The organism is Bradyrhizobium sp. SZCCHNRI2009, from assembly GCF_032485115.1.
Lineage (GTDB): Bacteria > Pseudomonadota > Alphaproteobacteria > Rhizobiales > Xanthobacteraceae > Bradyrhizobium.
Window position 1 is genome coordinate 113,089 of sequence record NZ_JAUEUH010000011.1, and the last position, 111,773, is coordinate 224,861.

107 protein-coding genes and 1 pseudogene (2 of these 108 only partly in view) are annotated in these 111,773 nt (G+C 66.5%); 72 read left to right on the plus strand and 36 right to left on the minus strand.

The window, feature by feature from the left end; all coding sequences use genetic code 11:
- The 7 genes from QX041_RS30440 to QX041_RS30470 form a co-directional block, all read right to left on the minus strand.
- Positions 1-482: the 5' portion of a DUF2478 domain-containing protein gene (locus QX041_RS30440; RefSeq protein ID WP_315750289.1), read on the minus strand. 109 nt of this gene lie to the left of the window's left edge; 482 of the gene's 591 nt are visible here — the first part of the coding sequence; it begins with the start codon at positions 480-482; its stop codon lies beyond the left edge, outside the window.
- A gap of 11 nt (positions 483-493) precedes the next feature.
- Positions 494-1,357, minus strand: a complete 864-nt coding sequence (locus QX041_RS30445; protein WP_316167622.1) for a xanthine dehydrogenase — start codon at positions 1,355-1,357, stop codon at positions 494-496.
- A 205-nt stretch (positions 1,358-1,562) separates the two neighbouring features.
- On the minus strand, positions 1,563-2,657 hold the full coding sequence (modC, locus tag QX041_RS30450) for a molybdenum ABC transporter ATP-binding protein (RefSeq protein ID WP_315827075.1): 1,095 nt from the start codon (positions 2,655-2,657) through the stop codon (positions 1,563-1,565).
- A complete protein-coding gene (gene modB, locus QX041_RS30455) occupies positions 2,654-3,343 on the minus strand; it encodes a molybdate ABC transporter permease subunit (protein ID WP_315827074.1) in 690 nt (229 codons plus the stop codon). Before modB ends, modC begins: the two co-directional genes overlap by 4 nt.
- A gap of 26 nt (positions 3,344-3,369) precedes the next feature.
- Positions 3,370-4,137, minus strand: a complete 768-nt coding sequence (gene modA, locus QX041_RS30460) for a molybdate ABC transporter substrate-binding protein (RefSeq protein ID WP_315827073.1) — start codon at positions 4,135-4,137, stop codon at positions 3,370-3,372.
- A gap of 259 nt (positions 4,138-4,396) precedes the next feature.
- Complete coding sequence (locus QX041_RS30465) at positions 4,397-5,962, minus strand: amidase family protein (RefSeq protein WP_315827072.1); 1,566 nt, start codon at positions 5,960-5,962, stop codon at positions 4,397-4,399.
- A 23-nt stretch (positions 5,963-5,985) separates the two neighbouring features.
- A complete protein-coding gene (locus QX041_RS30470) occupies positions 5,986-7,404 on the minus strand; it encodes a M20 family metallopeptidase (RefSeq protein WP_315827071.1) in 1,419 nt (472 codons plus the stop codon).
- Between the two features lie 298 nt (positions 7,405-7,702).
- Between QX041_RS30470 and QX041_RS30475 the strand changes: the two genes are divergently transcribed.
- Positions 7,703-7,948, plus strand: a complete 246-nt coding sequence (locus QX041_RS30475; protein WP_315717765.1) for a hypothetical protein — start codon at positions 7,703-7,705, stop codon at positions 7,946-7,948.
- 6 nt (positions 7,949-7,954) lie between these two features.
- Here the strand turns inward: QX041_RS30475 and QX041_RS30480 are convergent, their stop codons facing one another.
- Together QX041_RS30480 and QX041_RS30485 are read right to left on the minus strand one after the other, a co-directional pair.
- On the minus strand, positions 7,955-8,143 hold the full coding sequence (locus QX041_RS30480; RefSeq protein ID WP_172112235.1) for a hypothetical protein: 189 nt from the start codon (positions 8,141-8,143) through the stop codon (positions 7,955-7,957).
- 53 nt (positions 8,144-8,196) lie between these two features.
- Positions 8,197-8,352: a hypothetical protein gene (locus tag QX041_RS30485; RefSeq protein ID WP_315717764.1), complete on the minus strand. Its 156-nt coding sequence runs from the start codon at positions 8,350-8,352 to the stop codon at positions 8,197-8,199.
- Between the two features lie 116 nt (positions 8,353-8,468).
- Here QX041_RS30485 and QX041_RS30490 point away from each other — a divergent pair, with 116 nt between their 5' ends.
- The 6 genes from QX041_RS30490 to QX041_RS30515 all read left to right on the plus strand — a co-directional run bounded on the left by QX041_RS30490 (position 8,469) and on the right by QX041_RS30515 (position 14,037).
- Complete coding sequence (locus QX041_RS30490; RefSeq protein ID WP_315750296.1) at positions 8,469-9,047, plus strand: cytochrome c oxidase subunit 3 family protein; 579 nt, start codon at positions 8,469-8,471, stop codon at positions 9,045-9,047.
- Positions 9,048-9,050: 3 nt separating this feature from the next.
- The gene (locus QX041_RS30495) at positions 9,051-9,314 is read left to right on the plus strand and encodes a cytochrome C oxidase subunit IV family protein (protein ID WP_315717762.1); all 264 of its coding nucleotides are present in this window, start codon (positions 9,051-9,053) and stop codon (positions 9,312-9,314) included.
- A 101-nt stretch (positions 9,315-9,415) separates the two neighbouring features.
- Complete coding sequence (locus QX041_RS30500) at positions 9,416-9,868, plus strand: cytochrome c (RefSeq protein WP_315717761.1); 453 nt, start codon at positions 9,416-9,418, stop codon at positions 9,866-9,868.
- A gap of 36 nt (positions 9,869-9,904) precedes the next feature.
- Positions 9,905-11,251, plus strand: a complete 1,347-nt coding sequence (locus QX041_RS30505) for a cbb3-type cytochrome c oxidase subunit I (protein WP_316167625.1) — start codon at positions 9,905-9,907, stop codon at positions 11,249-11,251.
- A gap of 59 nt (positions 11,252-11,310) precedes the next feature.
- Positions 11,311-12,120, plus strand: coding sequence for a CbbQ/NirQ/NorQ/GpvN family protein (locus QX041_RS30510; RefSeq protein WP_316167627.1), 810 nt, complete (start codon positions 11,311-11,313; stop codon positions 12,118-12,120).
- 3 nt (positions 12,121-12,123) lie between these two features.
- Entirely contained in the window at positions 12,124-14,037 is a 1,914-nt protein-coding gene (locus QX041_RS30515) for a nitric oxide reductase activation protein NorD (RefSeq protein ID WP_316167629.1), read from the plus strand.
- A gap of 67 nt (positions 14,038-14,104) precedes the next feature.
- Here the strand turns inward: QX041_RS30515 and QX041_RS30520 are convergent, their stop codons facing one another.
- Complete coding sequence (locus tag QX041_RS30520) at positions 14,105-14,539, minus strand: DUF2267 domain-containing protein (RefSeq protein WP_315750299.1); 435 nt, start codon at positions 14,537-14,539, stop codon at positions 14,105-14,107.
- A 1,245-nt stretch (positions 14,540-15,784) separates the two neighbouring features.
- On the opposite strand from QX041_RS30520, the gene QX041_RS30525 reads away from it, so the two are divergent.
- Both QX041_RS30525 and QX041_RS30530 read left to right on the plus strand, forming a co-directional pair.
- A complete protein-coding gene (locus QX041_RS30525) occupies positions 15,785-16,027 on the plus strand; it encodes a hypothetical protein (RefSeq protein ID WP_315717756.1) in 243 nt (80 codons plus the stop codon).
- Positions 16,028-16,330: 303 nt separating this feature from the next.
- Complete coding sequence (locus QX041_RS30530; RefSeq protein WP_316167630.1) at positions 16,331-17,119, plus strand: creatininase family protein; 789 nt, start codon at positions 16,331-16,333, stop codon at positions 17,117-17,119.
- Between the two features lie 109 nt (positions 17,120-17,228).
- On the opposite strand, the gene QX041_RS30535 is transcribed toward QX041_RS30530, so the two are convergent.
- Positions 17,229-18,167 carry a LysR family transcriptional regulator gene (locus tag QX041_RS30535; protein ID WP_315717754.1) on the minus strand — a complete coding sequence of 313 codons (939 nt, stop codon included), beginning with the start codon at positions 18,165-18,167 and terminating at the stop codon, positions 17,229-17,231.
- Positions 18,168-18,346: 179 nt separating this feature from the next.
- Here QX041_RS30535 and QX041_RS30540 point away from each other — a divergent pair, with 179 nt between their 5' ends.
- From QX041_RS30540 to QX041_RS30570, 7 genes are read left to right on the plus strand one after another with little or no spacing between them, the layout of a single operon-like run.
- On the plus strand, positions 18,347-19,297 hold the full coding sequence (locus tag QX041_RS30540; RefSeq protein WP_316167632.1) for an N-carbamoyl-D-amino-acid hydrolase: 951 nt from the start codon (positions 18,347-18,349) through the stop codon (positions 19,295-19,297).
- A gap of 23 nt (positions 19,298-19,320) precedes the next feature.
- Positions 19,321-20,142: an ABC transporter substrate-binding protein gene (locus tag QX041_RS30545; RefSeq protein WP_315717752.1), complete on the plus strand. Its 822-nt coding sequence runs from the start codon at positions 19,321-19,323 to the stop codon at positions 20,140-20,142.
- On the plus strand, positions 20,139-20,993 hold the full coding sequence (locus QX041_RS30550; protein WP_315717751.1) for an amino acid ABC transporter permease: 855 nt from the start codon (positions 20,139-20,141) through the stop codon (positions 20,991-20,993). Before QX041_RS30545 ends, QX041_RS30550 begins: the two co-directional genes overlap by 4 nt.
- Positions 20,993-21,757: an amino acid ABC transporter ATP-binding protein gene (locus QX041_RS30555; protein ID WP_410051902.1), complete on the plus strand. Its 765-nt coding sequence runs from the start codon at positions 20,993-20,995 to the stop codon at positions 21,755-21,757. The genes QX041_RS30550 and QX041_RS30555 overlap by 1 nt, the downstream gene beginning before the upstream one ends.
- Positions 21,758-21,761: 4 nt before the next feature.
- The gene (locus tag QX041_RS30560) at positions 21,762-22,580 is read left to right on the plus strand and encodes an ABC transporter substrate-binding protein (RefSeq protein ID WP_315717750.1); all 819 of its coding nucleotides are present in this window, start codon (positions 21,762-21,764) and stop codon (positions 22,578-22,580) included.
- Positions 22,567-23,460: a polysaccharide deacetylase gene (locus QX041_RS30565; RefSeq protein ID WP_315750305.1), complete on the plus strand. Its 894-nt coding sequence runs from the start codon at positions 22,567-22,569 to the stop codon at positions 23,458-23,460. Before QX041_RS30560 ends, QX041_RS30565 begins: the two co-directional genes overlap by 14 nt.
- Complete coding sequence (locus tag QX041_RS30570) at positions 23,457-24,830, plus strand: amidohydrolase family protein (protein WP_316167635.1); 1,374 nt, start codon at positions 23,457-23,459, stop codon at positions 24,828-24,830. The genes QX041_RS30565 and QX041_RS30570 overlap by 4 nt, the downstream gene beginning before the upstream one ends.
- Positions 24,831-24,836: 6 nt before the next feature.
- On the opposite strand, the gene upp is transcribed toward QX041_RS30570, so the two are convergent.
- The 3 genes from upp to QX041_RS30585 form a co-directional block, all read right to left on the minus strand.
- Positions 24,837-25,466: a uracil phosphoribosyltransferase gene (gene upp, locus QX041_RS30575; RefSeq protein ID WP_231327004.1), complete on the minus strand. Its 630-nt coding sequence runs from the start codon at positions 25,464-25,466 to the stop codon at positions 24,837-24,839.
- Positions 25,467-25,737: 271 nt separating this feature from the next.
- Positions 25,738-26,961, minus strand: coding sequence for a URC4/urg3 family protein (locus QX041_RS30580; protein ID WP_316167639.1), 1,224 nt, complete (start codon positions 26,959-26,961; stop codon positions 25,738-25,740).
- A 15-nt stretch (positions 26,962-26,976) separates the two neighbouring features.
- The gene (locus QX041_RS30585; protein WP_316167641.1) at positions 26,977-28,233 is read right to left on the minus strand and encodes a GTP cyclohydrolase II; all 1,257 of its coding nucleotides are present in this window, start codon (positions 28,231-28,233) and stop codon (positions 26,977-26,979) included.
- A 256-nt stretch (positions 28,234-28,489) separates the two neighbouring features.
- On the opposite strand from QX041_RS30585, the gene QX041_RS30590 reads away from it, so the two are divergent.
- The 3 genes and pseudogenes from QX041_RS30590 (at position 28,490) to QX041_RS34440 (ending at position 30,788) form a co-directional block, all read left to right on the plus strand.
- Entirely contained in the window at positions 28,490-29,719 is a 1,230-nt protein-coding gene (locus QX041_RS30590) for an amidohydrolase family protein (protein ID WP_315827062.1), read from the plus strand.
- A gap of 173 nt (positions 29,720-29,892) precedes the next feature.
- A pseudogene (locus QX041_RS30595) lies at positions 29,893-30,632 on the plus strand (nitrilase-related carbon-nitrogen hydrolase); the annotation flags it as partial.
- Between the two features lie 6 nt (positions 30,633-30,638).
- A complete protein-coding gene (locus tag QX041_RS34440) occupies positions 30,639-30,788 on the plus strand; it encodes a hypothetical protein (RefSeq protein ID WP_410051905.1) in 150 nt (49 codons plus the stop codon).
- A gap of 256 nt (positions 30,789-31,044) precedes the next feature.
- Here the strand turns inward: QX041_RS34440 and QX041_RS30600 are convergent, their stop codons facing one another.
- On the minus strand, positions 31,045-31,704 hold the full coding sequence (locus tag QX041_RS30600; RefSeq protein WP_315718169.1) for an aspartate/glutamate racemase family protein: 660 nt from the start codon (positions 31,702-31,704) through the stop codon (positions 31,045-31,047).
- Between the two features lie 128 nt (positions 31,705-31,832).
- Between QX041_RS30600 and hydA the strand changes: the two genes are divergently transcribed.
- The 3 genes from hydA to QX041_RS30615 all read left to right on the plus strand — a co-directional run bounded on the left by hydA (position 31,833) and on the right by QX041_RS30615 (position 35,235).
- The gene (hydA, locus tag QX041_RS30605; protein ID WP_316167643.1) at positions 31,833-33,302 is read left to right on the plus strand and encodes a dihydropyrimidinase; all 1,470 of its coding nucleotides are present in this window, start codon (positions 31,833-31,835) and stop codon (positions 33,300-33,302) included.
- Positions 33,303-33,500: 198 nt separating this feature from the next.
- Complete coding sequence (locus QX041_RS30610; RefSeq protein WP_316167645.1) at positions 33,501-34,472, plus strand: NAD(P)-dependent oxidoreductase; 972 nt, start codon at positions 33,501-33,503, stop codon at positions 34,470-34,472.
- Between the two features lies 1 nt (position 34,473).
- Positions 34,474-35,235: an SDR family oxidoreductase gene (locus tag QX041_RS30615; RefSeq protein WP_316167647.1), complete on the plus strand. Its 762-nt coding sequence runs from the start codon at positions 34,474-34,476 to the stop codon at positions 35,233-35,235.
- A gap of 1 nt (position 35,236) precedes the next feature.
- Here QX041_RS30615 and QX041_RS30620 read toward each other — a convergent pair whose 3' ends face one another.
- Complete coding sequence (locus QX041_RS30620) at positions 35,237-36,133, minus strand: LysR substrate-binding domain-containing protein (RefSeq protein ID WP_316167649.1); 897 nt, start codon at positions 36,131-36,133, stop codon at positions 35,237-35,239.
- A gap of 210 nt (positions 36,134-36,343) precedes the next feature.
- Between QX041_RS30620 and QX041_RS30625 the strand changes: the two genes are divergently transcribed.
- From QX041_RS30625 to QX041_RS30650, 6 genes are all read left to right on the plus strand, one after another.
- On the plus strand, positions 36,344-37,759 hold the full coding sequence (locus QX041_RS30625; protein ID WP_316167651.1) for an NAD(P)/FAD-dependent oxidoreductase: 1,416 nt from the start codon (positions 36,344-36,346) through the stop codon (positions 37,757-37,759).
- Positions 37,760-37,902: 143 nt separating this feature from the next.
- Positions 37,903-39,522 (plus strand): ABC transporter substrate-binding protein, encoded by a 1,620-nt coding sequence (locus tag QX041_RS30630; RefSeq protein WP_316167653.1) that lies wholly within the window; start codon positions 37,903-37,905, stop codon positions 39,520-39,522.
- A 19-nt stretch (positions 39,523-39,541) separates the two neighbouring features.
- Entirely contained in the window at positions 39,542-40,573 is a 1,032-nt protein-coding gene (locus QX041_RS30635) for an ABC transporter permease (RefSeq protein WP_315718176.1), read from the plus strand.
- A 2-nt stretch (positions 40,574-40,575) separates the two neighbouring features.
- A complete protein-coding gene (locus tag QX041_RS30640; RefSeq protein WP_315750319.1) occupies positions 40,576-41,436 on the plus strand; it encodes an ABC transporter permease in 861 nt (286 codons plus the stop codon).
- A gap of 46 nt (positions 41,437-41,482) precedes the next feature.
- Positions 41,483-43,144 (plus strand): ABC transporter ATP-binding protein, encoded by a 1,662-nt coding sequence (locus QX041_RS30645; protein WP_316167655.1) that lies wholly within the window; start codon positions 41,483-41,485, stop codon positions 43,142-43,144.
- Between the two features lie 120 nt (positions 43,145-43,264).
- Positions 43,265-44,680 (plus strand): FAD-binding oxidoreductase, encoded by a 1,416-nt coding sequence (locus tag QX041_RS30650; RefSeq protein ID WP_316167657.1) that lies wholly within the window; start codon positions 43,265-43,267, stop codon positions 44,678-44,680.
- Here the strand turns inward: QX041_RS30650 and QX041_RS30655 are convergent.
- The gene (locus QX041_RS30655) at positions 44,619-46,205 is read right to left on the minus strand and encodes a mannitol dehydrogenase family protein (protein ID WP_316167659.1); all 1,587 of its coding nucleotides are present in this window, start codon (positions 46,203-46,205) and stop codon (positions 44,619-44,621) included. The two genes, QX041_RS30650 and QX041_RS30655, sit on opposite strands and share 62 nt — an antisense overlap.
- Positions 46,206-46,216: 11 nt before the next feature.
- Positions 46,217-47,227, minus strand: a complete 1,011-nt coding sequence (locus tag QX041_RS30660; RefSeq protein WP_316167661.1) for a Zn-dependent oxidoreductase — start codon at positions 47,225-47,227, stop codon at positions 46,217-46,219.
- A gap of 175 nt (positions 47,228-47,402) precedes the next feature.
- Between QX041_RS30660 and QX041_RS30665 the strand changes: the two genes are divergently transcribed.
- The 21 genes from QX041_RS30665 to mmsB all read left to right on the plus strand — a co-directional run bounded on the left by QX041_RS30665 (position 47,403) and on the right by mmsB (position 71,007).
- Positions 47,403-48,419: a TRAP transporter substrate-binding protein gene (locus tag QX041_RS30665; protein WP_316167663.1), complete on the plus strand. Its 1,017-nt coding sequence runs from the start codon at positions 47,403-47,405 to the stop codon at positions 48,417-48,419.
- Positions 48,420-48,491: 72 nt separating this feature from the next.
- Positions 48,492-50,354: a TRAP transporter large permease subunit gene (locus QX041_RS30670; RefSeq protein ID WP_316167665.1), complete on the plus strand. Its 1,863-nt coding sequence runs from the start codon at positions 48,492-48,494 to the stop codon at positions 50,352-50,354.
- Positions 50,355-50,372: 18 nt separating this feature from the next.
- Positions 50,373-51,098 carry a GntR family transcriptional regulator gene (locus tag QX041_RS30675; protein ID WP_315718189.1) on the plus strand — a complete coding sequence of 242 codons (726 nt, stop codon included), beginning with the start codon at positions 50,373-50,375 and terminating at the stop codon, positions 51,096-51,098.
- A 33-nt stretch (positions 51,099-51,131) separates the two neighbouring features.
- Positions 51,132-52,328, plus strand: a complete 1,197-nt coding sequence (uxuA, locus tag QX041_RS30680) for a mannonate dehydratase (RefSeq protein WP_315718190.1) — start codon at positions 51,132-51,134, stop codon at positions 52,326-52,328.
- 83 nt (positions 52,329-52,411) lie between these two features.
- Complete coding sequence (locus tag QX041_RS30685; protein WP_316167667.1) at positions 52,412-53,179, plus strand: SDR family oxidoreductase; 768 nt, start codon at positions 52,412-52,414, stop codon at positions 53,177-53,179.
- Between the two features lie 33 nt (positions 53,180-53,212).
- Positions 53,213-54,244, plus strand: a complete 1,032-nt coding sequence (locus tag QX041_RS30690) for an L-idonate 5-dehydrogenase (RefSeq protein WP_316167669.1) — start codon at positions 53,213-53,215, stop codon at positions 54,242-54,244.
- A 47-nt stretch (positions 54,245-54,291) separates the two neighbouring features.
- Positions 54,292-55,188 carry a sugar kinase gene (locus QX041_RS30695; RefSeq protein ID WP_409977992.1) on the plus strand — a complete coding sequence of 299 codons (897 nt, stop codon included), beginning with the start codon at positions 54,292-54,294 and terminating at the stop codon, positions 55,186-55,188.
- Positions 55,185-55,829, plus strand: a complete 645-nt coding sequence (gene eda / locus QX041_RS30700; protein ID WP_316167672.1) for a bifunctional 4-hydroxy-2-oxoglutarate aldolase/2-dehydro-3-deoxy-phosphogluconate aldolase — start codon at positions 55,185-55,187, stop codon at positions 55,827-55,829. The genes QX041_RS30695 and eda overlap by 4 nt, the downstream gene beginning before the upstream one ends.
- Before the next feature lie 240 nt (positions 55,830-56,069).
- On the plus strand, positions 56,070-57,035 hold the full coding sequence (gene ytfQ / locus QX041_RS30705) for a galactofuranose ABC transporter, galactofuranose-binding protein YtfQ (protein WP_315804466.1): 966 nt from the start codon (positions 56,070-56,072) through the stop codon (positions 57,033-57,035).
- 109 nt (positions 57,036-57,144) lie between these two features.
- On the plus strand, positions 57,145-58,695 hold the full coding sequence (locus QX041_RS30710; protein ID WP_316167674.1) for a sugar ABC transporter ATP-binding protein: 1,551 nt from the start codon (positions 57,145-57,147) through the stop codon (positions 58,693-58,695).
- Positions 58,692-59,684 carry an ABC transporter permease gene (locus QX041_RS30715; protein WP_315718199.1) on the plus strand — a complete coding sequence of 331 codons (993 nt, stop codon included), beginning with the start codon at positions 58,692-58,694 and terminating at the stop codon, positions 59,682-59,684. The genes QX041_RS30710 and QX041_RS30715 overlap by 4 nt, the downstream gene beginning before the upstream one ends.
- Positions 59,681-60,676, plus strand: coding sequence for a galactofuranose ABC transporter, permease protein YjfF (gene yjfF / locus QX041_RS30720; RefSeq protein ID WP_315718200.1), 996 nt, complete (start codon positions 59,681-59,683; stop codon positions 60,674-60,676). Before QX041_RS30715 ends, yjfF begins: the two co-directional genes overlap by 4 nt.
- Entirely contained in the window at positions 60,673-61,416 is a 744-nt protein-coding gene (locus tag QX041_RS30725; protein ID WP_315718201.1) for a FadR/GntR family transcriptional regulator, read from the plus strand. Before yjfF ends, QX041_RS30725 begins: the two co-directional genes overlap by 4 nt.
- On the plus strand, positions 61,413-63,149 hold the full coding sequence (locus QX041_RS30730; protein ID WP_316167676.1) for an IlvD/Edd family dehydratase: 1,737 nt from the start codon (positions 61,413-61,415) through the stop codon (positions 63,147-63,149). Before QX041_RS30725 ends, QX041_RS30730 begins: the two co-directional genes overlap by 4 nt.
- 9 nt (positions 63,150-63,158) lie before the next feature.
- The gene (locus QX041_RS30735) at positions 63,159-64,088 is read left to right on the plus strand and encodes a dihydrodipicolinate synthase family protein (protein ID WP_315718204.1); all 930 of its coding nucleotides are present in this window, start codon (positions 63,159-63,161) and stop codon (positions 64,086-64,088) included.
- A 2-nt stretch (positions 64,089-64,090) separates the two neighbouring features.
- Positions 64,091-65,017 carry a Gfo/Idh/MocA family oxidoreductase gene (locus QX041_RS30740; RefSeq protein WP_316167678.1) on the plus strand — a complete coding sequence of 309 codons (927 nt, stop codon included), beginning with the start codon at positions 64,091-64,093 and terminating at the stop codon, positions 65,015-65,017.
- A gap of 4 nt (positions 65,018-65,021) precedes the next feature.
- Positions 65,022-66,101: an aldose epimerase family protein gene (locus QX041_RS30745; protein ID WP_316167680.1), complete on the plus strand. Its 1,080-nt coding sequence runs from the start codon at positions 65,022-65,024 to the stop codon at positions 66,099-66,101.
- Complete coding sequence (locus tag QX041_RS30750; RefSeq protein WP_316167724.1) at positions 66,101-66,982, plus strand: SMP-30/gluconolactonase/LRE family protein; 882 nt, start codon at positions 66,101-66,103, stop codon at positions 66,980-66,982. Before QX041_RS30745 ends, QX041_RS30750 begins: the two co-directional genes overlap by 1 nt.
- 109 nt (positions 66,983-67,091) lie before the next feature.
- Positions 67,092-68,162 (plus strand): multiple monosaccharide ABC transporter substrate-binding protein, encoded by a 1,071-nt coding sequence (gene chvE, locus QX041_RS30755; RefSeq protein ID WP_315750336.1) that lies wholly within the window; start codon positions 67,092-67,094, stop codon positions 68,160-68,162.
- Between the two features lie 82 nt (positions 68,163-68,244).
- On the plus strand, positions 68,245-69,795 hold the full coding sequence (gene mmsA / locus QX041_RS30760; protein WP_316167683.1) for a multiple monosaccharide ABC transporter ATP-binding protein: 1,551 nt from the start codon (positions 68,245-68,247) through the stop codon (positions 69,793-69,795).
- 21 nt (positions 69,796-69,816) lie between these two features.
- Positions 69,817-71,007 carry a multiple monosaccharide ABC transporter permease gene (gene mmsB / locus QX041_RS30765; RefSeq protein WP_316167685.1) on the plus strand — a complete coding sequence of 397 codons (1,191 nt, stop codon included), beginning with the start codon at positions 69,817-69,819 and terminating at the stop codon, positions 71,005-71,007.
- Positions 71,008-71,192: 185 nt separating this feature from the next.
- On the opposite strand, the gene QX041_RS30770 is transcribed toward mmsB, so the two are convergent.
- From QX041_RS30770 to QX041_RS30790, 5 genes are all read right to left on the minus strand, one after another.
- A complete protein-coding gene (locus QX041_RS30770) occupies positions 71,193-72,812 on the minus strand; it encodes a rhodanese-like domain-containing protein (RefSeq protein ID WP_316167687.1) in 1,620 nt (539 codons plus the stop codon).
- Entirely contained in the window at positions 72,769-73,359 is a 591-nt protein-coding gene (locus tag QX041_RS30775; RefSeq protein ID WP_316167689.1) for a cysteine dioxygenase, read from the minus strand. Before QX041_RS30775 ends, QX041_RS30770 begins: the two co-directional genes overlap by 44 nt.
- 71 nt (positions 73,360-73,430) lie before the next feature.
- Complete coding sequence (locus QX041_RS30780; protein ID WP_316167691.1) at positions 73,431-73,595, minus strand: hypothetical protein; 165 nt, start codon at positions 73,593-73,595, stop codon at positions 73,431-73,433.
- Positions 73,596-73,687: 92 nt separating this feature from the next.
- Positions 73,688-74,206: a hypothetical protein gene (locus tag QX041_RS30785; RefSeq protein ID WP_316167726.1), complete on the minus strand. Its 519-nt coding sequence runs from the start codon at positions 74,204-74,206 to the stop codon at positions 73,688-73,690.
- Positions 74,207-74,482: 276 nt separating this feature from the next.
- Entirely contained in the window at positions 74,483-74,887 is a 405-nt protein-coding gene (locus tag QX041_RS30790) for a nuclear transport factor 2 family protein (protein ID WP_316167693.1), read from the minus strand.
- A 136-nt stretch (positions 74,888-75,023) separates the two neighbouring features.
- Here QX041_RS30790 and QX041_RS30795 point away from each other — a divergent pair, with 136 nt between their 5' ends.
- A complete protein-coding gene (locus tag QX041_RS30795) occupies positions 75,024-76,637 on the plus strand; it encodes a flavin monoamine oxidase family protein (protein ID WP_316167695.1) in 1,614 nt (537 codons plus the stop codon).
- Positions 76,638-76,860: 223 nt separating this feature from the next.
- On the opposite strand, the gene QX041_RS30800 is transcribed toward QX041_RS30795, so the two are convergent.
- Positions 76,861-78,603, minus strand: a complete 1,743-nt coding sequence (locus QX041_RS30800) for a hypothetical protein (protein ID WP_316167696.1) — start codon at positions 78,601-78,603, stop codon at positions 76,861-76,863.
- Between the two features lie 582 nt (positions 78,604-79,185).
- On the opposite strand from QX041_RS30800, the gene QX041_RS30805 reads away from it, so the two are divergent.
- Entirely contained in the window at positions 79,186-80,343 is a 1,158-nt protein-coding gene (locus QX041_RS30805) for a PcfJ domain-containing protein (protein WP_316167697.1), read from the plus strand.
- A 42-nt stretch (positions 80,344-80,385) separates the two neighbouring features.
- Here the strand turns inward: QX041_RS30805 and QX041_RS30810 are convergent, their stop codons facing one another.
- The gene (locus QX041_RS30810; protein ID WP_315827033.1) at positions 80,386-81,666 is read right to left on the minus strand and encodes a gallate dioxygenase; all 1,281 of its coding nucleotides are present in this window, start codon (positions 81,664-81,666) and stop codon (positions 80,386-80,388) included.
- Positions 81,667-81,800: 134 nt separating this feature from the next.
- On the opposite strand from QX041_RS30810, the gene QX041_RS30815 reads away from it, so the two are divergent.
- Positions 81,801-82,721 (plus strand): LysR family transcriptional regulator, encoded by a 921-nt coding sequence (locus QX041_RS30815; protein WP_315750345.1) that lies wholly within the window; start codon positions 81,801-81,803, stop codon positions 82,719-82,721.
- Positions 82,722-82,740: 19 nt separating this feature from the next.
- On the opposite strand, the gene QX041_RS30820 is transcribed toward QX041_RS30815, so the two are convergent.
- The 4 genes from QX041_RS30820 to QX041_RS30835 form a co-directional block, all read right to left on the minus strand.
- Positions 82,741-83,112 carry a signal transduction histidine kinase gene (locus tag QX041_RS30820; protein ID WP_315750346.1) on the minus strand — a complete coding sequence of 124 codons (372 nt, stop codon included), beginning with the start codon at positions 83,110-83,112 and terminating at the stop codon, positions 82,741-82,743.
- Positions 83,103-83,909 carry a sensor histidine kinase gene (locus QX041_RS30825; protein WP_315718223.1) on the minus strand — a complete coding sequence of 269 codons (807 nt, stop codon included), beginning with the start codon at positions 83,907-83,909 and terminating at the stop codon, positions 83,103-83,105. Before QX041_RS30825 ends, QX041_RS30820 begins: the two co-directional genes overlap by 10 nt.
- Positions 83,910-83,982: 73 nt before the next feature.
- A complete protein-coding gene (locus QX041_RS30830) occupies positions 83,983-84,381 on the minus strand; it encodes a hypothetical protein (protein ID WP_315750347.1) in 399 nt (132 codons plus the stop codon).
- A gap of 269 nt (positions 84,382-84,650) precedes the next feature.
- The gene (locus QX041_RS30835; protein ID WP_315718257.1) at positions 84,651-84,959 is read right to left on the minus strand and encodes a hypothetical protein; all 309 of its coding nucleotides are present in this window, start codon (positions 84,957-84,959) and stop codon (positions 84,651-84,653) included.
- Positions 84,960-85,226: 267 nt separating this feature from the next.
- Between QX041_RS30835 and QX041_RS30840 the strand changes: the two genes are divergently transcribed.
- Positions 85,227-85,946, plus strand: a complete 720-nt coding sequence (locus tag QX041_RS30840) for a class I SAM-dependent methyltransferase (protein WP_315718225.1) — start codon at positions 85,227-85,229, stop codon at positions 85,944-85,946.
- Positions 85,947-85,985: 39 nt separating this feature from the next.
- Here the strand turns inward: QX041_RS30840 and QX041_RS30845 are convergent, their stop codons facing one another.
- The 4 genes from QX041_RS30845 to QX041_RS30860 form a co-directional block, all read right to left on the minus strand.
- Positions 85,986-86,465 carry a VOC family protein gene (locus tag QX041_RS30845; protein WP_315827031.1) on the minus strand — a complete coding sequence of 160 codons (480 nt, stop codon included), beginning with the start codon at positions 86,463-86,465 and terminating at the stop codon, positions 85,986-85,988.
- A 308-nt stretch (positions 86,466-86,773) separates the two neighbouring features.
- On the minus strand, positions 86,774-87,928 hold the full coding sequence (locus QX041_RS30850) for a DUF4340 domain-containing protein (RefSeq protein WP_316167699.1): 1,155 nt from the start codon (positions 87,926-87,928) through the stop codon (positions 86,774-86,776).
- A complete protein-coding gene (locus QX041_RS30855; RefSeq protein ID WP_316167700.1) occupies positions 87,925-90,849 on the minus strand; it encodes a Gldg family protein in 2,925 nt (974 codons plus the stop codon). The genes QX041_RS30850 and QX041_RS30855 overlap by 4 nt, the downstream gene beginning before the upstream one ends.
- Positions 90,842-91,795 (minus strand): ABC transporter ATP-binding protein, encoded by a 954-nt coding sequence (locus QX041_RS30860; protein ID WP_315718229.1) that lies wholly within the window; start codon positions 91,793-91,795, stop codon positions 90,842-90,844. The genes QX041_RS30855 and QX041_RS30860 overlap by 8 nt, the downstream gene beginning before the upstream one ends.
- Positions 91,796-92,322: 527 nt before the next feature.
- Between QX041_RS30860 and QX041_RS30865 the strand changes: the two genes are divergently transcribed.
- The 14 genes from QX041_RS30865 (at position 92,323) to QX041_RS30930 (ending at position 102,601) form a co-directional block, all read left to right on the plus strand.
- Positions 92,323-92,661: a hypothetical protein gene (locus QX041_RS30865; RefSeq protein WP_315769939.1), complete on the plus strand. Its 339-nt coding sequence runs from the start codon at positions 92,323-92,325 to the stop codon at positions 92,659-92,661.
- Positions 92,658-93,254, plus strand: coding sequence for a TlpA disulfide reductase family protein (locus tag QX041_RS30870; protein WP_316167702.1), 597 nt, complete (start codon positions 92,658-92,660; stop codon positions 93,252-93,254). Before QX041_RS30865 ends, QX041_RS30870 begins: the two co-directional genes overlap by 4 nt.
- A gap of 127 nt (positions 93,255-93,381) precedes the next feature.
- Positions 93,382-93,729, plus strand: a complete 348-nt coding sequence (locus QX041_RS30875) for a DUF2282 domain-containing protein (protein WP_316167703.1) — start codon at positions 93,382-93,384, stop codon at positions 93,727-93,729.
- 55 nt (positions 93,730-93,784) lie between these two features.
- Positions 93,785-94,672: a DUF692 domain-containing protein gene (locus tag QX041_RS30880; protein ID WP_316167704.1), complete on the plus strand. Its 888-nt coding sequence runs from the start codon at positions 93,785-93,787 to the stop codon at positions 94,670-94,672.
- The gene (locus QX041_RS30885; RefSeq protein WP_316167706.1) at positions 94,653-95,444 is read left to right on the plus strand and encodes a DNA-binding domain-containing protein; all 792 of its coding nucleotides are present in this window, start codon (positions 94,653-94,655) and stop codon (positions 95,442-95,444) included. Before QX041_RS30880 ends, QX041_RS30885 begins: the two co-directional genes overlap by 20 nt.
- Positions 95,441-95,947, plus strand: a complete 507-nt coding sequence (locus tag QX041_RS30890; protein WP_410051903.1) for a DoxX family protein — start codon at positions 95,441-95,443, stop codon at positions 95,945-95,947. The genes QX041_RS30885 and QX041_RS30890 overlap by 4 nt, the downstream gene beginning before the upstream one ends.
- Positions 95,937-96,569, plus strand: a complete 633-nt coding sequence (locus QX041_RS30895; RefSeq protein ID WP_316167707.1) for a sigma-70 family RNA polymerase sigma factor — start codon at positions 95,937-95,939, stop codon at positions 96,567-96,569. The genes QX041_RS30890 and QX041_RS30895 overlap by 11 nt, the downstream gene beginning before the upstream one ends.
- Positions 96,566-97,234, plus strand: a complete 669-nt coding sequence (locus tag QX041_RS30900) for a DUF1109 domain-containing protein (protein ID WP_315718237.1) — start codon at positions 96,566-96,568, stop codon at positions 97,232-97,234. Before QX041_RS30895 ends, QX041_RS30900 begins: the two co-directional genes overlap by 4 nt.
- 182 nt (positions 97,235-97,416) lie before the next feature.
- A complete protein-coding gene (locus QX041_RS30905) occupies positions 97,417-97,719 on the plus strand; it encodes a hypothetical protein (protein WP_316167709.1) in 303 nt (100 codons plus the stop codon).
- Positions 97,720-97,809: 90 nt separating this feature from the next.
- Positions 97,810-98,223, plus strand: a complete 414-nt coding sequence (locus tag QX041_RS30910) for a hypothetical protein (RefSeq protein ID WP_316167711.1) — start codon at positions 97,810-97,812, stop codon at positions 98,221-98,223.
- Between the two features lie 666 nt (positions 98,224-98,889).
- Positions 98,890-99,498 (plus strand): nuclear transport factor 2 family protein, encoded by a 609-nt coding sequence (locus QX041_RS30915; protein WP_315750349.1) that lies wholly within the window; start codon positions 98,890-98,892, stop codon positions 99,496-99,498.
- A 306-nt stretch (positions 99,499-99,804) separates the two neighbouring features.
- Complete coding sequence (locus tag QX041_RS30920; protein ID WP_315718240.1) at positions 99,805-100,848, plus strand: aromatic ring-hydroxylating dioxygenase subunit alpha; 1,044 nt, start codon at positions 99,805-99,807, stop codon at positions 100,846-100,848.
- 6 nt (positions 100,849-100,854) lie between these two features.
- A complete protein-coding gene (locus tag QX041_RS30925) occupies positions 100,855-101,610 on the plus strand; it encodes a GntR family transcriptional regulator (protein WP_315718241.1) in 756 nt (251 codons plus the stop codon).
- A 10-nt stretch (positions 101,611-101,620) separates the two neighbouring features.
- Entirely contained in the window at positions 101,621-102,601 is a 981-nt protein-coding gene (locus QX041_RS30930; RefSeq protein WP_316167712.1) for a PDR/VanB family oxidoreductase, read from the plus strand.
- Positions 102,602-102,613: 12 nt separating this feature from the next.
- Here QX041_RS30930 and QX041_RS30935 read toward each other — a convergent pair whose 3' ends face one another.
- Positions 102,614-103,264 (minus strand): hypothetical protein, encoded by a 651-nt coding sequence (locus tag QX041_RS30935; RefSeq protein WP_315718244.1) that lies wholly within the window; start codon positions 103,262-103,264, stop codon positions 102,614-102,616.
- A gap of 139 nt (positions 103,265-103,403) precedes the next feature.
- A complete protein-coding gene (locus tag QX041_RS30940) occupies positions 103,404-104,438 on the minus strand; it encodes a cobalamin-independent methionine synthase II family protein (RefSeq protein WP_316167729.1) in 1,035 nt (344 codons plus the stop codon).
- 172 nt (positions 104,439-104,610) lie between these two features.
- Between QX041_RS30940 and QX041_RS30945 the strand changes: the two genes are divergently transcribed.
- The 3 genes from QX041_RS30945 (at position 104,611) to hemC (ending at position 108,505) form a co-directional block, all read left to right on the plus strand.
- Entirely contained in the window at positions 104,611-105,789 is a 1,179-nt protein-coding gene (locus QX041_RS30945) for an acetate/propionate family kinase (protein WP_316167714.1), read from the plus strand.
- Between the two features lie 97 nt (positions 105,790-105,886).
- Positions 105,887-107,512 (plus strand): choline dehydrogenase, encoded by a 1,626-nt coding sequence (locus tag QX041_RS30950; RefSeq protein ID WP_316167715.1) that lies wholly within the window; start codon positions 105,887-105,889, stop codon positions 107,510-107,512.
- Positions 107,513-107,527: 15 nt separating this feature from the next.
- The gene (gene hemC / locus QX041_RS30955) at positions 107,528-108,505 is read left to right on the plus strand and encodes a hydroxymethylbilane synthase (RefSeq protein WP_315718248.1); all 978 of its coding nucleotides are present in this window, start codon (positions 107,528-107,530) and stop codon (positions 108,503-108,505) included.
- 4 nt (positions 108,506-108,509) lie between these two features.
- On the opposite strand, the gene hemE is transcribed toward hemC, so the two are convergent.
- Positions 108,510-109,541, minus strand: a complete 1,032-nt coding sequence (gene hemE, locus QX041_RS30960) for a uroporphyrinogen decarboxylase (protein WP_410051904.1) — start codon at positions 109,539-109,541, stop codon at positions 108,510-108,512.
- A gap of 197 nt (positions 109,542-109,738) precedes the next feature.
- Between hemE and QX041_RS30965 the strand changes: the two genes are divergently transcribed.
- Together QX041_RS30965 and QX041_RS30970 are read left to right on the plus strand one after the other, a co-directional pair.
- A complete protein-coding gene (locus tag QX041_RS30965; RefSeq protein ID WP_316167719.1) occupies positions 109,739-109,975 on the plus strand; it encodes a hypothetical protein in 237 nt (78 codons plus the stop codon).
- A gap of 170 nt (positions 109,976-110,145) precedes the next feature.
- Positions 110,146-111,773, plus strand: the 5' portion of a protein-coding gene (locus QX041_RS30970) for a diguanylate cyclase (protein ID WP_315750357.1). It continues 283 nt past the right edge of the window; 1,628 of the gene's 1,911 nt are visible here — the first part of the coding sequence; its start codon is at positions 110,146-110,148; its stop codon lies beyond the right edge, outside the window.

Consider the following 111,773-nt stretch of genomic DNA (forward strand, 5'->3'; position numbering starts at 1 on the left):
TCGACCGGGACGCATTCGGCGAACACGCCGGCGAAGCGCGTCCACGCCTCCATCATCGCGGGCGATACCGCCGTGATGATCGGAAGCCCGGCTGACATCGCCGAGCCGAAGGCGTCGGCGAGGCCTCCTCCCGCCGCCTCCTGCTTGCCGAACTTGCTGAGGATCACGACATCCGTGCCGCGCGCGATCGACTGCTGCACGGCGGCGCAGGCCAGCACCAATCCTTCGGGATCGAGATTGCAGGCCTGCGATCCCGGGCCGAGATCCTGCGAGATCGAGAACACGCGGTCGTCGTCGAGGCTGCGCAGCATCATGGCCTTGCACGGCCTGGTCTTGTCGGCGCTGCTCTCGATCACGCCGGAGACGCGCAGCCCGATGCCTGCGAGCCGTGTGGCGAGCTCATCGAGCAGCTCCTGGATGACGGTGGACGCAGCGCCCTGCAGCGCCACGATCTGACACGTCCCGACCTCAGCGACACCCATGGCAGTCCTCCTCACACGTTGGCGGAGACGCGGCCCGCCTTCCGACCGGTTTGCATGATCGCGTGGACCGCCGAGACGACGCTCGCGGCGATCGATCGCCCGCGGTCGTCCATGCCGGTCCATGCGGCGTGGCGGCCGCGCGGATCGATCTCCAGCAGCTTGACGTTGGCCGGCACGCGCAAACCGTCGCGCGCGATGCCGCGCAGTGCGCCATCGAGCGGCGCCAGCACCGGCGTGCCGCCGAGCGAGCCGAGCTGCAGTCCCTTGTAGACGCGGGTGCCGATGTCGAGCGGCGTATGCCAGACGGCGTCCTGATTGGAATAGACGAAGCGCTCGCGGCCGGCGCCGCCGAGCGCGCGCGCCTTGCTGTCCGCGTCGCGCGTGGTGCCGTGCGCCACGATCGCGCCGGTCTCGCAAGGATGCGTCTCGATCGCGATGTCGCAATTGTGCCCGACCGCAAAGCGCGGTCCGATGCCGACGGCGATGCCGGCAACGCCGCGCAGATCCGGCGTGGCCAGATGCTTCTGCATCCGTGCGTCGACGATGACCGCGGGATAGCGGAACGCGATGATGTCGGTGAGATGCATCCCGGTGACGGCGACCTGGCTGGGCTCGCGATGAATGCGCACGACGTCCGCGATGCCCTCGGCCCGGCAGCCGACCACGCCGTCGATGTCGCAGGCCTCGCCATACAGGACGTCGTGGAAGGCCATGCCGCGTCGGATCACCGGCGGAAAGGCGTCGTGACAGAGGACGAGCGCGAAGCGCTCATGGTTGAGCTTGGCCGCGATCGCGGAGGCGATCTCGTTGGTGCCCAGCACCAGCGCGAGCGGCTTGGGCGCGTTCGGATGCCAAGTGACGGCGGCGGCTTTCATGCTGATGACCTCGTGTTGCGAGATCGAATGAGCAAGCCGCGGGCCAGATCGTTGCGCGCCGATCAACTTGTTCATTGTATTGAGGAAAAGCAGGCATGCCTCGGTTTGTCTGATCCAGAGCTGTATTGTCTAGGATATAACAGCGGATGCTATATTGTCGCTTATACAACATGTCGTGATGGTGGGGCAGGTCGGCGCGTGCCGATCAGGCGATGGGCTCTTCGCGGCGCACCAGCGCGACGCCCTTGACCTGGGCGTAGACGGCAAGCCCTGCCTGCAGGCCGAGCTCGTTCCACGAGCGTTGGGTGACCCGCGACAGCAATCGTGCACCCTGGCCGTCCTCGCCGAGGCCGAGCAGGGCGGTGACGCGGTGGTCCGATTGGCTGCGGATTTCCAGGATCTTCGCGCGTAGCACGTTGACGATGGTGCTGCGGCTCGGCGTTTCCAAGGCGAGGCTGACATCATCGGCCAGCACGCGCAGGCGGCGGCGTGTTCCCGGCGCAAGCGGCTCGGCCGGCAGCACGAAATGCCCGCCCGGCACCGCAAGCGTCACCATGCCGTCGATGGCGTCGTGCTTCAGAACGGTGGCGTCGAGACTGACCGCTGCATCGCGGGAGAGCGCGAGCGGCAGTGTCAGGTCGGCTTGGAGCACGGACAGCGGACCTGAAGCCAGGACGCTGCCATTGCGCATCAGCACCAGCTGATCGGCGAGCCGCTCGACCTCCGCGATATCGTGGCTGATGTAGAGGATCGGCAGGTCGAGCGCGGCATGCAGCCGCTCCAGATAGGGCAGGATCTCGTCCTTGGTGATCTGGTCGAGCGCCGACAGCGGCTCGTCCATCAGCAGCAGCTTCGGCTGGCTGAGCAGCGCGCGGCCGATCGCCACGCGCTGCCGCTCGCCGCCGGACAGATGGCGCGGCGAGCGCTCCAGCAGCTTGGCAATGCCGAGCAGCGACACGACCTCATCGAAGCCGATGGCGGTGGGGCCGGACGGGCCGGGATGCCCGTACATCAGGTTGCGGCGGACGGAGAGGTGCGGGAACAGATTGGCTTCCTGAAAGACGTAGCCGATCGGGCGCCGGTGCACCGGGCGGAAGGTCTTCTCGTCCTGCCAGACGTCGCCGGCGACGGAGCATCGTCCGTCCAGGCGGTTGAGGCCGGCGATGCTGCGCATGACGGCGGTCTTGCCGCAGCCGGACGGGCCGAAGATCGCGGTGACGCCGCGCGCCGGCACCTCGAACCGCGCGTTCAGCTCGAAGCGCCCGAGCGTACCGCGGAAATCGACCTTGACGGTGCTCATGACGCGCGTCGCGTCATCTTCTTCTCGATCAGCATCATCGTCAGAATGACGCCGAACGAGAACACGACCATGCCGAGCGCCAGCACCGAGGCTTCGGTCCATTGCGAGGTCTCGACGTAGTCGTAGATCGCGATCGACAGCACCTTTGTCCTGCCGGGAATGTTGCCGCCGATCATCAGCACGACGCCGAACTCGCCGACGGTGTGGGCAAAGCCGAGGATCGCGCCGGTGAGGAAGCCGGGGCTCGCCAGCGGCACGGCGATCGTCCAGAACGCGCGCCAGGGCGTGGCCCGCAGCGTGGCGGCTGCTTCCAGGGGCTTCTCGCCCATGGCCTCGAAGGCGTTGCGGATCGGCTGCACCACGAACGGCATCGAGAACAGCACCGAGCCGATCACGAGGCCTGGGAAAGTGAAGGCGAGGGTGCGTGCACCCCACAAGGACGCCAGCGCCCCGCCCGGACCGCTCGGGCCGAGCGCGACCAGCAGATAGAAGCCGAGCACGGTCGGCGGCAGCACGAGCGGAATCGCCACCAGGGCTGCGACCGCCTCCTTCCACCACGCCTGCGACCGCGCCAGCCACCATGCGATCGGTGTTCCCACGATCATCAGAATGACGGTCGTGATCGCTGCCAATTCGAGGGTCAGACTGACCGGTTGCCAGATATCGGCCGAGACGTGCAAGTTCATCCTTGGAAGTTCATCGACGTGAGCGCTCAGCTGCCGGACTTCGGGTCCAGAGCATAGCCGAACTTCTCGATGACCGCACGGGCTTCCGGAGTCTTGAGGAAGGTCAGGAACGCGGTCGCCGCCTCGTTGCCGGCGGATGCCTTCAGCAGCACGGCATCCTGACGGATCTCGCTGTAGAGGTTCTGCGGCACCAGCCAGCGCGAGCCGCCCGCATTCGGCATCAGCTGCGACAGTGCGACGAAGCCGACCTCGGCATTGCCGGTATCGACGAACTGGAACGCCTGCGAGATCGTGTTGCCCTGCACGATCTTGGGCTTGATCGTCTCATAGAGATTGAGCGCCTTCAGCGTCTCCACTGCAGCCGCGCCATAGGGCGCGGCGGCGGGATTGGCGATCGACAGCTTGTTGAACGCGTTCGCCTTCAGCGTTTCCTCGCCTCTCACCGCGTTCGGGTCCTTGCTCCACAGAACGAGCTTGCCGATCGCGTAGGTGAAACGGCTCCCGGCGACGCCGAGGCCCTCGTCGACCAGCTTCTTCGGCCGTTCGTCGTCGGCGGAGAGCAGGATCGCGAACGGCGCGTTCTCCTTGATCTGGGTGTAGAACTGTCCGGACGCGCCGAAGCTCAGCACCAATTCGTGTCCCGTCTTGGCCTTGAACAGACCGGCGATCTCCTTGGCCGGCTCGGTGAAGTTGGCGGCCACGGCGATGTTGGCGCTCCCGGCGAACGCATTTGCGCCAGTCAGGAGAGCGGCAGCCGCGCACAGGGCAGCGGCGACGAAGCGCATCGATCTCATCACAATTGTCCTCGTTCATATCGCAGAGACGGGTTCGCTTCGGTGAATTGCAAGTCCCGTTCCGGCGCAGCGCCCGTACCGATGCCGTGCTATATTCATTCGTATACATCAAAATAGACAGGTCGGCGACGTCCCGTCAACCCGAGGGGCCCCTCGGGCAAACGCGATGGGCGTCAGTGTACGACTTTCGACAATCGAGGCTGAAGCGATGTTGGAAACATGACGGCCCGAGAGCCGGGGTTCTCGGGCCGGCGCGAGACTAAGCCATCCGCTCCCAGAGCTGCCGCACCAGCATGCCCGCACGCTTCTCGATCGCCGCGGCGGCATCGAGCGCGAGATCCTCGCGATAGCGGCCGGCGATCAGCTGCACGCCGATCGGCTGGCCATTGTGAACCGCCACCGGCACCACCGCGCCGGGCAGCCCGAGCACGTTGATGGCCGAGATGAAGCGGATCTCGTTGAAGAAGATTTCGCGCACGCGCTCCGGGCTTACCGTGTCCTCGCGCGGGCCCGGCGTCGGCTTGACCGTCGTCGGCGCCAGCACCACCGGATAATCCTCGAAGAACAGCTGCCAGGCGCGGATATGGGTGGAGCGCTGCGCCGTCGCGTTCATCCAGCCCGCGAGGTCGAGGATCTCGGCCTTGGCCCGCATCCCGCCCCACGCCTTGTGGAAGTCTTCCGAGGTGACGGCCAGCATCTTGGCCTCCTGCATCACGACCACCTCGGTGGTGATGACGTCGCACCAGGTCTGCCAGACGCCGGAGATGTCGGGGACCTCGACCTCGCTGACCCGGTAGCCGGAGCGTTCCAGATGATCGGCGGCCTGCCGCAGCGCGGCCTGCACCGAAGGATCGACGTCCATGTCATCGGGGATCTTGGCGAGCGCGACCTTGATCGGCCGCTTGGGCTTCTCGCCCTCGAGCGGGGCCGGCACCCACCAGGGATCGCGCGGATCGCGCCGGCTCATCACCTCCAGCGCCAGCCTGACGTCGGCGACGCTACGCGCCAGCGGGCCCTGCGACGACATCAGATGCGCCAGCATCGGCCGCTCGGCCGCGGCGCTTTCGTTGTAGGCCGGGATGCGCCCCTGCGTCGGCTTGATCGTGACAACGCCGTTGCAATGCGCCGGCCAGCGCAGCGAGCCGCCGATGTCGTTGCCATGCGCGATGGTGCCGATACCGGCGGCGACCGCAGCTCCAGCGCCGCCCGACGAGCCGCCGCAGGTGATCTCGGGATCCCACGGGTTCAAGGTCAGTCCGTGCAGCGGGTTGTCGGTGAAGCCGCGGAATGAGAATTCCGGCGTGTTGGTGAGGCCGAGCACGATCGCGCCCGCGTTCTTGAGGTTGCGCACGACGGGCGCGTCCGACGGCGCGATGATTCCCATCTGCGCCTGAACGCCGTTGGGGTTTGGCCGTCCCTGGTAGTCGACGTTCTCCTTGATGGTGACGGGCACGCCATGCAGCAGGCCGTCCTTGTTGCGCGCCTTGTCCGCGGCGCGCGCAGCTTTCAATGCTTCTTCGGACAGATCGACGACGACCGCATTCAGCTTCGGATTGACCTCATGCATGCGCGCGATGTGCGCCTCGGTCACCTCGACCGAGGAGACCGCGCCCGAGCGGATCGCAGCGGCGGTGTCGAGCGCCGACCACTGCCAGACCGGTCCTCTCGGCAGCCGCGGCTTCGGCGCGGCGGCCCTCGCCTGTGGTCTGGCCTGCGGCTTCGCCTTTGCGGGCTTCCTGTTGGCCGTGGCGCGCGTGGCCACGCGCTTCGGAGCCGGCTTGGCGGTCTTTGCCTCCGGCTTCTTCCTTGTCGCTGTTTTCGCCATTGTGTTTCCCCCCAGTGTATCTCTCAAACGACCGACATGGTCAGCGGCGGCTCGACCTCGGCGGGCAGCGGGCTGACATAGGGCGTGCGCAGCGTCCGCTTCTTCAGGTCGGCCTTGGCGGCTGCGATCAGCGCCGGCTCATTGAGCGCCTTGATGCCGAGACCGGCCATCGCCTTGGCGGCCTGCACCATCGCCTTGTGCGCGGCCGGCGTCTTGCCTTGCGCAACGACCTGCCAGGTGTGGAACGGCGTGCCGATCGCCACCGTCGGCGCGTGCACCTGCACCGTTGGCACCACCCAGCTGACGTCGCCGACATCGGTCGAGCCGATCTGCGGATTGCGCTTGGCGTTCAGCGGCACCAGGAAGTCGGCCAGCGGCTTGTCGGTCGGATCCATGCCGATGCTGTAGTAGACGGATTCGATGTCCTTGTCGGTCAGGGTCGCCTGGATCTGACCGGCAAAATCCTTGTCGCTCGCGTCGAAATGCGGCGGCCCCAGCTCCTCCATGATCCCGTGCAGCGCCTCTTCGAGCGGCGTGTTGGGCAGGATGTTGGAGACCGCCGAGATGATCTTCATCTCGACCTTGGTCTCGGTCATCATCGCGGCACCTTGCGCGATCTTGTGTACGCGCCCGACCAGCTCGTTCATGCCGGGCAGGTCGCGCGCGCGGATCGAGTAGCGGACGCGCGCATGCGCCTGCACGACGTTGGGCGCAATGCCGCCGGTGTCGAGCAGCGCGTAATGCACGCGGGCGTCGCTCGGCATGTGCTCGCGCATGTAGTTGACGCCGACATTCATCAGCTCCACCGCGTCGAGCGCGCTGCGGCCGAGATGCGGCGAGGCGGCCGCATGCGAGGTGCGTCCGGTGAAGATGAAGTCGGCGCGCGTGTTGGCGAGAGAGGGCGTCATCACCACTTCCCAGAAGCTCGACGGATGCCAGGTGATTGCGATGTCGGCATCCTCGAACGCGCCTGAGCGCACCATGAAGGCCTTTGCGGCGCCGCCTTCCTCGGCAGGGCAGCCGTAGTAGCGCACGCGTCCCGGAACCTTGTTGGCGGCGAGCCAGTCCTTCACGGCGGTTGCCGCGAGCAGCGCCGCCGAGCCCAGGAGATTGTGGCCGCAGCCATGGCCATGGCCGCCGGTCTCGATCGGACGATGCTCGGCGACGCCGGCCTCCTGGCTGAGGCCGGGCAGGGCGTCGTATTCGCCCATGAACGCGATGACCGGACCGCCTTCGCCCCATTCGCCCATCAGCGCGGTCGGGATGCCCGCGACCTTTTCGATGATCCGAAAACCCTGGTGCTTCAACTCGGCGAGGTGTTCGGCGGACGAGCGGGCCTCGGTGTAGCAGACCTCGGGCATGCTCCACACCCGGTCGCTGAGCTCGATGAAACGGGTCTTGATCGCGTCGACGCCGCGCCAGATCTCGCTGCGGTTGTCCATCTCCGGTCCTTGTCCTCTGCTGCCGATAGGGGGCCGGTATGGTTATCAGCTAAGTTCCCCGACGCCTAGCGATCCGCCGCGAGAGCAGCCATGCGGCGCGCGGCAAGGCGCGGTGGAGCGCGCGTCATCCTTGAGCAGATGATGCCGCGATTGGATGCAGCGCGATGCTTTCGGCGGCGCAGCGAGAAGGATGGGGACGCCGTCCTCAAATTTCGGAACTGCCGCCGTGCGCCGTTACCGCACCCGTCCAGGAACGATCGTGGTCGCGTCCTGTTCTCGTGTCAGGAGTGCGACCGCCATGCGTGCAGGACCCATCACCATCATCGTCGCATTGCTGCTGATTCTCGCGGCCGCCGTCGTCTTCGCCTATCAGGGCATGACCTTGCCCGGCGATCCGATGCCGACCGAGGGCTGGATCGCGCTCACGCTCGGCGTGGTGTTTTCGCTCATCGTGGGGATCGGGCTGATGGTGCTGTTGTTCTACAGCAGCCGCAAGGGCTACGACGAGCCATCACAGTTCGGGGCTGATGATCATCGCGACTGAGACCGCTCAAGCCGGATGCGGCGGATGCTGTGTCCGCGGATGCCGGTCGTGAAGCAGCTTGGCGAGTTCGTGCCTCAGATCGTCGTGACCGCGCATCGCCGTCTCGAACAGCGCTTCCTGGATGTCGCGCGGCATGTCGCCCCAGACGCCGATGGCGGCGTTGCCGAGCAGCTCTGCGAACCGGTTGTCGTCCATGCGGCACCTCCGGACGATCTGACGCCCGAGGACGGCAAAGGTTCCAGGCCAGGTTATTGCGTGGTGAACAGGACAACCGCAATCGCAACGGAGAGCGCGATCGCGGACACGGTCCCCGTGGTCGACAGCACGCCCATGCGCCGCAGCGCCGCTGCAAACACGATGATGATCGGGGTAGCGGTGACGAGGCCGAGCTGCGCTTCGGTCATGGACATGCTCCTGATGTCGATCCCGTAGCGCATCCAGGCGCCGTGCTGTTTGTGCGCCGACAAAGAGCATGTCTGCCGCCCCGATTAGCTTTGCCGACATCTGATCGGAGGTGGCGGTGTCGGCACTCACATACGAACCGGAACCAACGGAGCGCTGGGGCGTGCTCGACGGGTTGCCGGGCGACCCCATGATGTGGGTCCTGATCCTCAGCGAGCTTGTCGCTTTCGGCCTGCTGCTCGGCGCCTTCGTCGTGGCGCGCGCAGTCAATCCAGTCGTGTTCGCAGCCGGGCAGGCCATGCTGGACGGACCTCTCGCCGCATTGAACACGATCGTGCTTGTGACGAGCGGGTGGGCTGCGGCGCGCGGGGCGGCGGCGGCGAGAGGCGGATCGCCGGCCACAGCACGGCGTTGGATCATGCTGGCGATCCTGCTCGGCACGGCCTTCATTGCCGTCAAGCTGACCGAGTATGGCAGGGAGATTGCCGCCGGCGCAGGCCTGGAGACGTCGCCGTTCTTCACGCTCTATTTTCTGCTCACGGGCTTCCATCTGCTTCACGTCGTACTCGGGATGGTCATCCTCGGAATCGTCGGTCGTCATGCCGCGCCCACCAGCGTCGAGACCGGGACGGCGTTCTGGCACATGGTCGATCTGGTCTGGATCGTGATGTTCCCGATCCTCTATCTGGTGGGATGAGTCATGGTCCGCGATCGCCTCACGCTCGCCTGGCTTCAATTGCTGAGCTTCGCCGTTGCCACGCTCGCGGCCTCGCTGCTGCTGCCGAATCGCTGGCTCGCCGATGCCCTCGTGCTCGCGCTCGCATTGGCAAAGGGCAGGGTGATCGTGCTGGATTTTCTCGGCCTGCGCCATGCGCCCGCGCTGTGGCGCGGCCTGCTCGCATCGTGGCTCCTAGGCCTGGTTGCGCTCGCCGGGCTGGCGGTGGCGCTCCGCGCGCTGGTCTGACGGGCCATCGCCGTGCTGCTTGCGCCGCGACAAAGAGACTCCCGGCAGTGCCGGTAGATTGCCTTCACCATCGACCTTCACCAAAACGGAAAGGACGTGTCATGGCGGAACGCCTGACCAAGTCGGCCGCACGGAACGTCTTCTACGGCGGTTCGGCCTTCTTCTTTGCGATCTTCCTCGGGCTCACAGCGCACAGCCACTACTACATGGTCACGACCTCGACCAATGCGTCGACGCTGTCCGACGGAGTCGCTCGCGGCAAGCACGTCTGGGAGAGAAACTCCTGCATCAACTGCCATACCCTGCTCGGCGAGGGCGCCTATTTCGCGCCAGAGGTCGGCAATGTCTGGGACCGCTGGGGCGGCAGGCAGGACCCGGCCGCCGCGCGCGAGATGCTGAAATCCTGGATGCAGTCGCAACCCTCCGGTGCGCCCGGCCGCAGGCAGATGCCGCAGTTCAATCTGTCCGACCAGGAGCTCAACGACCTCGCCGACTTCCTGCAATGGACCGACACGATCAAGCGCCAGGACTGGCCGCCGAACAAGGCCGGCTGAGCCGGCATCCCGTCCCCGTCATGAGAGAGATCCGCGATGAGATATGAGACCCAGAAGGTCGCGATGCTGTATTTCTACGGCGCGCTGACGCTCTTCCTCGCCCAGGTCATCTTCGGCCTGCTCGCCGGCACCATCTACGTGCTGCCGAACACGCTGTCGGTCCTGCTTCCCTTCAACATCGTCCGCATGATCCACACCAACGCGCTGATCGTGTGGTCGCTGATCGGCTTCATGGGCGCCACCTACTTCCTGCTGCCCGAGGAGACCGAGACCGAGCTCTACAGCCCGCTGCTCGCTAAGATCCAGTTCTGGATGTTCTTCGGCGCGGCCGGCACGGCCGTCGTCGGCTATCTCTTCCACTACCATGAGGGCCGTGAGTTCCTCGAGCAGCCCTTCATCATCAAGGTCGGCATCGTCGTCGTCTGCCTGATGTTCCTGTTCAACGTCACGATGACCGCCCTGAAGGGTCGCAAGACGACGGTGACCAACATCCTGCTGTTCGGTCTGTGGGGCGTCGCGATCTTCTTTTTGTTCGCCTTCTACAACCCAGCCAATCTCGCCGTCGACAAGATGTACTGGTGGTACATCGTCCATCTCTGGGTGGAGGGCGTCTGGGAGCTGATCATGGCCTCGATCCTGGCCTTCCTGATGATCAAGCTCAACGGCATCGACCGCGAGGTGGTGGAGAAGTGGCTCTACGTCATCATTGGCCTGGCGCTGTTCTCCGGCATCCTCGGCACCGGCCATCATTTCTACTGGATCGGCGCGCCCGGCTATTGGCAGTGGATCGGCTCGCTGTTCTCAACGCTCGAGGTCGCGCCGTTCTTCACCATGGTGATCTTCACGGTGCAGATGACGCTCAAGGCGGGACGCAAGCATCCGAATCGCGCCGCGCTGCTGTGGTCGGTCGGCTGCTCCGTCATGGCGTTCCTCGGCGCCGGCGTGTGGGGCTTCCTGCACACGCTGTCCAGCGTGAACTACTACACCCACGGCACCCAGGTGACCGCCGCGCACGGCCATCTCGCCTTCTTCGGCGCCTATGTGATGCTCAACCTCGCGGTCATGGCCTATGCGGTGCCGCAGCTGCGCCAGCGTGCGCCGTATAATCAGTGGCTCTCGATGGCGAGCTTCTGGATCATGTGCACGGCGATGATGACGATGACCTTTGCGCTGACCTTCGCCGGCATCATCCAGGTGCATCTGCAGCGCGTGCTCGGCCAGAGCTACATGGACGTGCAGGACCAGCTCGCGATGTTCTACTGGGTTCGGCTCGGCTCCGGTGTGTTCGTGGCGATCGCGGCGCTGATGTTCGTCTGGGCCGTGCTGGTGCCCGGCCGCGCCAAGCAGGCGATCATCCCCGGCGCCCTGCAGCCGGCGGAGTAAAACCCCGCAGGCGGCGGCTCCGATGCCGCCGCCTGCATCCCCCGATTCGGAGAGTGATCATGAAGCTCGTGCTGCACGCGATCGATACCGTCCTGTCGTTCCCCTCGTACACGCCGACCGGCAATGAATGCGCGCTGTTCGAGCATGCGTTCCGACATCGCTTACCGGTGCTGCTGAAGGGGCCGACCGGCTGCGGCAAGACCCGCTTCGTCGCGCACATGGCGGCGCGACTGGGCCTGCCGCTGCACACGGTCGCCTGTCACGACGACCTCACCGCCGCCGACCTCACCGGGCGATATCTGCTCAAGGGCGGTGACACCGTGTGGACCGACGGCCCGCTGACCCGCGCGGTGCGCGAGGGCGGCATCTGCTATCTCGACGAGGTCGTCGAGGCGCGGAAGGATGTGACCGTCGTGCTGCATCCTCTCACCGACGACCGCCGCATTCTTCCGCTGGAGCGCACCGGCGAGGAGCTGCTCGCGCCCGACGGCTTCATGCTGGTGGTGTCCTACAATCCGGGTTATCAGTCGCTGCACAAGGCGCTGAAGCCATCGACACGGCAGCGCTTCATCGCCATCGAATTCGGCTTCCTGCCCGCCGAGCAGGAGATCGCGGTGGTTGCCGCCGAGAGCGGGCTGGCGCCGGAGCGCGTTCGGCCGCTGGTGGCGCTCGCGCATCGGCTGCGAGCGCTGCAAGGCCATGACTTGGAGGAGGGCGTCTCGACGCGGCTCCTGGTCTATTGCGCGACGCTCGTCGCTGCCGGAGCATCCATCGCGGACGCCGTGCTCGCCGCGATGATCGAGCCGCTCACCGACGACGCCGACGTCAAGGCCGCGTTGCGCGAGGTCGCGCATGCCGTGATCGGGTGAGCCATGCTCGACTTCCTCGAACTGGAGGAGACCGTCGGCCGCGCCTGGCATCGCCTGGTCGGCACGACGTCGAGCTATCCGGTCCATCCGGATCAGGCCGTCGCCCTGAACGAGATCAGCGGCCGCATCGCCGTGATGTTCCGCGCGCTGGGCGGCGAGAGCGGCGTGCAGGTCGCCGGAGCCAAGGCGCGCAAATCGGGCCATCGGCTCGGCTGGCGCCAGCGCATTGGCCTCGGCGACGAATGCCTCGATCAGGCCGGGCGCGATGGCGCCACCGTGTTCCTGCCGGAGACCATCGCGCTGCTGCCGGGTCGCGCGCTCAATACGCAGCTCTATCACTGGCTCGCGGCGTGGTTCGCGACCATGGCGGTCGAGCCGATCGCGGAGCGCGATCCGCTGCGGCATGATCTGCTGGCGCTGCGCCGGGCCTGTGAGACGACCTCGCTGGTGCTGGCGCGCTTCCCTGGACTGGCGCGTCCGCATGCGCAACTCGCCGAAGCGCTGGCTGTGGCGCGTCCGCGGCGGCCGCTGCCTCGGCTCGAGCAGCAGGTCGAGCACATCGTCATGGCCCTGCTCGGCGCCGGCGCGCCGCCCAAGGGCGCGCTGTGGAATGCGGTCATCGCTGGCGGCGCGTTGCCGGAGGCCGCCCCGCCCGGCTATCGGCCGATGCTGCCGTGTCCGCTGTGGGGCGATTGCTGGAGCCGCGATGCCGTTGCCGCGGCGCGCGAGGACGACGAGACGCAGACGCCCGCAGAGCAGGAGGGTGCACCCGACACCCGCAAACGCTTCGCGCGGCGCGAGCGCGACGACACGGCCAAGCGCGATCCATTCATTCTCAACCGCTTCGAGAAGATCCTGGCGATGGCGGAGATGGTCAATGTCGATCGCCCTTCCGACGATACCGACGATGACGACGCCCGCAAGGCTGCCGACGATCTCGATGAGCTCGCGATCGCCAGGCGCAAGGGGCGTCCGGCGAGCAAGCTGAAGTTCGATCTCGACCTGCCGCCCGAGGCGGTGGACACGGCCCGGCTCGACAGCGGTCGGCTGTATCCCGAGTGGAATTATCGCAGCGGCGCCTATCTGCCGGACCATTGCCGCGTCGTGACCGGCGATGCCGCCGAGGCGGGCGAGGCGTGGTCTCCGGACGATGCGATGCGCCGGCGCATCCGCAGCGTGCGGCGCAGGTTCGAGACCTTGCGGCCGCGTCATGAGGTGATGCGCGCGCAGGCCGACGGCCACGACCTCGACATCGACGCGCTGGTGCGCGCGCGCAGCGATCTCAATGCCGGCCATGGCGGACTTGATCGCGTGCATCTGGCGATGCGCCCGCTCGCGCATGATCTCGCGGTGACTCTCCTGGTCGACGTGTCCCTATCGACCGATGCGTGGATCGACGGCGTGCGCGTTCTCGACGTCGAGAAGGAGGCGCTGCTGGTGCTGGCGCATGGGCTGTCGGCCTGCGGCGACAGCCACAGCATTCTCACCTTCACCTCGCGGCGCAACTCATGGGTCCGCCTGGAGACCGTGAAGGCATTCGACGAGCCGATGAGCGGGCGGGTCGAGCGCCGCATCGGCGCGCTCAGGCCCGGCTACTATACGCGTATCGGCACGGCGGTGCGTCATGCCGCCAGCCAGCTCGCCGAGCGATCCGAGCGCAAGCGCCTGCTGCTGGTGCTGACCGACGGCAAGCCGAACGACGTCGATCACTATGAGGGGCGGTTCGCGATCGAGGACACGCGCAAGGCGGTGCAGGAAGCGCGGCGCGGCGGCGTCGCGGTGTTCGGCGTGACCATCGATGCGTCGGCGCAGTCGTATTTTCCCACCCTGTTCGGCCGCCGCGGCTACGCCATCGTCGGCAACATCAGGCGACTGCCCGCCGCGCTGCCGGCGCTGTACCGGCAGCTCGCGCATTGAAGGCGAGAGGCGCACTGCCGCCGTACCGACGACCGAAACCGGCCAGCTGATGGAAGGGGTGCGGCCCTCAGGTCGCCGGCTCGCGCAGATTGCGCAGCGGCACCGGCAGGTGGCCCATCAGTTTGTCGAACTCGCCGGGATCGAGCTTCTCCCAGAGAATTTCGAAGATGCCGCGCGCAGCCGTGAGCGGATCGACCGGGAATTGCGGCGGCAGTTGGCGGAAGATGTCATCGACGAAATATTCGAGATGGCGGTCCTTGGTCGGGGTTGCCGCGTGGTGCCAGCCCTCGTAGTAGATCCCGCGAATGAGCATCGGCAACTGGGCGCCGAAATTCACGGCGACGGCCATCGGCATACGGTCGCGCAGCACATGCAGCACGGCACGCAGTGCGTTGTAGGCCTGCTGCCGGCTCGCCAGCGCGAGGCGTTGCTCGATGGCCTTCAGCCAGATGTTGGTTTCCTGGACGGTGTGATCCAGGGCGGTCACGCCGGTCTCGCTCATGTGGTTCTCCATGAAGTGCACAGGACCGTTCGAGGGACGCCGAACGAGGTAACGGCAAGGCCTGATTCGCTTGAACGCCTTGTCAGTAGGTGGTGCGTTCGGGCCGGGCATGTTGACCTGCATCAAATCACGATGTCGTGGTTGGACCGTGAGGTAAATGGCGGGTCAACGTCCCGCGCAGTCGTTTACGATCCCTCGCTGCCGCAGCGGCACCAGCGGTCGGCAAGCCCATCCGTCATCTTACGGGGATCGTCGTGGTCCCGTGCGCGGCACGTGGTCAGCAGTTCACACTGATAAACAGCCATCGACAAACAGAACGTCTACAAATCAGCACGTCGCGATCTCGCGGCGCCTATCGCGCCCGAGTCTTGCTTGACGGAGCCCTCTTCAAGTGAGAGGGCGCAGGGAAGGCCGGGAGCTCGCCGCCCCCATGGCCCCCGTGCGGAAAGAATGCACGGGGCAGGAACCACAGGTTCGGCTGAGACATCCCGGCCTTCCCTGCGCGATAGTGTTACGGCTTATACGCATTCTCCCCGGTGAACGGGCTGTCTTGCCACCGTCACCCGCGCGAGGCTGAAACCTCGTCACGAGCTTGACGCCAGCGTCGCGGCGCCAGGACCATGCGACTTCGCCGTCCGCGCCGTGCCGTTCGTCCGCAGGCATGACACCCGCTGCGACACGTCGCGTCCATCGCATCCCGCACTCCACGTCTCGTGACGTTCGCGACACGCCCCTCTTCATGAGGCGGGATGCGCGGAAATGTCGTCCTGATTTGCCCGACGGGGCAAGCTGTTTATCTGCGGCAGACTGGCACGACGGGCAATTCGCGCATGGCGGTCATGCTGATTCGTTCGTCCGATGGCCTCGGGATTTTGCGTCTACCCGTGCTCAGTCGCAGAGCGCATCCAAGTTGGGATCGGGCTGCTGCCTTGGGGGGCGGCGCGAGGCGGGCGCTGAGAGACGCGCGACCACGGCGCTCCTTGTTCGCGGTGGCGCGCATGATGGCGAGCGACCGGAACGTTCGCGTTGCAAGTCCGGAACTTGCGCGACTCGTTCGCGCCGAACATCCCGAGATCATCGCGGGCCGGCGCTGCGCCGTCAGGTTGAACCCGTAATCGCCCTGCTTGTGAAGAACACGTCTTCGCTTGCTCGTCGCGACAGACTCACCTTACATCGGAGTCGTCCGAGGCGGAGAGATCGCGCGCTCGACACCCCTTTCAACTCACGAATCGACGTCGGCTCGCAATGCTCAAGTCTGCCCAAGAGAAGTCTGTTCACAACAAGCCTGCTCAAGACAAATCCGGCAACGACCTTCCGCTGACCGGCTATGCCGTCGTGGTCGATGGTCAGATCAAGACCGAATTCAAGACCAAGGATGGCGCACACAACGGCGCGCATGACCTCAAGCGCCGGTTTCCGATGTTGCAGATCAGGGTGTACGACGCGGAGACGAAGCAGACCCACGACATCGAACTGACGCGGGCGTGAGACCGGCCTGCCGCGCGGGCCGTGGTGCCGTGAGAACGCACGGCCGTTGCACCTCGTCGAGGCCGCAATCGCTGTCGATGTTTGAGTGCATGGAGAGCATGCTCCTGATGTAGCCGAGGGTGCGGTGCCGGTCGCCGCGTCCTCGTCCCTGTGGGAGAGGGCGCAGTATCGCGCAGTGGCGTGCGGGCTGGGGTGCACGCAGGCGACTGTCGGCCTGCGCGCCAGATACGCCGGGATGGGCTGTTGCGGTGGCTGCGTGATATGAGCCAATCTGCCTCATCTCCGACCATGCGAGCAGCCATCATGACCGAAACCGCCTGGAACAGACTTTCCGCCGCAGCGCTTCGCGCGCTCGCGGCCCGAGACGCGATCGTGCTGTTGCCGGTGGCCTCGACCGAGCAGCACGGCCCGCATCTGCCGACGGGAGTTGACGACTTCCTGTGCAGCGAGGTCTGCCGTCGCACCGCGCTGGAGCTGACTCCAGACCATCCCATCGTGGTCGCGCCGACCGTTTGGTGCGGGCTCGCCGACCATCACGTTCCGTTCGGTGGCACCTTCACCCTCAGTCTCTCCACCTACCACGCCGTGCTCAGAGACCTGTGCCGCTCGATTCTGAATGCCGGCTTCCGCCGCATCGTGATCGTCAACGGCCATGGCGGCAACATCCAGGCGCTGGCCACCCTCACCGGCGAACTGACGCGCGAGCTCAATGCGCCGATCGCGACGACGACCTATTTCATGGAAGGGCGGGAGACCATGGCCAAGGTCCTCGAGGATCAGGCGGGCGTGATGCATGCCTGCGAAGCCGAGACCTCGATGATGATGGCGGCTCATCCCGGCCTCGTCGACGCGGCGAGAATCGACGCTGCCTTTGGGCCGAGCTTCGACATCATGGGCTCGCTGGTCCCGTCGCTGAAAATGTTCAGATCGTTCGCCGACATCACCACCTCCGGCGTCGCAGGCGATGCGCGCAAGGCATCTGCTGCAAAGGGCGAGAAGCTGCTCGCCGGCTGCGCGGCGGCGCTGGCGGCGCGATTGCGGGCGGGCGAGCCATGGTCCACTGCACCAATTCCGCCGCCAGCCGCAAGATGACAGTGACGCGGAGCATCCTCCCGAGAAGCCCGTCGCAGGCGGGCGTTTCGGATGATGCGCCGCAAACGATACGTCCACGGGTTTGATGGACGCATGCCGATCGGCAAGCTCAGCCGCGCTGCGCGGAAGCGGCGAGGCTCGGAGCCCCGATCGCGTCGAGGCCGTCCGCAAGACTGCGGCTCGCGTTTCGCACCTCGCTGCGAAACGTCTTCGCCAGGTTCGACAGCGGCCGCGCCTCCGACCACAGCACATAGGCCGAGACTTTGGTGCTCGGCGTGAACGGCCGTACCACGAGATCATGCCCGCCCTGGCGCGGCGAGAATGGATCGACCACGGCGACGCCGACGCCGGTCGAAGCCAGCACGCAGGCCGTGTTGCAGTAACGCACTTCGACGGTCGGCTGGAAGTCGGCATCGGCTTGCCGGAAGCTCTCGCGCACCGCTTCGCCGAGGCGCGTGCCGCGTTCGAGGCCGATCAGCGGGAAGCCGGCGAGATCCCGCGCTGAAATCACGTCGCATTCGGCAAGCGGATGCAGGGCCGGCATCACGCACACCATCTCCCCGGTATGCACGACCTCATGGGCGATCCCGGGATGATCGGACAGTCCGAGCGCGAAGCCGAGCTCGGCGACGTTGCCGAGCACGCCCTCGATGATGCCTTCGTAGCGGCGCACGTCGAAGAACATCCGCGTCTGCGGCCGGCGCCGCAGGAAGCCTGACAAGGTCGGCGGGATGATGCTGTAGGCGAGCGGCGGCGTGGCGACGATCGACAGATGACCCGTCTTCTGCTCGCGCAGGTCACGCACGCGGTTTTCCAGCCGGGCGTGCAGGGTGAAGATCGCCTCGCTCTCCTCATAGAGCGTCATCGCCTCGGGTGTCGGGAACAGCCGGTTGTTGACGCGCTCGAACAGCGTGAAGCCGGCCTGCGCCTCCATCGCCTTGAGCGCATTGCTGATCGCAGGCTGCGACAGCGCGAGCTCCTCGGCGGCAGCGACCGTGGTGTGGTGGCGGATGACCGCCCGCAGGATCTCCAACTGGCGCAGGTTCATGGCATGGTCGCCCTATTAGCCCGGGTGATGGTCTCGGCCAAAATATCATAGACCGAGGTCGTCCCGACTGGTTGCAATTCCTGCGCCGGTTTCGCTTCATTGATGCTTCTCTTGCGCGTCGCAGAGGGCGGTGATGCCGCCTGCTGGAAAGGCATGACGCACAGATCGGAGGCAGAGTTTTGAGCCGTATCTTCCGCGCGGCCGCCGCCCAGATGGGGCCGACCCAGCGCGCCGACAGCCGCGGGCACACGCTGTCGCGCATGATCGGGCTCCTGGAACAGGCGGCCGCCCAGGGCGCCAAGCTGGTGGTGTTTCCGGAACTCGCATTCACGACCTTCTTCCCGCGTTGGATCCTCGAAGGCGATGAGCTCGACAGCTATTTCGAGCGCGCGATGCCGAACCCGTCCGTTGCCGGGCTGTTCGACCGGGCGCGGGCGCTTCGCGTCGGCTTCTATGTCGGCTATGCCGAGCTGACACCGGACGGACGCCGCTTCAACAGCTCCATCCTTGTCGATCCCGACGGCGAGATCATCAGCAAATATCGCAAGGTGCATCTGCCCGGCTCCGTCGAGCCGCGCCCGAGTGCCAAGTATCAGCAGCTGGAGAAGCGCTATTTCGGCTATGGCGATCTCGGCTTTCCGGCCGTGCGCGCCGGCCGCGAGTGGGGCGGCGCCATCATGGGCATGATGATCTGCAACGACCGGCGCTGGCCGGAATCGTGGCGGGTGCTCGGGCTGCAGGGCGTCGAGCTGGTCTGCGTCGGCTACAATTCCGCAGCCTACGATCCGAATGGCGGCAACACCGAGGATGCCTCGCTGCGTACCTTCCATTCGACCCTGGTGGCGCAGGCCAACGCCTACATGAATGCGACGTGGGCGATCGCGGTCGCAAAGGCGGGCGACGAGGACGGCAGCGGGCTGATCGGCGGCTCCTGCATCGTCGATCCCAATGGCTGCATCGTGGCGCGGGCGAAGACGCTCGCTGACGAGGTCGTCGTCGCCGACATCGACCTCGATCTGTGCCGCCAGGGCAAGGACAAGATGTTCAACTTCGCGGCGCATCGCCGGCCGGATCAGTACAGGCTCATCACCGAGCGCGCCGGCGCCGTCGAGCCGGTCGTGGTCGATTAGCCGTTCACGTGGGGAGTTGCAGGATGCGCCGTTCGTTGTTCGCAGGTTTCGTCATCCTCGCCTCGCTTGCTCCGGCGGGGGCCGCGGAGCTGCCCGCTGAGATCAAGCAGGCTGGCGTGCTCAAGCTCACGGTCAACTCGACCTACGCGCCGATGGAATATCACGACCCCGCCACCAACGAGCTGAAGGGGCTCGACATCGATCTCGCCAACGAACTGGCGAAGCGGTTCGGCGTCAAGATCGTGTGGAGCGAGACGGCGTTCGCCGAACTCATTCCCTCGCTGCAGACCCGGCGCGCCGACTTCATCATCTCGGGCATCTCCGACCGTGCCTCGCGGCGCGAGACCGCCGACTTCGTCGACTATCTCGTCACCGGCCCGCAGTTCTTCGTGCTGGCGGAGAGCGATGCCAAGGTCGCGACCGATCTGTGCGGCCGGAAGATCGGCACCACGCGCTCGACGAGCTTCCCGCAGGAGATCGAGAAATGGAGCAAGGCCAATTGCGAGGCCGCAGGCAAGCCTGCCGCGCAATATGTGCCGGGGGAGAACTCGATCGATGTCCGCAATCAGCTCAAGCAGAGCCGCATCGATGCCGCCGTGCAGGGCAGCGAGACCTTGCCCTATGCGCAGTCGCAGGAGGCCGGCAAGTATCGCATCGTCGGTGAGCCCATCGCCTTCGGCTACCAGGGCATCATGTTCCGCAAGGACGATGCAGGCTTTCGCGAGGTCGTGACCGAACAGCTCAAGTCGATGATCGCCGACGGCAGCTACAAGGACATTCTCGACAAATGGGGTCTCGGCGCCAATGCGGTGCGCGAGCCGATGCTCAACGCGGCGCCGCAATGAGCCGCGCCGACGTACTGGCCGATGGCTTTCCCGACCTGTCGGCGCACAGGATCGCGCGCAAGGCGCATTGGGGCCGCTGGCTTACGGCTGCCGTCATTGTCGTGATCCTGCTGGCGATCGGCCGCGCCTTCGCCAGAGGCCAGATCGAATGGTCTTACGTCGAACGCTTCGTGACCGCGCCGGTGATCCTGCGCGGCATCGTCAACACCATGGTCATGGCCGTCGCGGCGATGGCGCTGGGCATCGCGCTCGGCGTGGTCGTCGCGATCATGCGGCTGTCGCCCAATCCGGTGCTGCGGTCGGTCGCCGCCGGCTACACCTGGCTGTTTCGCGGTACGCCGCTGATCCTCCAGTTGTTGTTGTGGTTCAACCTCGCGCTGGTGTTTCCGACCATCGGCATCCCCGGCCTGTGGAGCGCGCGCGCCGTCGACGTGATGACGCCGTTCCTGGCCGCGCTGCTCGGGCTCGGCATCAACCAGGGCGCCTACACCTCGGAGGTGATGCGGGCAGGGCTGCTCTCGGTCGACATCGGGCAATACGAGGCGGCGCAGGCGATCGGCATGGGACGGCTGCAGGCGCTGCGCCGGATCATCCTGCCGCAGGCGATGCGCGTGGTGATCCCGCCGCTCGGCAACGAGTTCATTGGCCTGGTCAAGGCGACCTCGCTCGCCAGCGTGATCCAGTATCCGGAGGTGTTGCACTCGGCCGAGAACATCTACTACGCCAATTCGCGCGTCATCGAGCTCCTGATCGTCGCCGGCCTCTGGTATCTGCTCGTGGTCTCGGTCCTGACGCCGCTGCAGATGCTGCTCGAACACCGTTTTGCCCGTGGCATCGCGCGGGGGCGCTGATGACGCCGCTCGTCGCCATCCGTCAGGTCAGCAAGCGCTTCGGGGAATTCCAGGCGCTCAAGCAAGTCTCGCTCGATGTCTTCGAGGGCGAGGTGGTGTGCCTGATCGGGCAATCCGGCTCCGGCAAGACCACCTTGCTCCGTTGCGTCAACCAGCTGGCCACGGCGGACAGCGGCGGCATCTGGCTCGACGGCACGCTGCTCGGCTTCCACGAGACGGCCGGCCGGCTGCATCGGCTGTCGGAGCGCGAGATCGCGCGGCAACGCCTCGCCTGCGGCATGGTGTTCCAGCGCTTCAACCTGTTCCCGCACATGACGGCGCTGGAGAACGTGATCGAGGGGCCGGTGCAGGTGCAGAGGCGCAGGCTTGCCGAGGCGAAGGACGAGGCCTTGTCGCTGCTGCGCCGGGTCGGCCTTGCCGACAAGGCGCAGTCCTATCCGGCGCAACTGTCCGGCGGTCAGCAGCAGCGCGTGGCGATCGCACGCGCGCTCGCAATGAAGCCGCGGCTGGTGCTGTTCGACGAGCCGACCTCGGCGCTCGACCCGGAGCTGGTCGGCGAGGTGCTCGGTGTGATGAAGGAGCTGGCGAGGTCCGGCATGACCATGCTGGTCGTCACGCATGAGCTCGGCTTCGCGCGCGAGGTCGCCGACCGGGTCGTCTATATGGACCAGGGCGTGATCGTGGAGAGTGGTCCGGCCGGCGAGGTGCTGCGTGCGCCGCGCGAGGCGAGGACCAAGGCATTTCTGGCAGCTGAAGTGGGGTGAGGTGATGGAATTGAAGTCGATCGTGTTGGCTGGGCTCATGAGCGCGGCCGTGGCGGGCGCGGCTCTCGCCGCCGAGCTGCCGGCCGAGATCAAGCAGAACGGCCTGCGCATCGCGGTGGTGCCGAACTATCCGCCGATGGAGTTCAAGGATCCGGCCACCGCGACCCTGACCGGCTTCGACGTCGAGCTCGGCGAGGCGCTGGCCAAGAAGCTCGGCGTCAACGCGGTGTGGCAGGAGACCAGCTTCGACCAGCTGATGCCGGGCCTCGCCACGCAGCGTTTCGACATCATCCTGACCGGCATGACCGACTACAAGAGCCGGCAGGATACCGCGACCTTCATCGACTACCTGCGCAGCGGTCCGCGATTCTTCGTGCAGGCTTCGCGCGCCAGCGAGTTCAAGGAGCCGACGGCGCTGTGCGGCAAGAGGGTCGGCGCCTCCAGGCGCACGATGTTCCCGAAGGACATCGCCGCCTGGAGCGAGAAGAACTGCGGCGCGAGCGGAATCGAGTTCGTCGGCACCGAGGGCTCGGCCGACGCCCGCACGCAGCTCAAGCAGGGCCGCATCGACGCCGCCGTGCAGGGCAACGAGACCTTGCCCTACATCATGGATCTCGAGCCGAACACTTACGTGCCGGTCGGCACGCCCATCGCGTACCAATATACGGGGCTGGCGACGCCGGTGAAGGCGGACGAACTGCGCGAGGCGCTGCGCGCCGCGCTGGAGGGCCTGATTGCCGACGGCAGCTACAAGGCGCTGCTGGCGAAGTGGAAGCTGAGCGACAATGGAATCGAGAAGGTGCTGATCAATGCTGGACAGTAAGGCGCTCGCGGGAATCCCGGTCGTTCCCGCCAACACCGCGCCGCCGGCGCCGGACTATCCATGGCCTGCGCCGCACAGAGCGGCGATGTTCCTTTCGTTCGACATCGACGCCGAGAGCGCCTGGACCTCGAAGGATCCCGCGCATGCGGCGCGTCTGGTCACGATGAGCTTCGGCGGCTTCGAGGCGCGCGTCGGCACGCCGAAGCTTCTCGAGCTGCTCGCCGAGCTCGATCTCAAGGCGACGTTCTTCATCACGGGATGGGCGGTCGATGCGCATCCGGCGATGGCGGAAGCGGTGCTGAAGGCGGGCCACGAGATCGGCCATCACGGCTATCACCATCTGCTGCCGGATCCCGGCGATCCCTTCATCGTCGAGGAGATCGAGCGCGGCTTCGAGGCGATCCAGCGCCGGCTCGGAATCCGGCCGATCGGCTACCGCGCGCCGTTCGGCGAGTTCTGCGAGGAGCTGCTGACAGCGCTGGTGCGCCAGGGCATCGTCTACACCTCCTCGTTCCGCGATGACGTCAGGCCCTATCGCCATCGCTTGGCCTCCGGCTCGCCGGGCACGATCGAAATCCCGGTGACCGCGAGCTATGACGACTGGATGCACGGCCTGTCGGCGCGGTTCTCGCCGCGCTCGATCTTTCCGAAAGAGCACGTGCTGTCGATGTGGAAGGATGAGCTGGACGAAGTCCGCGATTGGGGCGCGATGGTGACGACCGTGCTGCATCCGCAGGTCTCGGGCCGGCCGATGCGCTTCCGGCTGCTGCGCGAGTTCCTGACCTACGCCAAATCGTGCCGGGACGTGTGGATCACGACCGGAGCCGAGATCGCGGCGAACTACCAGCGCCATGAGGCGGCGGAAGCGAAGGACGCATGAGTACGACGGCGATCTTCGGCAGCTACGTGCTGACGCGCAAGGACGGCGCGCAGGACGTCCTGCGCGATCACTGGGTGCTGGTCGAGGGCAGGCGCATCGCGGCCGTGACGCGCGATCGGCCGGCGGCGGACGAGGTGTTCGATCGTCCGGGCCGCTTCGTGCTGCCGGGCCTGTTGAACCTGCACAACCACATCTTCAGCGAGGCGATCGCACGCACGCTCACCGAGGACGGCAACGGCCGGCGCAACAACAAGAGCATCGTCTACACCGTGCTGCTGCCGCTGTCCAAGCGCGGGGCCGAGATCCTTTCGGTGGAGGAGCGGCTGGCGATCGGCCGCATGGGGGTGCTGCAGCTCCTGAAGGGCGGCGCCACCACGGTGATGGAGCCGTTCCGCAACACGATCCCGGAGCTGTTCGATGCGGCTCTCGAGATGGGCCTGCGCTTCTATGGCGCGCCCTATCTGTTCTCGACCGGCGATGCCAAGGCGGATGCCTCCGGCGTCGTGACTTACGCCGGCGATGACGGCGAGGCCGACATGGCGGTCTGGAATGCGCTCCATCAGCGCTGGCACGGCCAGGGCGACGGCCGCATTCGTCTTGCGATGAGCCCGCACGCGACCGATACCTGCGGACCGGATCTGTTGCGCGCGGCTGCCAGCCGGGCGCGCGAGCTCGGCGTTCCCATCACCACGCACATGGCGCAGAGCGCGGGCGAGGTCGCGACGATCGCGCAGCGCCATGGCGGCCGCACCCCGGCCGAATATCTCGACTGGCTCGGCCTGCTCGGACCCGATCTGCTGGCGGCGCATTGCCACGCGTCGACCGATGCGGACCTTGCGCTGATGGCGGCGCGTGGTGCCGGCGTGCTGAACTGCCCGCGCGTGTTCGCGCGCGCCGGAGTCACCGCCGCCTTCGGCCGCTTCGCCGCGCATGGCGTCCGCACCGCGGTCGGCACCGACGGCTACAACATGGATCTGCTCGGCGAGCTCAACGCGGCGTCGATGATCTCGAAGATCGCGCTGGGAAGCGCCGAGACGGCGAGCGCGCCGGAACTGATCGACGCCGTCACCACGACGGCCGCCGCCATGATCAAGCGCGACGATCTCGGCGTCATCGCGCCCGGCGCGACCGCCGACCTCACCGTCGTCGACATGACGCATCCACATCTTCAGCCGCTACACGACCCGCGCCGCGGCCTGATCGCGCTCGCGAACCGCGCCAACATCGACCAGGTGATGATCGACGGCCGGCTGCTGATCCACGACGGCCGCTATCTCCACGGTGACGAGGCTGCCATCACCGCCGCAGGGACTGCCGCGATCGAGAGGATCTGGGCGCTGCCGGAGGCGGAGGCCGCATTCGCCGGCTGAATGCTGCTACCGCGTGCCGTAGGCGCGGTCGCCGGCGTCGCCGAGGCCGGGGACGATGAAGGCGTCGTCGTCGAGGCCGTCGTCGATCGCGGCGGTCCACAGTGCGACATCGGGATGCAGGCCGCGGACGCGCTCGACGCCCTCGGGCGCCGCGATCATGCAGACCATGCGGATATCCTTGGCGCCGCGCTCCTTGAGCCGGTCGACCGCGGCGACTGCGCTGTTGCCGGTCGCGAGCACCGGCGTGACCACGACGGCGAGGCGCTCGTGCAGGTCGGACGGCGCCTTGAAGAAATACTCGACGGCGGTGAAGGTCTGCGGCTCGCGATACAGGCCGATATGGGCGACGCGGGCGGTCGGCACCAGATCGAGCATGCCGTCGACGAAGGTGACGCCGGCGCGCAGCACCGGCACGAACACCAGCTTCTTGCCGGCGATCTTGGCCGACTGCATTCGCGCCAGCGGCGTCTCGATCTCGACCTCCGTGAGCGGCAGGTCGCGCGTGACCTCGTAGCACAGGAGCATGCCGATCTCCTTCAAGAGCTCGCGGAACGACTTGGTCGAGATCGACTTGTCGCGGATCAAGGTCAGCTTGTGCTGCACCAGCGGATGATCGACGACCGTGACGCCTTCCATGGCTTTCATCTCCGAAGCGTAGGGTGGGCAAAGGCGCGAAGCGCCGTGCCCACCTGATACTAGCTCAGCTTGGAATGGTGGGCACGCTGCGCCTTGCCCACCCTACGCGCAACTTATGAATCGCATCATTGCGAGGAGCGAAGCGACGAAGCAATCCAGACTTTCTTCCGGGCCCTGGATTGCTTCCGCCGTCGCCCTTCGGGCTATGGCGGACAAGTCGCTTCGCTCGCAATGACGTCGGCTGTTATGAAGCAAGGCTACCAAACACCTCTTAAAACACCGTGCCGTCGCTGAGGATGGTCAGCGGCGGCGAGCCGTCGGGACGGCGTTCGAAGGCGAGCTTGCGGCCGGCGGCCCAGCTGCCGCCTTCGAGGATGCGCGCCAAGGGCAGCTGTTCCGCCGTCTGGCCGGTGCGCTGGCGGATCAGCGCGGCCAGGCGATCGAGCAGGGCGACGGTCAGCGCGCGCCATTCCACCACCAGCGGGGAATCAACGGCATGCGCCCGCGCGGCATCGGCGGGATCGCGCAGCACCAGCACGCCGCCGTCGACGAACAGGCCGCCATTGCGGTATTCGGCGAGTCCCGTAAGGCCGTCGATGTTCTCGACCACGAGGCCGGCGCGCTGCAGCGGTTCGATCAGCGAATAGCTCAGCCATTGCGACAGCTTGTGCAATGGGACGAGACCGCTGGTCGCGTCATCGGTGACCAGGGAAGCATGGTGCCAGCAGTCGCCGAGCGCGATGCCTTGCAGCGTCAGCCGCGACGGCCAGATCGGGCCGAGCTGCAGCAGCACCTGCTGCAGAATGTCGGCGGCCTGGAGGTGGCCGCCGATCGCACCGGCGGCGAGCTGATCGAACAGACCGCCGGGACGTGGGGTATCTTTCCGACCGAAGATATCCGGCTTTGCAGCCGTGACCTCGCCTAGCCGGCGCAGCAGCGCAACGCGGCCTTCGAGTCCGACCAGCGGATTGTCGGCGCTCACCTGGAAGCCGCGTTCGAGATCGGCGACGATGATGTGCTGCAGCTTCGCGGCGTCGGCCCGCAGCGGATGGCTTGCATCGGCCGAAAACGCACCGCGTGCGAACATGTCGAGGCTCGCCAGTGCCAGCCCTTCGGAGCGGCCGATGCGCGCGCCGGTCACGGCATCCTGATAGCGCCACGCCGCGCCGGCGCCGGCGTCGAGCAGCACGCTGGTGACGGCGAGATCGAACTCGGCGCGCGCCCGTGAAGCCGCATCCGGCCAATTCACATTGTCGGCGATCGCGGCCCAGCGATCGACACCGCCGACCACGAAATGCCGCCAGCGCGAGTGGAACGGCACCTCGCCATCGGGATAGGCCCTGCGGGTCACGTCGAGCACGAGGTCGGCAATCGCATCGAGCTTCGCGAGATCGATGCGGAAGTGCGGCAGCTTGTCGGCGAGACCGAGCGCAAGCAGCTGATGCGCCCGCTCGCGCACTGCGCGGGCCGAGAGGAGATAGGCGACGTCGTTCATGATCGGCTGCTGCGCTCAGTACTTCTCGAGCGGTCGGCCGACGGTGTCGCCGAGCGCCTCGGGCTTCTGCGGCTCCAGCGAGAAATAGCCGGCCGCCTTCTTGGCCGCGATCTCGACATGGGCGTCGGCGGGAATCAGCTCGTCCGGGATCGGCACGCGCTCGACGATATCGACGCCTTGGCCCACCAGCGCGTCATGCTTCATGTCGCTCATCGAGATGAAGCGGTCGATGCGTTTGATGCCGAGCCAGTGGATGACGTCGGGCATCAGCTGCTGGAAGCGCGCATCCTGCACGCCGGCGACGCATTCGGTGCGCTCGAAATAGGCCGCCGCGGCGTCGCCGTCCTCCTGGCGCTTGCGCGCATTGTAGACCAGGAACTTCGTCACCTCGCCGAGCGCGCGGCCTTCCTTGCGGTTGTAGACGATGATGCCGAGGCCGCCGTTCTGCCCGGCCGCAACGCATTCTTCGATACCGTGGATCAGATACGGGCGACAGGTGCAGATGTCGGAGCCGAACACGTCGGAGCCGTTGCACTCGTCATGCACGCGACATGTGATCTTCGTCCGGCTGTCATTGAGCTTGTCGACGTCGCCGAACAGATAGACCGTGGTGCCGCCGATCGGCGGCAGGAATACCTGCAGGTCGGGCCGGGTCACCAGCTCCGGATACATGCCGCCGGTCTGCTCGAACAGGCCGCGGCGTAGACTGGTCTCGCTGGTGCCGAAGCGCGCGGCCACGCCGGGCAGGTACCACACCGGGTCGATCGCGATCTTCACCACGGAGACGCTGCCGTTGGCATGCACGACGTCGCCGTCATGAACGAGGCGCTTGGCCGCGAGCGCCGCATGCAACTCAGGAAGCTCGATCCGCGCCTTGGTCACGGCGATCGTCGGCCGGATATCGATTCCTTCCGCGATCTCGCCGCCGAAATTCTCGGCCACCAGATGGCCCCAGGGATCGAGCGCGACGATCTTCGCCGGATCTCGCCACTGCGCGAACGGGCCGATCGTGGCGGCGGGATGGGTGTTGGTGAGATCGGGGCGGCGGATCGGATCGAGCGCACCTGATGATACCGCGAGCGCGCGGTAGACCGTGTAGGAACCACCATGGCTGCCGATCACGTTGCGGTCCTGCGGACGTGATACCGTGCCGATGATCGGGCCGCGCTCGCGTGCGCTTTCGGCGCCCCAGTGGAGCGGGAAATTATGCTTGGCGCCTGGCACCGGGTGCGAGGTCAGGCGGATGTGATCCGTACGGTTGGAGCGAGTCATCGGACAGCCACCCCCAAAACGGCAACGGCCCGCCTTGACGACGGGCCTGAGCAGAACGCGTTCACGTTTTCCATGCACCAATATAGCAGTTTTTCCCCGCCAAACAAGTGGTCCCGGGTGGCCGGTTATTTGTAAACGAATGGTTTCGGATCCCGGTCGGCGGTCCCGCGGCGTCAGGCCCTGGCATGGCGCTTGCCTTTTGCAGGCGACGCCGCCAGCTTGGCGCGCATCTGGAATTCTCGACGGCAACGGCGGCATGGACCTGATCATTCGCAATGCGGTGCTGGCGCAGCACAGTGAGCTGCGCCGGGCCGATATCGGGATTTCCGACGGCACCATCGTGGCGATCGCGCCGTCATTGCAGGCCGACGGCGAACAGCGCGATGCCGAGAACTGCCTCGTCGTGCCCGGCTTCATCGAGACGCACATCCATCTCGACAAGACCTGCATCCTCGACCGCTGCACGATCAGGGAAGGGACCGTGGCAGAGGCGGTGCGCGAGACTGCGGCCGCCAAGCGCAACTTCACGGCCGACGATGTCTATGACAGGGCGAAGCAGACCGTGGAGCGCTGCGTCAGCCACGGCACGATGCGGATGCGCACCCATGTCGAGCTCGATCCCGGCATCGGTTTCATCGGCTTCGAGGCGATCCAGCAGCTCGCGCGCGACTATGCCTGGGCGCTCGACCTCGAGATCTGCGTGTTTCCGCAGGAAGGGCTCACCAATTATCCGGGCACCGAGGAGCTCTTGATCGAGGGCCTGCGCCGCGGCGCACGCACCATCGGCGCCGCCCCGTATTTCGACACCGACCCGCCGGCCCAGATCGACCGCATCTTCGCGATCGCGCGCGAGCACGACGTCGACATCGACATGCATCTCGATCTTGCCGAGACGCTCGATCACATGCAGATCGAATATGTCTGCCGCAAGACGGAGGAATACAGCTGGGGCGGACGCGTCGCGGTCGGCCACGTCACGCAGCTGTCGCTGCTGCCGCCGGAGCGTTTCGACGCGATCGCAACGCAGCTCGCCAATGCCGGCGTCGCAGTCACCGTGCTGCCCTCGACCGACCTGCATCTGATGGGGCGCCGGCACGATCATGCGATCCCGCGCGGCGTGGTCCCGCTGGAGCCGCTGCGCGCGCAAGGGGTGACCTGCTCGCTCTCGACCAACAACGTGCTGAACCCGTTCACGCCGTATGGCGACGGCTCGCTGATCCGGATGGCGAACCTCTACGCCAACGTCTGCCACGTCTCGCGGCCGGATCATCTTGCGGGGTGTCTCGACATGGTCACGCACGACGCGGCGCGGCTGATGCGGCTCGATGACTACGGCATCGAGGTCGGCGCGCCGGCCGATCTCGTCTGCATCGATGCGGCGACGCCGACCGAGGCCGTGGCGACCCTGGCGCAGCCGCTCTGGGGCCTCAAGCGCGGCCGGCCGTCGTTCTCGCGGACGCGGCCGGTGCTGTACCGGCCGGGGTGAAACGATGAGGGGTGTTGCATGACGCTGTCGCCACATTCGTCATTGCGAGGAGCGAAGCGACGAAGCAATCCAGAGTCCTCGTGTAGCCCTGGATTGCTTCGCTTCGCTCGCAATGACGTCGGAGTCCGGATAGGAGTTCTGCAATGCGCGTGATCAACGTCGCCGCCGCCCAGATGGGACCGATTCAGCGCGCTGACAGCCACGAGGCGGTCGTCGCGCGCATGATCGCACTGATGGACGAGGCCAAGCGCAAGGACGCCGACCTGATCGTCTACCCGGAGCTGGCGCTGACCACGTTTTTTCCACGCTGGTACATGGAGGATCAGGCCGAAGTCGACAGCTGGTTCGAGCGCGAGATGCCCAATGCGGCCGTGCAGCCGCTGTTCGATCGCGCCGCGCAGCATCAGATGGCCATGTATCTCGGCTATGCCGAGCTGACACCGGACGGGCACCACTACAACACGGCAGTTCTCACCGACCGCGCCGGCAACGTCGTCGGCAAGTATCGCAAGGTGCATCTGCCCGGCCACGAGGAGTTCGAGCCGGAGCGCAGCCACCAGCATCTGGAGAAGCGCTATTTTGAGCCGGGCGATCTCGGCTTTCCCGTCTGGCGCAGTCTCGATGGCATTATCGGCATGGCGATCTGCAACGATCGCCGTTGGCCGGAGACCTATCGCGTCATGGGGCTGCAGGACGTCGAGCTGGTGCTGATCGGCTATAACACGCCGTCGGTGAACTCATTGAAATCGGCCGAGGGACTGCAGCAGCGCCTGTTCCACAACCGGCTCTCCGCGCAGGCCGGCGCCATCACAACTCGTGTTGGGTCGTCGCGGTCGCGAAGGCCGGCGTCGAGGACGGTCATCACCTGATCGGTGGCAGCCTGATCGTCAATCCCGACGGCGAGATCGTCGCCGAAGCGGTGACCGAAGGCGACGAGGTGCTCGTGGTGCCGTGCGACATGGATGCGACGCGCTTCGGCAAGCAGACGATCTTCGATTTCGCCAGGCATCGCCGCGTGGAGCATTACGGGCTGATCACCAGCCGCACCGGCGCGGTGCCGCCGGAGTGAGGCAGGAGAGAGAGTGGGCCTGACCACGCTGATCAGCAGTTGCATTGTCAGGCACGAGCGCCGCTACACAAACAGTGTCGTCCCGGCGAACGCCGGGACCCATACCGCGGAAGCTATCGAGGAACGGAGCTGACAGTTGCCTGCCTCACGTCGGCCGGCGGCTATGGGTCCCGGCTCAAGGCCGGGACGACAGCGGAGTGTGAGATGGCCGGCCGGGCAGGTCCGTGCAGGGGCAAACGACGGATGTGCGAACCACTCACCCCGCAAACGCCACCGCGCCGAGCGCCATGGTCACTGCGGCCTGGGTCGGATCGATCACCGGAATTCCCAGCGCGTCCTCCAGGTTCTTGCGATGCCGTGCCATGCCGGCGCAGCCCATGACGATGGCACCGGCGCCGTCCTCCTCCTTCAGCGCGCGGCCGACCGCAATCATCTTCGCCAAAGTGCCTTCACCTGACGCCGTCTCCGCCACGGTCATGTCCAGCGGGCGCTCCGCGGCCAACCGATCCATCAAGCCCATCTGGCGGAGATAGCGGATGTGGCGGCGGATCGAGCGCTGCGCGATGGCGAGCACGCCGAACGTATCGGCGCGGGTCAGCGCGGTGAGCACGCCGCATTCGGCGATGCCGAGCACCGGCCGTGCCGTGGCCTCGCGGCAGACATGCAGGCCAGGGTCGCTGTAGCAGGCGATCACGAACGCGCTGGATGCGTTGTCGCCCTCGACGAAACGCCGCAGCGGCAGGGTGACGCTGTCGGCATCCTTCTGGCTCTCGATGCCGTATGGACCTTCCTTCAAGGTCTCGCAGACGATCTCCGGCCCGTCGGCGAACATCAGCGGCTGCAGCGCCGCCGCCAAGCCGTCGGTGACCACCTGGTTGGAGTTCGGATTGATCACGGTGATGCGCGGGCGGGACATGGGAGCTACCTGCTTCTTCAGTGTTGACGGCGCGTGACAGGCAACCACTATGCCACGGCTGACGCAATGGGGCCGATGCGGTCACCTCGCGTCCACGGCGTTCCATCTGGCAGAACTAGGAGATCGCGATGACCGAGCCGGCCTATGACCTGATCATCCGAGGCGGGCGCGTCGCCACCACCACCGATACGTTCGAGGCCGATGTCGCCATCACAGGCGAGACCATCGCGGCGATCGGCCGCGGGCTCGGAACGGCGAAGCGCGAGATCGACGCGCGCGGCAAATATGTGCTGCCCGGCGGCGTCGACAGCCATTGCCATATCGAGCAGCTCTCGGCGGCAGGGATCGTCAATGCCGACACCTTCGAGAGCGCCACCACGTCGGCCGCCTTCGGTGGCACCACGTCCGTGATCTCCTTCGCGGCCCAGCATGTCGGCATGCAGTTGCCCCAGGTGGTCGAGGACTATCACGCGCTGGCGCGCAAGGGTGCCGTGATCGACTACGCGTTCCACATGATCGTCGCCGATCCGACCAGGGAGACGCTGGAGGGCGACCTGCCGGCGCTGATCCGTCAGGGCCACGGCTCGATCAAGATCTTCATGACCTACGACCGGCTCAAGATCGACGACGAGCCGCTGCTCGACATTCTCGTCGCCGCGCGCGAGGGCGGCGCCATGCTGTGCGCGCACGCCGAGAACCATGGCATCATCTCCTGGATGGTGAAGCGGCTGCTGTCGCGCGGCTACACCGCGCCGAAATACCACGCCATCAGCCACGCGCGCTTCTCCGAGGCCGAGGCGTTCAACCGCCTGATCGGCATGGCCGCCCTCGTCGATCAGCCGATCATGATCTTCCACGTCTCGACCGCGGAAGGCGCCAAGGTGATCCGCGATGCGCGCGGGCAGGGGCTGAAGGTGTTCGCGGAGACCTGTCCGCAATACCTGTTCATGACGGCCGAGGATCTCGACAAGCCCGGCATCGAGGGCGCGAAGTGGATGTGCAGCCCGCCGCCGCGCCGCGCGCCCGACCAGGAGGCGCTGTGGCAGGCGCTGTCGCTCGGCGATCTGCAGACGATCTCCTCCGATCACGCGCCGTATCGCTTCGACGAGACCGGCAAGCTGCGCGCCGGCCCCAACCCCAACTTCAAGCAGATCGCCAACGGCCTGCCGGGCCTGGAGCTGCGGCTGCCGCTGCTGTTCGATGCGATGGTGTCGAAGGGCCGGCTCGGCCTCAACAAGTTCGTCGAGCTCACGGCGACGGCGCCGGCCAAGATCTACAATCTGCATCCGAGGAAGGGCGCGATCGCGATCGGCGCCGATGCCGACATCGCGCTGTGGGATCCGGACAAGCACGTCACGATCAGCGATGCCGCCATGCACGACCTCGCCGGCTACACGCCGTTTGCGGGGCGCAGCGTGCAGGGCTGGCCGGTGACCGTGCTGTCGCGCGGCCGCGTCATCATTGACAACGGCAGACTGTCGGCCGCGCCCGGCTCCGGCCAGTTCCTCGCCCGCAGCGGCGGCGAGGCTGCGAAGCCGACGGGGCGCCTGGTCGCGGATATGGACCCGGAGCAGAATTTTGGGGCGAAGCTGCTCTAGACGCGAAGAGCTGTTGGAGTAGCTGATCATGTTGACGCGGTCGCTCCGCTCTCCGCCGTCATGCCCGGGCTCGAGCCGGGCATCCACGTGCTTCCCGGGATGCCGCCGGACGTGGGTGGCCGGGACGGCGCCAGGCCATGACGTGGGGCGAGAGCTGAATGCCCTTCGTCGATCGCTGTCCATGCGAGGACCTCTTTGATGCATGTCCTGATCTTCGGCGGCGCCGGCTTCGTCGGGCTCAACATTGCGCAAGGCCTGCTGGAGCGCGGCCATGCCGCGACGATCTTTGACGCAGCGGCTCTGCCGAACGCGGCGGAGCGCGCCTTTGCGCCGTATTGCGAGCGGTTGCACCTCGTGCAGGGCGACGTCACCGATGCGAGCGCTGTTGCGGCCGCGATCGCCAGCGGCTGCGATGCCGTTGTCATGGGCGCCGCGATCACCGCCGGTCCGGAGCGTGACGCATCCGACCCCGAGCGCATCCTCGCGGTCAATCTGCTGGCGCAGGTGCCGATCCTGCAGGCGGCGCGGCGCAGCGGCATCCGCCGCGTCATCAACCTGTCCTCGGCGGCGTCCTACGGCGCCAGCGGTCAGCGCTTTGCCGTGCTGGAGGAGAGCACGCCGTGCGAGCCGGTGTCGCTCTATGCGATCAGCAAGTTCGCCTCCGAGCGCGTCGCGGCGCGGCTGTCGGACCTGTGGCAAACCGACGTGATCAGCGTGCGTCTGTCGGCCGTGTTCGGCCCGTTCGAGCGCGGCGGCGGCGTGCGCGACACGCCATCGCCGCAGGCGCTGATCGCGGCCTGTTGCGCGCGCAATGCGCCGGCGCTGCTGAACGAACCGGGCGGCAAGGACTGGGTCTATGCGGTCGACGTCGCCGACGCCGTCTGCCGGTTGCTGGAAGCCGAGAGGCCGCAGCACACGCTCTACAACATCTCCAGCGCAGCCACGTTTACCGCCGAGGCCTGGGGCCGCGCCTTCGCGCAAGGCCGCCCCGGCTTCGTCTGCCGGCTCGCGGAGCAGGGCGAGACGCCCACGGTGCCGGTGTTCGCGCCGAACCGCGGCCGGCTGTCGACGACGCGACTGGCCGAGGAGTTCGGCTGGCGCGCGCGCTTCGACTGCGCGGCATCGGCCGAGCATTTCGGCCGCTGGTTCGATCAGTACGGGAGAGACTGATATGAGGCTCAACGCGAAGGTCGCGGTCATCACCGGCGGCGGCTCCGGCATCGGCCGCGCCAGCGCCGTCATGTTCGCGCGCGAGGGCGCTTATGTTGCGCTGGTCGACCGCGACGCGGCAGGCGCGGAGGAAACCCTGTTGCTCCTGGCCAAGGCCGGAGGCCAGGGCCGCGTGTATGTCGGCGATGTCGGTGATGCGGATTTTGCAAAGGCGACGGTCGAGAGCGTGGCAGCCGCGCGCGGCCGGCTGGATGTGCTGATGACCGCTGCCGGCTTCTCCTGCGGCGGCACCGTGGTCACGACCGATCCTATGGATTGGGACGCGGTGTTCCGCGCCAATGTCGGCGGCACCTGGCTGTGGGCCAAGGTCGCGGTGCCGATCATGCAGAAGCAGAAGGCCGGGTCGATCATCACCGTGGCATCGCAGCTTGCGGTCGCCGGCGGCAAAGGCAATAGCGCCTATATCGCCGCCAAGGGCGCGATCATCAGCCTGACCCGCACCATGGCGGTCGACTTCGCTACCGACGGCATCCGCGTCAATGCGCTGGCGCCGGGTGCGATCGACACGCCGCTGCTGCGCCGGAGCTTTGCGCGCCACGTCGATCCGGAGCCGGTGCGCGAGGCCTCGCGCCAGCGACACGCGATGAAGCGCTTTGGCGCGGCCGACGAGGTCGCGGCCGCCGCGCTGTTCCTGGCCAGCGACGAGGCGTCGTTCACGACCGGCATCGTGCTGCCGGTGGATGGCGGCTGGCTCGCGGCGTAGCTCAACGCCTGGCCGTGCCGGACTTCCGATCGCGCCCGCGCAAAATGTCCGCAAGCGCGGCCGCGTTGCGAGACAGCGGCTCGAAGCGAGGCGTCAGGAGATACGCGCGCATCGGAATCTTCGGTGCGAGTGGCCGTGCCGCGAGGTCGGGCCAGGCGCGGCCGCGCAGCACGAATTGGTCGACCACGGCAAGGCCCGCGCCGGCGCGGGCCATGGCGCAGGCGTCGGGCGTGTAGCGCACGATCGTGGTCGGCTCCGGGCCGCCGGCCAGGGCCGACGTGACGATGTGACCATAAGGCGTCTGCGGGCCGAAGCCGACCAGCGGATAGGGCAGCATGTCCTTCGGCCTGATGCTGCGCAGCCTCGTCAGGGCATGGTCGGCCGGCATGATCACGTGCAGCGCGCCCTCCGCGATCGTCTCGACCGCGACTGTCGGCTCGTCGACCGGCAGCACAGTGATGCCGAGATCGGCGCGGGCTGTGCCGACGCGGCTGACGATCTCCAGCAGGGTCAACGATTCGAACTCGACGCGCAGATCTGGAAAGCGGCCGCGCAGCCGCGCCAGCGCCTCCGGCACCATGCTGTGGGCCGCGCTCGGGCTCGCCACCACGCGGATGGTGCCCGTGCCGCCGGCGCGCAGCTCGTCGGCGAGGTCGTTGATGCGCGCGACGCCGCGATGGACGTGCTCGACCTCGGCGAACAACCGCTTGGCCTCCGGCGTCGGCTGCACCCGGCCGCTGATGCGCTCGAACAGCTTGAGCTTGAGGCCATCCTCGGTATAGGCCAGCAGCCGGCTGATCGCGGGCTGCGACACCGAGAGCAGCCGCGCAGCGCCGCTGATCGAGCCTGTCATCATAATCGCGCGGAACACCTCGATCTGGCGCAGATTGAGCGGCATGCGACCTCTTGTCCCGCTGTGGATGGCTGTCGACTCTAGCCGCCGCTGCCGCCCCATAACAAGCTGTTATGGGCGGCGGACAAATCGGTATGGTCGGTGCCGGACCTGCTTTGCTAAGCTTCGCGTGCCGGGTGACATGACTGATGGAGAGAGCGTGAGCGACAGCGAGCGTTTCGATCGCGATTGCGCGTGTCAATTCCGGTTCCCGGCATGAGCGATGGCCTCGCCGCGCTGACGGCCCTGGTCCGTGGCGATCTTGCCAGGATCGCCCATCCCAGCATGCCATGGCTGACGCCCGTCGTCGGTCCCGATGGCCGGCCTGCGCGCGATGTGCTGATCGTCGGCGGCGGCCAGTCGGGTCTTGCCACCGCCTTCGCGCTGCTGCGCTCGCGCGTCAGCAACATTCTCGTGCTCGACAAAGCCGAGGCAGGCCGCGAAGGACCGTGGCTCAGCTATGCGCGCATGCCGACCCTGCGCAGCCCGAAGGACTTCACCGGACCCGATCTCGACGTCCCCTGTCTGACCTATCAGGCGTGGCACGAGGCGAAGTTTGGCGGCGAGAGCTGGCGCAATCTTGACCTGATCCCGCGCGAATATTGGGCAGACTATCTCGCCTGGTATCGCGAGGTGCTCGACCTTCCAGTGCGCAACGGCTGCGAAGTCGTCGATATCGCACCGGCCGCTGACGGACTGCTGCAGGCGACAGTGCGCAGCAAGGATGGTGAGACGACGATCTATGCCCGCAAGATCGTGCTGGCGACCGGGCAGGAGGGGATGGGCGATTGGAGCATTCCGGAGCCTCTGCGCCATTTGCCCGCAACGCGCTGCGCCCATTCCGGCGCCGAGATCGATTTCGACAGCTTGCGCGGCCGCCGCGTCGCCGTGATCGGGGCCGGTGCCTCGGCGTTCGACAATGCGGCGGCTGCGCTCGAAGCCGGTGCGAACAGCGTCGATCTGGTATGCCGCCGCACGGAAATCCAACTGATCCAACCCTATCGCTGGCTGACGTTCCGTGGTTTCCTGCGGCATTTCTCCGAACTCGACGACGTCTGGCGCTGGCGTTTCATGCGCGCGGTCCTCGAGTTGCGCGAGGGCTTTCCGCAGCACACCTATGATCGCTGCGCCCGTCATGCTGCGTTCCACCTGCATGAGGGCGCGCCTGTGCTGATCGCGTGCGAAACGTCAGAGGGAGTCGTGCTGCGGACACCGCAAGGCGAAGTCACAGTCGATTTCGTGGTCAGCGCGACGGGCATCTCGATGGACTTCGCAAAGCGTCCGGAGCTGCAGCGCTTTGCCGCCAACATCGCGCGTTGGTGCGATCGCTACACGCCCGATGCCGGCGAGCGCAACGACCGGCTTGGCGCCTTTCCCTATCTCGCCGACGACTATGCGCTGTGCGAGCGTGTGGCTGGCCGGACGCCGTGGATCCGCGACGTCCATGTGTTTGCCATTGCCTCGACGATGAGCTTCGGCGCGTCGGGATCTTCCATCAATGCAATGACCACCGCGGTGCCGAAGCTCGTGCATGGGCTGACGCGCGGGCTGTTCAAGGCCGACATCGACAAGCATTGGGCCAACTTCCAGGCCTACGATGTGAAGCAGGCCGAGGTGCGCCGTGGCACGTGATTTGCTGCTGAACTCCCATCTGATGCGCTCCCATCTGATGCGCTCCCATCTGATGCGCTTCCATCTGATGTGCTTGCGTCGCCGGTGACCGCTGGCAGGGTATTTCAGTCCCGGATTTTGAGACCAATGAGGGAACAAGGGCGATGAGTTTCGAGATGTCCAAACGTTCGTTGTTCGCTGCGCCCGCCTTGCTCGCGGTGATGCTGGCTGCGCCATCGGCGCATGCGCAGAGCCGCGCCGAGACTCTGCGCTATGTCACCGGTGCCACCGTCAACACGCTCGATCCGAACATTCCGGGCTCGACGCGCGAGGCCTTCGCGCTGTCGATGTCGAGCTACGACCGGCTGGTGTCGTTCGGCCGCAAGCAGCTCAATGGTAAGTGGGTGTTCGATCTCGACACGATCACCGGCGAGCTCGCTGAATCCTATCAGGTCAGCTCTGACGGTTTGAAGATCACCTTCAAGCTGCGCCCCGACGCCAAGTTCCAGGACGGCTCGCCGGTGACGGCCGAGGACGTCAAATGGTCGCTCGACCGCTGCGTCACCGCGCCAATCCTCGGCAAGGCGCAACTGCTGACGGGCTCGCTGACGTCGGCCGATCAGTTCAAGGTCATTGATCCCCTGACGTTCGAAGTGACCTTGCCGAAGCCGGACAAGCTGGCGCTGCCGAATCTCGCGACCGTCTATCCGATCATCATCAACTCCAAGCTCGCCAAGGCGCATGCGACGGCCGAAGACCCATGGGCGCTGAACTGGACCAAGGAGAACGCGGCCGGCAGCGGCGCCTACATCGTCGAGAGCTTCAAGCCCGGCGAGCAGGTGATCGCCAAGCGCAACGAGGCCTGGAATCGCGGCACGCCGGACAAGCCGGCGGCGTTCAAGCGCCTGATCATCCAGTCGGTGCCTGAACCGGCGACGCGCGCCAACCTCGTGGAGCGCGGCGACGCCGACCTCGTCATCGACCTGCAGGCGAGCGACGTGCAGTCGCTCGAAGGCAAGGGCAAGCTGAAGGTGATCTCGACGCCGCAATACAACGCGGTGACCTTCATCTCGATGAACAACGCCATCCCGCCGTTCGACAACGTCAATGTGCGCCGCGCCATCGCTTACGCGCTGCCCTATGACGACATGTTCAAGGCGGCCTTGTTCGGCCGCGGCGCGCCGCTCTACGGCGCGACGTGGGCCGACGGCAAGCCGCCGAGCGGCGGCTATCCGATCCCGCAGCCGATCAAGCTCGATCTGGAGAAGGCGAGGGCCTATCTGAAGGACGCCGGCATGGCGGACGGCTTCTCCACCACCTTCAGCTTCAATGTCGGCCAGGCGGCGACCGCCGAGCCGATGGCCGCGCTGGTCAAGGAATCGCTCGCCAAGATCGGCATCAAGGTGGACATCCAGAAGCTGCCGGATGCGCAGATGTCGACCGCGATCAACGAGAAGAAGCTGCCGTTCTTCACCGAAGGCATCGTCGCCTGGCTGCCCTCGACCGACTATTTCTATCGCAACTTCTACACGGGTAAGCAGCGCTGGAATTATTCCTCGACTGACAATGCCGAGCTGGAGAAGATCGCGCAGGAGGCGCGCTTTGAGGCCGACAAGGCGAAATATGAGGAGCAGGGCAAGGCGCTCAACGCCATCCATTTCGACCAGATGTTCCAGATCCCGATCTGGCAGGCGGCGCAGGACGCGGTGATGCAGCCGACGGTGGATGGCTACGTCTACCAGTTCACGCGGCAGGTCGATTATCGTAACCTGAGCCGAAAGTAACGGGGGACGGCTGATAACCATGGGCACGATCGGCGCAACCTTGGCCCGGGCGGGACGACGCTTCGTCTCGTCGCTGCCGGCGCTGTTCGGGGTCCTGGTCTTCACCTTCCTGCTGATGCGCGTGCTGCCGGGGGATCCGGCCGTGTTCTTTGCCTCCGGCCCCAATGCCGGCCAGGAGGAGATCGAGGTCATCCGCCGGCAGCTCGGGCTCGACAAGCCGCTGCCGAACCAGCTCGCGATCTATCTCTACGACGTCGGCCGCGGCAATCTCGGCCGCTCGATGATGACCGGGCAGGCGGTCGCCAAGGATCTCAAGGAGCGGCTGCCGGCCTCGCTCGAATTGACCCTGACGGCGCTGCTGATCGCGCTGGTGTCGGCGGTGCCGCTCGGCGTGCTGGCTGCGCTGCGGCCGGGCTCGCTGGTCGATCACGGCGTGCGGCTGTTCTGCTCGCTCGGCGTCTGCGTTCCGACCTTCGTCTCCGGTCTGCTGCTGATCTACGTGTTCTATTATCTGCTCGGCCTGGCGCCGGACCCCACGGGCCGCATCGATATCTTCGCCACACTGCCGCCGTCGCGGACCGGCTTCCTGATCATCGACTTCCTGCTCGCCGGCGATGTCGAGGGCTGGTGGGCGGCGGCCCGGCAGCTGATGCTGCCGGCACTGACCATGGCGCTGTTCGTGATCGCGCCGCTGGCGCGCATCACCCGCGCCTCGATGCTGGTGTCGCTCGGCAGCGACTTCGTGCGCACGGCGCGCTCGGTCGGGCTGTCGTGGTGGCGCATCGTCGTGACCTATGCGCTGAGGAACGCGATCCTGCCGGTCATCACCATCGCCGGGATCGTGTTCTCGACCATGCTCGGCGCCAATGTGCTGGTGGAGAAGGTGTTCTCCTGGCCCGGCGTCGCCTCCTACGCGCTCGATGCGCTGCTGGTCTCCGACTACGCGCCGGTGCAGGGCTTCGTGCTGCTGATGGCGACGATCTTCGTGATCGTCAATCTGCTGGTCGATGTACTCTATGGCATCGCCGATCCCAGGGCGACGGTGGCGTGAGCATGAGCACGATCGAGGCCTCGTCGACCCTGCGCCACACTGCCTTCGTGCTGCGCGGCAATCCGGTCACCGCCGTCGCGGCTGGCGGTGCGCTGCTGCTGGCGCTGATCGCGATCTTTGCGCCGTGGCTCGCGCCCTATGATCCGGTCGTCTCCGACGTACCGCAGGCGCTGCAGCCGCCGAGCGCGGCGCACTGGTTCGGCACCGACCAGCTCGGTCGCGATGTGCTCAGCCGCCTGATCGTCGCGAGCCGGCTCGACCTCACGATCGCGGTGACGGCGGTTGCTGTGTCCTTCGCGCTCGGCTCGGTGATCGGTGCACTCTGCGGCTATGCCGGCGGCCGGCTCGACAAGGCGGTCGGCCGCTTCATCGACGTCCTGATGGCGTTCCCGCTGTTCGTGCTGGCGATGGCGATGGTCGCCGCGCTCGGCAACCGCGTCGAGAACATCGTGATCGCGACCGCGATCATCAATCTGCCGTTCTACATCCGCTTCGCCCGCGCCGAAGTGAACATCCGCCGCAATCTCGGCTGGGTCGAGGCCGCGCGGGCCTGCGGCGAGAGCCATGTCGCGGTCGTGCTGCGCTTCCTGTTGCCGAACGTGCTGCCGGCGATGGCGGTGCAGATGTCGCTCAATCTCGGCTGGGCGATCCTCAATGCCGCGGGCCTCTCCTTCATCGGCCTCGGCGTCAAGCCGCCGACGCCGGAATGGGGCATCATGGTCGCCGAGGGCGCCCGCTTCATCTCCACGGGGCGCTGGTGGCTGGTGGCGTTTCCCGGACTTGCGCTGATGAGCGCGGTGCTGTGCTTCAATCTGCTCGGCGACGGCCTGCGCGATATCCTCGATCCCCGGATGCGCACATGACGGGCGAATTGAAGATGATCAGCGTGGCGCATCCGAGGATGAGAACGTGAGCGCACCGCTGCTCGAGGTCGAGAACCTCAAGGTCTCCTTCTCCACCCGCCGTGGTATCGTCGAGGCCGTGCGCGGCGTGTCCCTGTCGCTCGCACCGGGTGAGATGCTTGGCCTCGTCGGCGAGAGCGGCTCCGGCAAATCGGTGACCGGCTTTGCCATCACCCATCTGCTCGACAAGGCCGGCCGCATCACCGGCGGCCGGATCCGCTTCAAGGGCCAGGACATCACCCGCGCCGGCGGCGCCGATCTGCGCAGCCTGCATGGTGCTGCGATGGCGACGATCTTCCAGAACCCGCGCGCGGCCCTCAATCCCATCCGCACCGTCGGCCAGCAGATTGCGGATGCGATCCTCGCGCATAGACGGCTGTCGCGGCAGGAGGCGCAGGCCGAGGCGCTGCAACTCTTGAAGGCCGTGCAGATCCGCGATCCCGAGCGGCGCATGAGCGCCTATCCGCACGAGCTCTCCGGCGGCATGTGCCAACGGGTGATGATCGCGATCGCGATCTCCTGCAGCCCGCAGCTGCTGATCGCGGACGAGCCGACCACCGGCCTCGACGTCACCACGCAGAAGGTGGTGATGGACCTGCTCGCTCATATCGCCGCCGACCGCGGCATGGCGACGATCCTGATCACGCATGATCTCGGGCTGGCCGCGCGCTACTGCGCGCGCGTCGTGGTGATGGAGCAGGGCAGGCTGGTCGAGGAGGCCGAGCCGCTCACGCTGTTCCATCGGCCGCAGCACCCCTACACCAAACGGCTGGTCGCGGCGTCGCCGACGGCGACCTCGCGCATTGAGGATCTGGTGCCGGACGGCGAGCGCATTCCGTTGGTCGCGGTGACGGAGCTGCCGCCTCCGCCGCACGGCACGCCGCTGCTGCTCGACGTCAGGACTGTCAGCAAGCGTTTCGACGACGGCACCGTGGGCGTCGCGGACTTCTCGATGACCATGCGCGGCGGCGAGAGCGTCGGCCTAGTCGGCGAGAGTGGTTCCGGCAAGAGCACGACGTCGCGCATGATCTGCCGGCTGATCGATGCCAGCGCCGGCGAGATCCTGTTCGACGGCCAGTCGATCGGCCGGATCCCGGCGCGCGACTTCCACCGTTCCGAGCTGCGCAAGGACATCCAGATCGTCTTCCAGGATCCGAACGACAGCCTCAATCCGCGCTACACGGCATTCGACTGCATCGCCCATCCGCTGCTGCGACTGATGAACATGCGCTCAGGCGACAGACTGCGCCGGCGGGTCGAGGAATGCGCCGAGCGTGTCGGCCTGCCGCGCGAGCTGCTGTCGCGCTTTCCGCATCAGCTCTCTGGCGGGCAGAAGGCGCGCGTCGGAATCGCCCGCGCCATCGCCTGCCGGCCGCGTCTGCTGGTGCTGGACGAGCCGACCGCGGCGCTCGACGTCTCCGTGCAGGCCGTGGTGCTGCAGCTCCTGAACCGGCTTCGGCGCGAGGACAACCTCGCATTTCTGTTCGTCAGCCACGATCTCAATGTCGTGCGCATGATGTGCGACCGCACCATCGTGCTGCGCACAGGCCTCATCATCGAGCAGGGCGAGAGCCGGGCGCTGTTCGCCAATCCGCAGACCGACTACACGCGCGAGCTGGTCGATGCCGTTCCGCATATCGACCCGCCGATGGCGCTGGCACCGGCCTGATCCTCACCCATAACAATCGATTATGGATGGCGGACAACTTGGTATTGGGGCCGCGATCGGCGGAGCTGTTAGTTTGTGCGCATCGCCATCTCAGGTCATCAAAGGGTTGGATCGCGCGTCATGACGGTGCTGATCGAAAGGCTGCAGAGCGCCGTCGGCGCAGCGCATGTTCTCGTCGCAGCCGAAGATCAGGCGCCGTATCTGCGCGACTGGCTGGGCAAGTATCGTGGCGCTGCCATCGCCGTCGTGCGTCCTGCGTCGACGGCAGAGGTCGCCGCGGTCATGGCGGCCTGCGCCGAGGCCCGCGTCGCCGTGGTGCCGCAGGGCGGCCACACGAGCCTGTCCGGCGGCGCGACACCCGATGCGAGCGGCGGAGCGATCGTGCTGTCGCTGGCGCGGATGAACCGCGTCCGCGCGCTCGATCCCATCGGCCAGACCATGGTGGTCGATGCCGGCGTCGTGCTGGCGAAGGTGCAGGAGGCCGCCGGCGCGGCCGGCCTGCTGTTTCCACTCAGCCTCGGGTCCGAGGGGAGCTGCACCGTCGGCGGCAATCTCGCGGCCAACGCCGGCGGCGTCGCCGTGTTAAGGTATGGCGTGATGCGCGAGCTGACTCTCGGGCTCGAAGTGGTGCTGCCGGATGGCCGCATCTGGGACGGGCTGCGCAGCCTTCGCAAGGACAACACCGGCTATGCGCTGCGCGATCTCTTCATCGGCTCGGAAGGCACGATCGGCATCATCACCGGCGCCGTGCTCAAGCTGTTCCCGCAGCCGACGGCGCGCGCGACTGCGTTCGTCGCAGTCCCCGATGCGGCCGCCGCGCTGAAGCTTCTACAGTTGTCGCGTGCTCATTGCGGCGATCGCCTCACTGCATTCGAATTCCTGACCTCGGCGACGCTCGACATGATCCTGTGCCAGATCCCGGATGCGCGGCTGCCGTTCACGGCGCTGCCCGACGCAGCGGTGCTGATCGAGCTCAGCGACATCAGCGACGAGCCCGCGCTGACGGCGCGTCTCGAAACCGCGCTAGCTCAGGCGATGGCGGAAGGACTTGCCTCCGACGCCGTCGTGGCCCAGGACGGCATCCAGGCCAAGGCGTTCTGGCGCGTACGCGAGAGCGTGTCCGAGGCGCTGGTGCGCGAAGGCAAGGCGCTGAAGCACGACGTCGCGGTGCCCGTGGCCGAGATCGCCGATTTCGTCGGTGTCATGGATGCGGCGGTCGGCGCTGCGCTGCCCGGCATCCGTCCCATGGTGTTCGGCCATCTCGGCGACGGCAACCTGCATTACAATCTGATGCGGCCGCTCGACATCAGCGAGGACGAGTTTGACGGGCACGGTCCGCGGATCACTCGCCTCGTCCACGACGAGATCACCCGCCGCCGCGGCTCGATCAGCGCCGAGCATGGCATCGGCCAGCTCCGCACCGCGGAGATGCCGCTGTGCAAGCCAGCGCTCGAGCTCGAGCTGATGCGTCAGCTCAAGCGCGCGCTCGATCCGCATGGTCTGATGAACCCGGGCAAGCTGCTGCCGAATGTGTAGTCGGTGCTGACGTCGCGTTCGCCCAATCAGGACCGGTGTGACGTCCGCCTGGGTTCTGCAGGGTCTGCGCGACAGTCGCACGGGTTCCGTTCAGGAAGAGGCTGTCGAGTGCTGCCTCAACGGCGCCCGTGAAGCGAGGATCGTTCGGCAGCTCGGTGCCGAACACCGATGTGACCGAGAACAATGCAGGCGCAAGCCGGCCTGCAACCGGGCCGGCGTCATCCGCCAGGGCCCGCAGTCTGGCCGCCAGCGGGTCGCGCAGCGCGATCGGCTGGCGGTGTTCGTCGGTGCCGCTGACGTAGCGCATCCACCCGGCGACGGCGAGCGCGAGGCGGGTGATCGGCTGGCCGCGGGCGAGCCGGTCGCTGATGGTGCCGAGCAGGCGCTGCGGCAGCTTCTGCGAGCCGTCCATCGCGATCTGCGCTGTCAGATGCTTCAGCGCCGGATTGCGGAAGCGTTGCAGCAGTGCGGCGCGATAGGCTGTCACGTCGAAGCCGCCGAGCGCGGGCAGAGTCGGCGTGACCTCGTCGCACATCATGTCCTCGACGAGGCCGGCGAGGTCGGGCTCGGCCATGGCCGCGGCCACCGTCTCGCAGCCCATGAGATAGCCGAGATAGGCGATCGTCGAGTGCGCGCCGTTGAGCAGCCGCAGCTTCATCAGCTCGAACGGCGCGACGTCGCGGACGAACTGCGCGCCGCTGATGTCCCACGCCGGGCGATCGCCGCCGAAATCATCCTCGATGACCCATTGGCTGAACGGCTCGGTGACGACGGGCCATGCCTCGTCGAGGCCGAGCGCGGTGCTGACATCAGCGCGGTCGGCGTCGGTGGTGGCCGGCACGATGCGATCGACCATGGTCGAGGGGAAGCGGACCTCGTCGGCGATCCAGCGGGCGAGGTCGCGGTCAACCAGCTCGGCGAAGGCGATGACGAGGCCGCGCAGGGTATGGCCATTGGCCGGAAGATTGTCGCAGGCCAGCACCGTGTAGGGCGGCAGGCCCTGCTGCCGCCGCAGCCGCAGGCCGCCGACGATGAATCCGAGCGTGCTGCGAGGATGCGTCAGGTGACCGCTGTCGTGACGGATGTCGGGATCATCGGCGCGCAGCGTGCCGGTCGCCGGATCGTGGTTGTAGCCCTTCTCAGTCACGGTGGTGGAAACGATGCGCACGGTGGGATCGGCGAGGCGTGCGAGCAGGCCGGCCGGATCCTCCGGCGCGACCGCAAGGCCGGTGAGCGCGCCGATGACGCGCCGCTGCTGGCCGGCGCCGTCGCTCGCGGTCACGCTGTAGAGCCCGCCTTGCGGCGCGAGCGCGTCGCGCGTGTCGGGCGAGCGCAGGGAGACGCCGAGGATGCCCCAGCGCGGATCGTCCTTGAGCAGCGCATCCGTGTAGACCGCCTGGTGGCCGCGATGGAAGGCGCCGAGGCCGAGATGGACGATGCCGGTCGCGACCGCCGCGCGGTCGTAATCCGGCGCGAGGACGCCGGCGGGCAGGCGGCGGAGCGTGGCGGGGCTGAGGCGGTCCATGCCGGGAGCTCTCAGAAGATCAGCTGCACTTTGCAGCATTCGGTCTGGTTGTGCTCGAACGTCTCGAATGCGGCGGCGTAGGCGTCGAGCCCGAAGCGGTGGGTGATCAGACGCTCGGGTTGCAGCGTGCCGCGCGCGAACCAGTCGACGACCTTGGCGAACTTGCCGCTGTTGAGCCTGGAAGCGTGGATCGCGAGCTCCTTGGCCGTGACCTTCTGCTGCACGATGGTCGAGGGCTCCGCCGAAAAGCCGAGCAGGCCGATGCGTGCGGCGGGCGAGGCGATCTCGATCGCTTCGGCGAGAATGGCGGGATGGCACGCGGCATCGAGGATCAGTGTTGGCCTCACGCCGGCATCCGCGAGCGCTGCGGGCAGGGCGGTGTTTGCCGTGTTGATGACGCGGTCGGCGCCGTTGCGCTGGGCGGCTTCGAGCCGCGAATCGATGCGGTCGGTGACGATCAGCTGCTTCACGCCGTAGACGTGCTTGAGCACCTGGATCACGGTCAGCCCGATCGGCCCGGCGCCATAGACCAGCGCGACGTCGGAAGCGAACACGCGCGTATGATCGGTGATGTTGGCGGCGATCGAGAACGGCTCGACCAGCGGCGCCTTGTCGTCGTCGACGCTGTCCGGCAGCAGATGCGCGTTTGCGGCCGGTACGCAGGCATATTCCGAAAAGCCGCCGTCGCGGTGGACGCCGAGCACGGCGAGTTCAGCGCAGACATTGGGGCGGCCGACCGAGCAGGGATAGCAATGGCCGCAGGCGACGACGGGGTCGACCACCGCGCGGGCGCCAAGCTTGGCGTCGACGCCGTCGCCGAGCTTGTCGATGCGGCCAAAGAATTCGTGGCCGATCACGCGCGGATAGCGCGCGAACGGGTTGCTGCCGTGCAGGATATGGATGTCGGAGCCGCAGATGCCGGCCCGCTCGACCTTGAGGCGGAGCTCGCCCGTGGCGGGCTCAGGGACAGGGCGCGTTTCGATCGACAGGCGGCCGGGCCGCTCCACCACGAGGCTCTTCACGCGTCCCTCCATCCCCTTCAGTGCTCATCTCGATCGCGAGCCGGCGTCGTATAGCAACCTCACAACTTGGATACAAGTTATCTATTGAAACCTATTTTGGTATCCCTTATAGGCTTCGGTTACAGGAATGACATACAAAAGGCCCCCACAGCGGGCCGGCAGGGGAGGTTTGCCAATGTCTTCAGCCACATCCATGTCCCGTCGAAGCTTCGTCGGCACCGCGCTCGCGGGGGCCTCAGCCCTGGCGTTTGGACCGGCCCACGCCCAATCCGCGAAGTATCGCCTGCGTTACGGCACGGCGTTTCCCGCCACCCATCCCGGCGTCGTCCGGATCATCGAGGCGTCGGAGGTCATCAAGAAGCAGACCAATGGTCTGGTCGACCTGCAGGTCTATCCGAACGGCCAGCTCGGCAGCGAGCCCGACATGTTCTCGCAGGTGCGCAGCGGCGCGCTCGACTTCATGTCGACGTCAGGTGTGAACCAGACGGTGGTGCCGATCGGCGGGATCAATGCGGTGGCGTTCGCGTTCGAGAGTTACGACCAGGTGTGGTCGGCGATGGACGGCGATCTCGGCAACCATGTGCGCGGCGAGTTCGCCAAGGTCGGCCTGCACGTGCTCCCGAAATGCCTCGACAATGGCTATCGCAACATCACCTCCGGCGCCAAGCCGATCGCCTCGCCCGACGATCTCAAGGGCTTCAAGATCCGCGTGCCCGGCAATCCGTTGTGGGTGACGCTGTTCAAGACGCTCGGCGCGGCGCCGACGCCGATCAATTTCGGCGAGCTCTATGCGGCCCTGCAGACCCGCATCGTCGACGGCCAGGAGAATCCGCTGGCGCTGATCCAGAGTGCCAAGCTCTACGAGGTGCAGAAGTACATCGCGCTATCAGGCCATATCTGGGACGGCCACTACATCTTCGCCAATGCAGCGCGCTGGAATGTCATGCCTGCCGACGTCCGCGACGCCATCACCGCGGCGCTGTCGGAGGCCGCCGTCAAGGAGCGCCAGGACATCCAGAGCTTCAACGAGAAGGCGCAGGCGGAAATGCAGGCGGCCGGCGTGACCTTCAACAAGGTCGACACCAAGCCGTTCCGCGACGCGCTGCGCACCGCCGGCTTCTACACCGAGTGGAAGACCAAGTTCGGCGCCGAGGCGTGGGGCCTGCTGGAGAAATCGGTCGGCCAGCTCTGAGCGAGCTGCCGTTGCATCCCTGATGCATGTCCGCATGCGCGGACATCAGCAGGATCTTGCGGGGAGGGTGGAATGGCCGTTGACATGACCGCGACGACCTCGGTGCCGTCGCATGGCGCCTTTGCGCGTTTCGATCATCTGCTAGGCCGCGCCGTCGAGGCGCTGGCCGCCGCGATCGTGGTCGCCGAATTGGTCCTGCTCGGTGCGGCCACGGCCGCGCGCTACGTGTTCAATGCTCCGCTGATCTGGTCCGACGAACTCGCCACCGTGCTGTTCGTGTGGCTGGCGATGCTCGGCGCCGTCGTCGCATTGCGACGCGCCGAGCACATGCGGCTCACCGCCTTCGTCCGCAATCTGTCGCCGGCGTGGCGGGCGCGCACCGACGCGCTCGGCCTGATGCTGGTCTGCACCGTGCTGGTCGCGCTGGTGATGCCGTCCTGGCACCACCTCGAAAGCCACCTGATCAGCCAGATGCCCGTGCTCGAGATCAGCGAAGGCTATCGCGAGGCCGCGATGCTGGTCGGCGTGCTGCTGATGCTGCTCACCGCGGTCGACCGGCTGATCCAGCAGGCGAGCCTCATGCAGATCGTCGGCGCTCTGGCCCTGGTGCTCGCCGGTGCGGGGGCGCTCTATGCGGCCGCACCTGTGCTGGAGGATCTCGGCAACTACAATCTGTTCATCTTCTTCTTTGTGCTCGTCGCCAGCGCCATGGTGATCGGCACGCCGATCGCCTTCACCTTCCTGCTCGCCACCGTGGCCTATCTGCATTTCAGCACGACCGTGCCGGTCCTGATCGTTCCTGGCCGGGTCAGCGAGGGCATGTCGCACATGGTGCTGCTGGCGGTGCCGATGTTCGTGCTGCTGGGTGCGCTGATCGAGATCGCCGGGCTGGCGCGGGCGATGATCCTTTTTCTCGTGTCGCTGATCGGCCACCTCCGCGGCGGCCTGCAATATGTGCTGCTCGGCGCGATGTACCTGGTCTCCGGCATCTCCGGCGCCAAGGCGGCCGACATGGCAGCGGTTGCGCCGGCGCTGTTTCCCGAGATGAAGCAGCGCGGCAGCTCGGAAGGCGACCTGGTGTCGCTACTGTCGGCCTCGGCCGTTATGTCGGAAACGATCCCGCCCTCGATCGTGCTGATCACGGTCGGATCGGTGACGGGCGTGTCGATCGCGGCGCTGTTCACCGGCGGGCTGCTGCCGGCGGTGGTCGGCCTGATCGCACTCTCCGTCGTCGTCTTCCTGCAGACGCGCAAGGAGGACATGAGCGGCGCGCAGCGTTTCGATGCCAAGACGCGGCTGCGGCTGTTTGCGATCTCTATTCCCGGTCTCGGTCTGCCGATCGTGATCCGCTCGGCTGTGGTCGAGGGCGTCGCCACCGCGACCGAGGTCGCGGCGATCGGCGTCATCTACACCGTGCTGGTCGGTATCTTCGTCTATCGCCAGTTCGACTGGAAGCGGGTGTATCCCATCCTGGTCGATACGGCCTCGCTGTCCGGCGCTATCCTGCTGGTGGTGGGGGCTGCGACCGGCATGGCCTGGGCGCTGACCCAGTCCGGCTTCTCGCAGCAGCTCGTCGACCTCATGGTGGCCGCGCCCGGCGGCCGCTGGGGCTTCCTGTTGATTTCGGCGCTCGCCTTCGTCGTGCTCGGCAGCGTGCTCGAGGGCGTGCCGGCGGTGGTGCTGTTCGGGCCGCTGCTGTTCCCGATCGCGCGCATGATGGGCGTGCACGAGGTGCACTACGCCATCATCGCGGTGTTCGCGATGGGGCTCGGCCTGTTCACGCCGCCTTTCGGCGTCGGCTTCTATCTCGCCTGCGCCATCGGCCGCGCCTCGCCGGACGAGGTCATCCGCCACGTCTGGCCGCATCTCGCCGCACTCGTCGTTGCGCTGCTCTTGATCGTGTTCCTGCCGTGGATCTCGATCGGCTTCCTGTGAATCGGGTAGACTGCCGTCATGGATGACGATCTGACACCGCTGACACGACTGGACGGCAAGGCCGGCCGGCGGCTCGCCGACCAGGTCTACGAGCGGCTGCTCGAGGACATCGTCTCCGGCGCGCTGCCGCCGGGCACGCCGATGGCCGAGCTCGATCTGTGCGAGCGGCTCGGCGTCAGCCGCACGCCGGTGCGCGAGGCGCTGATCAAGCTCGCCGATGTCGACCTCGTGCGCATCTATCCGCAAAGCGGCAGCGTGGTGGCGCCGGTGTCGCGCGAGGCGTTCGGCGAGGCGCAGTTCATCCGCGAGCATCTCGAATGCGCGCTGGTTGCCGAGGCCGTCCGCTACATCGATGCGACGGCGCTGCGCGAGCTGACCGAGCTGATCGACAAGCAGAAGGCGGCGGCGACGCCGGCGGAGTTCTACGTCCATGACGAGGCGTTCCATCAGACGATCGCCCGCACCAGCCGGCATCCCCATGTCTGGCAGGTGATCCGTCAGACCAAGATCCATTTCGACCGCGTCCGCCATCTGACCTTGATCGAGGATGCCGGCCATATTCCGCTCCTGATCGCGCAGCATCAGGAGATCCTGGACGGGCTGGCCGCCTGCAACGAGGCCCAGGCGGTCGCGGCGATGCGCCGGCATCTGCGCGAGGTGTTTCGCCGCGCTGACGGCATCTTTGCCCGGCAGGAGGAGATGTCGCAGGCCGAACCGCGCACGCGGGCACGGCGGCGGCGCTGATCGCGCGCTTGATTCATTCTGGAAGGTGACGACATGGAACAGACGTGGCGCTGGTTCGGACCCGATGATCCCATCACCTTGCCGCAGGTTCGCCAGACCGGCGCGACCGGCATCGTGACGGCGCTGCATCACATTCCCTACGGCGTGGTGTGGAGCACCGATGAGATCATCAGGCGCATCGGCTTGATCGAAGGCGATTCATCGCTGCGGCTGCGCTGGAGCGTGGTCGAGAGCCTGCCGGTCTCCGAGGCCATCAAGCTGGGCGAGGGCGATCTGACGTCCTTGTTCGACAACTACCGCCAGTCGCTGCGCAACCTCGCCGCCTGCGGCGTCACCACCGTCTGCTACAATTTCATGGCGGTGCTGGACTGGACCCGCACCGAGCTCGCCTTCCGCCTGCCGGGCGGCGCCACCGCGCTCCGCTTCGACATGGATCGCCTGGCGGCGTTCGACTGCTACATCCTGCAGCGGCCCGGCGCCGAGGCGGAATTCTCCTCCGACGTGCTCGACCGCGCCAGAGCCTGGGTGGCGCAGGCCTCCGAAGCCGACAAGGACCGGCTGCTCGCGACCATCATGGCCGGGTTGCCCGGCGCCTATGACCGCTATGACGTGCCCGGCCTGCGCCGCATGCTGGAGAAATATCGCGGCATCGGCCATGCCGAGCTGCGTGCCAACTACGCGCGCTTCCTGCGCGAGGTGGTGCCGGTGGCGGAGGAGTGCGGTGTCAGCCTGTGCGTCCATCCCGACGATCCGCCGCGCGACCTGTTCGGCCTGCCGCGCGTGGTGTCGTCAGCCGAGGATCTGCAGTTCATCGTCGATGCCGCCCCGTCGAAGGCCAATGGCATCACGTTCTGCACCGGCGCGCTCGGCGCTGGCGGCCACAACAACGTGCCGCGGCTTGCCGAGCGGTTCGCCCCGCACATCCGCTTCGTCCATCTGCGCAACGTCACCAAGATGCTCGACGGCTCGTTCATGGAGGCCGAGCATCTGCGCGGCGATGTCGACATGGTTGCGATCGTGACGACGCTGCTCAAGGAGCAGGCGCGCCGCAAGGCCGAGGGCGATCCGGACTGGCGGATCCCGTTCCGCCCCGATCACGGTCATGAGCTGGTCGACGACATCGGCCGCGGCACGCATCCCGGCTATCCGCTGGTTGGCCGGCTCAAGGGCCTCGCCGAGATCCGCGGGGTGATGACCGCCGTCGCGGCCATTAACCGTCTCCCGGTTTGATCGGCAGGGCCGGATAACGCGCTTGTCAGCGCGCTGTCCGTCAACGAGGATGCCAGCCGGAACGTCGTCCACGAGTTGAACAGATGTCGACCTCGCTCTTCGATCTCTCCGGCAAGACCGCGCTGGTGACCGGCTCCTCCCGCGGCCTCGGCCGCGCTATTGCCGAAGGCCTTGCCAAGGCCGGGGCGCGGCTCGTCATCAACGGCACCGACCCGGCGCGCACGCTGGCGGCGGCGGAAGAATTCCGCGCCGCGGGCCATCAGGCCGAGGCCTGCCCGTTCGACGTGACCGATGAGCAGGCCGTGGTCAGCGCCTTCGCGCGTTTCGATGACCAGGGGATCGCGATCGACATCCTCGTCAACAATGCCGGCATCCAGCACCGCAAGCCGCTGGTCGAGTTCACCACCGACGAGTGGCGCCGCGTCATCGAGACCAACCTCACCAGCGCGTTCGTGATCGGGCGCGAGGCCGCCAAGCGGATGATTCCGCGCAACAGCGGCAAGATCATCAACATCGGCTCGCTCGGCAGCGAGCTGGCAAGGCCGACGATCGGGCCCTACACCACGGCCAAGGGCGGCATCCGCAACCTGACCCGCGCGATGGCCGTCGAATGGGCCGCGCACGGCATCCAGGCCAATGCGATCGGTCCCGGCTACATGCTGACCGACATGAACCAGGCGCTGATGAGCAACCCCGACTTCAACAACTGGCTGATGTCGCGCGTCCCGGCGAAGCGCTGGGGTCGTCCCGACGAACTGGTCGGCACCGCGATCTTCCTGGCCTCCGACGCGTCGACCTATGTCAACGGCCAGACCATCTATGTCGATGGCGGCATGCTGGCGGCGATGTAGGATCGCGGAAGACACGAGACAGGGAGGCCGGCCATGCGTGCGGTCGTCATTCACGCGCCGAAAGATCTGCGCATCGACAGCTTTCCCGATCCGGCGCCGGGACCCGGCGAGGTCCGGGTCAAGATCGAGGCCGGCGGCATCTGCGGCTCGGATCTGCATTACTACCATCACGGCGGCTTCGGCACGGTCCGCATCAAGCAGCCGATGGCGCTGGGTCATGAGATCGCAGGCCACGTCGCCGCTGTCGGTGCCGGCGTGACCGGCCTCGCCGAGGGCACGCGCGTCGCCGTCAATCCGAGCCTGCCGTGCAGCAAATGCGCCTATTGCCGCGAGGGGCGGCACAACCAGTGCCTGGACATGCGCTTCATGGGCAGCGCGATGCGCGATCCCCACGTGCAGGGCGGCTTCCGCGAGTTCGTCACCGTGGATGCCTCGCAGGCGGTGCCGATCGCGCCGTCGTTGTCGCTGGGAGAGGCCGCGATGGCCGAGCCGCTGTCGGTCTGCCTGCATGCCGCGCACCAGGCCGGTTCGCTGCTCGGCAAGCGCGTGCTGGTGACCGGCTGCGGTCCGATCGGAGCGCTGTCGATCCTGGTCGCGCGTTACGGCGGCGCAGCCGAGATCGTGGCGACCGACGTCGCCGACGCGCCGCTTGCGATGGCGCGCACGCTCGGCGCCAGCCATGCGTTCAATGTCGGGGCGAAGCCGTCGGCGCTCGATCCGTGGCGGAGCGGGAAGGGCACGTTCGACGTGCTGTTCGAGGCCTCCGGCAACCAGGCCGCCCTGCGGGCGGCGCTCGACGTCATGAGGCCCGGCGGCGTGATCGTCCAGCTTGGGCTCGGCGGCGAGATGACCTTGCCGGTCAACACGCTGGTCACGAAGGAGCTGCAATTGCGCGGCACGTTCCGGTTCGACCGCGAATTCGAGCTGGCGCTGCGGCTGATGGGCGAGGGTCTGCTGGACGTCAAGCCGCTGATCTCGGCTGCGCTGCCATTCGAGCAGGCGGTCGCCGCCTTCGAGCTCGCCAGCGATCGAAGCCGGTCGATGAAGGTTCATTTGACGTTTTGATGGATGGATTGACGCCGATGAAAGTCGCCTGCATCGGAGAGTGCATGGTGGAGTTTGCGCAGGAGGACGGCTCGCTGTTCCGGCGCGGCTTCGGCGGCGACACGCTCAACACGGCGCTCTATCTGGCCCGGCTCGGCGTGCCCACCTCCTACGTCACGGCGCTCGGCGATGATCCCTTGAGCGCCATGATGCTGGCGGCCTGGCAGGCCGAGGGCATCGACACCTCGGAGGTGCTGCAGGTCGAGGGCCGCGTGCCCGGCCTGTACATGATCGAGCGCGATGCCCGGGGCGAGCGCAGCTTCCTCTATTGGCGCGACCGCGCGCCGGCGCGCGAGCTGTTCGATCGCGCCGACCGCGACATGCTCGACAGGCTCTCCCGCTTCGACTGGATCTATCTCTCCGGCATCAGCCTCTCGCTCTATGGCGAGACCGGCAAGGCCAAGCTGCGTGAGCTCTTGACGGTGGCGCGCAAGCGCGGCGCGCGTGTGGTCTTCGACGGCAACTACCGGCCGCGCGGCTGGGCCAGCCGCGAGGTGGCGCAGCGCGCGTTCCGCGCGATCCTGCCGCTGGTCGACGTTGCGCTGCCGACACTGGAGGATGAGCAGATGCTGTTCGGCGATGCCGACGCCTCCGTCAGCCTGCGCCGCTTCAAGGAAGCCGGGGTCGGCGAGGTCGTCGTCAAGCGCGGCGCACGCGGCTGCCTGATCCATGCCGATGGTGTGCTGGTCGACATCGCGCCGCCTGCGGTGCTCAAGCCGATCGACACCACGGCGGCCGGCGATTCCTTCAATGCGGGTTATCTCGCCGCGCGCATCAAGGGCGCGCCGCCCCGCAAGGCGGCATTGGCCGGCCACCGGCTTGCCGGCGCCGTGATCATGGCGCCGGGAGCCGTGATCCCGGCCACCGCGATGCCGCGGGACATTCTGACGATGAGCGAGGCATGATGAACAATTTGGACAAGCGCACGAAGCTCGATGCGGTGTTCGCTCTGGCGCCGGTGATTCCGGTGATCACGATCGAGGACGCCGCGCATGCCGTGCCGCTTGCGCGCGCGCTCGTTACCGGCGGTCTCCGCGTCATCGAGATCACCTTGCGGACGCAGGCGGGGCTCGATGCCGCACGCGCGATCATCGATGAGGTGCCGGACGCCGTTGTCGGCATCGGCACGGTGCTGACGCCGGCGGACTACGAGCGCGCCGCCGCGCTCGGTGCAGCCTTCGCGATCAGCCCGGGCCTGTCGATCGGCCTGCTCGATGCCGCGAATGCGGGCGAAATGCCGTTCGCGCCGGGCATTCAAACCGCCTCTGATCTCATCGCCTGCGTGACGCGCGGCTATGAGCTGGTGAAGTTCTTTCCTGCGGTGCCGGCCGGTGGGCTCGCCGCGCTGGATGCGCTGGCCGGGCCGTTCCCCAACGTACGCTTCTGCCCGACGGGCGGCATCAATGCCGGCAACGCTGCGCAATGGCTGGCGCATAAGAAGATCGTTGCGATCGGCAGCTCCTGGGTCGCCCCCGCGGCCGACATCAAGGCCGGGGCCTGGGCTGCGATCGAGCAGCGCGCCCGCGAGGCGACGAAGCTGCGCTGATCTGGCCTGTCCACAACTTAAAATTTTGTTTGTGTCCGACGTTCATCTTCGGCAGCGTAGGCCTCCGTCCGCGCTTGTCATTCTCAAAAAGTATTACAGTCAAATAATATGACTAGTCATCCCAAGTGTTCCGTGGAATAACGGACGTCACCGGCCGTCGAGGCGGGTGAATAGGTGCGTCGGCACCGCTGTTCGCGGCGGCGCATCAAAAAACAGTACCTTTTTGGGAGAGAACGTCTGATGACCCTGAAAGCCCTCTTTGCGGCCTCGGCAACGGCCGCCTTGTTGCTTGCCACGTCCGCTGGCGCCGCGGAGCTGACCGTCGGCTTCTCGCAGATCGGATCGGAGTCCGGTTGGCGCGCCGCCGAGACCTCGGTCTCGAAATCTGAAGCCACCAAGCGCAAGATCAACCTGAAGATCGCCGACGCCCAGCAGAAGCAGGAGAACCAGATCAAGGCGATCCGCTCCTTCATCGCCCAGGGCGTGGACGCGATCTTCCTCGCGCCGGTCGTGGCCTCCGGCTGGGACGCGGTGCTGAAGGAAGCCAAGGAAGCCAAGATCCCGGTCGTGCTGCTCGACCGCGACATCGATCCCTCCGGCAAGGATCTCTATCTGACCGCCGTCACCTCCGACAGCGTGCATGAGGGCGAGGTGGCAGGCGAATGGCTCGCCAAGACGGTCGGCGGCAAGGCCTGCAACGTCGTCGAGCTGCAGGGCACGGTCGGCGCCAGTGTCGCCACCAACCGCAAGAAGGGCTTTGACGCCGTCGTCGCCAAGAACGCCAACCTGAAGGTCGTTCGCAGCCAGACCGGCGACTTCACCCGTGCCAAGGGCAAGGAGGTGATGGAAAGCTTCATCAAGGCCGAGAACGGCGGCAAGTCGATCTGCGCGGTCTATGCCCACAACGACGACATGATGGTCGGCGCCATCCAGGCGATGAAGGAAGCCGGGCTCAAGCCGGGCAAGGACATCCTGACCGTCTCGATCGACGCCGTGCCGGACATCTTCAAGGCGATCGCCGCCGGCGAAGCCAACGCCACCGTCGAGCTGACGCCGAACATGGCGGGCCCGGCGTTCGACGCAATCGTGGCCTTTAAGGAGAAGGGCACCGTTCCGCCGAAGTGGATCCAGACGGAATCGAAGCTCTACACCGCGACTGACGATCCGCAGAAGGTCTACGACAGCAAGAAGGGGCTCGGCTACTGAGCCGAAGATCTCGCCGTCGTCCTGGCTGTTGCCGGGACGACGGAAATCAATCGTGGCGCCCGCATCGCGTGCGGGCGTCGACTTCCCGGTCTTGCCCAAGTAGTTCGTCATGTCTGATCCTTCAGCTCCGCCGGCGATGCGTCCGTCTCTTCTGGAGATCCGCGGCCTCACCAAGAGCTTCGGTGCGCTCAAGGCGCTGCAGGATGTCGACTTCATGCTGGGTGAGGGCGAGATCCACGCGCTGCTCGGCGAGAATGGCGCCGGCAAGTCGACCCTGATCAAGGTCGTCACCGGCGTTTTCGCGCGGGACGCCGGCAGCGTGCGGCTGGCCGATCGGGAGATCGCGCCGCGCTCGGCCAAGGACGCGGTCGATGCCGGCATCGCCACCGTCTATCAGGAAGTCAATCTGCTGCCGAACCTCTCGGTGGCGCAAAATCTGTATCTCGGCCGGCAGCCGACGCGGTTCGGCGTCGTGCGCGAGGCCGAGATGCGGCGGCGCGCGCATGCGCTGCTGCTGGATTATGGGCTGGACATCGACGTCGGCGCACCGCTTTCGAGCTACTCGGTCGCGGTCCAGCATATCACGGCGATCGCGCGCGCCGTCGATCTGTCGGCGCGCGTCCTCATTCTCGACGAGCCCACGGCGAGCCTCGACCGCCACGAGGTCGAGATCCTGTTCAAGGTGATGCGAAAGCTCGCGGCTGATGGCATTGGCATCATCTTCGTCAGCCACTTCCTCGATCAGGTCTATGAGATCTGCGACCGCGTCACGGTGCTGCGCAACGGCCGGCTGATCGGTACGCGCGAGATTGCCGATCTGCCGCGGCTCGACCTGATCCGCATGATGCTCGGGCGGGAGCTGGCCGAGACCACCCACGAACGCGCAGCGAGCCAGCCGGACAAGGCGCTCGAGGTCTGCATCAGTTTCAAGGGCTATGGCAAGCAGGGCTACCTTGCGCCGTTCGATCTCGAGCTGCGCCGCGGCGAGGTGGTCGGGCTCGCCGGCCTGCTCGGCTCCGGACGCACCGAGACGGCACGGCTCGTGTTCGGCGCCGAGCGCGCCGACAGCGGCGCGGCCACCGTCAACGGTGAGACCGTCCGGCTGAATTCGCCGCGCGATGCCGCCGGGCTCGGCTTCGGCTATTGTCCGGAGGAGCGCAAGACCGAGGGCATCGTTGCCGACCTCACCGTGCGCGAGAACATCGTGCTGGCGCTACAGGCACGGCGCGGCCTGCACCGGCCACTGTCGCGGCGCGAGCAGGACGAGATCGCGATGCGTTACATCCGCATGCTCGACATCCGGCCGCCGGATCCGGAACGTCCGATCGGGCTGCTGTCGGGCGGCAACCAGCAGAAGGCGCTGCTGGCGCGCTGGCTCGCCACGTCGCCGAAGCTCCTCGTTCTGGACGAGCCGACGCGCGGCATCGACGTCGGGGCCCATGCCGAGATCATCCGGCTGGTGCGCGAGCTATGCGAGCAGGGGCTGGCGCTGCTTGTGATCTCCTCCGAGCTCGACGAGATCGTGACCTATTCGAACCACGTCATCGTGCTGCGCGACCGCGCCCATGTCGAGGAGCTGAAGGGCGACGCCGTCGAGGTCTCCAGCATTCTAGCGGCGATCGCTGCGGATACCGAGTCCGTGCGCGAGGCCGCATCATGACGCTTCGCATTCCCCGCCGTGGCCTGGCACAAGCGCTCGCACTGATCTTGATCCTGATCATCGATCGCGCGGTGTCGCCGCAGTTCTTCAATCTCCATCTGCAGGACGGCCGGCTGTTCGGCAGCGTCATCGACGTCCTGAACCGCGGCACGCCGGTGGCGCTGCTGTCGCTGGGCATGGTGCTCGTCATCGCGACCGGAGGCATCGACCTTTCGGTCGGTGCCGTGATGGCGATCGCGGGCGCTACCGCGGCGAGCCTCGCCGATACGCATTCGCTGCCGGTGGTCATCGGCTCCGCGCTCGCTGTCGGTCTGGTGTGCGGGCTCTGGAACGGCATCCTCGTTGCCTTCTTGCGTATCCAGCCGATCGTCGCAACGCTCATCCTGATGGTCGCAGGACGCGGCATCGCGCAGCTCATCACCGAGGGGCGCATCGTCACGTTCACGTCGCCCGATCTGGTCTGGATGGGCAACGGCGCCGTGCTCGGCCTGCCGACGCCGGTCGTGATCGCGATCGGCATGCTGCTGGTGACGGGGGCGGTCGTGCGCGGCACCGCGCTCGGGCTCTTGATCGAGGCGACCGGCGGCAACGCGCGCGCCAGCGAGCTGTCGGGCGTCGGCACCCGCGCCATGATCCTGTCGGTCTATGTCTGGTGCGGACTGTGCGCCGCGCTCGCGGGCGTCATTGCGGCCGCCGACATCATGGGGGCGGATGCCAACAATGCCGGGCTGTGGCTCGAGCTCGATGCGATCCTCGCCGTCGTGATCGGCGGCACCTCGCTGTTTGGCGGCCGCTTCAGCCTGGTGCTGGCGGTGGCCGGCGCGCTGATCATCCAGGCCATGAACACCGGCATTTTGCTGTCGGGCTATCCGCCGGAGCTCAATCTGCTGGTCAAGGCCGTCGTCGTACTTGCCGTGCTGCTGGCGCAATCGCCGCGGCTCGGCGATCTCTCGCGCTTCACCGCGCGCTGGCGGAGGACCAAGCCATGAAGGCCTCGACCTCGGTTGCGATCACGGCGTTCGTGCTGGTCGCCGGCTTCGCGTTGTGCGCGCTGCAGTTCCCGAACATCGCCTCGACCCGCGTCGTCGCTAATCTGCTCACCGACAACGCCTTCCTCGGCATCGTCGCGGCCGGCATGACCTTCGTCATCATCTCCGGCGGCATCGATCTGTCGGTCGGCTCGGTGATCGGCTTCACGACGGTGTTCGTGGCTCTGGCGGTCGAGCGCTGGGGCATTCCGCCGTTTGCCGCGTTCGCAATGGTGCTCGTGCTGTGCGCGCTGTTCGGCGCCGCGATGGGGGCGGTCATTCACGTATTTGAGCTGCCGCCCTTCATCGTGACGCTCGCGGGCATGTTCCTGGCGCGCGGCGTCAGCTTCCTGCTGTCGACCGAGTCGATTCCGATCACCGCTCCGATCTACAGTGCCGTCTCCGACTTTGCGATCCGGCTGCCAGGCGGCGGACGGCTCACCGCGATCGCGATGGCGATGCTCGTGATCCTGGTGCTCTGCGCGTTGCTGCTGCATTTGACCCGGTTTGGCGCCAACGTCTACGCGCTCGGCGGCAGCCGTGTGGCGACAGCCCTGATGGGCATTCCGGTCGGGCCGATGACGATCCGCATTTATATGCTGTCGAGCGTGCTTGCGGGCCTCGCCGGCATCGTCTTCTCGTTCTACACCGCGGCCGGCTACTCGCTCTCGGCCGTTGGCGTCGAGCTCGATACAATCGCGGCCGTGGTGATCGGCGGAACCTTGTTGACGGGCGGACAAGGCTCGGTCATCGGCACCTTCCTTGGCGTCCTGATCCAGGGCATGATCCAGACCTACATCAACTTCGACGGCACGCTGTCGAGCTGGTGGACCAAGATCGCCACGGGGGTTCTGTTGTTCGTCTTCATTGCGTTGCAACAAGGTCTGATGGCGCTCGCGCGCCGCTCATCCGTCAAGCCCGCAGGGGCCAAGCCGATGGGGGCGCCGACATGACGACGTCGCACATCGTCTCGATTCCGACCCGGCGCGCGCATTCCAACCATGCCGAGGTCGCTCGCAGCATCGGCATCGACATCATCTCCGGCCGATTGGCCGAGGGGGCGCGGCTGCCGGGTGATGCCGAACTGACCGCGACCTTCGGCGTCTCACGGCCGGTGCTGCGCGAGAGCGTGAAGACCCTCGTTGCAAAAGGTCTGCTGTCGACCAAGGCCCGCGTCGGCACCGTGGTGCGCGGACGCTCAGACTGGAACATGTTCGATCCCGACGTGCTCGCCTGGCACCTCGACGCGGGCATCGACAAGCGCTTCCTCGCCGACCTCGCCGAGATCCGGTTGGCGATCGAGCCGCGCGCCGCGGCGCTCGCGGCGGAACGCCGTACGGATGACGACGTCGCGGCGATGCGCAAGGCGATGGCGCAGATGGAGCGCGAGCCATCGACATCGGTCGCTTTCGCCGAGGCTGACCTTGCGCTGCACATCGCGGTCGCCAACGCCTCGGGCAATCCCTTCATGCGCTCGATCGGCGCTGTCATCGAGGCCGCGTTGCGCGCCTCGTTCGTCCTGAGCGCCCCGATCGAGACCGCCGATCGCGACACCGTGCTGGTCTGGCACCAGCGCATCATCGACGCGATCGCGGATGGAGACGCCGACGGCGCCTCCGAAGCCATGATCGAAGTCATCTACAACGGCCGGCGGCGCCATGCGCAGTCGGCTGCACGAACGGACCGGGAATGAGCAACGACAACCAGAAGAAGACTCTGCGGAGCCAGGCGTGGTTTGGCCGCCAGGACAAGATGGGCTTCTATTATCGCTCATTCCTGAAGAACAGCGGCACGCCGCAGGATCGCTTCGAGGGCCGTCCGGTCATCGGCATCTGCAACACCTGGTCGGAGCTGACACCCTGCAACGCGCATTTCCGCGTCATCGCCGAGCATGTCCGCCAGGGCGTGCTCGATGCCGGCGGCTATCCGCTGGAGTTTCCGGTCTCCTCGCTCGGCGAGGTGACGATGCGCCCCACCGCGATGCTGTTCCGTAACCTCGCTTCGATGGATGTCGAGGAGGCGATCCGCGCCCACCCGCTCGACGGCGTCGTGCTGCTGATGGGCTGTGACAAGACCACGCCGGCGCTCTTGATGGGCGCCGCCTCGGCCAACCTGCCTGCGATCGGTGTTTCAGGCGGGCCACAACTGCGCGGCGTCTATCGTGGCCAGATCATCGGCTCCGGTACCAACATCATCTCGATGAGCGAGCAGCTGCGTGCCGGCGAGATCACGCTGAAGGAATTCCACGAGGCCGAGGCCGGCATGAACCGCTCCGCCGGGAGCTGCATGACCATGGGCACGGCCTCGACGATGGCCTCGATGGTCGAGGCGCTCGGCATCGGCTTGCCGGAAAATGCGGCGATTCCGGCTGCGGATGCGCGGCGCAACCTGCTGGCCCGCATGGCCGGACGGCGCATCGTCCAGATGGTCGGCGAGGATCTCAAGCCGTCGGATATCCTGACGCGCCAGGCGTTCGAGAACGCGATCCGCACGCTGGCCGCGATCGGCGGCTCGACCAATGCCGTCGTGCATCTGCTCGCGATCGCCGGCCGTGTCGGCGTCGAGCTGACGCTCGATGATTTCGATCGGCTCTGCCGCGACGTGCATTGCCTGGTCGACCTGATGCCGTCGGGCCGCTTCCTGATGGAGGACTTCTATTACGCCGGCGGCCTGCCGGCGGTGCTGCGTGCGCTCGGCGAGCGCGGCCTGCTGCACAAGGACGCGCGCACCGTCAACGGCAAGACGTTGTGGGACAATGTCGCCGAGGCTCCGAACTGGAACGCCGAGGTCATCACACCGTTCGAGACCCCGTTCAAGACGGAAGCCGGCATCGCCATTCTCACCGGCAATCTCGCCCCCAACGGCGCTGTCATCAAGCCGTCGGCGGCCTCGCCGGAACTGATGAACCATACGGGACGCGCGGTCGTGTTCGAGAGCGTCGAGGAGATGCATGACGCGGTCGACGACGACAATCTCGACATCGATGCGTCCTGCATCATGGTGCTGAAGAACTGCGGGCCGAAGGGCTATCCGGGCATGGCCGAGGTCGGCAACATGCCGCTGCCTGCGAAAGTGCTGCGTCAAGGCGTGCGCGACATGATCCGGATCTCCGATGCGCGCATGTCTGGCACGGCCTACGGCACGGTGGTGCTGCATGTCGCGCCGGAGGCTACCGTCGGCGGACCGCTGGCGCTGGTGAAGAACGGCGACATGATCACGCTCGACGTCGCCGCGCGCCGGCTGCATCTGCATGTCAGCGACGAGGAACTGGCCGCACGCCGCGCCGCCTGGACGCCGCCGAAGCCGCATGCGGCCCGCGGCTATCAGAAGCTCTACATCGATCACGTGCTGCAGGCCGATCGCGGCGTCGATTTCGATTTCCTCGTCGGCCGCACCGGCTCGCCCGTGCCGCGCGACAATCACTGAGAGGGGCCCATGACCGCTTCCGCCAAAAAGCTCTACAAGGGAGTCTTCCCGGTGGCGCCGACCGTGTTCGACGCCGACGGCCGTCTCGACCTCGAAGGCCAGAAGCGAGCGATCGACTTCATGATCGATGCCGGCTCGCACGGCATCTGCATCCTCGCCAATTTCTCCGAGCAGTTCGTGCTGACCGATGACGAGCGCGATCTGGTGATGACCACGGTGCTGGAGCATGTTGCCGGCCGCGTGCCGATCATCGTCACCACGACGCATTTCTCGACCTTTGTCTGCGCCGAGCGTTCGCGCCGGGCGCAGGAGAAGGGCGCTGCCATGGTCATGGTGATGCCGCCCTATCACGGCGCGACCTTCCGCGTGCCGGACACCTCGATCTATGAATTCTATCGCGGCGTCTCCGACGCGATCTCGATCCCGATCATGGTGCAGGACGCGCCGGTCGCCGGCACGCCGCTATCGGTGCCGTTCTTGGCGCGCATGGCCAAGGAGATCGAGAACCTCGCTTATTTCAAGATCGAAGTGCCGCGTGCGGCCGACAAGTTGCGCGCGCTGATCGAGGCAGGCGGCCCGGCGATCGAAGGTCCGTGGGACGGCGAGGAGGCAATCACCCTGATGGCCGATCTCGACGCGGGCGCCACCGGCGCGATGACCGGCGGCGGCTATCCCGATGGCATTCGCAAGATCATCGATCCGTATTTCGCGGGCGACCGCGAGGCCGCGGCGGCGGCCTATGAGCGCTGGCTTCCGCTGATCAACTACGAGAACCGGCAGTGCGGGCTTGCCACCTGCAAGATCCTGATGAAGGCGGGCGGCGTGATCCGCCACGACACGCTGCGCGCGCCACAGCCGCCAATTCATCCGGCGACCCAGAAGGGGCTGATCGAGATTGCGCGCCGGCTCGACCCAGTCGTGCTGCGCTGGGGACGCTAGAGATGAGTGAGCTTCGTGTCGCCATCGTCGGCTTCGGCAAGATCGCCAGGGATCAGCACGTGCCGGCGATCGCCGCCACCGAGGGCGTGACCCTGACGGCGGTGGCGAGCCGCAACGCCTCTCTACCAGGCCTGCCGCATTTCGGCACCATCGAGGAGCTGCTGCGCGACGGGCCGGAGATCGACGCCGTCTCGCTATGCACGCCGCCGCAGGTGCGCCGCGCGCAGGCGCAGGCCGCGCTCGAGGCCGGCAAGCACGTGATGCTGGAAAAGCCGCCGGGTGCGGCGGTCAGCGAGCTCGATCCACTGATCGCGCTCGCGGCTGCCAAGCAGCGCACGCTGTTCGCGACCTGGCATTCGCGCTATGCGCCGGCCGTCGAGCCGGCGCGCGCGTGGCTGTCGTCGCGTCAGATCCGCAGCGTGCGCATCGACTGGAAGGAGGACGTGCGCGTCTGGCATCCCGGACAGGCCTGGATCTGGGAGCCGGGCGGGCTCGGCGTGTTCGATCCGGGGATCAACGCGCTGTCGATCCTGACCCGCATCCTGCCCGAGCCGGTATTCCTGACCGAGGCCGAACTGTCGTTTCCGTCCAACCGCCAGGCGCCGATCGCGGCCAACCTGTCACTGTCGACAGCCAGCGACCTGCCGATCGCGGCCGAGTTCGACTTCCGCCAGACCGGGCCGCAGAGCTGGGACATCCGGATCGAGACCGACGCCGGGCAGTTGAAGCTGTCGCTCGGCGGCGCGCGGATGACCGCGGACGATCAGCCGATGGTCGACGAGAAGGAACGCGAATATCCCGGCCTCTATCGTCGCTTCGTCGAGCTGACGAAGACCGGCGCTGGTGACGTCGATCTCGCGCCGCTGCGGCTGGTGGCCGATGCGTTCCTGCTCGGCCGCCGGCAATTCGTCGAGCCGTTCGAGGACTAGAGCGATGGCAGAAGCGCGGATCACCAGGGATGTGTTTGGCAGCCTGCCGGACGGCCGCGAGGTCGAGCGCGTCACCTTGCGTGGGGCTCACGGCTTCGAGGCGCGGATCATCACCTACGGCGCGGCGCTGCAGACGCTGCTGGTGCCGGATGCGCAGGGGCTTGTCGATGACGTGGTGCTCGGTCATGACGACTTGCTGAGCTACGTCAAGCTCCGAAAGTTCTTCGGTGCGACGGTCGGGCGTTACGCCAACCGCATCGCCAAGGCGCGCTTTTCGCTCGACGGTCAGGATCTGCGCCTCGACGCCAACAATGGTGCACATGCATTGCACGGCGGCCCCGACGGCTTCGACCGCAAGCTCTGGCAGATCGTCGCGACCGAAGACGGCGCCCAGCCCTCGGTCACGATGCTCTATGTCAGTCCCGACGGCGAGGCCAATTATCCGGGGCGGCTCGACGTTCGTGTCACCTATCAGTTGACCGGGCCGATGGAGTTGGCTGTCAGCTTCAGCGCCCGGACCACCCGGACGACGGTGGTCAACCTGACCAACCACAGCTTCTTCAATCTCGATGGCCTGGCCGCCGGCAGCGACATCCTTGATCATCGTCTGACCGTCGAAGCCGACCATTATCTCGCGATCGACGAGACCGCGATCCCGCTGGAAGGGCCGCCGCACGCCGTCGCCGGCACGCCGTTCGATTTCCGCGAGCCGCATGCGGTCGGTGCCCGCATCCGCGCTGACGACCCGCAGATCAAATGCGGTCGCGGCTACGATCATAATTTCTGCCTTCGACAGCAGGCGGGGGTGCGCTTGGCCGCCCGGCTGGCGTCCCCGCGCTCGGGGCGCGTCATGGAGTTGCTGACCGATCAGCCCGGCCTGCAGGTCTATTCCGGCAACTATCTTGACGGGACCGTGACCGGCAAGGGGCGTGTCTATCGTCAGTCCGACGCGCTCTGCCTGGAGCCGCAAGTCTGGCCGGACAGTCCGAACCGTCCGGATTTTCCCAGCGCGCGTCTTGCGCCCGACGACGTCTACAAGCACGAGACGGTGTATCGCTTCTCGACCGCGGGAGCGTCCGCATGATGGAGCAGGTGCCGACCACGATCCTCTGCGACGAGCGCTGCCATCTCGGCGAGGGGCCGACCTACGATCCCCACACCGACACCGCCTGGTGGTTCGACATTCGTGAAGGCCTGCTGTTCGAGGCCAAGATCGGCAGCGGCGAACTCCGCCGCCATGGCCTCGGCAGGATGGCGAGCGCGCTCGGCCGTATCGATGCCAACAGGCAGTTGATCGTGGCCGAGGACGGGCTATACATCCGCAGCATCGCCGACGGTGCGCTATCCCTGTATCTGCCGCTCGAAGCCGACAATCCGGCGACGCGGTCGAACGACTCCCGGGTTCATCCCTCCGGGACGTTCTGGATCGGCACCATGGGCCGCAACGCCGAGTGCGGCCTGGGCTCGATCTACGCGCTGCATCGCGGCGAGATCATCCGCCTGTTCCCCAACGTCACCATTCCCAACGCGATCTGCTTCTCGCCGGATGGCACGATCGGCTATTTCGCCGACACCGACGAGAACGTCCTCTATCGTGTCGCACTCGACCCGGAGACGGGCCTGCCGCGCGGTGAGCCGGAGGTCCTGCTGCGCCATGCCGGCGTCGGGGGGCTCGATGGCGCCGTCGTCGATGCCGAGGGGCGCATCTGGAACGCACGCTGGGGCGGCGGTTGCGTCGATGTCTACAGCCCGCAGGGCGAGCATCTCCGCAGCATCGCGGTTCCGGCCAGCCAGGCGAGCTGCCCGGCGTTCGTCGGCCCCGGTCTGTCGCGCCTGCTGGTCACGTCGGCCTGGCAGGACATGGACGCGGCGGCCAAGGTGGCCGACCCCGGCCATGGCCAGACTTTCCTTCTCGAGGTCGGCGCTCACGGTCGCGCCGAGCCTGACGTCAAGCTGTCGATCTGAGAGGAGGAACAATCGAGTCGAGCGTCGTTCAGCCTAACAGCCATCTGGTATCAAGATACGCAATCGCGTATTCCTAGTTCAAATCTGAAAATCTTAGAGGGAGTGAAGCATGCTGAATTTCAAGACCATCATGGCCGCCGCGCTGGCCGGCCTCGGCGCCGTGGCGCTGTCCGGCGCTGCAATGGCCCAGAGCAAGCCGACGATCGGCATCGCGATGCCGACCAAGTCGTCGGCGCGCTGGATCGACGACGGCAACAACATGGTCAAGGTGCTGAAGGAGCGCGGCTACAACACCGACCTGCAATATGCCGAGGACGACATCCCGAACCAGCTCTCGCAGGTCGAGAACATGGTCACCAAGGGCGCCAAGGTGCTGGTCATCGCGGCGATCGACGGCACCACGCTGTCCGACGCGCTGAAGCAGGCCAAGGAGAAGGGCGTCACCGTGATCGCCTATGATCGCCTGATCCGCGACACGCCGAATGTCGACTACTACGCGACCTTCGACAATTTCCAGGTCGGCGTGCTGCAGGCGCAGTCGATCGTCGACAAGCTCGGCCTGAAGGACGGCAAGGGCCCGTTCAACATCGAGCTGTTCGGCGGCTCTCCGGACGACAACAACGCCTACTTCTTCTACAACGGCGCGATGTCGGTGCTGCAGCCCTATCTCGACTCCGGCAAGCTCGTGGTGGCGTCCGGTCAGAAGGGCATGGACAAGGTCGCGACCCTGCGCTGGGACGGCGCCACCGCCCAGGCCCGCATGGACAACCTGCTCAGCGCCTATTACGGCAACAAGCGTGTCGACGCGGTGCTGTCGCCCTATGACGGCCTCTCGATCGGCATCATCTCGTCCCTGAAGGGCGTCGGCTATGGCAGCGGCAACCAGCCGATGCCGGTCATCTCCGGCCAGGACGCCGAAGTGCCGTCCGTCAAGGCGATCCTGCGCGGCGATCAGTACTCGACCATCTTCAAGGACACCCGCGACCTCGCCAAGGTGACCGCCGACATGGTCGATGCTGCGCTGAGCGGCAAGCAGGTGCAGGTCAACGACACCAAGACCTACAACAACGGCGTCAAGGTCGTCCCGGCCTATCTGCTCAAGCCGGTCGTCGTCGACAAGAGCAACTGGGAGAAGGTTCTGATCGGCAGCGGCTATTACAAGAAGTCGCAGGTCGAGTGATCTCAACCGGCCGGCGAGCGCGGCCATGCGCTCGCCGGCTACTCTCGTTTAGGGCGGCTCAAGTGTTGCGGGAAACAGGGCGATGACGGCAATCCTCGAGATGCGCGGCGTCAGCAAGAGCTTCGTGGGCGTGCAGGCGCTCCGCGACGTCAGCTTCACGGTCGAGGCGGGCGAGATCCACGCCCTGGTCGGCGAGAATGGCGCCGGCAAGTCGACCTTGATGAAGGTGCTGAGCGGCGTCTATCCCTATGGCCGCTATGAGGGCCAGATCATCTTCGAGGGCGAGGAGCGGCGCTTCCGCGACATCAACGATTCCGAGGCGCTCGGCATCATCATCATCCACCAGGAGCTCGCGCTGATCCCGCTGATGTCGATCGCCGAGAACATCTTCCTGTCGCATGCGCCGCAACGCTTCGGCGTCATCGATCGCGACGAGGTCTACCGGCGCACCCAGCAACTGCTGGCCCAGGTCGGCCTGAAGGAATCGCCGGATACGCTGATCACCGATCTCGGCGTCGGCAAGCAGCAATTGGTCGAGATCGCCAAGGCGCTGTCCAAGCGCGTCAAGCTCTTGATTCTCGACGAGCCGACCGCGAGCCTGAACGAGGCCGACAGCCAGGCGCTGCTCGACCGCCTCGTCACCTTCCGCGAGCAGGGCATCTCCTCGATCCTGATCACGCACAAGCTGAACGAGGTCGCCCGCGTCGCCGATCGCATCACGGTGCTGCGCGACGGCCGCAGCGTCGACAGCATCGACTGCCGCGCCGAGCCGGTCCTGGAGGACCGCATCATCAAGAGCATGGTCAATCGCGACATGGCGCACCGCTTCCCCGAGCGGCAGCCCAAGATCGGCGAGCCCGTGTTCACGGTCGAGAACTGGTCGGTCTACCACCCGCAGCATTCCGACCGCCAAGTGATCAAGAACGTCAACTTCCAGGTGCGCCGCGGCGAGATCGTCGGCATCGCCGGCCTGATGGGCGCGGGGCGCACCGAATTCGCCATGAGCCTGTTCGGCCGCTCCTGGGGCGTCAACATCACGGGCCGCGCCCGCCTCGAAGGCCAGGACGTCAATCTCAACAGCGTACCGGCGGCCATCGATGCTGGCCTCGCCTATGTCACCGAGGACCGCAAGCAGCTCGGCCTGATCCTGGCCGACGACGTGCGCAAGAACATCACCCTGGCGAGCCTATCCCAGGTCGCGCCGAACGGCGTGATCGACGACATCGCCGAGCTCAAGGCGGCGTCCGGCTACCGCGGCCGGATGCGCATCCGCTGCTCCGACGTCTATCAGGAGGCCGGCCAGCTCTCCGGCGGCAACCAGCAGAAGGTCGTGCTGTCGAAATGGCTGATGACCGATCCCAAGGTCTTGATCCTTGACGAGCCGACGCGGGGCATCGACGTTGGCGCAAAGTATGAGATTTACTGTATCATCCAGGAGCTCGCGGATGCCGGCCGGGGTGTTGTCGTGATCTCGTCGGAGATGCCGGAGCTGCTCGGAATCTGCGACCGCATCTGCGTGATGAATGACGGCGCCTTCGTCGGCGAGTTCGCCGGGCCGGAGGCGACGCAGGAAAAGATCATGCGCGCCATCATGCGTAACGAAACCATCAAGAACCAGGAGACGGCCGCGTAAGCGGTCGGGAGGACGCCAGCAATGACCGACAAGACGGTTTCGCTCCCGGAGGAGAAGTCGCATAGCGGCTTCCTGAAGAACAATCTGCGCAGCTACGGCATGCTGCTGTCGCTGTTCGTGATCATGCTGTTCTTCCAGTTCATGACCGACGGCACCCTGCTGCAGCCGCTCAACCTCACCAACCTGGTGCTGCAGAACAGCTACATCGTCATCATGGCGCTGGGCATGCTGCTGGTGATCGTGACCGGGCACATCGATTTGTCGGTCGGCTCGGTTGCGGGCTTCGTCGGCGCGGTCGCCGCCGTGCTGATGGTGCGCTATCACATCGACTTCCCGCTCGCGATCATCGCCTGCCTGATCGTCGGCGCCGCGATCGGCGCCGCGCAGGGCTATTGGGTGGCCTATTTCGGCATTCCCTCCTTCATCGTCACCTTGGCCGGCATGCTCGTGTTCAAGGGTCTGGCGCTGGCGCTGCTGCAGGGGCAGTCGGTCGGGCCGTTCCCGGGCACGTTCCAGAAGCTGTCGTCCGGCTTCATCCCTGAGTTCATGCCGAGCGCGGCGCACCTTTATCCCACGTCGCTCGCGATCGGCGCGGTGCTGACGCTCATTCTGGTCTATGCCAGCGTCAAGGGCCGCGCGCGCGAAGTGGAGCACGGCATCGAGGTCGAGCCGTTCGGCTTCTTCGCCGCCAAGAACGTCGTGCTGGCCGGCGCATTGATGTATTTCACCTACCTGATCGCCTCGCATCGCGGCCTGCCCAACGTGCTGGTCATCATGACCGCGCTGATCGCGCTGTACGGCTTCATGACGCGCCGCACGGTGATCGGCCGGCAGATCTATGCGGTCGGCGGCAACGCCAAGGCGGCCAAGCTGTCGGGTATCAAGACCGAGCGGCTGGTGTTCATGACCTTCGTCAACATGGGCGTGCTGGCCGCGCTGGCCGGCCTGATCTTCGCCGCCCGGCTCAACACCGCGACGCCGAAGGCCGGCCTCGGCTTCGAGCTCGACGTCATCGCGGCGTGCTTCATCGGCGGCGCCTCGGCCTATGGCGGCGTCGGACGGGTCGGCGGCGCTGTCATCGGCGCCATGATCATGGGCGTGATGAACAACGGCATGTCCATCCTCGGCATCGGCATCGACTATCAGCAGGTCATCAAGGGCCTGGTGCTGCTCGGTGCCGTCTGCATCGACGTCTACAACCAGCGCCGCTGAGCGCTATACGCTGCACATTCTCTGACAGGGCGTCTTAGCCGGGGCTCTTCGGCATCCACCATCGTCATTCCGGGGCGCGCGTCGCGCGAGCCCGGAATCCATCTGTCCTCATGCCCCCCGGTGGAATGGATTCCGGGCTCGCGCTGCGCGCGCCCCGGAATGACGAGGTCGAGTCCGTCGCCGACCTACACCACGTGGAAATTCGACACGCTGTCGTTGGCGAGCTGGGCGACGAGCTGCAGCTCCCAGTCGATATAGGCCTGCATCGCTTCCGCGGCGTTGTCGGTGCCCTCATAGGGACGCTTGTAGACGTCGTCGGCATGCGAGATCCATGAGGACCGATCGCTCTCCAGCACATGGCCGGCAGCCGTCCAGGCGCGCGTACCGCCGGTGAGCGCGCGGAGCTCACGCGTCGTTGCGGCACGTGCATCCGCAAGCGCAAAGGCCGCCTCGGCGCCGTCGTCACTTGTCAGCACGATCGGACCGTCGCCTGGCAGCTTGACGAGATCCGATGAAAAGCGCGACGCCAGCACGAAGTGTGCGCCCGGAATGTGTCCGGCCTTGTAGCTCGGACTGCGCGTGAGATCGACGATGGTCCACGCCGCCGCATCGGCCGCGAGTTGCTCGGCGCTGATCGCCGCGTCGCCAAGCTGCGGCAGCGGCGGTCGGCGTGCGGCGCGGATTTCGGTTTCGGTCGTTCCAACGACATCCGGTCCCACGACCGCCACGTCCCAGCCCATCTGCTTCAGCCATGACGCCGTCATGCGCGCGCGCACGCCGTCATCGTCGAACAGCACCAGGCGGGCGCCGCGCACGCCGACCCACTCGTCGGTCGCCTGCACCAGCTGGCCGCCCGGCGCCGACGCGAAGCCAGCCGGATGGCCGGCGGCGTAGTCCTCGGGCGTGCGAACGTCGAGGCAATACAGCGTGCGCGTCCCAGCCTCGGCCTGATAGCGCGCGAAGGTCGCGGCATCGAGCACGCCGACGCCGACGCGCTCGGCCCAGGCCTTGGCATCCGCCAGCGCGGTCGCGTAGCTCGCCTCTGGCCGCTCCAGCATGCGCGCGGTCCTGCCGCGCTCGACCTGATGGCCGGCAAGGGTCCAGCCGATGGTGCCGTTGCGCAACGCATAGATCTTGTTCGGCAGCCCGGCATTGATCAGCGACTGCGTGCCGATGATCGAGCGCGTGCGTCCGGCGCAATTGACGATGATCGTGGTGTCGGGCGACGGCGCGAGCTCGCGCGCCCGAAACGCCAGCTCGCCGCCGGGGACACTGACCCCGCGCGGAATGCTCATGGTGCGGTATTCCTCGAAGCGGCGGGCATCGAGCACGACCAGATTCGACTCGCGCTCGATCAGCGCCTTGGCTTCGTCGGCGGACAGAGACGGCGTGTGCCGGATGGCCTCGACCAGTTCGCCGAACGCCTTGCTCGGCACGTTGACGTCGCGAAACACCTCGCCATGCCGCGCATAGCCCGACAGCCCGCCAGCGAGGACCGACACGTCGGTGTAGCCCAGCGCCCGGATGCGCGGCACCGCGCGCGCGGCATAGCCTTCGCCATCGTCATAGACGACGACAGGTACATTCAGCCGCGGCACGAGATCGAGGATGCGCAGTTCGATCTGCGACAGCGGCAGCGACACCGCGAAGAACGGGTGCGACAGCGAGTAGGGGCCCTCCTCGCGGACATCGAGCAGCGCCACCTCCTCGCCGGAGCGCCAACGCCGCCGCAACTCGGTCGGTGTGATGATGCGGAAACCGTCAGGCGGCGGTGCGGTCGGGCCAGAGGTTGGGGACGGTGTCATTCGAATATCCGGAAATGAAGTCTCGGGCGGCGCCGGTCTCCGCATCGTACACCGCGCGGCGGATGCGGCCGATATTGCCGCCATAGACGTGGATGCTGATCGAGGAGCGGTCCGCCAGACCGTTGGAGATCGCGTGGATGTCGCCAATGTGTGGCGATACCGCGGCCGTTTGTCCAGCCCGCAGCCGCTCCGGCGCAGCCGCGCGCAACGTGCCGTCCGGCTGCCGCGCATAGCTGACCGAGAGTTCCTCGCCGCGCAGCACGCCGACGAGGCCCCAGACGCGATGGTCGTGCACCGGCGTGCCCTGGCCGGGGCCCCACACGAAGCTCACGATGGAGAACCGATCGAGCGGATCGGCATACAGCAGATATTGTCGGTAGCGGCCGCCGTCGGCGACCGCAAAGGCCTGAGGCAGCCAGTCGTCATGCGCGACCAGCTCCTTCAGTTTCGGTGCGAGCGCGGCGAGCAGCTCTGGCTCTTTTGTCGTGCTTGCGACGAGGCGTGCCGTATCGGCGACGAAGTCGCGGAAGCGCGCAATGTCAGTCATGTCGGACTCGTGTCGTATCGAGGCGGGAGGCTGCCGATGGGGGGCGCGATGGGCGAGGGATCTGGTCCCACTCAGACGTGAGGGCCGAGCATCGCGATGTAGAACAGGTCCTCGTTGGACAACTCGGCGGCCGGGCGGCGCCGGGTGAGGATGTCGTGCGCTTTGAGACGGCCGTCAGCACGCCCTTGCGGCAGCAAATGACCGAGCCAGCCTCCGAACCATGAGACGTAGCGCATGAGAGCCTCCGCGCGGTTTGATCACGTCCTTGATATCACGCCTCGACCGGCATCGAACAGAGCCCGGCACGGCTCCGCATCGCTTTGGCAGATCATGCCTGCTGAAGCAGCTCGTCGGCAAATTCCTTTTCCGCATCGTACGCGTCGCGCTGCTCTGCTTCTCCATCGGTCGCGTCTGCGCCGGCATTCCGGCCCGTCAGGCTTTCGTGCCAATGGGTGCGGAATGCCATCCATGATGCGTGATCCTGGAAGGCAACCTCGGCGAACCACTCGACCGTGACGGCGCCGCTCGGCCAGTAGCGTTCCTGGTCATGCCAGCACACGACAGGCCAGCGCGGATTGCGGTAGGAGCGGCCGGTCTCATCATGCAGCGATGGCCGGCCGAGATGATTGATCAGCCATGACATCACCTCGGGCAGGAACGTGGCGGCAAACGACACGCCATGGCGGCCGAGCCGCTGCGGCATGCGCATGACGCGCTGATCGATGATGGCGAAGGCCGGCGGCACGGCGCCGACGTTGAACTGCCTGATCATCAGCAGACGGAAGCCGCAGTCGCAGAGCTCGGCGGGAACGGCATGGATCGCCGTCGGCTGCAGCGGAGCCGTTATGTTCATACCAGTACTCCCTTCGCCTGTCCGAGCGCGAGGTCGATGGCCTGCTGCAACGCTGTGCGCGTCGGCACATCGCTGCGTTTCAGATAGGCGGTCAGAGCGCGTGCCATCCCTGTCTCCCGTCGGCATCTGCACGTTGCTGGTCGCAGCCTGCGCAGATCGCCTTGCGTGGAGACGGACATCCGGTCCAAATCCGACGCGACGAAAATCAACAATCCCCGACATTGCTGCCGGTCAGGGAGGACACATCAAGTTTCGTGCCAGATGCGGCGGTCAGTGGAGGCGATGGCCGTCGGCGTCGTCTTCCGGTGTCGCGAGCTGCGCGATCGGGCTGGATTGGTGGTGGATCATCCGCCAGGCGCCGTCGATGCGCGCGAAGTGATTGGCCGCGGCGAGCGCCGCGCCGTCCACCAGCTCGATGCAGAGCACGTGACCATGATCGCCGTCGACGATCGCGTGCGGATCCGCGCAGACGATGTTCGGCCGACCCGGGTTGGCGAGGATGTCGCGCCAGCTGCCGATCACGGCGGCGCGGCCGACGATCGCCGGCCAGCCGGGATGAATGCAGGAGACGCCGTCGCGATCGGCCCAGAGGGCGACGAGCGCCGCGAAATCACCGTCCGTGAAGGCGGCATAGAAGGCCGCATTGGCGGCCAGGATCTCGCGGTCATCGCTCATTGTGATGGCGTGAGCCAAGCCGGTGCGAAAATCAAGCAATGTTTGGAAACGCACATCCGCGCGCCTGCGAAAACTTGCAAGCTTTTTGCAGGACGCGGTCGAGACGCGATCGCAACGCATCAGCCGAGGTCCTGCCATGCTCGAAACGGCCATTGTCGGAGGTGGATTGTGCGGAATGGCACTTGCGCGCAGCCTGCAGCGCGGCAGCACGTTCGCTTTGTTCGAAGCCCGACATCGCCTGGGCGGACGGGTGCTGTCGGCCAGGAGCAAGGCGGGGCTTGCGCTTGACCTCGGCCCGGCCTGGTTCTGGCCGGACACCCAGCCGCTGCTGGCCAGCCTGGTCGCAGAGCTCGGCCTGTCCGACTTTGCCCAGCACGATGACGGCACGGTCCTTCATCTGGAAGAGGCGGACAAGCCGGCCGAGCAGATCAGCGGGCCGCCGGTCCACCAGGGCGCGCGTCGGCTCTCCGGCGGCATGACGAAATTGATCGAGGCGCTGGCGCGCGATCTGCCGCAGCCCTTCATCCATCTCGGCCATGAGCTGATGCGTATCGTCGATTGCGGCACGCATGTGCGGCTGATCTTCGCCACAGCAACGGAATCGGTCGCGATCGAGGCCAGGCGCGCCGTGCTCGCGCTGCCGCCGCGGCTGCTGATCGACCACGTCGGCTTCTTTCCCGCGTTGGACGACGCGACCTTCGAGGCGATGCGTGGCGCCGAGACCTGGATGGCTGCGCAGGCCAAGGTCGTGATCGCCTACGACCAGGCGCATTGGCGCGACCAGGGCCGGTCCGGCAATGCATTCGTCAGCCACGAGCAGGCCGTGATCGGCGAGATCTTCGATGCCTGCGATGCCGGCGGCGACCGCGCTGCGCTCGGCGGCTTCCTCGCGTTCCCGCCCGATCTGCGCGCGACCTTCAGCGTCGGGCTGCCGTTGCTGATGGACAGCCAGATGGTGCAACTGTTCGGCTCCGCGCTGGAAGGCGGCGAGCAGCACTATCAGGACTGGGCGGCCGAGCGCTTCACCTGCAGCGCACTGGATCGCACCACGCCGCGCGGCGAGCACAGCGAGATCGCCAATCCGATGCTGCGGCGGGCGCTATGGGACGGGCGGTTGCATCTCGGTGGCGCCGAAACCGCAAGCCACGCGGCCGGCTATCTCGAAGGTGCCCTGAACGCCGCCAGGCGCATCGAGCGCGCGATGGCCCGGGTGATCGGCGAGACCGCCGGGCCGCGCCCGGCCGCGGCGATCGGCGACGGGCTGTCGGGCAACGCAGCGAGCCTCGCCTCGTTCGGCGCCTGGGTTGCCGCGCAGCGTGATGCCGCGTTCGACGACTATCGGCAGCGGCTCAACCGCAGCCTCGCCGCGCAGCAGCGCGAACAACTGACGCAGCTCGCGCTTCTCGGGGCCACCGAGCAGGTGTTCGCTGCGGCGCTGCAGGTGCTGGACGCACTGACCTTCGACATGCGCGACGTCGCCGTCGAACGCGGTCGCTCCGCCCTGATGCCCGAGATCCAGAAGCCGTTTCGCGATGTCATGCAGTCGCTGCTCGACGATGCCATAGCGTTCAACCGCACCTCCTGCGCGTTGTCGAACTTTCCGTTCGAGCACAAGCCGTCGAAGGATTATCTGCAGACGATCCTGCGCGACATCGCCGCCGCCTGGCAGGAGTTCTCGCTCGCCGCGAACCGTCTGCTGCTGACGAAGGCGGAAGCGGCGATGCGCCCGCCGACGAGAGTGTCGTCGTGAGTCGGACGGCATCGAGGTGCGAACCATGAAGCTGCAGATCGAACGCACCACCATCGAGACGATGGCGGCGGCCTTTCCGCACCTTGCTCCGCTCATGGAGCAGTTGCGCTTCGGCGACAAGGTCGAGGTCAACCTCGCGCAGCTCGCGGGCGCCGAGCTCGACTTCCTGCGCGACAGCTACCGTGGAGCGGTGACCGATGTCCGGCGCCCGCCGTCGGCTATATCAGCCCCAGATGTGGTGCAATGCGTGGTGGTGATGATCGACGACGGTCGAAGAATGCGCCGCTGCCGTGGTGTGGGTGGAGGTCGAGTTGTGGGCGGCGGCCGTCGTGTTGTTGTGGTGATGGTGCGAAGAGCCTTGAGTGGTCGTCTTGGTGGTCGTCGATGTCGTATTGCCGGTGGCGTTGGTCGCGGTCGTCGTCCCGGCCTTGGTCGTGGTTCCGCCGCTCGATGTCGCGGCCGTGGACGTGCTGGTACCGCCGGTGCCGTTTGCGATGTTCGGCGTGGCCGTGACCTTCGTCGTCCCCTGGGCGAGGCCGGCGACCGATGTCGCCTTGGAGACCGTCGTTGCCGATCCGACATAGGTCGCGCCGCCGATCGCGATGTTGTTGCCGCTGACGTCGTTCGCGTCGGCGACGAAGCCTTCGCCGGCAGCCGTCAGCATCGCGAGGTCCGAAGTGAGCGCCGCGCCGGTATCCCCGTTCAGGATGCCCTGCAGTCCTTTGATGGCGGTGGCGGAGTCCGCCTGCAGCGTGCCATTGTTGAGCTCGTTGTCGAAACGGCCCTGGAACACGGCGCCCTGGGCGGCATCGAAGCTGGCGCCGAAATTGTTGTAGTTCTCGATCTGCGTGATCAGCGCCTGGCTGGCCGTACCGCTGCCGTTCACGATCGCCATCAGTTGCGCGTTGATCGTGTTCGCCTCGGCGACGAAGGTGGCCCAGAAATTGGTTTGCGCCTGATTGTCTTGGAACCGCGTGACCGTGCCGGTGAGGCCGTCCGGATCCTCGGCGAAGCCGCCGGTGTGGCCCGGATTGCCGTTACCGCCGGCCGCGACGTTCAAAGCGGCGTCGTTCTGGACGATGTCGATGATGTCGAGCAGATTGTCCGCCGTGCCCCGCAGCGCGGTGGTGTTTCCGGTCGCGGCGGCGGCATCGTATTTCTCGAGCTGCAGCGTGACCTGATTCAGCACCGTCTGGAGGTGAAGCGTCGTGGCGGCTGCCGCGTTGGTGGTTTCTCCGGCTTCGATCTGCGCGAGCAGGGTCGCGTTGGCGAGGATGGCCGTGAGGCCCGATTGCACCGCCGTCAGGTCGTTGGTCACTTGGGTCAGATTGGTCGCGTTGATGCCGCCGGAGATGACGCTCACTGCGGCATTGAAGACCTCGCCGACCACCTTCAGGCTGGTGCCCGCCGTCGCGGCCGCGAGCGTGGTCGGATCGTCTGCGCCTGCCGGCAGGTTCTGGAACGCAACGTCGGTCGCGCCGGTATTGGCGGTGAAGGTGACGTTGTTGAGTGCCGCCGACAGATGCGCGTCGTTGTTGATCTCCGACAGGATCTCGGTCTGCAACGCGTGGATGGTCTGCGACGCCGCCGACAATGTCGTCGCATTCGTGGTCTGCGCGGCCGCGGTCAGCAGCGTGCCGAGCTGGGTCTGGACGTTGGTCAGCGCGGCGATGTCTGTGGAGTTCAGCGCAAACGTCTCGCCACCGATCGTCACGTCGTTCGGGTTGGCCAGGATGGCCGCGATATCGTTCTGCACCGCATGGATGTCAGTGGTGTAGTTCGACAGGAAGGTGTTCGAATTGCCGCTGCCTTGACTGCCGGAATAGAGGCCGAGCGAGATGCGAACGGCGTCGTCGAAGACGACGCCGGCTTGAACCAGATCGGTCGACAGATTGAGCGCACTCGCTCGCGTGAGCAGGTTGGACGTGCCGTTGGCGAGCGCAGTCGCATTGAAGTTGGTGGCCATTCGATCGTCTCCTCGCACTTTACTGCTGTCGCGGCATGACAATCCTGGTCGGCAATGCATCTGCGTTCGCCTGTATCGCTTCGATGCAGGTCGTCGGGATGGTGCATGTCGTGACGTGAGGAGCTTTGTAGTTACACAATCGGGCCGTCGGCCGCTGCAAAGTCGTCATCGAACGGGCAGCGGGCCGGCTTTCCAGTCTGTTTGTTTCTGTCTGGCGGAGGAGAAATATTCGTTGGGCGCGTGCGACGTTCTGCCGCATGCCTGATTGGGCGCTGCATCCTGCTCGTCGGTGAATAGAATCATTTGCAACTAACAGTGCCGCGCTTCGTGATGATGCGCGGCTGAAAGAATATAGCGTTGGCGTGCCCCGCCGCTGATGCCTCGTGACATGCCTGCGCTGAAGAGCGGCGCACGACGGCTTGCAATATCTGCAGTTCGGATGTATGAGCGTCGCCCGTTTCAATACCCAAAGCGTTCAACGCGAGAGGCCATCAGCCATGTCAAGTCCACTGTGCGCGACACGATCCGTGCCGACGCCCGCAGTGCGTTCGGCTGACAGTCACTCCATCATGTTGAACGACCATGGCACAGTCATTGATGGCGCGCCGGCGGGAGGCCGAGCGCGCGCGGGTTGAAGCCTATCAGCTGACGCTGCGCCGCGCGGTGCGGCCGACGCGTTCGCCGCCGGATCTGCACAATGCGATCCGCGAGGCGCGGCGCGGCTTCGAGGCTGACATCATTCGCGATCCAGAAGGCTGGAAGCCCCAGTTGAAGACGCGCGACGCCGCGCGGCTGCGGCTGGCGGCTGCGCGTCATCTGTTTGGCCGCTATTCGGTGGCCCAGCACCTGGAGCTGATCTGGATCGATGACGGCGGGCTCGGCCGCGACGAGACGATCCTGCGCAAGCGCTGGTACATCGCGGTCGCCGGCGGCGGCTCGCTGTACAAGGCAGGCGCCTCGGCTTGGCTGTCGCGCAAGGAGGTTCACGCCTTTCTCCATCCGCTCGGGCAGGTCGGCTTCGACGAGGCGATATGGCAGGCGATCGCGCGGTCCTACACGAGCGATCCGGCGATCGTGTTGCGGATCGCCCGGTCCAGGATTGCGCGGACGCCGCGCGGCGAGATCGCGTTCTGGCGCGAGGCGACGCAGTTCTTCTGCGCACATCCGACGACGGGCGAGGAGATCGACGATCTCTGCGACTACATCGCGCATCGTCGCCGGCGCGAGCGCCAGTTCAGCCTCAAGGGCCGCTCGCTGGCCGCGCTGCGCCGGCTGATGAACGCATGGCATCGTGATCTCGCGGTGATCGCGCGCATCGAGGCGGCGCGCCGGCGGGCCGAGATCGCCCGTGGCCGCATGGCGGCACGGACCGCGGAGCCAGCGCATTGGCCGGGGGCCGCGCTGACGGACTGGTCATGGAGCCCGTCGAAGGGCTCGGCCACGCGCGACGCGTATGTCATCATGCAGTTGCGGACCGCCGAGGATCTCGTCGCGGAGTCCAGGGCGATGCATCACTGTGTCGCGAGCTACGCGGACAAGTGCATTGCCGGCCACGCCTCGATCTGGTCGCTGCGCTATCGTCACGCCGGCAAGACGCAGCGGCTGCTGACGATCGAGCTCAACCCGCGGCACCGCGCGGTTCAGATCCGCGGCTTCGCCAACCGCGTCGCTAACGCGGACGAGCGCAAGGTCCTGGAGCGCTGGGCCAAGGCGCGCGGGATCGAGCTGCCGCAGACATGAGCTGCGTCGCCCCTGCCGGGCGACGCAGCTCGTACGTCGCCATCAATGTCCGTCGATCGCGGCCGCCTTGGCGCCGCCGGCGACGGAGTAGCGCATCGGGACCTTGCGGGTCTTCAAAAAGGCTTCCAGCGTCTCGCCGCGGAAGGCTGCGTAGACCTCCGGGTTGGAGACGCCGATCACCGCCGCCATCTTCTCCAGCACGAAGAAGCTGACCCCCCGCCTGATCATCTCGATCCAGCGGCGGTTGCGGATCAGGTCGCGCTCCTCGTCCGTGAGACCGTGCTCGTCCGCCAGCGCGTCGAATTCCGCAACGAATCTCGCGCGATGCGCGGGGATCACGAGCCGGTGCAGGAAGTCGTTGATGCGGAAATTGGCCTGGCTGCGGCCATGGGTGAAGGGATAGGTGCCAGCCAGCGTCTCGGCGCCCGCGAGCTCATGTCCGATATGCGCGCGATAGGCCGCGACCTCCCGCGGGTCGGGCGCGCCGCCGAGATCGTCGAACACGAGGGTAGCGATGTTGGTCACCGACGGTGCGTAGGTCTGCCTGTGCACGAGCTTCACGTTCTCGGACAGCGCGCCGCGCATGATCAGCCACATGATCACCTCGGCGCCTTCCATGCCGCCCTTGATCGCATAGTCGGCGATCCGCATCGCAGTGAGCCGCTCCGGGTCCTTTTCCAGCAGATCGAGGAATTCGTTGTCCCAGTCCTCGTTGAGAAAGCCGGCGCGCTCGCCGTGAACCTGGTGCGACAGCCCGCCGGTGGCGAAGATCGCCACTTTCAGGTCTTCCGGATAGCTCTCGATCGCCTTGCGCAGGGTCTTGCCGAGCTTCCACATCCGCTTCGCATTGGGAATCGGCAGCTGCAGCACGCCGACCTGCAGCGGCACCACCATGCCCGGCCACGCGCCGCTGGCATCGCCCATCATCGACAGCGGCGACAGCAGGCCGTGATCGACCGGCTTGCCCTGGAAGAACGACATGTCGAACTCGTCCGCCATCATCGCCATCGCGATGTGCTGCGACAGGCCGAGATGGCCCTTCGCCGGCGGCACGTTGCGCGGTCCGCCGCCTTCGTCGGCGGCGACATAGCGGTCGTCAATGCCGAGCGCGAAGGCGGAGTAGTGATCGAAGAAGAACGAGGTGATGTGATCATTGTAGATCATGAACAGGACGTCGATGTCCTTCTGCTTCACCCAGTCGCGCACGACCGCGAAGCCGTCGAAGATCGGCTTCCAGGCCGGGTCGTTCTGCTTGTTGGTGTCGCGTGCGAAGCCGATGGTGGGCGAGTGCGATGCGCCGATGCCGCCGATGATCCGGGCCATGTGTCCCTCCGCGAATGGGCCGCCGCTGACTGTCACTCGCGGCCGCGCCGGGACGGACCATACGAAGTTTCCCCTGCTAGACAATCATGCTAACGTGCACGGATCGTTTCTCTCGATGAACGAGTGGCTCTCGGATGAAATGGCGGATCGAGGACATTCCTGTTTTCCATGCGGTGGTGGCGACCGGCGGCATGACCGGCGCCTCGCGGTCCCTGGGCATGCCGAAATCCTCGGTCAGCAAATCGGTCGCCCGGCTCGAACAGGATCTCGGCATCCGGCTGTTCGACCGCAACTCGCGGCGCGTCCGGGTGACCCGCGAGGGCGAGCTGTTCTTCCAGCAATGTCAGAAGATCCTGGATCAGGTCTCGGAGGCCGACGCGGTCATGACCGGGCTGGTCGGCGTGCCCAGCGGCCGGCTCTCGGTGGCGCTGCCGCCGGCGTTCTGCGAGGAGATCCTGGCGCCGCAGCTCGCCGAATTCCACCGCCGCTATCCGCGCATCGAGCTCGATGTCGAGGCAACCACGCGCGCGATCGACATGCTGGCCGACCGCTTCGACATCGCGGTCGTGGTCGGCGTGCAGGAGAATTCCGAGCTGGCGCAGAAGGTGCTGATCGGCGGCCGCCTGATCTGGGTGACCAGCCCCGCCTATCTCGCCGCGCACGACATCGGCGAGGACGTCCGCGCGCTGGAGCGCCATCTCATGATCTGCGAGCGGCGCTATGGCGATCGCACCCTGATGATCAAGCAGCACGGCCATCTCGTCCGCTTCGACGTCGGTGCGCATGTCGCCCGCATCAACAATCCGCTGGCGGTGCGCCGGGCCGTCGCCCACGGCGCCGGCATTTCCTTTCTGCCGGAGCACTATTGCGTCGAGTTGCTCGGCGAGGGCCGGCTGGTCGAGATCGGCAGGGGGGTCGCGTTCGACACCCGCGCCGCCCAGCTGACCGCGATCTTTCCGAGCCGCAAGCTGATCTCCTCGCGCGCCCGCGCCTTCCTCGACTTCCTCGAGGAGATCTGCGCCGCGTCCGCGCACACCCTGATCGGTCAGACCTGAGGTGCGCCGTCCGCCTGTCTCACGCAAGCCGATGGAATGACGGCGGCAATGGCTCTCGCACCAGCTCGCTCAGATTGAGCGTTTCACCGCTGTCGGCGATATCCGAGAACAGCACCTCGATGAAGGGATGCTGCCGGTTGGATGCGGCGCCGCGCCGATATTTCCTGCTCACGATCCGCTCGATCGCAGCAAGGTTCAATTGTCCCAGCGCATTGTATTGGACACGAAACAGGCTCTGCCGGCCGCCCGTGTGCTCGATCGACTCGGCCCAGATGTCCATCACCTTGCGGCTGACGAAGGCCTCGACGCCGACGGCGCCATCTTGGGCGAGCAGGCGCAATCCGTCCATCGTATGCGGCTGCTCATCGACGCGAAATTGGCTCAGCGACATCGGAGATCCCTTTCTGTTGCGTGCATCGGCGGTCTCACGGGAGAGTCGAGAACGGCGATCGGCGCGTCGAACGTGTAGGAGAGCCCTGACGGCGCATAGGTCAACTGAACCTCGCCGCCGAGCTGCACGCCGAGCGTTTCGATCAGCCGGGTTCCGAAGCTTCGGCTGGCGGGCTGTTGAACGACCGGGCCGTGTCTTTCGGTCCAGGCGAAGCGGACCCGGCGTTGGTCGACGGTCCAAAGCAGATCGACGCGTCCTTCCGGCACGGACAGCGCGCCGAACTTCAGGGCGTTCGTGCATAGCTCGTTGAGCGTCATCGCGAGGGCGATGACGGCATCCGGCGTCACCAGCACGTCGGGTCCGGTGATCGCAAAGCGTGAGTCGTCGGGCGTGTCGAAGGCCTGGACGGACGTACGAATCACCGTGCGGAGATCGCCGCTGGACAATTTCGCTTGCAGGAGGAGATCGTGTGCCCGTCCGAGGGCCAGGAGCCGCCCGGAGATGGCATGCTGTGCATCCTTGGTCGCCGGCACGTTGCGGAGGCTCTGGGAGACGATGGCGGTGACGGTCGCGAGCGTATTCTTGATGCGATGGTGCAGCTCCTCGAGAATGAGCTTTTGCAGCCTGCTCGCCGTCTCGCGTTCTCTCGCCTCGATTTCGGCCTGCTCGGACCGGGTCTTGGCATTGCTCTCGGCCTCGGCGAGCAGGCGCTTCAGCCCGATGATTTCCGTCAGCAGAAAGTCGGGATCCACGACCGTGCCGTGAGGAGGCTCTGTGGTGAGGTTGATCTCGAGCATTGGCTGACATGTCCTTGCACCGGATGCCGCCCTCGGCGGGCACGATGGTACGCAGGAGCAGGCCGCCCCAGCGTCACTTCGTTCGCGAACGGACACTTCCGTTGAAATGCCCGAGTATCTCGGCGGCGTTTGCGAGGATGGTCGCCTTCCTGATCGCGGCAGCGCGCTCGCCGCCTTGCTGCATCAGGCCCGCCGTCTCCAGCGCATTCTCCGCCCTGGTGGCGAGCGTCGCGTGTAGCGATGACCGCTCTCGCTTGGCCGGCTCAGACGGCTTGTCGGGGTGACCTGGCGCAAGCGCCCCGCTGCGAACGGCGGCCACCGGATCAGAATCGCGGCGACGATCGGCAGCCCAAAGAATGGCGGCGCCAGGAGCGGTCGCACCAACCACGCGCGCACTGGACGTGGTGGTATTCGAAGAGGTGTTCGAAGTTTTCGACATGCTGTCCGCCTTCTGGTCGCGGCGGGAGCGCATGGCTCTCAGTCACCGATGGCAGCCGGGGGACGCGCGGTGATCATCAACATATGGTGTGTGCGCGCGCAATAGCGAGGTCCAGCCGAAATTATTTGCCGTGAGGATCTGGTCGCCGCCATCGCCTGAAGCGAGAGCGAGTCTGGCCCTGCGGCTCATCCGACGTTCGTAGCATCGTTGCATCGACATGCGAACGTCGGACGCTTGGCTCATTTGTAGATCATGTGCAGTCCTGATCACGATGCCTTGGCACGAGTCAGACGTCGGACGTGTTATCGGCCGATTCCGACGCTCACGCCGGGCGCGTGGATGCCGATGCCGCCACGATCTTCATAGTCACGTCCTTCATAGCCACGCCGCTCGTGCCGGCCATAGCCGTAGGCGCCGCGGTCTTCGCGGATGATGACACGGCGTTCGCGGCCTTGGCGCCAGCAGCGGCCGTTCTCGTTGCAGACCATGCGAACCTGCTGGATGCTGCTCTCCGGGAGGATCGATATTCCGGCCGTGAGCGGGGCAGCGGAGGCGGCTGCAGCCATCAATGTGCTCGCGGCGGCTGCGAGCGTGATCGTAAGAATCTTCATGGTCATGACATGACTCCGGGTGCGGGGATTGCGTCATGGAACCAATCTGCTGGCCATCCCATGGTTCCCCGGCGGTGGCATTTGTTTTGGCGTCGAAGGGCTGCCTGTGCGGCGCTGTGGCGACATCGGACAGGACGCTGTTGGTCTCGAGCGGCACACGGACGGGCATGCCCGTCAGGTAACGACCCGCGCCGCTGATGACTTGGGCGAGGAAGCAGTTTAAGAAGCGCGGCTCTTGAATCCGCAGGGTCGGGCGAGGAGGCCGCGATGAATTTGCGCGAGCAGTGGGAAGCAGAGGCCGGCCGGTGGCTCGCCTGGGCGAGAGCGCCGGGTCACGACAGCTTCTGGCGCCACCATCGCGAGCAATTCAGCCGCTTGCTGCCGCCGCCCGGTGCGCTCACGCTCGACATCGGCTGCGGCGAGGGCAGGCTGTCGCGACATCTCGCCTCCGAAGGGCACAGAGTGGTCGGCGTCGATGCATCGCCGTCGTTGATCGCCGCGGCCCGGGCGGCCGATCCCACGATCGGCGTCGTGCGTGCGGACGCGGCCGCGCTGCCGCTGGCCGATGCATGCGCGGATCTCGCGATCGCCTTCATGTCGCTGCAGGACGTTGACGCGATGCCGGCCGCGGTGCGCGAGCTTGCGCGGGTTCTCAGGCGCGGCGGCCGCTTCTGCATGGCGATCGTCCACCCGCTCAACTCGGCCGGGCGGTTCGCGAGCCTGGCATCGGATGCGCCCTTCGTCATCCAGGGCAGCTATCTGGACTCCTACACCTTCAGCGACGCAATCGAGCGCGACGGGCTCAGCATGACCTTCCACAGCGCGCATCGCCCGCTGCAGAGCTATTTCGAAGCGCTGGAAGCGGAGGGATTCCTGATCGAGGCGCTGCGCGAGCCGTCCATTCCCGAAGCGATTATCACCCGCGACAGCAGCCGGCGCTGGCTGCGCGTGCCGCTATTCCTGCATCTGCGGTGCCTGCGCCCGTGACGCCGGAGCGCGGCGATGCTGCGCTCCGGCTGGCGAGGGTCATCCCCGCCGCGCTGCCTCGATGGCGGCGACGTCGATCTTCTTCATCGTCATCATCGCGGCAAACACGCGCTTGGCCTCGGCTCCGCCGGCCGCCATCGCGTCGGTGAGCGCGCGCGGCGTGATCTGCCAGGAGATGCCCCATTTGTCCTTGCACCAGCCGCATTGGCTTTCCTGGCCGTCATTGCCGACAATGGCACTCCAATAGCGGTCCGTCTCCGCTTGATCGTCGGTGGCGATCTGGAACGAGAAGGATTCGTTGTGGGTGAACGCAGGTCCGCCATTGAGGCCGAGACAGGGGATGCCACACACCGTGAATTGCACCGTCAGCACGTCGCCGGCCTTGCCGGAAGGGTAGTCACCCGGCGCGCGATGGACCGCTGTCACTTCGCTGTCCGGAAACAGTTCGGCGTAGAAGCGCGCGGCGGCCTCTGCGTCCTTGTCGAACCACAGACAGATCGTGTTCTTGTGCTTTGCCATGGCAGACGTCCCTTCCTTCCAAGTGCAGGCCGCGTCGTTCGTTCACTGGGCGGTCCATTGGTTACGCTCGAGCCAGGTCGTTGCGATCCGGCTGATCCAAGGACGTTCGTGCATCGCCGGTGCCGACACGACCGGCGGCCGAGCGAGAAAAAAATCTCATCCCCTACGACTGACGATCATCGGTGGCACAGCCAAGGATTGAGGCGCTTGGCTGACCATACCTTTCCTCAGCGGCTGATCGGGGCCGAGCGACGCGCGAGATCCGGCTCCAGCCTCGCGGCGAAGCCGGATACGCGCGTCGTGAGGACCTAGCCTCCGGGCGACCTTGGCGGCTCGGCGCCGCCGTGAGAGGCCTGATCGGCGCCATGGGATGACGTCGGAGCAGCCTGCAGTGCTGCAGCCGCCGGCGCCTGATCTGCCTTGGCGCCTGCCGTCTCGGCCTTTGCGGCGTTGTCGTCCGGGCTCTTCGCGCCCGAAACCTTGTCTTCCGAGCTCTTGTCGTTCGAGTTCTTGTTGCCCGAGCTGTTGGCGTTCGGCGCCTTGTCCGGTTTCGGCGGCTCGATCAATGCCGCGCGCGTGGCCAGCACGATCGGCGCAGCGGTGTCGGCGCTCACGTGGAAGAGATAGTCCTCCGCCGAACGCGTGAACAGATAGCCGCCACCGGCGTCCTTCTTGTAGCGATAGATGAGCTGGCTTCCATCGGTCCGCTTCAGCGTGACGGTGATGTCGGGCGCGTCGGTCTGGGTCAGCGCCGCCTTGCCCTTGCCGCGTACGCCATCGAAGAGAGGATGCGCCATCGCGCTGACCAGGGCATCGATCTTGTCGGGCCGCGGCTTCTCGTCCTTGCCGAGCCCCGCCAGCGTGAACTTGCCGTCCTTGCCATCGATGGTGACGTCACCGACGCTCACGCTGGCGATCTTGTCGCGCGGCGTGTCCAGCATGTCGTGCTGCATCCAGGCGCTGGGCTCCGCGCCGATGTCGTAGGTCGCCAGCTCGACGGCGTAGACCGGAGAGGCATCGCCGGCCCGGACATGCACCTGGCGATAGGCCGGCGAGGTCCCGACCAGCAACTCGCCGACCCGGCTGCCGCCGCTCGTCAGCACCACGCGGCGCTCATGAACCTTTTCGGTGACCTTGAAGCGCTCGGCTGCGGCATCGGTCTTCGCGATCGGCCAGCCCTTCTTCAGGCCGGCGATGCGGTCGAGCAGGCCATTGACCTTGGTCGTGTCGGCGGGAAAGTCCGACAACGCAGGGATCACCCATTTGCCGTCCTTCCGCGCGAGCGTGACGGTGTGGCCGGCGTCGTCGTCGATCGCGACCTGATCGACCTTGGCCGGCGCGAACCCGACCAGCGGCTCCTTGGCGTCGAACGCGGCATGATCGGAGCGGTTGACCGCGAAGGTGAGAGCCAGCGCGAGCTGGCCACCCAGCAGCGCGGTGAGCAGGATGGTAAGCCCTTTCATGTCCGCGCCTCCGCTATGCCGAGCATGTTGAGATATCTCCGTTGGGCGCCGAGCCGCAGCACGCGGCGCACGATGTAGACGAGTGCGAGCCCTGCGAGCGCGAGCGCATAGTTCAGGTATTCCCAGAACATCTGGCCGCCGCTCTGCATCGGCGCGAGCGTGCGCGAGAACTGGCCGCCGCGGCTGCGCAGCGCCAGCAACCCGCGGTCCTCGAGCGACCAGTCGACCAGGTTCTGGGCGAAGTCGAGCGGTGCCAGATATTGCGTGCGGTCGACGCTGGAGGCGAGCTGCAGCACGTCGTCCGACAGGAACGTGCCCGAGCCGATCACGATCAGCCGCGCGCTCTCGGGCGAGCGGGAGATCACGCCGGTGATGCTGGGCTTGGCGTCGGCAGCCGCCGTCTTCGCCGCATCATCGGGCTTCGCGTCGGGTTTGGGCGGAGCCGCGTCCTTGGCGAGAGGCGATGGCTTGCCGGCGAAGAACGACGTGAACTCGCCCTCCATCATGGCCCCGAGCAGCTGGCGCCCCTGCTTCTCGGCAGGAGGGAATCCGGTGTCGGGATGCGCCTTGAAGTCCGGCACGACGTTGGTCGTCTTGGCGGTCCAGGAATGCGGCGAACTCTGGATCAGATCGACGATCTTCCGCTTCTTGCCGACCTTGTCGGCGTCGATCGTCAGCGGCGAGGCCCAGGACAGCGTCAGCTGCTGGGTGCCGGCCGAGGGCGCCGCGCCCTGCGCCAGCCCGTCGCTGCGGATGTCGGCGAAGAACGGGTAGTCCATCAGCCGGATCTGCCGCACCTTGATGCCACCGCCGACGTCGCGCTCGGTCGGGATCGGGAATGAGGCGTTCTGGCGATCGAGCACCATGCTGTCGCCGACCTTCACCCCCTGGAACGCCAGCCAGTCGTCGAGGCCGGACGGCGTCTTGGTCACGTCGAGATTGCCGCGCAGCGACGGCTGATAGGGCGAGGTGGCGACGATCACGGTGCCCCCCTTCATCAGGAACTGATCGACGGCGAACACCTGCTTCTGATCGAGCTGCTGCGGCGAGGCCACGAACAGGATGTCGGCGCGCTCGGGGACGCGGCCGTCCTTCAGCTGGGTGGCGTCGACGAGCGTGTTCTCCTGCAGCTTCTGCTGCAGCAGATCGAACGACGGCCCGCCGCCGCCGGGGATGCCGAGCTGCGGCATCGGCTGCTGCGCCGGGGGCGTGTACAGCGCGACGGTCCGCAGCGCGCCGGGCGTGAAGCGCTTCAGCTCGGCGTCGATGTTGCGCTTCAGGCCGTCCTTGTCGAGCTGCTCCGGCAGCTGGATCTGCTCGGTCTTGTCGCCGCTCTTCAGGATCAAATGGAACCAGAAGCGCTTCGGATTGAGCAGGCCGACCGAGAGCGGCTCGAGGCCGTAATCGTCCTGCAGGGTCTTGGCGATCTGGCCGCCATCCGCGTCGGGATCGACGATCTTCGCGTCGAGCTTGCCCGGCGTCTTGCTCTGGTCGTCCTTGATCAGCTCCTGCAGCGCGGTCTTCAGCTTGGCGAGCGGCTCGGGCAGGTTCTTGGCCGAGATATAGGCCTCCAGCGTCACCGGGTGCGGCAGGCCGGCCAGCACGTCGCCAGAGCCGCGATAGCCGTTCAGCACCTTCTTGATCGCGCGGGTGATCGTGTATTCCGGATTGCGCAGATTGACGTCGAGCTCGCTGTCGCCGTCACCGCGCTCCTTGACCTCGATGAGGTCGCGGAAGCCGAGCGTCGTATATTCATCGCCATATTTGACGAGAATGTTGAAGTAGGAGTTGGTCACCGACGCCTGATACTTGCTCGACGTCTGGAACGGCACCGGCTGGATGCCGTACTGCTTGTTGGCCTCCGCCTCGAGCGCGGCGTTCTGCATCGGATCGACGAACTCGACCCGGACCTTGCCTTGTCCTGCGATCTCGTACTCCTTCAGCAGATCGCGCAGCCGCGGCACCAGCGGCGCCAGCAGCGGGTGGGTCTGGGCGCTGAAATAGCCGCGGATCAGCAGCGGCTCCTGCAGCTGGCCGAGATAGCTCCGGGTTTCGTCCGAGATCGAATAGATGTGTCCGGCGGTGAGATCGGCCCGCGCGGCGGGGAGCTGGCCGAGCCACAGATTGACGGCGACGAGATTGGCCACCGTCAGCGCGGCCACCATGCGCCAGCGCCGGTGCTGCGGCGCGCGGCCCTGCGACGACCAGCGCAGGCTCTCCAGCACATAGAGGTTGAGCACCAGGAACACGCCGAAGATGCTGAGATAGTAATAGAGATCGCGCAGGTCGATGACGCCGCGGGCGATCGACTCGAAGCGCGAGCCGGCCCCGAGCTGGCGCAACAGCTCGCCGCCTTCGTTGCCGGTGAGCGAGGTCAGCGTGTTGGAGCCGAGCAGGTAGAACGCGCCGCAGATCAGGGTGGAGACGATCAGGCTGATCACCTGGTTGTCGGAGCGGGCGCTGACGAACAGGCCGATCGAGATGTAGGCGGAGGCGAGGGCCAGCGCGGCGAGATAGCCGCCGACCACCGGTCCCCAGTCGAGCCGGCCGATCATGGACACCGTGATCGGGAGCGGCAGTGTCAGCGCCAGCGCGATCGCGACCAAAGCGAGGCAGGCGAGGAACTTGCCGAGCACCAGCTGCAGCGGCGCGACCGGCGAGGTCAGCAAGAACTCCAGCGTGCCGGCGCGCCGCTCCTCGCTCCACATCCGCATCGTGACGGCCGACACGATGAAGATCATCAGCACCGGCATCCATTCGAACAGCGGCCGGACGTCGGCGATGTTGCGGGCGAAGAAGCGGTCGACCCAGAAGAACAGGAACAGGGTGACCGCGAGGAACGCCGCCATGAAGATGAAGGCCGCGGGCGAGGCGAAGAAGACGGCCAGCTCCTTGCGAGCGATACGAAGAACGTTATGCATGCAGGGCCTCACGGGTCGGCGCGCCGGCGCCGGTGATGTCGGCGAACAGGGTTTCGAGATCGCGCTGTTCGGGATGCAGGGCGAACAGATCCAGCTTGTTGTCGGTGATCACGCGGGCGACGGCCGGCGCCACGGTGCTGGCCGCGTGGCCATTGAGATTGAGCGCATAGGCATGGCCGGGCTCGGCGGCCGTCAGCCGCTCCACGCTCTTCACCAGGCCGAGCCCCGTGACCAGCCGCTCGACCAGTTCTGGCGGCCCGCTGGTGACGAGACGCAACCGGCCAGGGCCGCCGAGATCGCTCATCCGGGTGTCGAGCGCCAGCCGGCCGCGGTTGATCACCAGCACGCGCTCGCACACGGCGCGCACCTCCTGCAGGATGTGGGTCGACAGGATCACCGTGGCGGTCTTCGCGAGATCCCTGATCAGTCCACGCATCTGGGCGATCTGCGACGGATCGAGGCCGTTGGTCGGCTCGTCGAGGATCACGATCTTCGGCTTGTGCAGGATCGCCTGCGCGACGCCGGTCCGCTGCCGGTAGCCGCGCGACAGGCTCGCGATCGGCGCGGTGGCTTTTTCCCCAAGGCCGGTGGCGGCGATGGCGTCGCGCAGCGCCTGCGCCCGGGCGCCCGGCGGGATTCCCCTCAGCTCCGCGGCGTAGTCGAGGAATTCGACCACCGTCATCTCCGGATACAGCGGGCAATTCTCCGGCAGGTAGCCGATCAGCGCCTGCGCCTGACGGCGCTGCGTGCCGATGTCATGGCCATGAATGGTCGCCGTGCCGGCGGTCGGCTCGAGATAGCCCGTCAGCATCTTCATGATGGTGGTCTTGCCGGCGCCGTTGTGCCCGAGCAGGCCGACGATCTCGCCGTCGCCGACCTCAAAGGAGACGTCGTCGACGGCGGTGAATGACCCGTATTGGCGGGTCAGGTGTTCGGCGGAGATCATGCGGGGCGTCGCTCCTGAGTTGGCCGTCGCAGCGCCAGGTCCTGATCGACACGCAGGATCGATCACCGGCGGCACGAGCGTCGGATGCAGCTGAAAGGATCTGGCCGACCGAACCGGCGGTCGTCAGCGGGGAAAGCTGAGGTGGTCGGGTGCGCTGAGCGCGGCGGTTCAGAGCGGCCCGGCCTGTGCGATGGGGAGAGTCGTCATCCGGAAGAGCACATCGTACGACGAAGCCTTGTGCAAACCTTGGGAGGTCGTGAAACTGTGTTTCCGCCGTTCTGTTGGTTGCGGCTAACTAATCGGACGCGATCGAATGAATCAAGCGGGGGCCGCCGCTCTGGATCGATCACGACCGGTCAATTGGATGTGAGCGGGCAACTCGAACGCACGCGCTGCGCTGACCGCGATCCGCGCCGGTGCTCATGACTTCGCCGCGGCTGCGCGTGGCCTGGTAACCTTTCTTGGTCCGCCATCGTACCGTCGAATGGCAGTATCAGGACACGCCGGCGGGAGGTATCCAATTGCATGTGAGGCGCCCGCGCATCGTGCGCATTACCCATCGTCCGAGCGGCGAGGTGATCGCCGAGGGGCCGGTCGGTCTCTGGGACATCACGCCGTTCGAGGGCAACTTCTACATCCGGCGGCGCTGCCTGAGAACGTGCCATCTGCGTCCGAACTGGATCCCCGGACTCTGCATCTACAAGTTCCTGTACGTGTGGCTCGACCTGAAGCTTCCGGACGGCCGGCGCGAGCCGTCGATCGGATGGCTGTACTGGCTGCCCAATCCGCTGTTTTTCTTCATCGCGTTCCGGCCGGCCGTTCCGCAGTCCTCGCCCGCCCTCGCCGTCGAGGAACGGGCGGGATGATTGTTGCGACACGGCGCGAGGTGATCGGCGGTGTGTTGACGGCGCTCATGGCAGGCGCCGGCCCCGCTTCGGCAGGGTCTGCTGACGACGAGGTCCCGGCCTTCGCAGCCGGCCGTCATCAGCTCACGCTGCTGCGGCCGCAGCAGAGCCTGCCGGCGCTGCGGCTGTTTCGCCTCGACGGCGGTACGCTCGATCTGGCCGCGCTGCGCGGCGCGCCAATCGTGCTGAACTTCTGGGCCTCGTGGTGTACGGCCTGCCGCATCGAGCTGCCGGAGCTCGATCGGCTCGCGCGCAGCGTCGGGCGCGAGCGCCTGCACGTCGTTGCGGTGTCCGAAGACCGCAGCGATCGCGACAGTGTCGGTCGTTTCGTGCGCTCGCTGCGGCTGACGTCGCTGCCGATCTGCCTCGATCCGAACGGGTACGTGGCGCAATCCGGTGACGGTCGCGGCAGGCCTGCGCCGTTCACGCTGTATGGCATGCCGATCACCTATCTGATCTCGGCTTCAGGACTGATCGTTGGATACCTCCCGGGTGCGGCCGACTGGTCGTCGTCGGCGGCGGCCGATCTGCTCGACTATCTCGGGCGCAACTGAATGATGAATCGCGAAGCAGACGACGTAACCTTCCAACGCACTGGAGCGAACCATCGTACAGGCGCGCCGATGGCCGCCAGACACCTGCAATGTCCGCAGGCTGAACCCGGAGAATGGAGGAACACGCATGTCCAATCGCACGCTGTCCGCAATGATCGTCGGTGCATTTGCGGTCGCTGCCGGCGCGCTCGCCGTCGCATCCGCCTCGGCGGAGACGATGGCCAAGGGCGACATGGAAAAGATGATGAAGGCCAAGCAGGCCGAGACCATGAAGGCCATGAAGGACGGCAAGATGGAGAAGTGCTTCGGCGTCGCGCTGAAGGGCCAGAACGACTGCTTCGCCGGCGCCGGCACGACCTGCGCGGGCACCAGCATGACCGACTATCAGGGCAATGCGTTCAAGCTCGAGCCGAAGGGCACCTGCACGACGATGCAGACCCCCAAGGGGCCGGGTAGCCTGACGCCGAAGGCCTGAGACATTGCCGGCGGGCTGCTTGCAGCCCGCCATTTCTCTCGATCGGAGTCTTCGGGTGGCACGCGCACAATTCTCGACGGCCGGACGGATCCCCGCGCGGGGCGGCGTCGGCCTCAAGGCCGAGCACTATCGCGGCATCGTCGAAACGTGGCCCGATATCGGCTTCTTCGAGGTTCACGCCGAGAACTACATGGGCGCGGGCGGGCCACCGCACCGCTATCTCACGGCTATTCGCGAGCGCTATCCGCTGTCGCTGCATGGAGTCGGATTGTCGATTGGTGCCGACCGCCCGCTCGACCAGGCCCATCTCGGCCGTCTCAAGCATCTGGTCGACCGCTACGAGCCGGGGCTGTTCTCGGAGCACCTGGCGTGGTCGACGCACGATACCGGTTTCCTCAACGATCTGCTTCCCGTTCCCTATACGGGCGAGACCCTGATCCGCGTCTGCGATCACATCGACGAGGTGCAGAGCGTGCTCGGCCGGCGGATGCTGCTGGAGAATCCATCGACCTATGTCGCGTTCGCCGAGAGCAACTGGTCCGAGCCCGACTTCATCGCCGAGATCGCGCGTCGCACCGGCTGCGGTCTCCTGCTCGACGTCAACAACGTCCATGTCGCTGCGACCAATCAGCAGTGGGATCCGCATGGCTATCTTGCCGCCTTTCCGCTCGCGCAGGTGGCCGAGATCCATCTCGCCGGCCACGCCCGCGAAGCCGACGAGCACGGCAGGCCGCTGTTGATCGACACCCACGACCGGCCGGTCGACGGCGTCGTCTGGTCGCTGTGTGCGCATGCGATCCGCGCGACCGGCCCGGTGCCGACACTGATCGAGTGGGACGCCGAGGTGCCGCCATGGCCGGTGCTCGCGGCGGAGGCGCGCCGGGCCGAGGCCATCATGCTCTCGCCGACGATGGAGGTGGCCTGTGACGCCGCCGCTTGCTGAACGTCTTGGCGGCTTTGCGCGCGCACTGCTCGATCCCGCGCAGCCGGTGCCTCCCGGCCTGGTTGGACCGGATGGGACGCCGAGCGGGCGCCGGTTCGGCGTCTATCGCAACAATGTCGTGGCCGGCTTGACGGCGACGCTGAAGGACGCCTATCCGGCGGTTCATCGCATCGTCGGGGAGGAGTTCTTCCAGGCCATGGCGCGCCGCCATCTGCTGTCCGAACTGCCGTGCTCGCCGATCCTGCTCGACTATGGCAGCGGCTTCGCGGCGTTCATTCGCGGCTTCGCACCGGCATCGGCACTGCCTTATCTGGCCGATGTCGCGGCGATCGAGCGCGCCTGGGCGGAGGCCTATCATGCGGCGGAAGCCCAGCCGGTCACACCTGCGGCTTTCGCCGCCCTAGCGCCGGCCGATCTGCCGGCTCTCCGCCTGCGCCTGCATCCATCCCTGCGGCTGGTCTGCTCGGCGTTTCCCGCGCTCACGGTCTGGCAGATGAATGTCGCGGAGGGAATTCCTGGCCCGGTCGATCTCGACGCGGGCGGCGAGGCGGTTCTGATCGTCCGTTCCGAGGCCGACGTCGTGGTTCGCGCGATCCCGTCGGGCAGTTTCGCGTTCGTTCAGGCCTTGTCGGCCGGGCGGTCGATGCTGAGGGCAGTCGAAGATGCGCTGCGCGAGGACGTTGGCTTCGACCTCGCCGGCACGCTCCACGATCTGATCCATGGCGGAGCGGTGATCGGCTTCGACCGCGCGACGATGGGGGAGGCGTCATGAGCACGATCGCGGGCCGCCGGGCGCTCACCTTGGCCATGTCGGATGCGATCGATCGGTTCGCGCGACTGGCTCTCATCGTGGCGCCGCCGATGCTGCGCATCGCGCTCGCGGTGCCGTTCTTCAAATCCGGACTCACCAAATGGGATGGCTTGCTGTCGCTGTCGCCGTCCGCGGTGTATCTGTTCGAGGACGAATTCAAGCTGCACCTGTTCGGACAGACCTATGACTTTCCCTGGCCCGCAGCCTTTGCTCATCTTGATGGCGTGGCCGAGATCGTGCTGCCGGTGCTCCTGGTGGTCGGGCTGGCGACCAGGGGCAGCGCGCTCGGGCTGTTGGTCATGACCGCCTTCATCCAGCTCGTCGTCCCGGATGGCTGGGCCAATTTTCATCTGCCCTGGGCTGCGATGGCGGTTGCGATCATCGCGCTCGGGCACGGGCCCTTCAGCGTCGATCAACTCGTCGTGCCGCCCGGTCGAAAACTGGAGAGCGCCGATGGGCAGTGACCAGAGCGCTCCTGCGCCGCGGCTGAGGCTCGTCGCGGTGGACGCGCAGAGCGGGGCGGACGTCAAGCCGGGACGCCGCGCGCTCGATTGGGCGATTCTGATGGCGCATGCCCAGGAGGGCGATCGTGTCGCCTATCAGCGGCTGCTGCAGGAGATCACGCCCTACCTTCGCTCTCTCGCGGCGCGGCACTGCAGGCAGCGCAGCGACATCGAGGACGCGGTGCAGGACGTGCTGTTGACCATCCACTCGATCCGCCACACCTATGATCCGACGCGCCCGTTCGCGCCGTGGCTGGTGACCATCACGAACCGTCGCCTGATCGACCGAGTACGGCGGCAGTCGCGCCAATGGCGGCGCGAGACTGTGCTGTCTCCCGAGCACGAGATCGCAGCCGAGCCCGAGACCGGCGTGGAGGCGGCGCCCGACCGCCGCGAATTGGAGCTGGCGATCGACAATCTCCCGCCAGCGCAGCAGCAGGCCGTGCGCCTGTTGAAGCTCAGGGAGCTGTCGCTCAAGGAGGCCTCGGCGGCAACCGGAATGTCCACGACCTCATTGAAGGTGAACATGCACCGCGCTCTGAAGAGCCTTCAGAAGCTGCTCATTCCGCGGAACGAGCCATGATCAAGACCGACGATCTGATCAACTCTCTTGCGACTGACATGCGGCCCGTGAAGCGGCTGCGGCCCCCGCTGTTGCGCGCCTGCACTTGGCTGATCGGGGCCGGTGCCGTGGTGGCGCTGCTCGCCGTCAACCAGGGGATCCGTCCAGATCTGGTGCAGCGTCTGCACGATGCGCCATTCGTGACCAGCCTCGTCGGCTCGATCCTGACCGGCGTGCTGGCCGCGATTGCGGCATTCCTGGTCAGCCTTCCCGACCGCTCGCGGTGGTGGATGCTGCTGCCGCTGCCGGCGCTGGCGCTATGGCTGTCCAACATCGGCTATCAGTGCCTCACCGACTGGGTTGCGGTCGGTCCAGACGGCATGAGCCCCGGCGAGGCGGCCCGCTGCTTCACGACGCTCGCCGTGACGAGCCTGCCGTTGTCGCTGGCCCTGCTGGTGATGCTGCGCTACGCGGCGCGGCTGCGGCCGACCATCGTCGCCTTGACCGGCGGCGTCGCCGTATCTGCGATCACGTCGACGGCGCTCGCTCTGTTTCATACGATCGACGCCTCGGTGATGATCCTGATGTGGAACGTCGGAACGGCTGTCCTGCTGATCGGTGCGGGCGGCCTGTTCGGCCGTCGCATGTTCGGCTGGGTCGCGCCGCGCGTCTTCGCGCACGACTGAGCTCGCCGTTCGTCGACCGACGCGGACCGGTAACCTTCGTCGTGCCTGGAGCGAACAGTCCGCGGGCTCGGGCGCAGATAGCCCTGTCGCGACGCGCATCGCGCGTCGATGTTCACGGACGCGAGGAGAATGAGACCATGCAACGATCGAACCCCCTAGCCGGGTGGACAAGTGCGGCGCTGATGCTGGCGGCGCTCGCGCCGTCCGGCGCCAGCCGGGCCGCCGATGCGACCCATCTTTCGTTCGTCACGCACGCGGCGTTCTTCTCGGCGGAGACGAAGCAGCCGAAGCCGCTCGATCCCCATGCCTTCGTCGCCGACGCCGCGGCGCCGGCCGCTGTCGGTCCGCAGAACATTTCCCACGTCGCGGGGGTCCGGCCGGCCTTGATCGAACAGGATGCGAAGACCGCCGTTGTCGCCAACGCGAAGGGCGAGCCGGAACGACGAATGATTTTGTGGCCGGAGCGAACGGCAAAGCGAAGCTGACGATCGTCGCGCCACAGCCGCTGACCATGACAACGCCGTGCTGCTGGTCTATCACAGCGACGGACCGCCGCTTCGTCCGGCAGCGTCTCGATGGTCGCCAATACCTTCTCGACGTTGCGCAGCAGTTCGAGCGACGGCGGCAGTATCGAGATCTGCTCGCGCCTGACGAGCTGCTTCACCCACCAGAAGCGGGTCATGTGCCTGATCGAGATCCGCCAACGGCTTGCCGGCGCCGGCAGATTGTCGAATGCGCCATGGTCCTGGGCAGATGCGGATCTGCACCTCGACCCAGGACTCGCAGCTCGCGGTCAGTGGCTTACGCTCCGTCATGCCCGGCCGGACCTTTTTTGTCGCATCGACGGCACGAGGCCATCACCGGACGAGATCGGCGGCAAAAATAGTGGTTGCTGTTTTTCAGAAATCATGCTTATATCCGGTATCCCGCCTCGAGCAGAGGGACGTACGCGTCGTCACGAACGTGGAGGCGGGCTGCGATGGACGTGACGGCTGTGCCGACGAGCGCAGGCGTTACGTACGGCGAAGTCGTGTGGTCCTGGCCTCTCGGCGCTGAGGTCAAGCTCGCGGTCGTTGCTTGACGGCACGCGCGGGCGATGGGGGCAAGAGAGCCGATCCCCAGGGAGAGCACGAAGGACACCGTTAAAACCGATCGCGCGGGGAAGGCCGGGTCTGTCCGGCTGTACCTGTGGTACCTGCCGCCTGCATTCTTTTGAGCAGGCGGGCCACGGGCCTCAGCCGAGGTCCGGCCTTCCTCGCGCCCTCTCGTTGTTCAGAGGGACACGAATGCTGCATCACCCGGGCACGACGTGCTGCGGGATGAAAGATGCTTATCAGTTCGCCTCCGTGATGAGGTCGAAGGTGTCGACATCTACTCAACTGTCGTCCCGGACAAGCGCGCAACGCGCGCGCCGATCCGGGATCCATAACCCCAGGGAGATGTGCGAGGCACGATGGTCGACCATTCTCGCCCAGCCACATCCGCCGCGGCGTATGGATCCCGGGTCGGCGTCCGCCAACGCTCCGCGTTGTCGGACTTGCCCGGGACGACATCGAATGCTTGGCGCGTTTTGGACTTCATCACCAGCAATGTGAGTTTTGCAGCGCTGCTCCGATCCATGTATTCAGCAGCCGCGCAACACGGAGGAAATGCACATGACCAAGACCGCCACCGAGATCGAGGACGACCGTCAGATCCGCGAACTGTTGCAGAACTGGGCGATCTGGCGCGATGCCGGTGATTGGGAGCGTTTCCGCACGGTGTGGCATCCGGATGGGCGGATGATGGCGACGTGGACGCAGGGCACCGGTGACGAGTTCATCGAGATCAGCAAGGCGGCCTGGGCCAAGGGTGTCAACATCCTGCACTTTCTCGGCGGCATCTCGGTCGATCTCGCCGGCCATCGCGCGATCTCCCAGACCAAGATGACGATCTCACAGCGGGCCGAGGTCGAAGGCGTCGTGTGCGACGTGCTCTGCACCGGCCGCTTCTACGACTTCCTCGAGAAGCGCGCGGGCAAATGGGGCATCGTGCTGCGCCAGCCGATCTACGAGAAGGATCGCATGGACCCGGTGACGCCGGGCGCGGTGCCGGCGCTGGATCGCGCGCTGCTGGAGCAATTTCCCGTGGGGTATCGGCATCTCGCCTATCTGCAGACGCGCATCGGCTACACGGTGAAGCGCGACATGCCCGGGCTGAAGGGGCCGGAGGTCGAAGCGCTCTATGCGCGCGGCGCCGCGTGGCTGCGGGGCGAGGGGCTGTGATCATCGGCCCCTGCCTCGCCGGTGCCGCGCTCCGAACGGAACAGCTCTCGCCGAGGGGGCTGATCCGGGGAATCTCTGGGGCCGTTACCGAGCGGGTGAGTCTTTTCGGAGTGCCTAGCGGAATCAGCGCAAGTGCTTGAATCAGAAGGGATTGTCTGTCAGCCTTGTTCCTTGGAGCGGAACCGTCGTGCGGCTATTGTATACAGGATTGGCAGTTTTCCGCCGGGAGAAGGCGGAACTTGCGCCTCCTCCCTCGTTTGCTGTATACAATGACCAGCTAGAAGTATACCGCCACGAGGACACGCCATGGCCGCTTCTTTTCCGATGAATGCCTGGTACGCCGCGGCCTGGGACGCCGAGGTCAAGCAGGCCCTGCTGCCGCGGACGATCTGCGGCAAGCACGTCGTGATGTTCCGCAAGGCCGACGGCACCATCGCCGCGCTCGAAGATGCCTGCTGGCACCGGCTGGTGCCGCTGTCCAAGGGCCGGCTGGAAGGCGACACCGTCGTTTGCGGCTATCACGGCTTGAAATTCAGCCCGCAGGGCCGCTGCACCTTCATGCCGTCGCAGGAGACCATCAACCCCTCGGCCTGCGTACGGGCCTATCCGGCGGTCGAGCGGCATCGGTTCATCTGGCTGTGGATGGGCGATCCGGCGCTGGCCGATCCGGCTGCCATTCCCGACATGCACTGGAATCACGATCCGGCCTGGGCCGGCGATGGCAAGACCATCCACGTCAAATGCGACTACCGGCTGGTGGTCGACAATCTGATGGACCTCACGCACGAGACCTTCGTGCACGGCTCGTCGATCGGCAACGACGCGGTGGCGGAAGCGCCGTTCGACGTCACCCATGGCGAGCGCACCGCAACCGTGACGCGCTGGATGCGCGGTATCGAGCCGCCGCCGTTCTGGGCGAAGCAGCTCGGCAAGCCCGGTCTGGTGGACCGCTGGCAGATCATCCGCTTCGAAGCGCCGTGCACGGTGACGATCGACGTCGGCGTCGCACCGGCCGGCACGGGCGCGCCGGAGGGCGACCGCTCGCAGGGCGTCAACGGCATGGTGCTCAACACCATCACGCCAGAGACCGACAAGACCTGCCATTATTTCTGGGCGTTCGCCCGCAACTACCAGCTCTCCGAGCAGCGGCTGACGACGGAGATCCGCGAGGGCGTGTCGGGCATCTTCCGCGAAGACGAGCTGATCCTGGAAGCGCAGCAGCGCGCGATGGACGAGAATCCGGGACGCGTGTTCTACAATCTCAACATCGATGCAGGCGCAATGTGGGCACGGCGGATCATCGATCGGATGATCGCGCGCGAAACGCCGCTGCGTGAAGCCGCGGAGTAGAATGGAATGGCCGAGCGTGACAGCGAGCGTTCGATCTCGCAGACCGTACGTGCGCAGCTCACCTTGCGCGACCTGATCCTCACCGGCGGCTTGCGCCCCGGCGAGCGCATCTCCGAGCTGCAGGCGGTGGAGGCCGCCGGCGTCTCGCGCACGCCGGTGCGCATGGCGTTGGTGCGGCTCGAGGAGGAGGGGCTGCTGGAGGCCATTCCGTCCGGCGGCTTCATGGTGAAATCGTTCTCCGAGCGCGACGTGCTCGACTCCATCGAGGTGCGCGGCACGATGGAAGGACTGGCGGCGCGGCTCGCCGCCGAGCGCGGCGTGTCCGTGCGCGACACCGAGCCGATGCGCGAGTGCCTCGCCCAGATCGACGAGCTGATCGCGCCGGCCGAGCTCTCGTTCGACGCGTTCTCGGCCTATGTGGCGCTGAACGCGCGCTTTCATGCCCTGCTGGCCGAACTGTCGCGCAGCCCGCCGGTAATCCGCCAGGTCGACCGCGCCAGCGCGCTGCCGTTCGCCTCGCCGAGCGGCTTCGTGATGGCGCAATCGGCGCTGCCGGAGGCGCGTCACATCCTGGTGGTCGCGCAGGAGCATCACCGCATCGTCATCGATGCGATCGAGAACCGCGAGGGCGCCCGCGCCGAGAGCATCATGCGCGAGCATGCCCGGCTGGCGGCCCGCAACCTGCGGCTCGCCGTGAAGGCGCGTGGTCCGATGGACCTGGTGCCTGCGGCGGTGCTGATCAAGACGCAGATCAACGGCTGAGGAGGCAATCATGCGTTTCCAGGACAATTGGTCGCCTGCGACCCTGGTCTCGACACGCGACCTTGCGCCGGGCATCCGCGAATTCATCCTGCGGCCCGACGGCTATGTCTGCGCGCCCTATCCGGTCGGCAGCCACATCAAGGTCGGCGTCCTCGCCGCCGGCCAGCCCGATGTCCGCTCCTATTCGCTGGTCGGCGAGGCGGACCCGCGTGGTTACCGGATCGCCGTGCGCTTCGCCGAGGATTCCCGCGGCGGGTCGCGCTATCTGTGGTCGCTGCAGCCCGGCGCCCGGCTGGATGTGGCGAGCCCGACCTCGCTGCTGCAGGTCGATTGGCAGCGTCTGCATTATTGTCTGGTCGCCGGCGGCATCGGCATCACGCCGCTGGTCGGAGCAGCGCACGCGCTGCTGCGCAAGACGCCGAACGTCTCGCTGCACTATGCGGTGCGATCGCGCGGTGATGCGGCCTATGTCGATGAGATCGCGGCGCTGCTCGGCGACCGTCTCACGGTGTATGCCGCGGACCAGTCGCAGCGGCTTGACCTGTCCGATCTTTTTTCGAGTCTGCCGTCCGGAGCAGCCGTGCTGTTCTGCGGACCGATGCGGATGCTGGATGCCGCGCGCAGCGCGTGGGCGGCGTGCGGCCGCGTGCCGGCCGATCTCAGCTATGAAACGTTCGGATCGAGCGGCCGGCTGTCGACCGAGCCGTTCAAGGTCCGGCTGCGCGACAGCGGCGAAGAGATCGTTGTGCCGCGCGACCGCTCGATGCTCGACGTGCTGAATGCCGCCGGTCACGAGGTCATGGCGGATTGCCGGCGCGGCGAGTGCGGCGTCTGCGCGGTCGATGTGGTCGAAGTCGAGGGCGAGATCGATCATCGCGACGTGTTCTTCAGCGCCGAGCAGAAGCACGACAGCCGCAAGCTCTGCGCCTGCGTTTCCCGCGCCCACGGCGTGGTCACGATCGACACGCTGGAGCGGGCCGACGCGCTGTGAGTGCGCCGCCGGCTACTTGTCGGCGAGCAGGTTGACCGACATCGCCGACGGCGGCTTGCCTGAGGACTTCCGGCCGCTCTGCTGCGCTGCGACGGCGGCGCGTGCGGCCTTCAGACGTGCATCGGTCTCCTTGTCGGCCAACAGCGCGTCGGTGAGGTTCGCTTCGGCGGTGTATGCCGCCTCGGCCGCGGCCTTGGCCGCCGCGATGTTGGCTGCGGTGGGATTGGCCTTCGCCAGCGCCTCCGCCACGTCGCGGTCGGAAATGGCCTTCTCGTTGGCCGCCAGCGCGGCATCGAGATTGGCGTCGGCGACCGTCTCGGCAGCATCGGCAGCCGCCAACGTCGCCGCGGCGGGACTGAGCGGCGGCCGGGGGCGCAATGGTTTCGCTACCGCCTGCGGCTTGACGGCCTGAGCCTGCGGCGGGAGCGCGGGCCGAGAGGATGGTGGCAGTGCCGTTGGCTGCTGGATGGGAGGCGGCTGGAGCGATGGCATGGTCGGTACGAGCCCGATCGGCACCATCCGCGCAAACGAGCTGCGCGCGTCGCGCATCAGGCCGCCCATGATGTCGTCGAGCGGGTCGGCCATCGCGGTCCCGCTCGCCGCTGCGCCGGCAAGCATGCCGATCGCGGCGGCGACGTTCCTCGACGTGATGCAGACGGCCATCGGAGCCTCCCTCGCGACGAAATCGGGCCAGCCCACCCCCGGCGCTCACCGCCTGCCTTATTCCGGAAATGGGTTTGCAGGGTGGCGCCATCGTGGAGCGGTCGCGCCTGACATGCGCCGCATCTGCCACATTGGGCTTTCAGGCGAGCTCCTCGCGCACCCGCGCCGCCGCCGCGCACATCGCCTTCAATTTCCCGAAAGCGGTCGCACGCGGCAGATATTTCATGCCACAGTCCGGCGCCACGACCAGCCGCTCCGGCGCCACCACTTTGAGGCCGTTGCGGATGCGCTCGGCGACGACCGCGACCGGATCGACCTCGGGATTGCCGAGATCGAGGACGCCTAGCACGATGGTCTTGGTCGAGAGATCCCTGAGAACGCCGAGGTCGAGCCGCGGCTGCGCCGCCTCGATAGCGATCTGCGCGGCGTGGCAATCGGCAAGCTCGGCCAGGAACGCATATCCGCTCGGTTTGCTGGAGCCCGGCACGATGGCGGCATAACCGAAGCAGACGTGAACGATGGTGGGCACCGTAATATGATCCAGAGCCCGGTTGATCGCCTTGACGGCATAGCGCCGCGCCGCCTGCGGATTGTTGCGGACCCAGGGCTCGTCGAGCTGGATGACGTCGGCGCCGGCGCGTTGCAGGTCGCGGGCCTCGGCATTGACGACCTCGGCGAAAGCCATGGCGAGCGCCTCGTCGTCGCCGTAGAAATCGTCCTGGGCCTGCTGGCTCAATGTGAACGGCCCGGGCAGCGTGATCTTGGCGGCACGCTTGGTGTTATGGCGGAGGAACTCCATGTCGCGCAGCTCGACCGGGTGCGTCCGCGTGATCGGACCGGCGACGCGCGGCACTGGCGTCTTGATCCCGGACGGCGAGATGATGATGGCGGGATTGTCGGCATCGACGCCGTCGAGCGCGGTCGCGAACCGGTTGGAGTAGCTTTCGCGCCGGATCTCGCCATCCGATACGATGTCGATCCCCGCCTGTTCCATGTCGTGGATCGCGACGATGGTCGCATCGTCCTGAGCGTCGTCGAGCAGCGGCCGGGGAATGCGCCACATGCCCTGCATGCGAATGCGGGGAACGGACTTCGAGAGCATTGCGCGATCAACCAGCCAATCCGGCTGCGGGTAGCTTCCGACCACGGTGGTCGGCAGGAGATGTCGAGGCATATTCACGCAGTGGCCCTCCCGCGGGTCCGACTCAACCCCTGATATGACGGCAGACGGTCATCTCGGCGCCAGAATACAACCTAGCGTTTTGTTCGTCTTCGGATCGTCATGGAAATCGTTCGTATTTTCTGCAGTTTATCAGTTCATCCTTCGTCACGAGGCGGCATCACCGATGCAACACATCCTGATCCTCAACTCCGGCTCATCGTCGATCAAGTTCGCCTTGTTCGAGGAAGATGCCGACCTTGTGGAGACCGTGCATGGCCAGATCGAAGGGCTTGGCAGTGCCGCGCCGCATCTCGAAGCGAAGCTGAGGGGCGCTCCGCTGGCCGATGAACGCCTCGATGCAGCGAGCGCCACCGATCACGAGGCGGCTCTCGGCGTCGTGCTCAAGGTACTGCAGCGCGCCATCGGGCGCACCGAAGTCGACGCCGTCGGTCATCGCGTCGTCCATGGCGGGCTCGCTTTCACGCAGCCGATCGTCGTCAATGACGATGTTCTGAATGACCTGCAGAAGCTCATTCCGCTGGCGCCGTTGCACCAGCCTCACAATCTCTCCGGTGTCCGCGCCGCCCATCGCGCCTTTCCTGGCGCCGTGCAGGTCGCATGTTTCGACACGGCGTTCCATCGTTCGCACCCCTGGGTCAATGATACCTATGCCTTGCCGCGTGAGTTCTACGACCAAGGCATCCGCCGCTACGGCTTTCACGGCCTATCCTATGAATACGTCGTTTCGCGATTGAAGGAGATCGCTCCGCTCGACGAGAAGGGCCGGGTGGTCGTGATGCATCTCGGCAACGGCGCCTCGATGTGTGCGATCCGGGATGGACAAAGCATCGGTTCGTCGATGGGCTTCACGGCACTCGACGGCCTGCCGATGGGCACGCGCTGCGGTCAGCTCGATCCTGGCGTCGTTCTCTATCTGCTTCAGGAGAAGCGCATGACGGCTGCGGCGGTCACCGATCTCCTCTACAATCATTCGGGCCTGAAGGGATTGTCGGGATTGTCGCAGGACATGCGCGAATTGGAGGCCGCCGGCACGCCGGAGGCGCGGCAGGCGATCGACTACTTCGTCGACCGCATCAGGCGCGAGCTCGGCGCCATGGCCGCGGTCCTCTCGGGCATCGACGCGGTCGTGTTCTGCGGCGGTATCGGCGAGCATGCATGGCACATTCGCCAGCGCGTCTGCCAAGGCTTCGAATGGCTCGGGATCGCGCTGGACGAGGACCGCAATCGTGCGAACCATTCGTTGATATCTTCGGATCGATCGCAGGTGCGCGTGCGCGTGGTCCACACCAATGAGGAAATGATGATCGCGCGGCACGCCGCGCGCCTGTTGAGGCCGCAATGACTGAGATGGCCGACCAGACCTGCTGATTTGCCGCTTGCATGTCCTTGCGTTTTGGTATCATCGAGGATGAAAGAACAACAAGGCCGGTGGGGAAGCGATGGAAGGCAGCGTGGTGTTGCGTGAGGCGGACATCGAGTTCGACTACGTCGTGGTCGGTGCCGGCTCGGCCGGCTGCGTTCTCGCCAACAGGCTCAGCAGCGACGGCAAGCACACGGTGCTGCTGCTCGAGGCCGGTCCAAAGGACACCAACATCTGGATCCACGTCCCGCTCGGCTACGGCAAGCTGTTCAAGGAAAAGACCGTCAACTGGATGTACCAGACCGAGCCGGAGCCCGGACTCGACGGCCGCTCCGTGTTCCAGCCGCGCGGCAAGGTGCTCGGTGGCTCCAGCTCGATCAACGGCCTGCTCTACGTGCGCGGCCAGCACGAGGATTACGACCGCTGGCGCCAGCGCGGCAATGTCGGCTGGGGCTATGACGACGTGCTGTCCTATTTCAAGCGGGCGGAAAATCAGTCCCGCGGCGCCGACGACTACCACGGCGTCGACGGCCCGCTGCCAGTGTCCGACTGGCGGCACGAGGACCCGTTGTCTGAAGCCTTCGTGAAAGCGGCGGTCGAGGCCGGGTTGCCCTTCAATGGCGACTTCAATGGTGCGAGCCAGGAGGGGGCGGGGTTCTTCCAGACGACGACCCGTCGCGGCCGCCGCGCCAGCAGCGCGGCCTCCTACCTGCGGCCGGCGCTCGGCCGCAGCAACCTCCACGTCGAGACCGACGCGCTGGCCCAGCGGATTTTGTTCGAGGGGCGCCGGGCCCGCGGCGTCACGTTCAGCCAGCGCGGCCGAATGCGGACGGCCCGCGCTCGCAAGGAGATCCTGGTGTCGAGCGGCGCCTACAACTCGCCGCAACTGCTGCAGCTGTCCGGGGTCGGTCCGGCCGAGTTGCTGAAGCAGCACGGCCTCGACGTGGTCCTCGATGCGCCCGGTGTCGGAAGTGACCTGCAGGACCATCTGCAGGTGCGCATCGTGATGCGCTGCAGCCAGCGCATCACACTGAACGACATCGTCAACAATCCGGTGCGCAAGGTGCTGGCTGGCGTACGCTATGCGGCCTTCCGCAACGGTCCGCTGACGATCGCTGCGGGTACGGCCGGCGCGTTCTTCAAGACCGATCCGAGGCTCGTGAGCCCGGACATCCAGATCCACTTCATCCCGTTCTCGACCGACAAGATGGGCGAGAAGTTGCACACCTTCTCCGGCTTCACCGCCTCGGTCTGCCAGCTCAGGCCCGAAAGCCGCGGTTCGCTGCGGATCAGGAGCGCGGATCCGACGGTGCCGCCGGAAATCCGCATCAATTATCTCGCCAGTGAAATTGACCGGCGGGCCAACATCGAGGGCCTCCGGATCCTGCGGAAAATCCTGGCGGCACCGGCGCTGAAGCCGTATGTCTCGGATGAAGCCTATCCCGGGTCCAAGATCGTGAGCGATGACGACATCCTGGCCTATTGCCGGCAGACCGGCAGCACGATCTACCATCCGACCTCGACCTGCCGGATGGGGACCGATGCTGCCGCCGTGGTCGATCAACGCCTGCGGGTGCGCGGCGTCGACGGCCTGCGCGTGGTCGATGCCTCGATCATGCCGGATCTGGTTTCGGGCAACACCAACGCGCCGGTCATCATGATCGCGGAGAAGGCCTCCGACATGATCTTGCAGGACGCGCGCTGACGCAGGAATGAGTTCGTGACACGTTTCCGGATCGGCACCCGCAAGAGCACGATGGCCTTGGCGCAGACGGAGGAGATCGCCCGTCGGCTGCAGGCGGCGATTCCGTCGCTCGACATCGAGATCGTCAAGTTCGAGACGACGGGCGATTCCGACCAGACCAGCAAGCTGCTCACCCACGGCGGCAAGGGTGGCGCGTTCGTGGCCGAGATCCGCCGTGCCATGCTGGACGGCCGGCTGCATGCAGCGATGCACTCGCTGAAGGACATGCCGGGCAATGAGGAGACGCCCGGTCTGGTGGTTGCCGCGCTGCTGTCGCGCGATCCGCCGGGCGACGTGCTGGTGCTGCGGCGCGGGCTGTCGCTGGACCAATTCCGCAACGATGGCGGCCGGGGCTTCAAGATCGGCACCAATGCCGTGCGCCGGGCCGCCTATGCGCGGCGGCTGTTTCCGCACGCCGAGCTGATCCATTTCCGCGGCGCGGCCGACACCCGCATCCGCAAGCTCGACAATGGCGAGCTGCAGCGGCTGCCGGATGGCGGCGCCGTGGGACCGGCCGATGCGCTGATCATGGCGCGCTCCGGGCTGGAGCGGGTCGGTCTTTCTGATCGCGCCTCGTACGACTTCCCCGTCGCCGACATGCTGCCGGCGGTCGGGCAGGGCATCGTCGCCGTCGAGTGCCCTGCCTCCGATTGGGAGACGCGGCGCATCCTGGCGACGATCGACGATGCAGCGGCGCGGACCTGCGCCGACGCAGAGCGCGAGGTGCTGTGGGTGCTCAACGGCCACTGCAACTCGCCGATCGCAGGATTTTCGACCATCGACGGCGGACAGCTGACGCTGACCGCCTCGGTGCTCGACGAGGACGGCGGCCGCTTCATTGAAGCACAGCGCTCTGCGCCGGCGGATCGTCCGCGCGAGCTCGGCCGCGCGGTCGGGCTCGAGCTTCTCGCCAACGGCGCGGCCGAGCTGATCGAGCGCAGTCGGCCGCGCTAGCAAGTCATCCCTTGTAGGCGCGCACCCGCGCCAGCATCTGCTCCACATGGGCGATCGGCGTCTCCGGCAGGATGCCGTGGCCGAGGTTGAAGATGTGCCTTCCACCGGAATAGCTCGCCAGCACGTCATCGACCGCCTGGTCGAGCGCCGCGCCCCCAGTGAGCAGCGCCAGCGGATCGAGATTGCCCTGCACCGCGACCTTGCTCTGCACCCGCTCGCGCACGAGGCCCGGCTCCGCCGTCCAGTCGATGCTGACGGCATCGATTCCGGTCTCGGCGACGTAGCCCGGCAGCAATGCACCGGCGCCGCGCGGAAAGCCGATGATCTTCGCATCCGGCCGCGCCTTGCGCACGCCCTCGACGATGCGTCGCGTCGGCGCGACGGACCAGCGCGCGAACTCGCGCGGCGACAGCACCCCGGCCCAGGTGTCGAAGATCTGCAGCGCGTCGGCTCCTGCCTCCAGCTGCTTCAAGAGATAGCCGATCGAGCTGTCGACCAGCGCGTCGATGATCGTGCTGAACGCCTCGGGATGGCGATAGGCCAGCAGCCGCGCCGGTGCTTGGTCGGGCGTGCCTTGGCCCGCGACCATGTAGGTCGCGACCGTCCACGGGGCGCCGCAAAAGCCGATCAGGGCGGTGCTCGGTGGCAGCTCGGCCCGCACCCGGCGCAGCGCCTCGAACACCGCTTGCAGCTTCGACAAATCTGCCTTCGCCGACAGCGTCGCGATCTTGTCCGGCGTATCGAGCGGGTCGAGCCGCGGGCCCTCGCCGACCTCGAAGCGGACGCCGCGGCCGAGCGCATGCGGGATCACCAGAATGTCGGAAAAGATGATCGCCGCATCGAAGCCGAAGCGCCGGATCGGCTGCAGCGTCACTTCAGCCGCGAGCTCGGGATTGAAGCAGAGGTCGAGAAAGCCGCCGGCCTTGGCGCGGACCTCGCGGTACTCCGGCAAATAGCGGCCGGCCTGCCGCATCATCCACACCGGAGGCACGCTCTGGCGCCGACCGGCCAGCACGTCGATGAAAGGCTTGTTCACGGCAGTCTCACTCACGCTCGGGCTCCGCAACCTTCGGGAACAGTTTACCGTCCGTGATACATGCCCACGCGGTTCCGGCCAAGGTCATATCGGCTCGGGAGTCGCCGGAGATGCGATCGTCCCCACAGTTGCGGGACGTCACATCGAGGGGAACACGTCCGTCGCCCCTGCGTTGTCGTTCCACAGGGAGATCGATCATGGCTGAGAAATTCAATCCCGCGCCGCACGACAAGCACGCGGTCGATCCGCGCGAAGCTGCGCGTCTCGACCGTGCGACTGCAACGCAGCTCGACAAGGGACTGATGGACACGTTTCCGGCATCGGATCCGGTGAGCCTGCAGCAGCCCTCGACGACCCGCGTGAAGGGCGATGACGTTAACCTGGACCATTCGCCATCGCTTTGGGAAAAGGTGCGATCGGTGTTCGTTCGCTGAACTAACAGGCTAAACGCCCGCCTCGAGCGTGGCGCCGCCGTTGTTTGTCCGTAGTAGTACGGGAGCGGCCGTAGTCTTACGGGTCGGTGCGGACGCCCTCGGACCAATCGCATTTCAGAGTTAAATAAGATGTCCATGGGACTCTCGCGGCGTCCGGAGAGTCCCGCGGAATGGACATTGGTGCGACCAGAGTTGATCGAAGCCGCCTGCCAATGTGGGCGGCTGGCGTGCTTGCGCTCGTGTCGGTCACGATTCTCGCTTACAGCGTATGGGGCGAATGGACTTCCCGACAGGCGGAGGTACGCAATGCCGAAACCGATCTCGGCAACCTCGCTCACTCGCTCACCCAGCACGTCGAGGATACCTTCGAGCTTGCGGATTCGCTGTTGCGCGGCGTCGTCGCCGCGCTCGAGACCGATGACGGCAAGCCCGGTGCGATCGCCCGACTGCAGACGATTCTGAAGACGAGGAAGGCCAATCTCGGCCGCATCCGGGGCATCTTCGCCTATGGCGAAAACGGCGACTGGCTTGCCACCACCGAGGACGTCACGCTCACCAACTACAACAATGCCGATCGCGACTACTTCGCACACCACAGGATTTCGGCCGATCGCTCCCTGCTGATCGGTCGTCCGGTGCAGAGCAGGGCCGGCGGTCAATGGGTCATCACCCTGTCGCGGCGCTGGAATCACGCGGATGGCCGGTTCGGCGGCGTCGTGCTGGCAACCATCGACGTTGCCTATTTTGCTCAGTTCTACCGTCAGTTTGCCGTCGGTCGTCAGGGCACGATCAGCCTGATGAGCCGTGACGGAGCCGTCCTCGCCGACAATGCGGAACCGGACCCGCGGACGCTTGGGCGCCCCATACCTGAAGCGATACCCTATCATCCGGCGTCGGGGCCGTTGCATTTCCGGCGGCTCGGCGAACCGTCCGAACGCATCGGGTTCTATCAGCACGCGCAGCGCTATCCGTTCCTCATTCTCGTGACGCGCACCGAGGCGGAGGTCCTGGCGGAATGGACGCGTGACGCGCTGGTCCGGCTGACGGTGCTGGTCTGTCTGGTTGCGCTGGTCATCGCGATCGGCATCTTCCTCGCGAAGCAGTTGCTGCAGCGGCAGCAGCTCGCCGCGGCGCTGGCGGCAAAGGAGGAGAACTTCAGGTTGCTCGCCGAAGGCTCCAGCGACATCGTGACGCGGATCGAGCTGGACGACTGCATCGGCTACGTTTCGCCGTCGACCATGCGCGTGCTGGGCTGGCACCCGTCGCAGCTCCTGGGCAAGCGCGCGCTGTCCGGTGTGCATCCGCTCGATCGCCCGCAACTGCAGGAGATCCTCGATCAGCTCAGGAGGGGCGCCGTCGACGAGGCGCGCGCCACCTATCGCATGCGTCGCCGCGACAAATCTGAGATCTGGGTCGAGACCACGATCCGCGCCACCCGTCAGCCGGATGGCGCGCTCGACGGCTTCGTCGCCGTCACCCGCGACGTGACGCAGCAGAAGACGCTGCAGGGCCGGCTCGAGACGCTGGCCATCGAGGACGGCCTCACCGGGCTCGCCAACCGCCGCCGGTTCGACGAGCGGCTGCTGGAGGAGTGGGGCAGGGCCTACCGCGACAAGACTTCGCTGGCGCTGCTGATGATCGACATCGACCACTTCAAGGCCTTCAACGACGCCTATGGCCACCCGGCCGGCGACGAATGCCTGCACACCGTGGCCGGCATTCTGGCCGACGAGGCGCAGCGCAGCTCGGATCTGGCGGCCCGCTACGGCGGCGAGGAGTTCGCCGTCCTGCTGCCGAA

What these genes read in the sequence shown, in the direction of transcription:
- QX041_RS30600 (WP_315718169.1), bottom strand. Translation starts at nt 31,704, where the DNA reads ATGTCCCGCCCGCGCATCACCGTGATCAATCCGAACTCCAACCAGGTG.
- QX041_RS30655 (WP_316167659.1), bottom strand. Translation starts at nt 46,205, where the DNA reads ATGGACCGCCTCAGCCCCGCCACGCTCCGCCGCCTGCCCGCCGGCGTC.
- QX041_RS30495 (WP_315717762.1), top strand. Translation starts at nt 9,051, where the DNA reads ATGGTCCGCGATCGCCTCACGCTCGCCTGGCTTCAATTGCTGAGCTTC.
- QX041_RS30935 (WP_315718244.1), bottom strand. Translation starts at nt 103,264, where the DNA reads ATGGCCGTCTGCATCACGTCGAGGAACGTCGCCGCCGCGATCGGCATG.
- QX041_RS30945 (WP_316167714.1), top strand. Translation starts at nt 104,611, where the DNA reads ATGCAACACATCCTGATCCTCAACTCCGGCTCATCGTCGATCAAGTTC.
- QX041_RS30790 (WP_316167693.1), bottom strand. Translation starts at nt 74,887, where the DNA reads ATGAGCGATGACCGCGAGATCCTGGCCGCCAATGCGGCCTTCTATGCC.
- QX041_RS30925 (WP_315718241.1), top strand. Translation starts at nt 100,855, where the DNA reads ATGGCCGAGCGTGACAGCGAGCGTTCGATCTCGCAGACCGTACGTGCG.
- QX041_RS30675 (WP_315718189.1), top strand. Translation starts at nt 50,373, where the DNA reads ATGGATGACGATCTGACACCGCTGACACGACTGGACGGCAAGGCCGGC.
- QX041_RS30550 (WP_315717751.1), top strand. Translation starts at nt 20,139, where the DNA reads ATGAGCCGCGCCGACGTACTGGCCGATGGCTTTCCCGACCTGTCGGCG.
- QX041_RS30710 (WP_316167674.1), top strand. Translation starts at nt 57,145, where the DNA reads ATGTCTGATCCTTCAGCTCCGCCGGCGATGCGTCCGTCTCTTCTGGAG.
- yjfF (WP_315718200.1), top strand. Translation starts at nt 59,681, where the DNA reads ATGAAGGCCTCGACCTCGGTTGCGATCACGGCGTTCGTGCTGGTCGCC.
- QX041_RS30485 (WP_315717764.1), bottom strand. Translation starts at nt 8,352, where the DNA reads ATGACCGAAGCGCAGCTCGGCCTCGTCACCGCTACCCCGATCATCATC.
- QX041_RS30500 (WP_315717761.1), top strand. Translation starts at nt 9,416, where the DNA reads ATGGCGGAACGCCTGACCAAGTCGGCCGCACGGAACGTCTTCTACGGC.
- QX041_RS30470 (WP_315827071.1), bottom strand. Translation starts at nt 7,404, where the DNA reads ATGGACAACCGCAGCGAGATCTGGCGCGGCGTCGACGCGATCAAGACC.
- eda (WP_316167672.1), top strand. Translation starts at nt 55,185, where the DNA reads ATGATGAACAATTTGGACAAGCGCACGAAGCTCGATGCGGTGTTCGCT.
- QX041_RS30560 (WP_315717750.1), top strand. Translation starts at nt 21,762, where the DNA reads ATGGAATTGAAGTCGATCGTGTTGGCTGGGCTCATGAGCGCGGCCGTG.
- QX041_RS30740 (WP_316167678.1), top strand. Translation starts at nt 64,091, where the DNA reads ATGAGTGAGCTTCGTGTCGCCATCGTCGGCTTCGGCAAGATCGCCAGG.
- QX041_RS30555 (WP_410051902.1), top strand. Translation starts at nt 20,993, where the DNA reads ATGACGCCGCTCGTCGCCATCCGTCAGGTCAGCAAGCGCTTCGGGGAA.
- QX041_RS30465 (WP_315827072.1), bottom strand. Translation starts at nt 5,962, where the DNA reads ATGGCGAAAACAGCGACAAGGAAGAAGCCGGAGGCAAAGACCGCCAAG.
- QX041_RS30570 (WP_316167635.1), top strand. Translation starts at nt 23,457, where the DNA reads ATGAGTACGACGGCGATCTTCGGCAGCTACGTGCTGACGCGCAAGGAC.
- ytfQ (WP_315804466.1), top strand. Translation starts at nt 56,070, where the DNA reads ATGACCCTGAAAGCCCTCTTTGCGGCCTCGGCAACGGCCGCCTTGTTG.
- QX041_RS30665 (WP_316167663.1), top strand. Translation starts at nt 47,403, where the DNA reads ATGTCTTCAGCCACATCCATGTCCCGTCGAAGCTTCGTCGGCACCGCG.
- uxuA (WP_315718190.1), top strand. Translation starts at nt 51,132, where the DNA reads ATGGAACAGACGTGGCGCTGGTTCGGACCCGATGATCCCATCACCTTG.
- QX041_RS30930 (WP_316167712.1), top strand. Translation starts at nt 101,621, where the DNA reads ATGCGTTTCCAGGACAATTGGTCGCCTGCGACCCTGGTCTCGACACGC.
- QX041_RS30545 (WP_315717752.1), top strand. Translation starts at nt 19,321, where the DNA reads ATGCGCCGTTCGTTGTTCGCAGGTTTCGTCATCCTCGCCTCGCTTGCT.
- QX041_RS30850 (WP_316167699.1), bottom strand. Translation starts at nt 87,928, where the DNA reads ATGAAAGGGCTTACCATCCTGCTCACCGCGCTGCTGGGTGGCCAGCTC.
- QX041_RS30890 (WP_410051903.1), top strand. Translation starts at nt 95,441, where the DNA reads ATGAGCACGATCGCGGGCCGCCGGGCGCTCACCTTGGCCATGTCGGAT.
- QX041_RS30805 (WP_316167697.1), top strand. Translation starts at nt 79,186, where the DNA reads ATGGCACAGTCATTGATGGCGCGCCGGCGGGAGGCCGAGCGCGCGCGG.
- QX041_RS30735 (WP_315718204.1), top strand. Translation starts at nt 63,159, where the DNA reads ATGACCGCTTCCGCCAAAAAGCTCTACAAGGGAGTCTTCCCGGTGGCG.
- QX041_RS30640 (WP_315750319.1), top strand. Translation starts at nt 40,576, where the DNA reads ATGAGCACGATCGAGGCCTCGTCGACCCTGCGCCACACTGCCTTCGTG.
- QX041_RS30910 (WP_316167711.1), top strand. Translation starts at nt 97,810, where the DNA reads ATGGTCGCCAATACCTTCTCGACGTTGCGCAGCAGTTCGAGCGACGGC.
- QX041_RS30950 (WP_316167715.1), top strand. Translation starts at nt 105,887, where the DNA reads ATGGAAGGCAGCGTGGTGTTGCGTGAGGCGGACATCGAGTTCGACTAC.
- QX041_RS30580 (WP_316167639.1), bottom strand. Translation starts at nt 26,961, where the DNA reads ATGAACGACGTCGCCTATCTCCTCTCGGCCCGCGCAGTGCGCGAGCGG.
- QX041_RS30895 (WP_316167707.1), top strand. Translation starts at nt 95,937, where the DNA reads ATGGGCAGTGACCAGAGCGCTCCTGCGCCGCGGCTGAGGCTCGTCGCG.
- QX041_RS30815 (WP_315750345.1), top strand. Translation starts at nt 81,801, where the DNA reads ATGAAATGGCGGATCGAGGACATTCCTGTTTTCCATGCGGTGGTGGCG.
- QX041_RS30795 (WP_316167695.1), top strand. Translation starts at nt 75,024, where the DNA reads ATGCTCGAAACGGCCATTGTCGGAGGTGGATTGTGCGGAATGGCACTT.
- modC (WP_315827075.1), bottom strand. Translation starts at nt 2,657, where the DNA reads ATGAGCACCGTCAAGGTCGATTTCCGCGGTACGCTCGGGCGCTTCGAG.
- QX041_RS30900 (WP_315718237.1), top strand. Translation starts at nt 96,566, where the DNA reads ATGATCAAGACCGACGATCTGATCAACTCTCTTGCGACTGACATGCGG.
- QX041_RS30650 (WP_316167657.1), top strand. Translation starts at nt 43,265, where the DNA reads ATGACGGTGCTGATCGAAAGGCTGCAGAGCGCCGTCGGCGCAGCGCAT.
- QX041_RS30730 (WP_316167676.1), top strand. Translation starts at nt 61,413, where the DNA reads ATGAGCAACGACAACCAGAAGAAGACTCTGCGGAGCCAGGCGTGGTTT.
- QX041_RS30690 (WP_316167669.1), top strand. Translation starts at nt 53,213, where the DNA reads ATGCGTGCGGTCGTCATTCACGCGCCGAAAGATCTGCGCATCGACAGC.
- modA (WP_315827073.1), bottom strand. Translation starts at nt 4,137, where the DNA reads ATGAGATCGATGCGCTTCGTCGCCGCTGCCCTGTGCGCGGCTGCCGCT.
- QX041_RS30820 (WP_315750346.1), bottom strand. Translation starts at nt 83,112, where the DNA reads ATGTCGCTGAGCCAATTTCGCGTCGATGAGCAGCCGCATACGATGGAC.
- QX041_RS30920 (WP_315718240.1), top strand. Translation starts at nt 99,805, where the DNA reads ATGGCCGCTTCTTTTCCGATGAATGCCTGGTACGCCGCGGCCTGGGAC.
- QX041_RS30745 (WP_316167680.1), top strand. Translation starts at nt 65,022, where the DNA reads ATGGCAGAAGCGCGGATCACCAGGGATGTGTTTGGCAGCCTGCCGGAC.
- QX041_RS30670 (WP_316167665.1), top strand. Translation starts at nt 48,492, where the DNA reads ATGGCCGTTGACATGACCGCGACGACCTCGGTGCCGTCGCATGGCGCC.
- modB (WP_315827074.1), bottom strand. Translation starts at nt 3,343, where the DNA reads ATGAACTTGCACGTCTCGGCCGATATCTGGCAACCGGTCAGTCTGACC.
- QX041_RS30520 (WP_315750299.1), bottom strand. Translation starts at nt 14,539, where the DNA reads ATGAGCGAGACCGGCGTGACCGCCCTGGATCACACCGTCCAGGAAACC.
- hydA (WP_316167643.1), top strand. Translation starts at nt 31,833, where the DNA reads ATGACCGAGCCGGCCTATGACCTGATCATCCGAGGCGGGCGCGTCGCC.
- QX041_RS30445 (WP_316167622.1), bottom strand. Translation starts at nt 1,357, where the DNA reads ATGAAAGCCGCCGCCGTCACTTGGCATCCGAACGCGCCCAAGCCGCTC.
- QX041_RS30620 (WP_316167649.1), bottom strand. Translation starts at nt 36,133, where the DNA reads ATGCCGCTCAATCTGCGCCAGATCGAGGTGTTCCGCGCGATTATGATG.
- QX041_RS30515 (WP_316167629.1), top strand. Translation starts at nt 12,124, where the DNA reads ATGCTCGACTTCCTCGAACTGGAGGAGACCGTCGGCCGCGCCTGGCAT.
- QX041_RS30585 (WP_316167641.1), bottom strand. Translation starts at nt 28,233, where the DNA reads ATGACTCGCTCCAACCGTACGGATCACATCCGCCTGACCTCGCACCCG.
- QX041_RS30475 (WP_315717765.1), top strand. Translation starts at nt 7,703, where the DNA reads ATGCGTGCAGGACCCATCACCATCATCGTCGCATTGCTGCTGATTCTC.
- QX041_RS30625 (WP_316167651.1), top strand. Translation starts at nt 36,344, where the DNA reads ATGAGCGATGGCCTCGCCGCGCTGACGGCCCTGGTCCGTGGCGATCTT.
- mmsB (WP_316167685.1), top strand. Translation starts at nt 69,817, where the DNA reads ATGACCGACAAGACGGTTTCGCTCCCGGAGGAGAAGTCGCATAGCGGC.
- QX041_RS30940 (WP_316167729.1), bottom strand. Translation starts at nt 104,438, where the DNA reads ATGCCTCGACATCTCCTGCCGACCACCGTGGTCGGAAGCTACCCGCAG.
- QX041_RS30685 (WP_316167667.1), top strand. Translation starts at nt 52,412, where the DNA reads ATGTCGACCTCGCTCTTCGATCTCTCCGGCAAGACCGCGCTGGTGACC.
- QX041_RS30870 (WP_316167702.1), top strand. Translation starts at nt 92,658, where the DNA reads ATGATTGTTGCGACACGGCGCGAGGTGATCGGCGGTGTGTTGACGGCG.
- QX041_RS30725 (WP_315718201.1), top strand. Translation starts at nt 60,673, where the DNA reads ATGACGACGTCGCACATCGTCTCGATTCCGACCCGGCGCGCGCATTCC.
- QX041_RS30750 (WP_316167724.1), top strand. Translation starts at nt 66,101, where the DNA reads ATGGAGCAGGTGCCGACCACGATCCTCTGCGACGAGCGCTGCCATCTC.
- QX041_RS30565 (WP_315750305.1), top strand. Translation starts at nt 22,567, where the DNA reads ATGCTGGACAGTAAGGCGCTCGCGGGAATCCCGGTCGTTCCCGCCAAC.
- QX041_RS30965 (WP_316167719.1), top strand. Translation starts at nt 109,739, where the DNA reads ATGGCTGAGAAATTCAATCCCGCGCCGCACGACAAGCACGCGGTCGAT.
- QX041_RS30825 (WP_315718223.1), bottom strand. Translation starts at nt 83,909, where the DNA reads ATGCTCGAGATCAACCTCACCACAGAGCCTCCTCACGGCACGGTCGTG.
- QX041_RS30810 (WP_315827033.1), bottom strand. Translation starts at nt 81,666, where the DNA reads ATGGCCCGGATCATCGGCGGCATCGGCGCATCGCACTCGCCCACCATC.
- QX041_RS30630 (WP_316167653.1), top strand. Translation starts at nt 37,903, where the DNA reads ATGAGTTTCGAGATGTCCAAACGTTCGTTGTTCGCTGCGCCCGCCTTG.
- QX041_RS30775 (WP_316167689.1), bottom strand. Translation starts at nt 73,359, where the DNA reads ATGACTGACATTGCGCGCTTCCGCGACTTCGTCGCCGATACGGCACGC.
- QX041_RS30480 (WP_172112235.1), bottom strand. Translation starts at nt 8,143, where the DNA reads ATGGACGACAACCGGTTCGCAGAGCTGCTCGGCAACGCCGCCATCGGC.
- QX041_RS30800 (WP_316167696.1), bottom strand. Translation starts at nt 78,603, where the DNA reads ATGGCCACCAACTTCAATGCGACTGCGCTCGCCAACGGCACGTCCAAC.
- QX041_RS30860 (WP_315718229.1), bottom strand. Translation starts at nt 91,795, where the DNA reads ATGATCTCCGCCGAACACCTGACCCGCCAATACGGGTCATTCACCGCC.
- QX041_RS30510 (WP_316167627.1), top strand. Translation starts at nt 11,311, where the DNA reads ATGAAGCTCGTGCTGCACGCGATCGATACCGTCCTGTCGTTCCCCTCG.
- QX041_RS30610 (WP_316167645.1), top strand. Translation starts at nt 33,501, where the DNA reads ATGCATGTCCTGATCTTCGGCGGCGCCGGCTTCGTCGGGCTCAACATT.
- mmsA (WP_316167683.1), top strand. Translation starts at nt 68,245, where the DNA reads ATGACGGCAATCCTCGAGATGCGCGGCGTCAGCAAGAGCTTCGTGGGC.
- QX041_RS30780 (WP_316167691.1), bottom strand. Translation starts at nt 73,595, where the DNA reads ATGCGCTACGTCTCATGGTTCGGAGGCTGGCTCGGTCATTTGCTGCCG.
- QX041_RS30905 (WP_316167709.1), top strand. Translation starts at nt 97,417, where the DNA reads ATGCTGGCGGCGCTCGCGCCGTCCGGCGCCAGCCGGGCCGCCGATGCG.
- QX041_RS30530 (WP_316167630.1), top strand. Translation starts at nt 16,331, where the DNA reads ATGACCGAAACCGCCTGGAACAGACTTTCCGCCGCAGCGCTTCGCGCG.
- QX041_RS30845 (WP_315827031.1), bottom strand. Translation starts at nt 86,465, where the DNA reads ATGGCAAAGCACAAGAACACGATCTGTCTGTGGTTCGACAAGGACGCA.
- QX041_RS30535 (WP_315717754.1), bottom strand. Translation starts at nt 18,167, where the DNA reads ATGAACCTGCGCCAGTTGGAGATCCTGCGGGCGGTCATCCGCCACCAC.
- QX041_RS30835 (WP_315718257.1), bottom strand. Translation starts at nt 84,959, where the DNA reads ATGAAGATTCTTACGATCACGCTCGCAGCCGCCGCGAGCACATTGATG.
- QX041_RS30525 (WP_315717756.1), top strand. Translation starts at nt 15,785, where the DNA reads ATGCTCAAGTCTGCCCAAGAGAAGTCTGTTCACAACAAGCCTGCTCAA.
- QX041_RS30635 (WP_315718176.1), top strand. Translation starts at nt 39,542, where the DNA reads ATGGGCACGATCGGCGCAACCTTGGCCCGGGCGGGACGACGCTTCGTC.
- QX041_RS30915 (WP_315750349.1), top strand. Translation starts at nt 98,890, where the DNA reads ATGACCAAGACCGCCACCGAGATCGAGGACGACCGTCAGATCCGCGAA.
- QX041_RS30505 (WP_316167625.1), top strand. Translation starts at nt 9,905, where the DNA reads ATGAGATATGAGACCCAGAAGGTCGCGATGCTGTATTTCTACGGCGCG.
- QX041_RS30715 (WP_315718199.1), top strand. Translation starts at nt 58,692, where the DNA reads ATGACGCTTCGCATTCCCCGCCGTGGCCTGGCACAAGCGCTCGCACTG.
- QX041_RS30840 (WP_315718225.1), top strand. Translation starts at nt 85,227, where the DNA reads ATGAATTTGCGCGAGCAGTGGGAAGCAGAGGCCGGCCGGTGGCTCGCC.
- QX041_RS30590 (WP_315827062.1), top strand. Translation starts at nt 28,490, where the DNA reads ATGGACCTGATCATTCGCAATGCGGTGCTGGCGCAGCACAGTGAGCTG.
- QX041_RS30855 (WP_316167700.1), bottom strand. Translation starts at nt 90,849, where the DNA reads ATGCATAACGTTCTTCGTATCGCTCGCAAGGAGCTGGCCGTCTTCTTC.
- chvE (WP_315750336.1), top strand. Translation starts at nt 67,092, where the DNA reads ATGCTGAATTTCAAGACCATCATGGCCGCCGCGCTGGCCGGCCTCGGC.
- QX041_RS30875 (WP_316167703.1), top strand. Translation starts at nt 93,382, where the DNA reads ATGTCCAATCGCACGCTGTCCGCAATGATCGTCGGTGCATTTGCGGTC.
- QX041_RS30615 (WP_316167647.1), top strand. Translation starts at nt 34,474, where the DNA reads ATGAGGCTCAACGCGAAGGTCGCGGTCATCACCGGCGGCGGCTCCGGC.
- upp (WP_231327004.1), bottom strand. Translation starts at nt 25,466, where the DNA reads ATGGAAGGCGTCACGGTCGTCGATCATCCGCTGGTGCAGCACAAGCTG.
- QX041_RS30770 (WP_316167687.1), bottom strand. Translation starts at nt 72,812, where the DNA reads ATGACACCGTCCCCAACCTCTGGCCCGACCGCACCGCCGCCTGACGGT.
- QX041_RS30830 (WP_315750347.1), bottom strand. Translation starts at nt 84,381, where the DNA reads ATGCGCTCCCGCCGCGACCAGAAGGCGGACAGCATGTCGAAAACTTCG.